At 60.6% G+C, this 110662-nt stretch carries 104 protein-coding genes and 1 pseudogene; 66 read left to right on the top strand and 39 right to left on the bottom strand.

What is annotated here, in order from left to right:
- Positions 1 to 510: 510 nt before the first annotated feature.
- From BSF44_RS30685 to BSF44_RS12600, 6 genes are all read left to right on the top strand, one after another.
- The gene (locus BSF44_RS30685) at positions 511 to 645 is read left to right on the top strand and encodes a hypothetical protein (RefSeq protein WP_256355847.1); all 135 of its coding nucleotides are present in this window, start codon (positions 511 to 513) and stop codon (positions 643 to 645) included.
- Between the two features lie 298 nt (positions 646 to 943).
- Positions 944 to 2440 carry a methyl-accepting chemotaxis protein gene (locus BSF44_RS30935; RefSeq protein ID WP_095943786.1) on the top strand — a complete coding sequence of 499 codons (1497 nt, stop codon included), beginning with the start codon at positions 944 to 946 and terminating at the stop codon, positions 2438 to 2440.
- 319 nt (positions 2441 to 2759) lie between these two features.
- Positions 2760 to 3953, top strand: a complete 1194-nt coding sequence (locus BSF44_RS12615) for a Fic family protein (RefSeq protein ID WP_095943785.1) — start codon at positions 2760 to 2762, stop codon at positions 3951 to 3953.
- Positions 3954 to 4078: 125 nt separating this feature from the next.
- Complete coding sequence (locus tag BSF44_RS12610) at positions 4079 to 4483, top strand: antitoxin Xre-like helix-turn-helix domain-containing protein (protein WP_057714235.1); 405 nt, start codon at positions 4079 to 4081, stop codon at positions 4481 to 4483.
- Entirely contained in the window at positions 4477 to 5169 is a 693-nt protein-coding gene (locus tag BSF44_RS12605; protein ID WP_095943784.1) for an RES family NAD+ phosphorylase, read from the top strand. The genes BSF44_RS12610 and BSF44_RS12605 overlap by 7 nt, the downstream gene beginning before the upstream one ends.
- 153 nt (positions 5170 to 5322) lie before the next feature.
- Complete coding sequence (locus BSF44_RS12600; protein ID WP_095943783.1) at positions 5323 to 5646, top strand: hypothetical protein; 324 nt, start codon at positions 5323 to 5325, stop codon at positions 5644 to 5646.
- A 64-nt stretch (positions 5647 to 5710) separates the two neighbouring features.
- Here the strand turns inward: BSF44_RS12600 and BSF44_RS12595 are convergent, their stop codons facing one another.
- Together BSF44_RS12595 and BSF44_RS12590 are read right to left on the bottom strand one after the other, a co-directional pair.
- Positions 5711 to 6124, bottom strand: coding sequence for a cupin domain-containing protein (locus BSF44_RS12595; RefSeq protein WP_095943782.1), 414 nt, complete (start codon positions 6122 to 6124; stop codon positions 5711 to 5713).
- A 44-nt stretch (positions 6125 to 6168) separates the two neighbouring features.
- The gene (locus tag BSF44_RS12590; protein ID WP_095943781.1) at positions 6169 to 6921 is read right to left on the bottom strand and encodes an SDR family oxidoreductase; all 753 of its coding nucleotides are present in this window, start codon (positions 6919 to 6921) and stop codon (positions 6169 to 6171) included.
- Between the two features lie 259 nt (positions 6922 to 7180).
- Here BSF44_RS12590 and BSF44_RS12585 point away from each other — a divergent pair, with 259 nt between their 5' ends.
- The 13 genes from BSF44_RS12585 (at position 7181) to BSF44_RS12525 (ending at position 23824) form a co-directional block, all read left to right on the top strand.
- On the top strand, positions 7181 to 8770 hold the full coding sequence (locus BSF44_RS12585) for a winged helix-turn-helix domain-containing tetratricopeptide repeat protein (RefSeq protein WP_095943791.1): 1590 nt from the start codon (positions 7181 to 7183) through the stop codon (positions 8768 to 8770).
- Positions 8771 to 9039: 269 nt separating this feature from the next.
- The gene (locus BSF44_RS12580) at positions 9040 to 10413 is read left to right on the top strand and encodes a glutamine synthetase family protein (RefSeq protein ID WP_095943780.1); all 1374 of its coding nucleotides are present in this window, start codon (positions 9040 to 9042) and stop codon (positions 10411 to 10413) included.
- A 7-nt stretch (positions 10414 to 10420) separates the two neighbouring features.
- The gene (locus BSF44_RS12575) at positions 10421 to 11812 is read left to right on the top strand and encodes an aldehyde dehydrogenase family protein (RefSeq protein ID WP_095943779.1); all 1392 of its coding nucleotides are present in this window, start codon (positions 10421 to 10423) and stop codon (positions 11810 to 11812) included.
- A 3-nt stretch (positions 11813 to 11815) separates the two neighbouring features.
- Positions 11816 to 12976 carry an iron-containing alcohol dehydrogenase gene (locus BSF44_RS12570; protein WP_095943778.1) on the top strand — a complete coding sequence of 387 codons (1161 nt, stop codon included), beginning with the start codon at positions 11816 to 11818 and terminating at the stop codon, positions 12974 to 12976.
- 162 nt (positions 12977 to 13138) lie between these two features.
- On the top strand, positions 13139 to 14701 hold the full coding sequence (locus BSF44_RS12565; protein WP_095943777.1) for an amino acid permease: 1563 nt from the start codon (positions 13139 to 13141) through the stop codon (positions 14699 to 14701).
- Positions 14702 to 14942: 241 nt separating this feature from the next.
- Positions 14943 to 17531, top strand: a complete 2589-nt coding sequence (locus BSF44_RS12560; RefSeq protein ID WP_371918246.1) for a type VI secretion system Vgr family protein — start codon at positions 14943 to 14945, stop codon at positions 17529 to 17531.
- An 83-nt stretch (positions 17532 to 17614) separates the two neighbouring features.
- A complete protein-coding gene (locus tag BSF44_RS12555; protein ID WP_095943776.1) occupies positions 17615 to 19639 on the top strand; it encodes a DUF3274 domain-containing protein in 2025 nt (674 codons plus the stop codon).
- Positions 19636 to 21315, top strand: a complete 1680-nt coding sequence (locus BSF44_RS12550; protein ID WP_095943775.1) for a DUF2875 family protein — start codon at positions 19636 to 19638, stop codon at positions 21313 to 21315. The genes BSF44_RS12555 and BSF44_RS12550 overlap by 4 nt, the downstream gene beginning before the upstream one ends.
- Complete coding sequence (locus BSF44_RS12545) at positions 21312 to 21581, top strand: PAAR domain-containing protein (protein WP_095943774.1); 270 nt, start codon at positions 21312 to 21314, stop codon at positions 21579 to 21581. The genes BSF44_RS12550 and BSF44_RS12545 overlap by 4 nt, the downstream gene beginning before the upstream one ends.
- Before the next feature lie 127 nt (positions 21582 to 21708).
- Positions 21709 to 21999 carry a hypothetical protein gene (locus BSF44_RS12540; protein ID WP_095943773.1) on the top strand — a complete coding sequence of 97 codons (291 nt, stop codon included), beginning with the start codon at positions 21709 to 21711 and terminating at the stop codon, positions 21997 to 21999.
- An 80-nt stretch (positions 22000 to 22079) separates the two neighbouring features.
- Entirely contained in the window at positions 22080 to 22652 is a 573-nt protein-coding gene (locus tag BSF44_RS12535) for a chorismate mutase (protein WP_095943772.1), read from the top strand.
- A gap of 6 nt (positions 22653 to 22658) precedes the next feature.
- Positions 22659 to 23393, top strand: a complete 735-nt coding sequence (locus tag BSF44_RS12530) for an SGNH/GDSL hydrolase family protein (protein ID WP_095943771.1) — start codon at positions 22659 to 22661, stop codon at positions 23391 to 23393.
- A gap of 2 nt (positions 23394 to 23395) precedes the next feature.
- Positions 23396 to 23824 (top strand): nuclear transport factor 2 family protein, encoded by a 429-nt coding sequence (locus BSF44_RS12525; RefSeq protein WP_095943770.1) that lies wholly within the window; start codon positions 23396 to 23398, stop codon positions 23822 to 23824.
- 152 nt (positions 23825 to 23976) lie between these two features.
- On the opposite strand, the pseudogene BSF44_RS12520 reads toward BSF44_RS12525, so the two are convergent.
- The 5 genes and pseudogenes from BSF44_RS12520 to BSF44_RS12495 form a co-directional block, all read right to left on the bottom strand.
- A pseudogene (locus BSF44_RS12520) lies at positions 23977 to 24213 on the bottom strand (agmatine deiminase family protein); the annotation flags it as partial.
- A gap of 99 nt (positions 24214 to 24312) precedes the next feature.
- Positions 24313 to 24702 (bottom strand): c-type cytochrome, encoded by a 390-nt coding sequence (locus BSF44_RS12510; RefSeq protein WP_095943769.1) that lies wholly within the window; start codon positions 24700 to 24702, stop codon positions 24313 to 24315.
- Positions 24703 to 24886: 184 nt separating this feature from the next.
- On the bottom strand, positions 24887 to 25288 hold the full coding sequence (locus BSF44_RS12505) for a DUF1801 domain-containing protein (protein WP_095943768.1): 402 nt from the start codon (positions 25286 to 25288) through the stop codon (positions 24887 to 24889).
- Between the two features lie 215 nt (positions 25289 to 25503).
- On the bottom strand, positions 25504 to 25842 hold the full coding sequence (locus tag BSF44_RS12500; RefSeq protein WP_095943767.1) for a hypothetical protein: 339 nt from the start codon (positions 25840 to 25842) through the stop codon (positions 25504 to 25506).
- Positions 25843 to 25909: 67 nt separating this feature from the next.
- Complete coding sequence (locus BSF44_RS12495; RefSeq protein ID WP_095943766.1) at positions 25910 to 26572, bottom strand: ATPase; 663 nt, start codon at positions 26570 to 26572, stop codon at positions 25910 to 25912.
- Positions 26573 to 26802: 230 nt separating this feature from the next.
- Here BSF44_RS12495 and BSF44_RS12490 point away from each other — a divergent pair, with 230 nt between their 5' ends.
- Positions 26803 to 27120, top strand: a complete 318-nt coding sequence (locus BSF44_RS12490) for an NIPSNAP family protein (protein ID WP_095943765.1) — start codon at positions 26803 to 26805, stop codon at positions 27118 to 27120.
- Between the two features lies 1 nt (position 27121).
- On the opposite strand, the gene BSF44_RS12485 is transcribed toward BSF44_RS12490, so the two are convergent.
- The 5 genes from BSF44_RS12485 to speB form a co-directional block, all read right to left on the bottom strand.
- Positions 27122 to 27580, bottom strand: a complete 459-nt coding sequence (locus BSF44_RS12485) for a GNAT family N-acetyltransferase (RefSeq protein ID WP_095943764.1) — start codon at positions 27578 to 27580, stop codon at positions 27122 to 27124.
- Between the two features lie 217 nt (positions 27581 to 27797).
- Positions 27798 to 29486, bottom strand: a complete 1689-nt coding sequence (betA, locus tag BSF44_RS12480) for a choline dehydrogenase (protein ID WP_095943763.1) — start codon at positions 29484 to 29486, stop codon at positions 27798 to 27800.
- A 2-nt stretch (positions 29487 to 29488) separates the two neighbouring features.
- Positions 29489 to 31063 carry a cytosine permease gene (locus tag BSF44_RS12475; protein WP_095943762.1) on the bottom strand — a complete coding sequence of 525 codons (1575 nt, stop codon included), beginning with the start codon at positions 31061 to 31063 and terminating at the stop codon, positions 29489 to 29491.
- Between the two features lie 251 nt (positions 31064 to 31314).
- The gene (locus BSF44_RS12470) at positions 31315 to 32826 is read right to left on the bottom strand and encodes an aldehyde dehydrogenase (RefSeq protein ID WP_095943761.1); all 1512 of its coding nucleotides are present in this window, start codon (positions 32824 to 32826) and stop codon (positions 31315 to 31317) included.
- Between the two features lie 53 nt (positions 32827 to 32879).
- The gene (gene speB / locus BSF44_RS12465) at positions 32880 to 33881 is read right to left on the bottom strand and encodes an agmatinase (protein ID WP_095943760.1); all 1002 of its coding nucleotides are present in this window, start codon (positions 33879 to 33881) and stop codon (positions 32880 to 32882) included.
- Positions 33882 to 34032: 151 nt separating this feature from the next.
- Between speB and BSF44_RS12460 the strand changes: the two genes are divergently transcribed.
- The 7 genes from BSF44_RS12460 to BSF44_RS12430 all read left to right on the top strand — a co-directional run bounded on the left by BSF44_RS12460 (position 34033) and on the right by BSF44_RS12430 (position 41250).
- Complete coding sequence (locus BSF44_RS12460) at positions 34033 to 34947, top strand: LysR family transcriptional regulator (protein ID WP_095943759.1); 915 nt, start codon at positions 34033 to 34035, stop codon at positions 34945 to 34947.
- A gap of 68 nt (positions 34948 to 35015) precedes the next feature.
- A complete protein-coding gene (locus BSF44_RS12455; RefSeq protein ID WP_095943758.1) occupies positions 35016 to 36524 on the top strand; it encodes a sigma-54-dependent transcriptional regulator in 1509 nt (502 codons plus the stop codon).
- A 405-nt stretch (positions 36525 to 36929) separates the two neighbouring features.
- Complete coding sequence (gcvH, locus tag BSF44_RS12450; protein ID WP_095943757.1) at positions 36930 to 37313, top strand: glycine cleavage system protein GcvH; 384 nt, start codon at positions 36930 to 36932, stop codon at positions 37311 to 37313.
- Positions 37314 to 37354: 41 nt separating this feature from the next.
- Complete coding sequence (glyA, locus tag BSF44_RS12445) at positions 37355 to 38611, top strand: serine hydroxymethyltransferase (RefSeq protein WP_095943756.1); 1257 nt, start codon at positions 37355 to 37357, stop codon at positions 38609 to 38611.
- Positions 38612 to 38752: 141 nt separating this feature from the next.
- Positions 38753 to 39742, top strand: a complete 990-nt coding sequence (lipA, locus tag BSF44_RS12440; RefSeq protein WP_095943755.1) for a lipoyl synthase — start codon at positions 38753 to 38755, stop codon at positions 39740 to 39742.
- 33 nt (positions 39743 to 39775) lie between these two features.
- Entirely contained in the window at positions 39776 to 40534 is a 759-nt protein-coding gene (locus BSF44_RS12435; RefSeq protein ID WP_095943754.1) for a M15 family metallopeptidase, read from the top strand.
- Entirely contained in the window at positions 40531 to 41250 is a 720-nt protein-coding gene (locus BSF44_RS12430; RefSeq protein ID WP_095943753.1) for a L,D-transpeptidase, read from the top strand. The genes BSF44_RS12435 and BSF44_RS12430 overlap by 4 nt, the downstream gene beginning before the upstream one ends.
- A 21-nt stretch (positions 41251 to 41271) precedes the next feature.
- On the opposite strand, the gene BSF44_RS12425 is transcribed toward BSF44_RS12430, so the two are convergent.
- The 7 genes from BSF44_RS12425 to BSF44_RS12395 form a co-directional block, all read right to left on the bottom strand.
- On the bottom strand, positions 41272 to 42660 hold the full coding sequence (locus BSF44_RS12425) for a cytosine permease (protein WP_095943752.1): 1389 nt from the start codon (positions 42658 to 42660) through the stop codon (positions 41272 to 41274).
- Between the two features lie 46 nt (positions 42661 to 42706).
- Complete coding sequence (locus BSF44_RS12420; RefSeq protein WP_095943751.1) at positions 42707 to 43447, bottom strand: TorF family putative porin; 741 nt, start codon at positions 43445 to 43447, stop codon at positions 42707 to 42709.
- A gap of 107 nt (positions 43448 to 43554) precedes the next feature.
- Positions 43555 to 45294 (bottom strand): amidohydrolase, encoded by a 1740-nt coding sequence (locus tag BSF44_RS12415; protein ID WP_095943750.1) that lies wholly within the window; start codon positions 45292 to 45294, stop codon positions 43555 to 43557.
- 18 nt (positions 45295 to 45312) lie between these two features.
- A complete protein-coding gene (locus BSF44_RS12410; RefSeq protein ID WP_095943749.1) occupies positions 45313 to 47109 on the bottom strand; it encodes an amidohydrolase in 1797 nt (598 codons plus the stop codon).
- A gap of 200 nt (positions 47110 to 47309) precedes the next feature.
- Positions 47310 to 48335, bottom strand: a complete 1026-nt coding sequence (locus BSF44_RS12405) for a helix-turn-helix transcriptional regulator (RefSeq protein ID WP_256589065.1) — start codon at positions 48333 to 48335, stop codon at positions 47310 to 47312.
- Between the two features lie 85 nt (positions 48336 to 48420).
- A complete protein-coding gene (locus tag BSF44_RS12400; RefSeq protein ID WP_095943748.1) occupies positions 48421 to 49263 on the bottom strand; it encodes a nitrilase-related carbon-nitrogen hydrolase in 843 nt (280 codons plus the stop codon).
- Complete coding sequence (locus tag BSF44_RS12395; protein WP_095943747.1) at positions 49260 to 50759, bottom strand: cytosine permease; 1500 nt, start codon at positions 50757 to 50759, stop codon at positions 49260 to 49262. Before BSF44_RS12395 ends, BSF44_RS12400 begins: the two co-directional genes overlap by 4 nt.
- A gap of 199 nt (positions 50760 to 50958) precedes the next feature.
- Here BSF44_RS12395 and BSF44_RS12390 point away from each other — a divergent pair, with 199 nt between their 5' ends.
- The gene (locus tag BSF44_RS12390) at positions 50959 to 51870 is read left to right on the top strand and encodes a LysR family transcriptional regulator (RefSeq protein WP_095943746.1); all 912 of its coding nucleotides are present in this window, start codon (positions 50959 to 50961) and stop codon (positions 51868 to 51870) included.
- Between the two features lie 186 nt (positions 51871 to 52056).
- On the opposite strand, the gene BSF44_RS12385 is transcribed toward BSF44_RS12390, so the two are convergent.
- Together BSF44_RS12385 and ggt are read right to left on the bottom strand one after the other, a co-directional pair.
- Positions 52057 to 52590: a cysteine hydrolase family protein gene (locus BSF44_RS12385; protein ID WP_095943745.1), complete on the bottom strand. Its 534-nt coding sequence runs from the start codon at positions 52588 to 52590 to the stop codon at positions 52057 to 52059.
- A 69-nt stretch (positions 52591 to 52659) separates the two neighbouring features.
- Positions 52660 to 54387: a gamma-glutamyltransferase gene (gene ggt / locus BSF44_RS12380; RefSeq protein WP_095943744.1), complete on the bottom strand. Its 1728-nt coding sequence runs from the start codon at positions 54385 to 54387 to the stop codon at positions 52660 to 52662.
- A 136-nt stretch (positions 54388 to 54523) separates the two neighbouring features.
- Here ggt and BSF44_RS12375 point away from each other — a divergent pair, with 136 nt between their 5' ends.
- Positions 54524 to 55036: a methylated-DNA--[protein]-cysteine S-methyltransferase gene (locus BSF44_RS12375; protein ID WP_095943743.1), complete on the top strand. Its 513-nt coding sequence runs from the start codon at positions 54524 to 54526 to the stop codon at positions 55034 to 55036.
- Here the strand turns inward: BSF44_RS12375 and BSF44_RS12370 are convergent, their stop codons facing one another.
- Positions 55037 to 55630: an NUDIX domain-containing protein gene (locus tag BSF44_RS12370; protein WP_095943742.1), complete on the bottom strand. Its 594-nt coding sequence runs from the start codon at positions 55628 to 55630 to the stop codon at positions 55037 to 55039.
- A gap of 66 nt (positions 55631 to 55696) precedes the next feature.
- The gene (locus BSF44_RS12365; RefSeq protein ID WP_095943741.1) at positions 55697 to 56134 is read right to left on the bottom strand and encodes a hemerythrin domain-containing protein; all 438 of its coding nucleotides are present in this window, start codon (positions 56132 to 56134) and stop codon (positions 55697 to 55699) included.
- 146 nt (positions 56135 to 56280) lie between these two features.
- On the opposite strand from BSF44_RS12365, the gene BSF44_RS12360 reads away from it, so the two are divergent.
- Positions 56281 to 56706: a GNAT family N-acetyltransferase gene (locus BSF44_RS12360; protein WP_095943740.1), complete on the top strand. Its 426-nt coding sequence runs from the start codon at positions 56281 to 56283 to the stop codon at positions 56704 to 56706.
- Between the two features lie 130 nt (positions 56707 to 56836).
- Here BSF44_RS12360 and BSF44_RS12355 read toward each other — a convergent pair whose 3' ends face one another.
- A complete protein-coding gene (locus tag BSF44_RS12355) occupies positions 56837 to 57187 on the bottom strand; it encodes a hypothetical protein (RefSeq protein WP_095943739.1) in 351 nt (116 codons plus the stop codon).
- 148 nt (positions 57188 to 57335) lie between these two features.
- Between BSF44_RS12355 and BSF44_RS12345 the strand changes: the two genes are divergently transcribed.
- The 8 genes from BSF44_RS12345 (at position 57336) to BSF44_RS12310 (ending at position 61621) form a co-directional block, all read left to right on the top strand.
- The gene (locus BSF44_RS12345) at positions 57336 to 57584 is read left to right on the top strand and encodes a hypothetical protein (RefSeq protein WP_008049352.1); all 249 of its coding nucleotides are present in this window, start codon (positions 57336 to 57338) and stop codon (positions 57582 to 57584) included.
- A gap of 20 nt (positions 57585 to 57604) precedes the next feature.
- Positions 57605 to 57955: a DUF6388 family protein gene (locus tag BSF44_RS12340; protein ID WP_095943737.1), complete on the top strand. Its 351-nt coding sequence runs from the start codon at positions 57605 to 57607 to the stop codon at positions 57953 to 57955.
- Positions 57956 to 58148: 193 nt separating this feature from the next.
- Positions 58149 to 58541 (top strand): sulfurtransferase complex subunit TusD, encoded by a 393-nt coding sequence (gene tusD / locus BSF44_RS12335; RefSeq protein ID WP_095943789.1) that lies wholly within the window; start codon positions 58149 to 58151, stop codon positions 58539 to 58541.
- A gap of 1 nt (position 58542) precedes the next feature.
- The gene (tusC, locus tag BSF44_RS12330; protein ID WP_095943736.1) at positions 58543 to 58905 is read left to right on the top strand and encodes a sulfurtransferase complex subunit TusC; all 363 of its coding nucleotides are present in this window, start codon (positions 58543 to 58545) and stop codon (positions 58903 to 58905) included.
- The gene (gene tusB / locus BSF44_RS12325) at positions 58905 to 59198 is read left to right on the top strand and encodes a sulfurtransferase complex subunit TusB (RefSeq protein WP_095943735.1); all 294 of its coding nucleotides are present in this window, start codon (positions 58905 to 58907) and stop codon (positions 59196 to 59198) included. Before tusC ends, tusB begins: the two co-directional genes overlap by 1 nt.
- The gene (locus BSF44_RS12320) at positions 59195 to 59530 is read left to right on the top strand and encodes a TusE/DsrC/DsvC family sulfur relay protein (RefSeq protein WP_046037873.1); all 336 of its coding nucleotides are present in this window, start codon (positions 59195 to 59197) and stop codon (positions 59528 to 59530) included. The genes tusB and BSF44_RS12320 overlap by 4 nt, the downstream gene beginning before the upstream one ends.
- Complete coding sequence (locus BSF44_RS12315) at positions 59527 to 60528, top strand: glycosyl transferase family protein (RefSeq protein ID WP_095943734.1); 1002 nt, start codon at positions 59527 to 59529, stop codon at positions 60526 to 60528. Before BSF44_RS12320 ends, BSF44_RS12315 begins: the two co-directional genes overlap by 4 nt.
- Positions 60529 to 60619: 91 nt before the next feature.
- The gene (locus tag BSF44_RS12310) at positions 60620 to 61621 is read left to right on the top strand and encodes a glutathione S-transferase family protein (RefSeq protein WP_095943733.1); all 1002 of its coding nucleotides are present in this window, start codon (positions 60620 to 60622) and stop codon (positions 61619 to 61621) included.
- Between the two features lie 117 nt (positions 61622 to 61738).
- On the opposite strand, the gene cysG is transcribed toward BSF44_RS12310, so the two are convergent.
- From cysG to BSF44_RS12280, 6 genes are all read right to left on the bottom strand, one after another.
- Positions 61739 to 63133: a siroheme synthase CysG gene (gene cysG, locus BSF44_RS12305; RefSeq protein WP_095943732.1), complete on the bottom strand. Its 1395-nt coding sequence runs from the start codon at positions 63131 to 63133 to the stop codon at positions 61739 to 61741.
- A complete protein-coding gene (gene serS, locus BSF44_RS12300; protein WP_095943731.1) occupies positions 63134 to 64414 on the bottom strand; it encodes a serine--tRNA ligase in 1281 nt (426 codons plus the stop codon).
- A 16-nt stretch (positions 64415 to 64430) separates the two neighbouring features.
- Positions 64431 to 64805 (bottom strand): fluoride efflux transporter CrcB, encoded by a 375-nt coding sequence (gene crcB, locus BSF44_RS12295; protein WP_008049383.1) that lies wholly within the window; start codon positions 64803 to 64805, stop codon positions 64431 to 64433.
- Positions 64805 to 66127 carry a replication-associated recombination protein A gene (locus BSF44_RS12290; RefSeq protein ID WP_095943730.1) on the bottom strand — a complete coding sequence of 441 codons (1323 nt, stop codon included), beginning with the start codon at positions 66125 to 66127 and terminating at the stop codon, positions 64805 to 64807. The genes crcB and BSF44_RS12290 overlap by 1 nt, the downstream gene beginning before the upstream one ends.
- Before the next feature lie 150 nt (positions 66128 to 66277).
- On the bottom strand, positions 66278 to 66901 hold the full coding sequence (gene lolA, locus BSF44_RS12285; protein ID WP_095943729.1) for an outer membrane lipoprotein chaperone LolA: 624 nt from the start codon (positions 66899 to 66901) through the stop codon (positions 66278 to 66280).
- A 66-nt stretch (positions 66902 to 66967) separates the two neighbouring features.
- Positions 66968 to 69379: a DNA translocase FtsK gene (locus tag BSF44_RS12280; protein ID WP_095943728.1), complete on the bottom strand. Its 2412-nt coding sequence runs from the start codon at positions 69377 to 69379 to the stop codon at positions 66968 to 66970.
- A gap of 306 nt (positions 69380 to 69685) precedes the next feature.
- Between BSF44_RS12280 and trxB the strand changes: the two genes are divergently transcribed.
- The 4 genes from trxB to infA all read left to right on the top strand — a co-directional run bounded on the left by trxB (position 69686) and on the right by infA (position 72482).
- On the top strand, positions 69686 to 70645 hold the full coding sequence (gene trxB, locus BSF44_RS12275; RefSeq protein ID WP_095943727.1) for a thioredoxin-disulfide reductase: 960 nt from the start codon (positions 69686 to 69688) through the stop codon (positions 70643 to 70645).
- 62 nt (positions 70646 to 70707) lie between these two features.
- On the top strand, positions 70708 to 71388 hold the full coding sequence (gene aat / locus BSF44_RS12270) for a leucyl/phenylalanyl-tRNA--protein transferase (RefSeq protein WP_095943788.1): 681 nt from the start codon (positions 70708 to 70710) through the stop codon (positions 71386 to 71388).
- 56 nt (positions 71389 to 71444) lie between these two features.
- Positions 71445 to 72152, top strand: coding sequence for an arginyltransferase (locus tag BSF44_RS12265; RefSeq protein ID WP_095943726.1), 708 nt, complete (start codon positions 71445 to 71447; stop codon positions 72150 to 72152).
- 111 nt (positions 72153 to 72263) lie between these two features.
- A complete protein-coding gene (gene infA, locus BSF44_RS12260; protein WP_002553999.1) occupies positions 72264 to 72482 on the top strand; it encodes a translation initiation factor IF-1 in 219 nt (72 codons plus the stop codon).
- A gap of 355 nt (positions 72483 to 72837) precedes the next feature.
- Here infA and clpA read toward each other — a convergent pair whose 3' ends face one another.
- Together clpA and clpS are read right to left on the bottom strand one after the other, a co-directional pair.
- Positions 72838 to 75108, bottom strand: a complete 2271-nt coding sequence (clpA, locus tag BSF44_RS12255; protein WP_056723817.1) for an ATP-dependent Clp protease ATP-binding subunit ClpA — start codon at positions 75106 to 75108, stop codon at positions 72838 to 72840.
- A 30-nt stretch (positions 75109 to 75138) separates the two neighbouring features.
- The gene (gene clpS / locus BSF44_RS12250; RefSeq protein ID WP_015094394.1) at positions 75139 to 75501 is read right to left on the bottom strand and encodes an ATP-dependent Clp protease adapter ClpS; all 363 of its coding nucleotides are present in this window, start codon (positions 75499 to 75501) and stop codon (positions 75139 to 75141) included.
- 224 nt (positions 75502 to 75725) lie between these two features.
- Between clpS and cspD the strand changes: the two genes are divergently transcribed.
- A complete protein-coding gene (gene cspD, locus BSF44_RS12245) occupies positions 75726 to 75980 on the top strand; it encodes a cold shock domain-containing protein CspD (RefSeq protein ID WP_095943725.1) in 255 nt (84 codons plus the stop codon).
- Between the two features lie 80 nt (positions 75981 to 76060).
- Here the strand turns inward: cspD and icd are convergent, their stop codons facing one another.
- A complete protein-coding gene (gene icd / locus BSF44_RS12240; RefSeq protein WP_007972065.1) occupies positions 76061 to 77317 on the bottom strand; it encodes an NADP-dependent isocitrate dehydrogenase in 1257 nt (418 codons plus the stop codon).
- On the opposite strand from icd, the gene BSF44_RS30325 reads away from it, so the two are divergent.
- The 23 genes from BSF44_RS30325 to nuoN all read left to right on the top strand — a co-directional run bounded on the left by BSF44_RS30325 (position 77316) and on the right by nuoN (position 104129).
- Positions 77316 to 77483, top strand: coding sequence for a hypothetical protein (locus tag BSF44_RS30325; protein WP_172435343.1), 168 nt, complete (start codon positions 77316 to 77318; stop codon positions 77481 to 77483). The two genes, icd and BSF44_RS30325, sit on opposite strands and share 2 nt — an antisense overlap.
- Positions 77484 to 77811: 328 nt before the next feature.
- A complete protein-coding gene (locus BSF44_RS12235) occupies positions 77812 to 80037 on the top strand; it encodes an NADP-dependent isocitrate dehydrogenase (protein ID WP_095943724.1) in 2226 nt (741 codons plus the stop codon).
- A 198-nt stretch (positions 80038 to 80235) separates the two neighbouring features.
- A complete protein-coding gene (locus tag BSF44_RS12230; RefSeq protein WP_095943723.1) occupies positions 80236 to 80682 on the top strand; it encodes an NUDIX hydrolase in 447 nt (148 codons plus the stop codon).
- A gap of 59 nt (positions 80683 to 80741) precedes the next feature.
- Entirely contained in the window at positions 80742 to 81875 is a 1134-nt protein-coding gene (gene mnmA / locus BSF44_RS12225) for a tRNA 2-thiouridine(34) synthase MnmA (RefSeq protein WP_095943722.1), read from the top strand.
- Positions 81872 to 82495, top strand: a complete 624-nt coding sequence (gene hflD, locus BSF44_RS12220; RefSeq protein ID WP_008053455.1) for a high frequency lysogenization protein HflD — start codon at positions 81872 to 81874, stop codon at positions 82493 to 82495. Before mnmA ends, hflD begins: the two co-directional genes overlap by 4 nt.
- Positions 82496 to 82619: 124 nt before the next feature.
- The gene (gene purB, locus BSF44_RS12215) at positions 82620 to 83990 is read left to right on the top strand and encodes an adenylosuccinate lyase (RefSeq protein ID WP_095943721.1); all 1371 of its coding nucleotides are present in this window, start codon (positions 82620 to 82622) and stop codon (positions 83988 to 83990) included.
- An 86-nt stretch (positions 83991 to 84076) separates the two neighbouring features.
- Positions 84077 to 85246: a cupin domain-containing protein gene (locus tag BSF44_RS12210; RefSeq protein WP_095943720.1), complete on the top strand. Its 1170-nt coding sequence runs from the start codon at positions 84077 to 84079 to the stop codon at positions 85244 to 85246.
- Complete coding sequence (locus BSF44_RS12205) at positions 85239 to 85664, top strand: GNAT family N-acetyltransferase (protein WP_095943719.1); 426 nt, start codon at positions 85239 to 85241, stop codon at positions 85662 to 85664. The genes BSF44_RS12210 and BSF44_RS12205 overlap by 8 nt, the downstream gene beginning before the upstream one ends.
- Positions 85665 to 85985: 321 nt before the next feature.
- On the top strand, positions 85986 to 86747 hold the full coding sequence (locus BSF44_RS12200; protein ID WP_095943718.1) for a secretin N-terminal domain-containing protein: 762 nt from the start codon (positions 85986 to 85988) through the stop codon (positions 86745 to 86747).
- Between the two features lie 473 nt (positions 86748 to 87220).
- On the top strand, positions 87221 to 88546 hold the full coding sequence (aceA, locus tag BSF44_RS12195) for an isocitrate lyase (RefSeq protein WP_046817165.1): 1326 nt from the start codon (positions 87221 to 87223) through the stop codon (positions 88544 to 88546).
- A gap of 646 nt (positions 88547 to 89192) precedes the next feature.
- Positions 89193 to 89606 (top strand): NADH-quinone oxidoreductase subunit A, encoded by a 414-nt coding sequence (locus BSF44_RS12190; RefSeq protein WP_003223812.1) that lies wholly within the window; start codon positions 89193 to 89195, stop codon positions 89604 to 89606.
- A gap of 10 nt (positions 89607 to 89616) precedes the next feature.
- Positions 89617 to 90291: an NADH-quinone oxidoreductase subunit B family protein gene (locus BSF44_RS12185; RefSeq protein WP_007970441.1), complete on the top strand. Its 675-nt coding sequence runs from the start codon at positions 89617 to 89619 to the stop codon at positions 90289 to 90291.
- A 72-nt stretch (positions 90292 to 90363) separates the two neighbouring features.
- A complete protein-coding gene (gene nuoC / locus BSF44_RS12180; protein WP_095943717.1) occupies positions 90364 to 92148 on the top strand; it encodes an NADH-quinone oxidoreductase subunit C/D in 1785 nt (594 codons plus the stop codon).
- Between the two features lie 2 nt (positions 92149 to 92150).
- The gene (nuoE, locus tag BSF44_RS12175) at positions 92151 to 92648 is read left to right on the top strand and encodes an NADH-quinone oxidoreductase subunit NuoE (protein WP_008053447.1); all 498 of its coding nucleotides are present in this window, start codon (positions 92151 to 92153) and stop codon (positions 92646 to 92648) included.
- Positions 92645 to 94000 carry an NADH-quinone oxidoreductase subunit NuoF gene (nuoF, locus tag BSF44_RS12170; protein WP_095943716.1) on the top strand — a complete coding sequence of 452 codons (1356 nt, stop codon included), beginning with the start codon at positions 92645 to 92647 and terminating at the stop codon, positions 93998 to 94000. The genes nuoE and nuoF overlap by 4 nt, the downstream gene beginning before the upstream one ends.
- A gap of 137 nt (positions 94001 to 94137) precedes the next feature.
- Positions 94138 to 96852 (top strand): NADH-quinone oxidoreductase subunit NuoG, encoded by a 2715-nt coding sequence (gene nuoG / locus BSF44_RS12165; RefSeq protein WP_095943715.1) that lies wholly within the window; start codon positions 94138 to 94140, stop codon positions 96850 to 96852.
- A complete protein-coding gene (gene nuoH / locus BSF44_RS12160; RefSeq protein ID WP_095943714.1) occupies positions 96849 to 97856 on the top strand; it encodes an NADH-quinone oxidoreductase subunit NuoH in 1008 nt (335 codons plus the stop codon). Before nuoG ends, nuoH begins: the two co-directional genes overlap by 4 nt.
- Positions 97857 to 97866: 10 nt before the next feature.
- Positions 97867 to 98412 (top strand): NADH-quinone oxidoreductase subunit NuoI, encoded by a 546-nt coding sequence (nuoI, locus tag BSF44_RS12155; protein ID WP_007970449.1) that lies wholly within the window; start codon positions 97867 to 97869, stop codon positions 98410 to 98412.
- A gap of 9 nt (positions 98413 to 98421) precedes the next feature.
- Entirely contained in the window at positions 98422 to 98925 is a 504-nt protein-coding gene (gene nuoJ, locus BSF44_RS12150) for an NADH-quinone oxidoreductase subunit J (protein WP_046037836.1), read from the top strand.
- Positions 98926 to 98927: 2 nt separating this feature from the next.
- Positions 98928 to 99236, top strand: a complete 309-nt coding sequence (gene nuoK, locus BSF44_RS12145) for an NADH-quinone oxidoreductase subunit NuoK (RefSeq protein ID WP_007946416.1) — start codon at positions 98928 to 98930, stop codon at positions 99234 to 99236.
- Positions 99233 to 101086, top strand: coding sequence for an NADH-quinone oxidoreductase subunit L (gene nuoL, locus BSF44_RS12140; protein WP_095943713.1), 1854 nt, complete (start codon positions 99233 to 99235; stop codon positions 101084 to 101086). The genes nuoK and nuoL overlap by 4 nt, the downstream gene beginning before the upstream one ends.
- Positions 101087 to 101125: 39 nt before the next feature.
- Complete coding sequence (gene nuoM / locus BSF44_RS12135) at positions 101126 to 102658, top strand: NADH-quinone oxidoreductase subunit M (protein WP_095943712.1); 1533 nt, start codon at positions 101126 to 101128, stop codon at positions 102656 to 102658.
- 7 nt (positions 102659 to 102665) lie between these two features.
- Positions 102666 to 104129, top strand: coding sequence for an NADH-quinone oxidoreductase subunit NuoN (gene nuoN / locus BSF44_RS12130; RefSeq protein WP_095943711.1), 1464 nt, complete (start codon positions 102666 to 102668; stop codon positions 104127 to 104129).
- 261 nt (positions 104130 to 104390) lie between these two features.
- Here the strand turns inward: nuoN and BSF44_RS12125 are convergent, their stop codons facing one another.
- From BSF44_RS12125 to BSF44_RS12100, 6 genes are read right to left on the bottom strand one after another with little or no spacing between them, the layout of a single operon-like run.
- On the bottom strand, positions 104391 to 106133 hold the full coding sequence (locus BSF44_RS12125) for an ABC transporter substrate-binding protein (RefSeq protein WP_095943710.1): 1743 nt from the start codon (positions 106131 to 106133) through the stop codon (positions 104391 to 104393).
- 47 nt (positions 106134 to 106180) lie between these two features.
- The gene (locus BSF44_RS12120) at positions 106181 to 106453 is read right to left on the bottom strand and encodes a DUF2160 domain-containing protein (RefSeq protein WP_095943787.1); all 273 of its coding nucleotides are present in this window, start codon (positions 106451 to 106453) and stop codon (positions 106181 to 106183) included.
- Positions 106454 to 106463: 10 nt separating this feature from the next.
- Complete coding sequence (locus tag BSF44_RS12115) at positions 106464 to 107264, bottom strand: carbohydrate ABC transporter permease (protein ID WP_095943709.1); 801 nt, start codon at positions 107262 to 107264, stop codon at positions 106464 to 106466.
- Positions 107265 to 107272: 8 nt separating this feature from the next.
- Positions 107273 to 108139 (bottom strand): carbohydrate ABC transporter permease, encoded by an 867-nt coding sequence (locus tag BSF44_RS12110; protein ID WP_008046507.1) that lies wholly within the window; start codon positions 108137 to 108139, stop codon positions 107273 to 107275.
- On the bottom strand, positions 108136 to 109251 hold the full coding sequence (locus tag BSF44_RS12105) for an ABC transporter ATP-binding protein (protein WP_095943708.1): 1116 nt from the start codon (positions 109249 to 109251) through the stop codon (positions 108136 to 108138). Before BSF44_RS12105 ends, BSF44_RS12110 begins: the two co-directional genes overlap by 4 nt.
- Positions 109251 to 110345 carry an ABC transporter ATP-binding protein gene (locus BSF44_RS12100; RefSeq protein WP_095943707.1) on the bottom strand — a complete coding sequence of 365 codons (1095 nt, stop codon included), beginning with the start codon at positions 110343 to 110345 and terminating at the stop codon, positions 109251 to 109253. Before BSF44_RS12100 ends, BSF44_RS12105 begins: the two co-directional genes overlap by 1 nt.
- Between the last annotated feature and the right edge of the window lie 317 nt (positions 110346 to 110662).

The raw sequence follows: 110662 nt of genomic DNA, 5'->3' as shown, positions 1-110662 counted from the left end.
GAAGCAGCATCTTGAGTAATGCGGCTCTGCGTTCAGGTGAATAGTACGGCACGACCAGTCTCTTTCCGCCCCCGATGTGCTTTTTTAGGAAAATTCGGAGAGGCGACAACTATCCTGACACCGGGGGTCCCCTTTGTTTTTCATCCACTTCTATTGCCGTGAGTTTTCGGGTTTCGGCCATGGACCTTCGGATTTCGACTTGTTATCGAGCTCCAGATTGTCACGGTCGTTTTGTAGCATGGCTCATCCCTTCGGGCTTGCTGTTCAAAAGGTTCTCCCCGAACGGCCGGTGATCCCCCCCTTTTCTGCCCGGTCAATATTTCCCGTTTTTCACTTTTGGAATAGTGGGTTACTCCTGCCGAAGTTGTAGGCAGAATCCGAGAATGGAGCCGAAAAAGCCGATCGCTCACAACACATCCCCCAAAGTGCCAATCGACCCCGCCCACAGTCGATTAGCTAAACTTCATGAGTAAAGCACTTCGCGAAACCCTGAACCTCAGGAGGCGAACCATGAGCAAGCAACCTCAACCCCAAAGCCGTTCCAACCCCCAGCCCAGATCCCGCCCGCTAGTGCCGAACCTGCCGAGCAAAACCGGCAACAAGTCCGGTGGCTTGCGCGGCAACTATCCGCCGAAGAAGTCGTAATGCCCTCGGGTGTACGACAGGCTTTGCAACGGAGCCTGTCGTACTCCTGTCACTTCGGCATTACTTGCCTCTATATCGGACATTGTTTTCCACAAGCGACGTCGTACCTGTCCGGAATGATGGCCAAGGGCTACGCTCTCCACGGCATCTCGAATACACCTCGACCATGTCGCCAACAGATTCACATCCCTGACTCTGAAAACGTCTGCTCCTTTAACAACGCATCCAAGCCTTCGCGATGTCCCGTGTTGCCATAAACCCTGCTTTTTTCTGGCTCATTTACATGGAGTAAGCGTACATGCCCTTCCCCCCTCGTTTCCTCGACCACTACCGCAAAGCCGACCGCATCATGCTGGGCCTGGTCTGGCTGATGTTCGCTTTCGCGGTGGGCCTGGCGTTCTGGCACGACACGTTCAAGCAGGCGTTGCTGGTGGGCGGTGGTACCAGTGTGTTGTTGACGCTGTTGTATCGCGCCATCGGCGGGTCGCGGTGGATGCGCTGTTTGCTGGGCGTTGGCTTGATGGTGATGGCGGCGTTGCATATCAATCAGGCCGAGGGGGTCATTGAGTCGCACTTCGGGATTTTTGCGTTGTTGGCGGTGTTGACGTTTTATCGGGACTGGCTGCCGATCCTGGTGGCGGCGGTGACGATTGCGCTGCATCACGTGGTGTTTCAGGTGCTGCAGCATCAGGGTTTTCCGGTGTTTGTGATGGCCCATCACGGTGGCTGGACAATGGTGTTCGTTCACGCCTTTTACGTGGTGATGGAGACGGTCGCGCTGCTCTATCTGGCGCTGCACAGTCAGGCCGATGCGGTGGAGAGCCAGGACATGCTGGACACGATGCTCGCCACCACGTCCCAGTTCACCACTGGTGCCGACCAGGGTGACAAGGCGCAGGTGCATGTGTCGCTGGCGCAGCGCTTCGATCAGTTCCTGGGGCAGATCACCGCGCTGGTGGACGGTGTGGTGCGTGACTCTCAGGGTCTGGGTCAGTTGGGCCAGGAGTTGGCCAAGGCCAGCAACACGCTGGAGAAAGGCGCGAAGCATCAGTTGACGGAAATCGCGCAGATGACCGGGTCGATGCAGCGCATGGGCGCTGCGATGGAGCACATCGTGGTGCATGTCGAGCATGCCGTTGAACATGCCGGCCAGGCCAGCGCGCAAGTCACCCGAGGGCAGGAAAGCGTGAACCGTGCGCGGCAGGAAATCACCCAGCTGGCCTCGCGCCTGGAAGGCACCAACCAGACCGTGCAGGTACTGGCCGGGCAGGCGCAGCAGATCGGTACGGTGCTGGAGGTGATCAGCAGCATTGCCGATCAGACCAACTTGCTGGCGCTCAACGCCGCTATCGAAGCCGCCCGCGCCGGCGAGCAAGGCCGGGGTTTTGCGGTGGTGGCCGATGAAGTGCGCAGCCTGGCGCAGCGCACGGCGGTGTCCACCAAGGAAATCAGGACCATCATCGAGGCCTTGCAGCAAGGCAGCCGCAAAGCCGTGGAGGCCATGCAGGACAGTCGCGAAGGTGTGGAGCGCTGTGTCGAGGACAGTCAGTTGGCGGCGGCAATGTTGCAGGCCGTCGGCAGCGACATCTCGCAGATCGATGAACTCAATGGGCGAATTGTCACGACAACCCGTGAACAGTCCTCGGCGAGTTTCGAGATTGTCGGGCGCTTGCAGTCGGTGCAGAGCATTGCGCAGAACACGGCGGATGACGTGGAAACGCTGGCGCTGAGCAGTCGACAGTTGCCGCCGATTGCCACTCGGCTGGATGCGTTGGGACGCACGTTTCATCAGTGATGCAGCCGTAGGCGCGGTGTTTATTCCCAATGGGAAAAATGGCGGGTAACCCGCAGGCCAGGCAAGTTGCAGGCGCTACTTGAGGGCGCCGCAGCGAAGTAATTGAATACGAGCACCTAATAGGCGCCGTATTTGTATTCGCTGGCGATTGGCATTCCAGAACCCTGGAGTTTTTTCAAAAAAATTGTGAAATAAAATGTGAAGTACGTTCAATTAAAAACCCTCACAACCTCACATAAAACCCAACAAAATAAGGCTTGTTAAACGATCACCTATGTGAAATAAATTGTGAAGTCAATTTCTGACGACACGAACTGCCATGTCCTTAATCACATCGAAATCCTGGCTGGACCCGGTTCTCCCTGAGTCGTTACCCCCATCGATCATTGATCTTGCGGATGCGTTGCCCAGAAAGACCCGGTTTCTAGCCGGGCGACTACCGCCTGAAACCGCTGCACGGCTCGGCCGTCTCCTGCAAATCACCAATACGTACTACTCGAACCTGATCGAAGGGCAATACACCGAGCCTGCCGATATGCAGAAAGCACAAACGGCGCCGGTCAAAGATCGCAAGCGACTCAAAAGCCTGGCGGTTGAACAAATGGCGGTGCAAGCCTTGTTTGAGCGGACGTTGCGCCAGCGGGGCCCTTTTAGCTGGGGCGACATGTTCGCACCCGAGTTCGTGAGCGCTACGCATAACCGGCTTTTTCGCAGAGCCAGTGACGCAGAACGTACGCTGTCAGATGGCTCAATAATGCAGCCCGGCATACTTCGGTCGGTCACGGATCAAAACGTAATCGTCGGCAATCATGATGCGCCGGACGCTTCAGTTGTCGAGGCGATGCTACGACACCTTCAGTCAGGGTTTGGCCGGCAGACGGACCCTCGCCGCCAGCTGATTTCTTCGCTTGCCTACCACCATAGGCTCGCCTGGGTTCACCCCTTTACCGACGGCAATGGACGGGTTGCACGGCTGATCACTCATTTGCAGTTGGTACATCTGGGGCTGGAGCCTACCCTCTGGTCACTGTCACGCGGCCTTGCACGACGGCATCAGGACTACTACAGCGCCCTGACCATGGCCGACCGCCCACGAGAAGGTGATTTGGACGGACGGGGACAATTGTCCCAGCGACGTTATTTCGAATTCATTGAGTTCATGCTGCAGGTTTGTCACGACCAGGTCGACTACATGATTGCCGCGGTAGACCCATCCCAATTGCGTGAACGCGTAATACGCGCGTTTCGCTACAACGAGAGACTTCTACAGCAAGGTATCCGTCCGGAAAGTGCACCCGCGATCATCGCGTTAATCACCCAAGGCAGCTTGCCGCGCAATGAAATCAAGACGTTCACAGGCCTGACACCGCGCCCGGCAATCGACGAGTTATCCAGGCTTATAAAAGTCGGTCTGGTAGAAAGCCGGACGCCAAAATCCAGAATCGTGACCCCCGGCCTGCCCGCCTGGTTTGCACAGGATGTTTTTCCAGACCTACATCGACGGTTTCAGTAACACATAGCCTCAGCAAAATCGCGGCCCATGCGTTGGAACGCCAGGTCCACCCGTCGCACCAACATTGCTCTACAGACTCATTAAATCTACATTTGAATCTATAGATGCAACCAAAGGACACAAACATGGCCGTCCCCCTGCAACCTCAATCCTTCAGCAAAAACCAATGCGTCACCGGCCTGCGCGCCGCCGTGAGCATTCTGGAAAAGTGGAAAGCCACCAGCGACCAGGCCTGTCGCATCCTGCGTATTTCCCGCAGCACCTACACCCGCGCCCGTCAGCGTGACCCGGATTGGGCGGTGGCGCTGGATGCGGATCAGATGCAGCGCATCAGTTTTGTGCTGAACATTCACGCGACGTTGCGGCTGGTGTTCGACAACCCGGACAACGTCTATGGCTTTGCCTCGATGGCCAATGACAACGAGTTTTTCAACGGGCGTTCGCCGTTGGAGATCATGGCCCAGGGCGACATGATTTCGTTGTACGAAACCTTCCGCCGCATCGACATGCTGCGGGGTGCGCAATGGTGATGGCGAGTGAGTTGGCGGTGTTTGCCGCTCAGTCGTTGCAGGCTTATCGCCTGGTCAATTCGAAGTTTCCGCCCATTGCGTTGTTTGATGATGTGGCGGATGCGGACGAGTTCGAGGTGTTGTTCGAGATTCAGGCATTGACCAATCCGCGGTTGAAGAATGAGGTGGGTCAGCTGGAGTTGATTGCGCGCAGCGAGATACCGTTCGGCATTCCCGGTTGCTCCTACGCCATCGCGCCCTTTACCCACGTCAACCCGGCGGGTTCGCGTTTCAGCGATGGGCGTTTTGGCGTGTTGTACCTGGCGGACTCGATGGAAGCGGCGCTGGCCGAGGTGCGGCATCACCAGGCGCTGTATTGGTCGAGGGTGCCGAGCCTGAGCTATGAGCGGTTTGTGTTTCGTGGGTTGGCCTGCGTTTTTGGCGATGGCGGGATGAAAGACGCTACGGCCCTGCCGATGAGTGATCCGGTGTACGCCCCGGACGACTACAGCCATTCCCGTGTGCTGGGGCGCGCGGTGCGGGATGGCGGTTGTCCCGGTTTGCGTTATCACTCGGTGCGGATGCCGGGCAGTCATTGCTGGGCGTTGATGACGCCGAGGCCGGTTTCGTCGATTGTGCAGGCGGCGCATTACGAGATGGTCTGGAATGGGCAGATCACCAGCGTGAGCCAGATCAGCCAAGCCTGATTGCCTCGCCACAAAAACATGGTGCTTGCAGGCGCGGTGTTCGATCCATTGACTGCATCGATAGTCACCATCATTTCAATGAAGTTCTCTTAAAAAATCCCCGGCGTAACATCTGCTCCATACCAACCCATAAGCACCCCGGAGCACACCATCATGAAACGCCAAACCCTCCTCAGCATCGCTTTCTCGGTTTTCGCCGTTAACGCTTTCGCGACAAACTCTGTTCAACCTGCGGTCGCTGAAGGCGGCTCGGACCGTCTGATTGAAAGCCGTGTGGCCGAGGGTGGTTCCGATCGTCTGATCGAGAATCGCGTGGCTGAAGGTGGCTCGGATCGCCTGCTGGAAAAACGTGTTGCCGAAGGTGGCTCCGACAAACTCCTGCAAAACCGCGTCGCTGAAGGCGGCTCCGACAAGCTTCTGCAAAACCGCGTCGCTGAAGGCGGTTCGGATCGTCTGATCGAAAGCCGCGCTGTCTGAATGCAGTGCTTGACCGCAGGACTCAACGAAAAGCCCGGCCTCAACAGCCGGGCTTTTTCGTGGCTCACTGTTTGATGGGTGTGACGAGTACCTTTTCCTCAGTGTCGAGGACGAACACCGCCAACAGGCGTGCCGGCTGGGTGTCGCTGGCGTTGGCGCTGACCAGATGCACGGAACCCGGCTCCTCTACGAAGTTTTCACCGACGTTGTAGATCTTTTCCGGTTCGCCTTTAACCTTGATGCGAAACGAGCCCTCCAGCACTGTTGCATAGATGAAGGCCGTTTTCGGATGGGTGTGGGCCGGCGACGCGGCACCCGGCCCATACTCGACGACCACGCCCCTCATGCTCTTGCCAGGGATGTTGGGGATGGGACGGTCGAAGACCACCGTCACCTTGCCGGGGGGCGGCTCGGCGGCCGATGCGGCGCTGATCGAGAGCGCGGCGAAGACAGCGGCCATTAGCAATCGGGTAATCATGGGATCTCTCCTGGATTGGTAGGGAAATGTGAGGGTGCGATCCGTTACTGCGCCGTCGACCGGGCCAGCCAGTCGTCGAAGCGGATCGCTCCCAGGCGTGCGTTCTTGCCGGTGACCAGCGATTGATCGTTGAGCACGGCGCCGAAGTAGCGCGCATGCACGTCCGGCACGACCTTGCGGTTGTCCTGGGTCGCCCGCAGATAGCGTCTGGCCAGTTCGTCGATCGGCATGGTTTCCGGGCCGCCGACTTCAACGGTGCCATTGAGCGGAGCCGCCAGCACGACATCGGCCAACGCCGCCACCACGTCGTCGGACGCAACCGGCTGGATCAGCGCTGGCGAAGCATGGATTTCCTCGCCAACGGCGAACGACTGGACAATGCCGCCGGCAAACTCGGAGAACTGCGTGGCACGCACAATGGTGTAAGGCATGCCGGACGCCTTGATAAGGGCCTCCTGCGCGACCTTGGCCCGGAAATAGCCGGTATCGGGTAACCGTTCGCTGCCGACAATCGACAAGGCAACATGATGACCAACCCCGGCAGCGGCTTCGGCGGCCAGCAAGTTACGGCTCGACGTTTCAAAAAAATCGAGAACGGCCTGGTCCTCCCACGATGGCGCGTTCGCCACGTCGACCACCACATCAGCGCCATCCATCGCTGCGGCCAGGCCTTCGCGGGTGATGCTGTTCACGCCCGAGCTGGGGCTGGCGGCGAGTGCGTCATGGCCGCGCTCGCGCAGGGTGTTCACAAGTTTCGATCCGATGAGGCCGGAGCCTCCGATGACGACGATCTTCATGACTTTTCTCCACTTGTCGACTGCAACCATTGCGTCGGTGTAGAGAGATTGCCTGCGCGCACCAGGCAAGTCCTTGTTCCGGGCTTGGGTTTGCCTTGGCGAACGCTTGGATTTATGTCCAACGCAGAGGCTGTTCGTCCAGCATTCCCTGGCGCGGACGGTGCAGCGGGTGTCGAGCTGCCGTATCATCTTCCCCCAGTTACCAACCGCCAGCCGCCTGGGACACGGAGTTGAGGGCGCTTCGCAGGGGATGCTCATCTTGTCATTCGCGTTTGAAGATTACGTACTCGATCAGGAGCGCCGTGAGCTGACCTTGCGCGGGCAGGTCGTGGCCGTCGGCCCGCAGGTCTTCGACCTGTTGCTGCTGTTCGTCAACAATCCCGATCGCGTCGTCAGCAAGGACGAGTTGCTCAAGTCGGTGTGGGGCGACCGGATCGTTTCGGAATCGACGATCACCAGCCACATCAATGCGGTGCGCAAGGCCATCGGTGATACCGGTGAGGAGCAGCGTCTTGTGCGCACCGTCGCCCGCAAGGGCTACCGCTTCGTTGGCCGGATCAACGGCGCCATGACCGGGGAAGCGCGACAGCCCGATAGCGATGAACGCCCGAGCGCTGCCCCGAAGCAAATCCCCTCCTCTACGCTGGTCCTGCCGGAAAAGCCCTCGATCACCGTCCTGCCCTTCCAGAACCTGAGCGGCGATCCGGAGCAGGAATATTTCGCCGATGGCGTGGTGGAGGACATCATCGCCGCCCTGTCGCGTATCCGCTGGCTGTTCGTGATCTCGCGCAATTCGAGCTTCACCTACAAGGGGCAGACCGTGGACGCCCAGGGCGTCGGCCAGGCGTTGGGTGTGCGCTACGTACTCGAAGGCAGTGTGCGCAAGAGCGGTAACAGGCTGCGCATTACCGGGCAACTGATCGATGCGACGAGCGGGACGCACATCTGGGCGGAGCGCTTCGAAGGCCTGCTCGATGACATCTTCGAGCTGCAGGACCAAATCACCGAAAGCGTCGTCGGTGCTATCGCGCCGCAACTGGAACGGGCAGAAATCGAACGCGCCAAACGCAAGCCGACAGAAAGCCTGGACGCCTACGACTATTACCTTCGGGCCATGGCAAAACTGCACAGCGGCAGCCGGGAAGCCATCGAGCAGGCGCTGCCGATGTTCTACCAGGCCATCGAACTCGACCCGGAATTTGCTTCGGCCTATGGCATGGCCGCCTGGTGCCACTTCTGGCGCAAGCTCAATGGCTGGATGGACGATCGGCCCGCGGAAATCGCCGAGGGCATACGGCTGGCGCGCCTGGCGGTGACCCTCGGCCGCGATGATGCCGTCGCGTTGACCCGGGGCGGACATGCGCTGGCTCATCTGGCCGGTGAAGTCGACGCCGGCATTGCACTGCTCGACAGGGCGCGCCTGCTCAATCCCAACCTCGCCCCCGCGTGGTTCCTGGGTGGCATCCTGCGGGCGTTGCACGGTGAAACAGACGCCGCCATCGAGCATTTGAACCATGCCGTTCGCTTGAGTCCGCTGGATCCGGAAATGTTCAGGATGCAGGTCGGGATGGCGCTCTCACATTTCTTCGCCGGGCACTTCGATGCCGCTGCGCACTGGGCGGAAAAGGCACTGGGCAACCTGCCCAGTCTGCTTATCGCGGCGGCACTGGTGGCGGCCAGTCATGCGCTCGGCGGTCGAATGGATAAAGCGAACCTGGCGATGCAGCGTCTGCAAAAGCTCGATCCCTCCTTGCGCCTGGGTACCCTCAAGGGCTGGTTGCCAATCCAGCGGCCTGAAGACTTCGCCCGCTTCGTCGATGGACTGCGACTGGCTGGCTTGCCGGAGTAAAGGCGGCCCACCTTACCCTGTGGGAGCGAGCCTGCTCGCGAAGGACTCAAGTGCGCCGCGTTTAGCCAGTAGTCACGCGTAATCGTTAGCGACCATCGCGAGCAGGCTCGCTCCTACAGGGGGGCAAAATTCACACATTGCAACCGTAGGCTAAGCTTTGATCAACTCGTTGCTCACGATGCTCGGTTCTGCAGGTTTTGGGTTTTTCTGGAGAGCGTCTGCAACAGCTATCCCAGACTGGCCCAAACCTTTCACGCAGGATTGCCGTGATGACCGAGCCCCTCCTCAGCTTTGATGCACTCAAGCGCGCCGCGGCTGCCGGCGAAATCGATACCGTACTGGTCTGCATGGTCGACATGCAGGGACGCCTGGTCGGCAAGCGCTTCCAGGTCGAGTTTTTCATCGACAGCGGCCATGAAGAAACCCATTGCTGCAACTACCTGCTGGCCGACGACATCGACATGGAACCGGTGCCGGGTTACGCCGCGGCCAGCTGGAGCAAGGGCTACGGCGATTTTGTGCTCAAGCCTGACATGTCCACCCTGCGGCGCGTGCCCTGGCTTGAATGCACGGCGCTGGTGCTGTGTGACGTGCTCGACCATCACCATCGCCAGGACCTGCCCCACAGCCCTCGGGCGATTCTGAAAAAGCAGGTCGAGCGCCTGCGCGAGCGTGGTTATACCGGCATGTTTGCCTCGGAACTCGAGTTCTATCTGTTCGATGAGAGCTACGAGGCGATCCACCAGCGCAACTATCACAAACCGAAAACCGCCGGCCATTACATCGAGGACTACAACATCCTCCAGACCACCCGTGAAGAGCCGGTGCTGCGGGCGATCCGCAAGCACTTGCAGGCATCCGGCATTCCCGTGGAAAACTCCAAGGGTGAATGGGGCCCGGGCCAGGAAGAGATCAATATCCGCTACGCCGACGCCATGACCATGGCCGACCACCACGTCATCATCAAGCACGCCTGCAAGGAGATCGCGCAGTTGCAGGGCAAGGCGATCACGTTCATGGCCAAGTGGCGCTACGACGCCGCCGGTTCCAGCAGCCATATCCATAACTCGCTGTGGGACAAGAACGCCAAAAAGCCGCTGTTCTTCGACGCGAAAGCCGAGTTCGGCATGTCGAAACTGATGCGGGCCTGGGTCGCCGGGCAGCTCAAGTACGCCAACGACATCACCTGTTTTCTCGCGCCTTATATCAACTCCTACAAGCGCTTCCAGGCTGGCACCTTTGCGCCCACGCGGGCGGTCTGGAGCCGCGACAATCGCACCGCCGGCTTTCGCCTGTGTGCCGAGGGCAGCAAGTCCATCCGCATCGAATGCCGCATCGGCGGCGCCGATCTCAACCCCTATCTGGCCTTCGCCGCGCTAATCGCGGCGGGTTTGGCAGGTATCGACGAGAAGCTCGATCTGGCGCCGCCGTTCGAAGGCGACGCCTACCTCGACGAGCATTTGCCGGAAGTGTCCAAGACCCTGCGCGAGGCAAGCGCCGCCCTCAAGGCCTCAAGCATGTTGCGCGAGGCGTTCGGCGATGAGGTGGTCGAGCATTACGTGCATACCGCCGAGTGGGAGCAGAAAGAGTACGACCGGCGAATCACCGATTGGGAATTGCAGCGCGGTTTCGAGCGCTACTGAGAACATCATGACTGCGAAGGTGCAACTGATCTCCCCTGTCGATGGCCGGGTGTACGTCGAACGCGATCTTGCCGATGCGACGCAAGTCGAGCAAGCGCTGACGGCGGCTGCCAGCGCACAGGCGTCATGGCAACGCCGATCACTGAGCGAACGCGCGGCATTTTGCAGCGCTGCGGTGGACGCGATGCTGTCGATGCAGGTCGACATCGTGCCGGAGCTGGCCTGGCAGATGGGCCGCCCGGTGCGTTACGGTGCCGGCGAACTGCGCGGTTTTGCCGAACGCGCCCGGCACATGATCGCCATCGCACCGCAGGCCCTGGCCGCTATAGAGCCGGAGCCCAAGGCGGGTTTCCAGCGCTATATCAAACGCGAGCCGCTGGGCACGGTGCTGGTGGTCGCTCCGTGGAATTACCCCTATCTGACGGCGGTGAACACGATCATCCCGGCGCTGATGGCCGGCAACAGTGTGATCCTCAAACATGCATCGCAAACCCTACTGGTGGGCGAGCGTTTTGCCGAGGCCATGCGTCGCGCAAAGCTGCCCGAAGGGTTGTTCCAGAATCTGCTGCTCGACCATGTGTCGACCGGGGCGATCATTGCTGCCGGGCGCGTGCAGCAGGTGAACTTCACCGGTTCCGTGGAAGCTGGCAAAGTCATGGAAAGCGCCGCCAGCGGACAATTTCTCGGCATGGGCCTGGAGCTCGGCGGAAAGGACCCGGCCTATGTCCGGGCAGACGCCAACCTTGAACACGCGGTGGAAAATCTGGTGGACGGCAGTTTCTTCAATTCCGGGCAGAGTTGCTGCGCCGTGGAACGCATCTACGTCGACCAGAAAATCTACCCGGTGTTTGTCGAGCGCTTCGCCGAACTGACCCGCCAATACGTGCTGGGCAACCCGTTGGACGAAGCCACCACCCTCGGTCCGTTGGTGACGCCGGGCGCCGCCTTCTTCGTTCGCGGCCAGATCGCCGAAGCGCAGGCCCAGGGCGCGACAGCGCTGATCGATCCGAAGTCCTTTCCCGCCGACGTGCCGGGCAGCGCCTACCTGGCACCGCAAGTGCTGGTGGACGTGACCCATCAAATGTCGGTCATGCGCGACGAAAGCTTTGGCCCGGTGGTCGGCATCATGCCGGTGGCCAGCGATGAAGAAGCCATCGCCTTGATGAACGACAGTGAGTTCGGGCTCAGTGCGTCCATCTGGACCCGGGACCTCGCAGCGGCCGAACGCCTGGGCAACGAGATCGCCACCGGCACGGTGTTCATGAACCGCTGCGATTACCTGGACCCGGCACTGGCCTGGACCGGCGTGAAGAACAGCGGGCGCGGCGTCACCCTGTCGTCACTGGGCTACGAACACCTGACCCGGGCCAAATCCTTTCATCTGCGTCACGAGGTGTAGACCATGAACCTGACAGGAAACTGGAACTACCCCACCAGCGTTCGTTTCGGTGTCGGGCGCATCGCCGAACTGGCCGAGGTCTGTCGCAGCCAGGGCATCCAGCGCCCCTTGCTGGTGACCGATAGCGGCCTGGCACGCGCGCCGATCACCACGGCGGCGCTGGACGCATTGCGCGCCGCCGGTCTTGGCGTGGCGCTGTTTTGTGACCTCAAGCCCAATCCGGTGGAAGCCAACCTGGCCGGAGGGCTCGATGCCTGGCGTGCCGGCCAGCACGACGGCGTGATCGCTTTCGGCGGTGGCAGTGGCCTGGACATGGGCAAGCTCATTGCCTTCATGAGCGGCCAGACCCGTCCGGTCTGGGACTTCGAAGACATCGGCGACTACTGGACCCGCGCGGACGACAGCCGCATCGCCCCGGTCATTGCCGTGCCGACCACGGCGGGCACCGGTTCCGAAGTCGGTCGCGCGGCGGTGATCATCGACGAGCGCACCCACACCAAACGCATCATCTTCCACCCGAAAATGATGCCCTGCGTGGTGATCAGCGATCCGGCCCTTACTGTCGGCATGCCGGCGAAAATCACCGCCGGCACTGGCATGGATGCGTTATCCCATTGCCTGGAAGCGTACTGCGCCCCCGGCTTTCATCCCTTGGCCGATGGCATTGCCGTGGAAGGCATGCGCCTGGTGGCCAACTCACTGGTGAAGGCGGTACACACCCCGTCGGACCTTGAGGCCCGCGCGCAAATGCTCGCGGCGGCGGCCATGGGCGCCACGGCATTCCAGAAAGGCCTGGGCGGGATGCATGCGCTGTCCCATCCGGTGGGCGCGCTGTACGACACCCATCACGGCATGACCAATGCCACCTTCATGCCCTATGTGCTGCAGTTCAATCGCTCGGCCATCGAGGAGCGCATCACCCGCCTGGCCGCGTACCTGCGCCTGCCCTCCCCGGGGTTCGACAGCTTCCTGGCCTTCGTCCTCAAGCTGCGCAAGGACATCGGCGTGCCCCACACCCTGGTTGAACTGGGCGTGGATGACCGGCAGGCCGACCTGATCGCCGACATGGCAATTGTCGACCCTTCCGCCGGCGGCAACCCGCTGCCCTTGACCCGGGACGGCGTGGCAAAGATTTTCGACTCGGCGTTTCACGGCCGTCTGTAGGAGCGAGCTCGCTCGCGATGGACGTTAACGATGACGCGGGGAGCCTGATACCCCGCGTCATCCTCAAGTCTATCGCGAGCAGGCTCGCTCCTACAGAAAACCAAGGTCGAGCCTACGGCGGCTCAGTTCGGCCTGTCCAAAACCTGACAAGGGGCACACATCATGAACCCAGCAAGCCAGCCGGGCACCGAAACGCACGACGATGACGTCAAGGTGCTGCACAGCATGGGCTATGCCCAGCAACTCTCACGACGAATGGGGGTTTTCTCAAACTTCGCCATTTCCTTTTCGATCATCTGCATCCTCTCGGGTGGCATCAACTCACTGGCCCAGGGCACCTCCGGCGCGGGTGGCATCTCCATCGGCATCGGCTGGCCGATCGGTTGCCTGATCTCCGGGGTATTCGCCATGGCCATGGCACAGATTTCCTCGGCCTACCCCACCGCCGGCGGCCTGTACCACTGGGGCTCGATTCTCGGTAACCGCTTCACCGGCTGGCTGACTGCGTGGTTCAACCTGCTGGGGCTGGTCACCGTGCTGGGCGCAATCAATGTCGGCACCTATTACTTCTTTTTCGGGGCCTTCGGACCGGCACTGGGCATGGAGGACACGACCACGGTCCGGGTGATTTTCCTGGCGATCCTCACCGGCCTGCAGGCCTTGTGCAACCACCTGGGCATCGGCCTGACGGCCAAACTCACTGACTTCTCCGGCTACCTGATCTTCGCCACGGCGCTGGCCCTGACCATCGTCTGCCTGATGTCGGCACCCAGCTATGAATTCGCGCGGCTGTGGACCTTCGGCAACTATTCCGGCGAGGCGGGCGGCGGCGTCTGGCCACAGGTCTCCAACGGCTGGGTTTTCATGCTCGGCCTGCTGTTGCCGATCTACACCATCACCGGCTATGACGCCTCCGCGCATACCTCCGAGGAAACCCGCAACGCGGCCATGTCGGTGCCGCGCGGCATGGTCATGTCGGTGGTCTGGTCGTTGCTGTTCGGCTGGCTGATGCTCAGCGCGTTCGTGCTGATGCTGCCGAACATGGACGAGGCGGCCAAGCAAGGCTGGAACGTGTTTTTCTGGGCCATGAACACCCAGGTCAACCCGACACTGAAACTGGTGCTTTTCGTGGCGATCTTCATTTCGCAGGTGCTCTGCGGGCTGGCCACCGTTACCTCGGTTTCACGGATGATCTTCGCGTTCTCCCGGGACGGTGGCCTGCCCTGCTCAAAAGCGCTGTCCTCGGTCTCATCGACCCATCGCAGCCCGGTCGCGGCCATCTGGACCGGTGCCACCCTCGCGGTGTTGTTCGACTGGGGATCGTCGGTGATCTCGGTCGGGACAACGCCGGTCTATACGATCGTGGTGTCCTGCACGGTGATCTTCCTGTTCTTCTCCTTCGCCATTCCCATCGCGCTCGGCCTGTTTACCTTCGGGACGTCGAAGTGGCCGACCATGGGGCCGTGGAACATGGGGCGTTTCTGGTACTCGGTGTTCGCCATTCTCTCGATCCTGTCGATGATCATCATTTTCGTCATCGGCATCCAGCCACCGAACGATTGGGCGCTGTACATCACCATCGGCTTCCTGGTGCTGACGGCCATCGTCTGGTTCGGATTTGAAGCGCGGCGCTTCCAGGGGCCGCCGGTGGGCGACATGATCGTCAAGCGCCAGGCGGAAATTGCCGCGGCGGAGGCGGCGCTGGACAAGCCTGCGGGGAGCTGATTACAGCTGTGCACGTTCGTCTGGTCCGGAAATCGGCCTATTTCGGTTTCAGGACCAGACAATCACTTCTTTCAAGACGGGAACATAGCGGCGAAATTTCCGCACCCAAAACAGGACAGATCCTACATACGAGCTATTGCATAAGCGCCTTAAATGCCCGTTTCAGTGTTTCCCCAGGAGCAAGGACATAACAAATCCTGGGGGGCGAACACGGGTTGCTTATGTCGCAGGAAGCTTGTTAATGGAACTGACAAAAATATTCTCGCCACAAAACCGCCGCCTGATCAGCTTCATCTCCCCGTTCAAAGACCATCAGGAACTTCTGCTTGAGGAGTTTTACGGTTCCGAAGGTCTGTCGACCTTGTTCAGTTTCGAGTTGTCACTGATCAGTCAGGACGCCCGGCTGGAGCTCAAGTCTCTGATGGGGCAACCGGCGTCACTCGAGATTGAACTGGCGTGCGGCGAGGCGCGCTACATTCACGGTTACATCAGTCGCTTCAGCCTGCAGAACAGTGACGGCGGCCTGGCTTACTATTCGGCCACCTTGAGCCCCTGGCTGTGGATGCTGTCGCGCCGCTTCGACTCGCGGATCTTTCAGGAGCAAACCGTCGAAGACATCCTGCGCACGGTGTTCGCCCACTATGGCGTGCTGCCCGGGTTCGAGTTCCGTCTGGAGCAGCCGCTCAAGTCGCACAGCTACATCACGCAATACCGCGAGAGCGATCTGGATTTCGTCTTGCGCCTGCTGGAACGTGAGGGTCTGTTTTTCTACTTCGATCATTCGAAGGAAGAACACCGCCTGATCATCACCGATCACTCCCGCCACCTTGAGCCGCTGGCCCGGCAACCACGGATCCGCTACCACAGCGCCTCGGTCACCGAGACCGCCGACTCGATCACCCAATGGAGCAGCCACCGGGAGTTGCAATCCGGCAAGATGGCCATTCAGACGTTCGACTACCGGCAACCGCGCAATCGGCTGCCGGTGAGCATGCCCAGCCTCAACGCCCAAGGTGAGGTCCCCGCCTACGAAATCTACGACTTTCCCGGTCACTACAGCCACGGGATGCCCGCCGATGGCGAAGCACTGGTGCGTCATCGACTCGAAGCCCTGGAGGTACAGGCCAAGACATTTGAGGGCGCCAGCAACTGTCGCGCCATGCTGCCCGGTTACACCTTCGAACTGACCGAGCACTTCGATCACGACCGTGATCCCGTGGATGATCGCCAGTTCCTCCTGCTCAAGGTGGAGCACCGAGGCCGCAACAACTACCTGACGGATCAACCGGCGAGCTACGACAACACCTTCGTCTGCATCCGCCACAAGATTGCCTATCGCCCACCGATCATGACGCCCCGACCGACGATTTCCGGGCCGCTCACCGCCATTGTGGTGGGCCCGAAAGGCGAGGAGGTGTTTACCGACGAGATGGCCCGCGTGCAAGTGCGCTTTCATTGGCAGCGGGAGCAGGATGCGGCACCAGGCACGACCTGGCTGAGGGTCGCCATGCCCAGTGGCGGCACCGGCTTCGGCCATCAGTTTTTGCCGCGCATCGGTCAGGAAGTGCTGGTCACCTTCCTCGGTGGCGACATCGACCGCCCTCTGGTGACGTCGGTGCTGTACAACGCCGACCATGTTCCGCCGCACTTCAGCAACGCCACGGGGTTGCCGGGCAATCGCACCTTATCCGGGATCCAGACCCGCGAACATCAGGGCAGGGGCTTCAACGAACTGCTCTTCGACGATACCCCCGGCGCGCTGCGCGCCCGACTGGCCACGACCCATCAGGCCACGGCGCTGAATCTGGGCAAACTCGTCACCCCGCGAACCGACGGCCAGGCCCAGGCACGCGGCCAGGGCGCCGAATTGCGCAGCGATGCCGCGATTGCCCTGCGGGCGGCCCAAGGGATGTTGTTGACCACCTACGCTCGTCACGAGGCGCAGGGCTCACAGCTGGACCGCGAAGAACTGCTCACGCTCTTGGCCGAGTGCGGCGAGCTGTTCCAGTCCCTCGGCCAGACCGCCGCTGCCCGTGGCAGTCGGCAGGTCGACACCCAGGGCATCGAGGCGTTGCGCCAGTCGTTGAGTCAATGGCCCGAACCGACCAGCAACAGTCCGGGCGAGCCGGTGGTCGCGCTGGCGGCCGAAGCCGGCATCGCCAGCGCTACGCCGCGCTCGCAGGTGCATTACGCCGGTGAAAACCACGACACCACCGCCCAGGACCACCTGCAGTTGACCAGCGGCGCGGCCATGCGTCTGCAAGCCGGCAAAGGGATCAGCGCCTTCGCCCAGGACGAGGGCATCAGCGCCATCGCCAATCGCGGCAAGGTGCGGGTGCAAGCCCAGGACGACGACATGGTGCTCAACGCGCAAAAGAACCTGCACCTGTCGGCGGCCGAAGGCGAGGTGCTCGTCACCGCCCCCACCATCCGCCTGGTGGCCGATGACGGCAGCTACATCAGGATCGGCGGCGGGGTCGAGATCGGCACCCAGGGCAAGGCCATTGTGCATGCCGGCGAGCATGACTGGGTGGGGCCGAAGACCGACAGTGCCGCCATTCCTGTTTTCGGACGGGACGGCGCTGACCAACGGCATCGACTGCACTATGAAGGTGATCCAACCGCAATTGCTCAAGGCCAAGCTTACAAAGTCGCATTGGAAGACGGCAGCCTGGTGCAAGGCATCACGGGTACTGATGGCCTCACCGAGTTGCTTCAGCGAACAGATATGCAATTCGCCGGTCTCGAGGTATTTCGCAGTGAATCGCCCCAGACCGCGAACCCCGGATCGAGCAGCAAAGGGACGGACGCCAATAGCGACGAAAACTGAGGACTTTGAAGTCTCTCGATAAAAGGATAGTGCTCCTCTATGGCTTGGCGGGAAGAGCAAGATTTCAGAAGGATGTGGAACACATGAACTACATGGACAACACTGTGATCGCGACAAGCAGGAGTCGTTTGCTGCCGAATCGATCCACGGATCGCAACGTCGCTGTGCCGCGAGACCTGCCCGGCGTGGTGATTTTCCTGCACGGCGTGAATGATCCCGGGGCGTCCTATGAGTCGGTGGAAACCGGGTTGTGCCAGGGGGTTAACGAGCGGCTGGATCGGCCGGATTTGAAGGCGGGGCGGTATGGGGCTGATTACAGTGCGGCTGAAGCGTTACCACCTGAGTTGCGGGAGGATGAGCACAAGGCTGCGCTCGATGATCCGGACACTTACCTCTACCAGCGCGATACAAACGCCCCCAAGACCCGCAGCCTGATGATTCCGTTTTATTGGGGCTACCGGGCCGAACCCGGCGAAATCAAACGCGACAAAAATGGCGACCCGGCCCGGCTACGCAATCAATTCCAGGACCGGTTCGACAACCGTCTGGACCGACATTTCGCCAAGGGTGGCGGATTTTTTGCTAACGCCACCAACAATCTGCTGGAGATGTACGAAGAGGGTTTCGCCAAATGGTTGCGCCATTGGGTTCAACCCACCATGCCCAATTCCCTGTACATGGGCAAGGCGCCGAACCGGCGTTACTTCGTGCTCGCGGCGACCCGGCTGGCCATGCTGGTCAGCGAGATTCGCCGCGTGTCCCCCGATGAAACCATCACCATCATGGGGCACAGCCAGGGCACGCTGATCACCTTGCTCGCCCAGGCCATGCTGGTGGATCGCGGTGAACGCTGCGCCGACTGCGCCATCATGGTGGCCTCGCCCTATTCGGTACTGCCTGACGCGACGCCGAAAAATTTGCGAACCCTGCAAACCCTGATCGACATCGTGCAACACACCACCCAATCCCCCCATGCGCAACCACCCCTCAGTGCCCTGCGCTGTGGCCTGCCGGGTTATGGCGGTCGCACGGGGCCGCGCTGGTCACCCGAACAAGGCCAGCGCTTGGGGGCCGACGGGAAAACCCTGGTGTTTCCCGAACGCGACAACCGCGGCAAGGTGTACCTGTATTTCTGCCCGGACGACACCACCGTGGCACTGGATGATGTGCAAGGCATCGGCACCTACGGCGTGCCGGACGAGCTGCCCCAAGGCGAGCCGGCCATGACCGCGTTGCAATCCATGCGTTTCTACCAGCGCCTGTGGACCAAGCGCTTGCGCAACGGCGAACCGGTCCTCGTGGGCAAAGCCCCGCAACCGGACTTCACGCGCGCCGAGGGGGAGCCGCGCTATCCCGGTGGCTGGTCAGTGGCCGCGATAGCCTCGCAAGCCGGGATCAGTGAAGGCCAGACGCGCAACATCAATGCCGAACAACTGCACCCACCCCATGCGCCGCAGATGTTTGGCGGCGAAGCCGTGACCGGGTCTACCCATGAGGCAGGAAAGGATCGACCGGATGCGGTGTCGCAGAACGCTGCATTGGGCAACCCCGGTGCCTCGTTCAAATGGATTTATGTGACCAACATTGACCAGCGACTCGACCTGGACGAAGGGCTTATTCGCTGGAATCACGGCAAAGAGCCGGACGACCAGACCCGGGCCCTGCGCCAGACGCCAGTGTCCGGCAACCCGATGCTCAATCGTAAGGACCACTACCGCATCTACCGCGAGGAAACCCCTAACGAAATCCGTGCGCGCATGCAGGTTGACCAGAAGGAATGGACTGACAACAGCTATCACTCGGCAGTATTGCGCAGCCCGGAGAACCATCGCTGGGTCACGGCGATGGATGTTGCGATTGGGCAGGCCAGGTGCCTGGATGACCCAGTGATGCGGGAAGTGTTGGTGGCGATTGCGGATTGGAGAATCGATAAAGAGCGCTTTAAAGAAGTCAGCAGTTTTCTGGGTTGGTCTCGACTTAGTGCAAAGGCGCGGGCGTTGGTACAGGCCAGCTATCAGTATTACGACAAGGGTAAGTTTCCCTCAACTGAGCTGGTTTCGCTGACACCGCCTGCACTAATTATCAGCTCGAAGGGAAAAGGTGCATGAGGGATCGCCAGCAGGACAAATCAATGCGGCCAAAGCTGAAGGGCTATCTCTGGGCTGCGGGGATACTGATAGCTATTTGGCTTGGTTTTTTACTCGTCATTATCTACACAGCACAGGCTGAAAACAGGGAGCTCAGGGACATGGGAGCCATTATGCGTTGGGGAGTGGCGAGTATTTTTGGCGCGCTAGTGTTGGCCTATAGCGGGCACTGGTTTGGTAAGGTCGTAGCCTATGAAGAGGCAGAACTCGCGACCTACAAATCAAAAGTCATGGCCGAAAGAGCTGAGCACATCGCTACCCAGGAGCGCACCTATGCGTTGGAAATACGGGGAGTAGGGCTCGCTGTGCAAGGCTGGTATCAATCATCGGTGTGGCAAAAAATCGAGAAAAAAGCAGACAACTTTGCTTCGATTTTTTCGAAGGACTCTAAGGATTACAAGGCCTCATTAACATCCAGAGGGAACTCCAGTCGTCTTGGCACCCGGGCCGCGTTCCAATATTCGGCCAGCGACTCAGTGGCCTACTGGCCAATCCCGGTGTTTGCGTTGGGGCCACCAAATCCATATGAAAAAGGCTACGAAGCTGCTGATCTGATCAACTCTGGTCGCAATGCTGCGACTCTGGGTGTTACGCAGTTCCTCTGGCAGGACAGCGAAAACACTACCCACGCACAAGCAATAATCGAACGACTCTTTGTTTTTTTTGACGACAACCCACAGGTCCCGCAGGCACTGATCGTTAGCAAAGATGGCGATGTGTCCCGAAATTTGTACCGAAAGCAAGGTACACCCGGCTTGCAAAGCGTCCAGGCCGTTCCAACTGTTTTCGGAAGCACGACAGGTCTGCTGGTCACCCGTTCTGATCGAGTAGACCGTTACATCCGCCCCTTTGCCACCCAGGACTCAGAGGACAACCAGAACAAAAATACCGACATGGGCAAATTGTGGGCGTACTACTGGAATCGTGATGCTGCATTCATCGATTGGTATGAAAATGCTGAGCGGGCAAGAGGTGTGGAAGAACCAAATGCCCCCAGCACCATGTCCTCCACCTACTGGCAATCCCAACTCCCCACCCTCTGGCAAACCCTGAGCAACCGAGGCCCCGGCCATTTCGAACCCTCTGCATGGCTACCGGTGCGCTGGGCCGAGCATCAAGTCAAAGAGTTCGATAAAGCCCCGGTCCTGGGCTACCTGCACCGCCCGATCAAAGTCTCGATGCACGACGACAACGGCAAACCGCTCAAGCCTGCGTTAGAGGCCAAGGCGCTGCAAGCAGGCTGGCTACAGGCACTGCAAACCCTGCCCGAGGGTGAAAAACCGGCACGGGTGTTTTACGACAGCACCGACAACACTGCTGGCGAAGTCGCCCTGACCCTCGCGCTGCACAGCCTGAACAACGATGGATCCGGCTTGGCGTTGGGCAATGTCGACGAGGGTTACGACATCGGTCGGCGCCTGGGCAACACCGGCGTCAGTAGCGCCCTGGTCAAAATCAACCTCGCCACGATTGCCAGCTATCAAGAGGGTGGTGTCAGCGCGGTGGTGTACACCGGCGAAGACGGCAGCGTCACCGTACAAATGGTCCGCCCGCCGGACGAAGCCCGCAAAACGAAAAACCAGCAAACCCACGGCGCCGACCCGTTCAGGTTTCGCATGCCGGGAAATAAACCATGAGCCATCCCATTTGCCTGGGCGATGCCACCAGCAGTGGCGGCACCGTCGTCTCCTGCCAGCTCGAAGGCACACACACCCTCAATGGAAAAACACCGGCGGTGCTGGGCGACAAGGCTACATGCCCACTTCATCTGGGCAAGTTTGCCTTCGTCGAAGGGCATCCGCGCCGGCGTATGAACGGCATTCCCGTCGTATTGCAGGGCCATCTCCTGGCCTGCGGTTGTCATGCCGTGGCGGGCACAGCTCGGAATGTGCAGGTGGTCTAGACGAAATACCGGGCTATCTCTTTGTTGCGGGGCAGCTCCCCGCGTCAAATCCCGGCTTCATCAATCGGTTTTTTTTGCGGACCGATGATCTATTCTGTGCCTCCCCGATTTCACCCCGGAGACACCTGTGCCCGCCCTCACCGCCCGCGAGGTTTACCAGCCGTTGCGCGATGCCGCCCAAGGCATTTGCACCTTCCAGCGAGTCGACGACGCTGGCGAGTCTGGCGATGTACGGGTCGAGATCGACGGCTGGCAATTGACACTGGAGGTCGACGCCGGCCACTTGCGCCACTGCCTGCACGGCCAAAGCCCCGATGGCCGTGAATATGTGTTCGACAACGGGCAGCGCTTCGGCACCGACCCGGTGAGTCTGCTCAGCACCTGGGAGCTGGCGCAGATTGAACGGCTGCTAACCTGAATCCTTCGCAACCTGTCGTTCCCTGGCCGCACTTGTGATACACAAGCCGGAGTGTTTTTACGTCCAAGGAGGTTCTGCCCATGCACCGTTCCCCATGCTTGCCGCACTGGCTGGCCTGCGCCCTGCTCGGCTTGTTCGCTGGCGGCGCCCAGGCCGGCACGACGCCCCCGGCGCCCGATGCCTTGCAACCCTTGCTGGCAACGATGAATGAGCGGTTGAACATCAGCGAGCTGGTGGCGCTGACCAAGTGGGACAGCGGTAAACCGGTCCAGGACAACGCCCGGGAAGCGCAAGTCATCGCCAACGCCAGGAAGCAGGCAGCCCAGCACCAGCTTGACCCCGACGATGTCGCCGACCTGATCGCCGCCCAGATCGAAGCCAGCAAATTGGTGCAATACGGCCGAATCGCACAATGGCAAGCGGCGCACAAGGCGCCGGACACGCCACGGCCGGACCTCGTTAACGACATCCGGCCCAAGCTCGACACTCTGCAAAACCAGCTGCTCACGCAGTACTCCGCGTTCCTGCCCTACCGCAATGACCCGAACTGCCCGCAATGGCTGGCCACCGAACGCTCCGCGCTGATCAAGGATTACCTGCATGGCCAGGCGATGATTCGTGCGACCGGGGAGTTGTGCGTTGTGGGGCGATAACCTCTAATGAGCCACACTGAAACCCTCGCCAAAATCCTGCTCGGCCCGTTGTTGCTGGCGCAGGGTCTGTACACGCGGCGCGTGACGCCGAAGTTGCCGGAGGCCGAAGGTGAACGCCACGGCGAATCCGGCAGCGGCGAGGTTCTACGCTTGTTGATTGTCGGCGACAGCGCCGCTGCGGGTGTGGGCGCATTGACTCAGGATGAAGCCCTCTGCGGTCGACTGGTCGCGCGCCTGGCCGATGATTACCAGGTTTCGTGGAAACTCTGGGCGCGCTCGGGTCTGGATTCCCAAGGGTTGCTGGAGCTGCTCGAGCAGCACGACCCCGAGCCGTTCGATGTGGCGCTGTTGTCGATCGGCGTCAACGATGTCACCAGCTCACTCACCCTGGATCAGTGGCTCGCTCGGCAACGGCACTTGATGGCGCTGCTGTGTGACAAGTTCGCGGTGAGGCAGATCGTGGTATCGCCGCTTCCGCCGATGCATCTGTTCCCCGCGCTGCCGCAGCCCTTGCGCTGGTTCCTGGGTTTCAGGGCGCGGCGTTTCAATGCACATTTAACGGATCTGGCCGCATGCCTGGATCAATGTACGATGCTGACTACCCCGCTGGCGCCCGAGCCGGGCCTGATGGCCAGCGATGGTTTTCATCCGGGGCCGATGCTCTACCGCCAGTGGGCCGACGATGCCGCCAGGGTCATCGACCAACGCTTTCGCACCACCACAATAAAAAACAGGAGTTGAAGATGTCCGAGCTGAACCTGAACCACAACGTCGCAGCGTCCCTGAAGCAGTGGCACGCGATGATCGGCAGCCGCGACTTGAGCGTCTTGCCCGAACTGCTCGATCCGCAGGCGGTGTTCCGTTCGCCGATGGCGCACACGCCGTATCCGGGGGCGCCGGTGGTGTCGATGATCCTCAACACGGTCATGAACGTGTTCGAGGACTTTGCCTATCACCGCGAGCTGGCGACGGCGGATGGTTTGAACGTGATTCTCGAATTCAGCGCCAGGGTCGGCGGGAAAGAGCTGAAGGGCATCGACATGATCCGCTTCAACGAACAGGGCAGGATTGTCGAGTTTGAAGTGATGGTGCGACCGCTCAGTGGCTTGCAGGCGCTGGGTGAGGAAATGGGGCGGCGCCTCGGGGCTTATCTGAAGGCCAGTAAGGCCTGATTCGATTCACCTGATTCACCAAAAATCCCTGTGGGAGCGAGCCTGCTCGCGATGGCGGTGGGTCAGTGAACAACATATTGACTGACCCACCGCCATCGCGAGCAGGCTCGCTCCTACAGGTCCGGTGTTCCAACTCAGATCATGTGTAACCGTTAAACCATCGGCTGATGACGGGTCACGCAGTGAATCCCTCCACCACCGGCAGAGATCGCGTCGATGTCGAGCTGCACCACTTCGCGGTCCGGGTAGAGTTCGGACAGCAGGTCGAAGGCTTTGGCATCCGCTTTCCTGTCACCGAATTGCGGGGCGATGATTGCGCCGTTGATCACGAAGTAGTTGATGTAGCCGGCGGCGAAGTCCTGATTGTCTTTGCTGAACCGGCTTTGGCGCTGCTGACCCACCGTGACAGCGAAAACATCGCGATGGTGCGAGCTTTCACCGAGTGGCTGGTGGACAACCTGGCGGCCGAGCAGCAGACCACAGCGTGATCATTGCGCCGGGAAGGTTTGCAGGAAGGCCAGCAGGTCTTCGATTTTTTCCGGATCACTGAGGCCCCAGAAAATCATGCGGGTGCCGGGCACGACTTTCTTCGGTGCTTCGAGGTAAGCGATCAGGGTTTCGCGGTTCCAGACCAGGTTGGCGGATTTCATCGCATCGGAATACACGTAGTCCGTGGTCACGGCAGATTGGCGACCGATCACGCCATTGAGTTGCGGGCCGAAAAAGGCGCGAGCCGATTCGCCGATCTGGTGGCAGCCGCTGCAGAGGCGCTTGTACACTTTCTCCCCGGCCTGGACATCGCCGGCCGCAAAGGCAGGCGCGCTGAACAGGCCTGCGGTGAACGCCAGGCTGAGGGTCAGGGTGGCGATTTTCTTCATGTTACGTTTCCAGTTTTACATTGCCGGCTATTGGAACATGACAGCCGAAGATATCCCAAGAGCTCAGGTGAGCACGGTTCACTGCGGGCTTGCTCGCGAAAGCGATCTGTCAGACACCTTCGATGTCGACTGACACTCCCTCATCGCGAGCAAGCTCGCTCCCACAGGGGTTCTGTGTACTGGCTTACTTTTTGGATTGGGTTCGGGATGTATTGAGCTCTATGGCCGCCTGAATCAACGCCGCCAGCGCCACTTCATCGATCAGCTCACCCTCGCGGATATCGATGGCACGCCGGGTATTGCCTTCAAGGCTTGCATTGAACAGCTTCGACGGATCGTCCAGTGAAGCACCCTTGGCGAAGGTCAGTTTCACCACTTGCTTGTAGGTCTCACCGGTGCAAATGATGCCGGCATGGGCCCACACCGGCACACCCCGCCACTTCCACTCTTCAATCACTTCGGGGTCGGCCTGGCGGATGATCTTGCGGACGTGGGCCAGGGTTTCGCCGCGCCAGTCGGCCAGTTCCCGGATTCGCTCGTCGATCAGCGCCGAGGCTTCGTTTGTTTCAACCTTGTCCGTTTTCATCACCGTCTGCACCCTCATCATGATGGTTGTGACCGATGAGGGTAGACGGTGTTCGAAGATTTTTTTGAGCGCTGCTGACTGATGGCACCCCAAGGCTCAACATTGCTTACCTGTCATCGTATCGTCATGAAGCTGACGCCATACTCAGGCCATCCAATGCGTGCTTTATCTTTCTGCTGCCAGTCCCGGCAGCTTTTTTTTGCCTGAAACTGCGCTTACAAACACTCCTGCGCCGCACGTTCGAACGTCGATGGCACGAACGCCGAGGCCAGCAGCTTGCGCTCGTACAGGAACACCTTGCCGCCGCTCGAGGCTTTATAGGTTTCCAGCACATTGTCTGCCGCCACTTTGCTCGGGACGACGATCCGGTAGCTGCGCTGGGTCTGCGACACCGTTGGGTAGAGCGCATCGTGCTGCAACTTCGGCACCACGCAATGGGTGTACTCCTCGGGTGACTTGCTGGTCTGCAAGGTCAGCGTCGGATCGTTCGGCGTGGCACAACCAGCCAGCAGCAGTGAGACGAAGGCCAGGGTCGGGGCAAAAACAGTGCGCATGAATCAGGTCCTGAAAAGAAATCAACGGTGGATCGGCTTGCCCGCCGCTCAATGGGCGTCGGGCTGATTAATTTGTTGCTGCGGTCAATCCGGCGGTTACCAGCGCCTTCAACGACGCATCGAACTGTTTCAGCGCGGTCAGTTGCAGGTCGCGTTGCTGTTCGATTTGCGCGGCGATCTCGGACGCGGCCTTGTCATGCACCCACACCGACGGCAGTTGTTTCTCCACCGCGCCTTCGGCCTTGCCGATGTACTGCAGGTTGGCGTCGTAGAACCGTGCGGCGAAACGCGCCTCGACCCGGTCGTTGCGCTGGGTCAGCAACTGGTTATGAGTATCGAGCATCACCACCACATCGGGATGGGCCTGCACCAGGGCATCGAGGTTGTCGTAGACGGTCACCGATAGAAAGGTGTGGTGCAGCGAACCCATCAGCCATTCGATGGCCAGGTCCGGATCGGAGCTGTCGACGAACGCCTGGCGAATCCGCGCATCCAGTGCGTTCTTCGCACCGTTGACGGCCACCGAGTGGTATTGCTCAAGGTATTGCAGGTTTTCCACGGTGTTCTCGCTGTACAACACCCCAACCGTCTGCCCGTATTGCAGCCCACCCTGGCTAGCGGTGATGGGCGACAGATGGCAGGTGCGTGCGTCTTCGGCAAAGGCCGATGCGGTGGATGCAACACTGCCCAGCAACAGGGCAATCACAGCCAGTCGGGTCAAGATCTTCATCGCGCAGGTTCCTTGAGCAGCGTGTTCAATGCAGGCAATTTTCCGCCTTTGCGCAAAAAACAGAACTTGCGATTCTTGATGGTGACTATTGACTGAACCAATAGTGCAGCGGCGCCAGCGCATGCCTCTGGCGCAAACTTACCGGTCAATGTCGAATAAGCGGCTGTGCCGGGCGCCCACGGTTGATTACAGTGGCGACTGCCCTCAAAACCTGATCAAGGAACGAAACAATGGTGACCTGCTACCTGAAATACGTGCTCGATCCCTACCAGCTCGACGCATTCGAGCACTACGGCAAGTTGTGGATTCCCCTGGTGGAAAAATTCGGCGGCCAGCACCACGGCTACTTTTTGCCCTCGGAGGGCGCCAACAATATCGCCCTGGCGCTGTTCACCTTCCCCAGCCTGGCCACGTATGAGCATTACCGGCAGCAATCGATGAACGATCCTGAGTGCATCGTCGCGTTCAAGTACGCCGAAGACAGGAAATTCATCCTCAGCTACGAGCGTTCATTCATGCGGCCGGTGTTTGGCGAACAGGATCGCTGAGTCAGTCTTTTTTCAGATCCAGGCAGTAGGTGTAGTAACCGGGGTCGCGCACCCAGCCCAGGGATTCATACAGGTGCTGGGCGGTGAGGTTGTCGGTGGCGGTTTCCAGGGTCATGCCTTTGCCGCCGGCCAGCTTCGCAAAATCCCGGGCGGTGTTCATCAGCAGTGTGCCGACGCCTTTGCCCCGGGCGGCGGGCGTGGTGAACAGATCACCGAGCAGCCAGGTACGATGGGCTTCGATCGAGGAAAAGGTCGGGAACAGCTGGACGAAGCCGAGGTTTTCACCAACGGTGTCCTGGGCAAGAAATATCACCGATTCATCCCGGGCGATGCGCTCGGCGATGAAGGCGCGCGATTGCGAAAGGTTTGACGGCTGCTGGTAGAACATCCGGTAGGCGTCAAACAAAGGGGCGATCTGGTCGATGTGCGAGGCGTCGGCGCGCAGGGCCTGAATAGCCATGAGGGTGCTCCATTGCGGTCTCAAGGAATTACAGACTAGCAATGGCCACGGAATAGCGACGCACTATTTTCCCGAAAGCACCGAGATCCCTGTGGGAGCGAGCCTGCTCGCGAAGGCGGTTTCACATTCAACATAGGTATTGACGGGAAGATCGCATTCGCGAGCAGGCTCGCTCCCACATTAGATTCAGATTTCCACATTGGATTGCGGGTTGCGGTCAGACGCGGACGTTACGACCTGGCAGCGAAGTACGCTGGCTGCTTTCCCAGCCCTCGACCAACCCCACCGGCACGTCCGCTGACGGCAGCATCTTCACCCCACGCACCAGATCGGAGGCCCGCTCGGCAAGCATGATGGTCGGCGCATTGAGGTTGCCGTTCGGCTCGGTCGGGAACACCGACGAATCGATCACCCGCAGACCGGCGATGCCACGCACGCGCAATTCGGAGTCGACCACCGCCATGTCGTCCTCGCCCATGCGGCACGAACCACACGGATGGTAGGTGCTTTCCAGGTTGTCGCGCACGAAGGCGTCGAGGTCTTCATCGCTGGTCACCTGGGCGCCCGGGGCGATTTCGCCGTCGCGGAAGCGGTCCATGGCTTTCTGGCCGATGATCTCGCGGGTCAGGCGAATGCAGCGGCGGAAGCCTTCGCGGTCCTCTTCCCGCTCCAGATAGTTGAAGCGGATTTCCGGATGCTCGTACGGGTCGGCCGAGCGCACGCGCACATAACCACGGCTTTTCGGTTTGTTCGGCCCGGTCAGCACCATGAAGCCATGGCCCTTGATCGGCTTGTTGCCGTCGTATCGCATCGCCGCCGGCAGAAAGTGGAACTGAATGTCCGGCCAGCGCAGGCCCTTCTCGGAGCGGATGAAACCACCGGCTTCGAAGTGGTTGGTGGCGCCCAGGCCATCCTTGAACAGCAGCCAGCGCAGACCGATCATCAGTTTGCTCAGCGGGTCCATCTTGCTGTTGAGGGTCACTGGCTCCTTGCAGCCGAACTGGATGTACACCTCGGCGTGATCCTGCAGGTTCTCCCCTACTCCCGGCAGGTCATGACGTACGCCGATCCCGGCCTTGCGCAGGACGTCCGCCGGACCGATGCCCGAGCGTTGCAGCAGGTGCGGCGAGCCGATTGGCCCCGACGAGATCAGTACTTCGCGGTTGCAGTACACCTGGTGGGTCTGGCCACCGTGGTCATACATGACCCCCACCGCACGCTTGCCTTCGAGAATGATCTGGCGGGTCATTGCATGGGTGACCACCGTCAGGTTCGGACGGCCCATGGCCGGGCGCAGGTAGGCGTTGGCCGTGGAACAACGCACGCCGTTTTTCACGGTCATGTGCATGGCACCGAAACCTTCCTGCATGTAGCCGTTGCAGTCTTCGGTCTTGATGTAGCCCGCTTCGGCACCGGCTTCGACCCAGGCACCGTACAGCGGGTTTTTCATGTGGTTGCCGTTGGTGGTGTGCAGCGGCCCGGTCTGCCCGCGATAGCTGTCGCCGCCCGACTCGTAGCTCTCGGCGCGCTTGAAGTACGGCAGGCAGTTGCGATAGCCCCAGCCTTCGGCACCCAGGGATTCCCACTCGTCAAAGTCCAGCGCGTGGCCACGGATGTACACCAGGCCGTTGATCGACGACGAGCCGCCCAGCACCTTGCCCCGTGGGCAGTGGATGCGTCGGCCGTTGAGGTGGGTCTCCGGCTCGGTCTCGTAGCGCCAGTTGTACTTCTTGGTGTTCATCGGGATCGAGAATGCGCTCGGCATCTGGATCACTACGCTCTTGTCACTGCCGCCGAATTCCAGGACCAGCACCGAGGTGGCCGGGTCTTCGCTCAGGCGGTTGGCCAACACACAACCCGCCGAGCCTGCGCCAATGATGATGTAGTCGTATTTTTGCGTAACCATGGTCATCTCCCGACCGTCGATTCAGTGAAAACCGGCAGTGGCTGCTGTTTGTGGGTCAGCGTGTCGCCGGTGGTGTATTGCGGGGAGTTTTTCTCGATCTGCTGGATCACCGCTTCTTCGCGTTTCAGATCGATCGAGCGGCTCAGCCAGTAGTACGCCACGCCCGACACGATCAGCCCGACCAGCCAGGCGATGTCGATGCTGCCCAGCGCCTTGGCGAGCGGGCCGACATAGACCTCGCGTTGTTCAACGCCGTCGAAGATGTAGAAGAACGGGATCATCGAGATAAAACCGATGGCATAGGCGGCGATACCGCGCAGTCCCCAGCTGCCGTAGATGTTGCCGTGGGGCATGAAGAAGTGCGGGATGGCGTAGCGGCCCTTGCGCACGAAGAAGTAGTCGGTGAGGTTGACCGAGGTCCAGGGCACCAGGAAGTACAGCATCACCACCAGGTAGATCCCCAGCACCGACAGGCCTTTGCCGGAACTCTGAATGCTCAGGGCCACGCCCAGTTGCAGCAGGATCACGAAGCCGATGGCCAGGATGCGTGCCTTGCGCGTGGGTTCGATGTGCTTGATCGAGTCGACGCAGGTCAGCGTGGTCAGCTTGGCGCTGTAGATGTTCATCGCGATCACCGGCAGGAACGCCAGGATGGTGACCACTACCACCGCAGTGCCCACCAGCGGCGACACGGTGTTGCCGACTTGCCCCAGGGCCACCAGCACGTCAGTGGAGTGCAGGTGATCGGCCAGCCAGCCACCCACGGATATCATCCATGCACCGGACAACGAAGCCCCGAGGAACACCACGGCGATCAGTTTGCCGCTGGAGGTATTTTTCGGCAGGTAGCGCGAGTAGTCCGACACGTACGGCGCATAGGCGATGTTGTAGCTGGCGGCCGCCGCGAACTGCGCGATGAAACCGGTCCAGTTGAAACCCAGCGGCTCGCGGGCCACTTCGCCTTCCGCGAGTGCCGGCAGCACTGCATCCGGCACCCAGCCCATCACCACCGCCAGGGTCACCAGGCCATACAGCGGCAACGACAGGTACAGCGCCCATTTGAAGCTGCGGTGCATCCAGTCATGGCCGAGAATCGCCAGCACTGCCGCCGGTATGGTCACCGCCACCGCGATCACCGCCGGGTTGAACCCGAACAACGTGTGCAGCCCCTGCATCATCAGCACCAGGTTGACGATGTTGAAGCCGGCGAACACGAACAGCGTCGCCAGCAGCACCAGGATCACCCCGCGATAACCGAACTGCGCACGGGACTGGATCATCTGCGGCAAGCCAAGGTGCGGGCCTTGCGAGCCATGAAACGCCATGAACAGTGTGCCGAACATGATGCCCAGCGTGCCGGCGAGCGTAGTCCAGAGCGCGGTCAGGCCGACGCTTGGGCCGACGAAGCCGATGGTCATGGTGAAGAAGGTGAAATTGCCGAGGAACCAGAACGGGCCCTGGCTCGACAGCTTGTCGGTGCGCTCGTTCTCGGGGATGAAATCAATCGAATGCCCCTCGACGACGGATTTTTCGTCGAGGCTGGACACGCTCGTGGCGGACTTGGCGTTAGTGTTCATGATGGACTCTTATTGTTGGAAGATCATGACGAGATAACCGCGTTCTTTCGGGTGAACGACTCCCCTGTGGCAAGGGCCACAGGTCCAGTGTTACCCGTGCCTACCTGGCGTTGTTGCAGATGCCTTATTGGAACGAATCAAAACGCAAAACCTGTAGGAGCGAGCCTGCTCGCGATAGCGGTGTGTCAGACACATCACTTTCAGCTGAAAAACCGCTATCGCGAGCAGGCTCGCTCCTACAAGGGAAAGCGTCAGCTTGGCAAGGTGATCCACACCGCCTTGGTTTCGAGCAGGTAATCGAGCTGCTCGGCGCCCAGGTCCTTGCCGAATCCGGACTGTTTGTAGCCACCGAACGGCATCGACGGGTCGAGGGTGCCGTGGGCGTTGACGTAGACCGAGCCTGCTTTCAAGCGTGGAATCAGGCTGTGCACCTTGCCCAGGTCGTTGGAATACAGTGCCGCCGCCAGGCCGTAAGGCGAGTCGTTGGCCAGGGCCAGCGCTTCTTCCTCGTCATCGAACGGTGCGGTGACCAGCACCGGGCCGAAGATCTCTTCCTGGACAATGCGCATGTCGTTGCGGCAATGGGCGAAGATGGTCGGCTCGACGAAGAAGCCAGGGCCATCGATCGGTTGGCCGCCGTAGACCAGTTCGGCGCCTTCGGCCTTGCCGGTTTCGATGTACTCGGTCACGCGCTGCTTTTGCAGGGCCGAAACCAGCGGGCCGATGAAGCAGTCAGGATCCAGGCCCGGAGCCATTTTCAGGGTGCGCGTGTAGGCGATCAGCTCACGCAGGAATTCGTCGTAGACACTGCTATGAATATAGGCCCGTGTACCGGCGTCGCATACCTGCCCGGAATTGAAAAACACGCCATTGGCGACCGCTTGGGCGGCGGCCGGGATGTCGGCGTCGGCGCAGACGATGACCGGTGATTTGCCACCGAGTTCGAGGGTCAGGCGCTTCATGTCATCCAGCGCGGCGCGGCCGACAGTCTGGCCGACCGGGGTCGAGCCGGTGAAGGTCAGTTTGTCGATGCCGGGGTGGGTGGCCATGGCCGCACCGACCACGCTGCCGCGTCCGGTGACGATGTTGATCACACCATCCGGAATGCCCGCTTCCTGCACCAGTTCAGCGAAACGCAGGGCCGACAGCGAGGTCAATTCGGCGGGCTTGACCACCACGGTGCAACCGGTCGCCAGCGCCGCGCCGAGCTTCCAGGCCATGGTTTGCAGCGGGAAGTTCCACGGCACGATGGCGCCGACAACGCCTACCGCTTCCTTGCGGGTATAGGCCAGGTAGTTGCCCGGCAGCGAAGGTTCGACGGTACGGCCGTGCAGCTTGGTGGCCCAGCCGGCGAAGTAACGCAGGGTATCGACGGTGCCCTGGATGTCCACGTCCTTGGCGAAGGCCACGGACTTGCCCATGTCGATGGATTCGATTTCCGCCAGCTCCGCGGCGTTCTGCTCGATCAGGTCGGCCAGGCGCTGCATCATGCGCTCGCGTTCCGCCGGTTTGGCCTGGCGCCAGGCGCCGCCGTCGAACTGGGCGCGGGCGGCTTGCACGGCGCGGTCCAGGTCATCGGTGGTGCCCATGGGAATGCGGGTGATCAGGCCTTCGGTCGAAGGTTCGATCACATCGGAGGTCTGGCCATCGCTGGCTTCGACCCAGGCGCCGCCGATGAACATTTTCTGGACCTTGCCGAGGAAGGTCTGGGTGGCTTCGCTGACGCCGAATTTTTGCAGGTAACTTTTGACGATCGTGTCCATTTTTATTCTCTCTGCCCGGCAGTCAGAGCCTGCCGGGTCACTGGTTTCGATGATCAGGCTGATGCGGCTTCGCTCTCGGCGGCTGCCCGCACCTTGCCGCGTTCGTGGAAGATGAAACCGATGCTGTTGAGCAACAGTTGCGCGGCCAGGATCGAGGTCATGCCGGTCGGGTCGTAGACCGGTGCCACTTCCACCAGGTCCATGCCGACGATGTTGCCTTTGCTGCGCTTGGCCAGGGCCTGGATGATTTCCAGCACTTCGTAGTAGAGGAAGCCGCCGTGGCTCGGGGTGCCGGTGCCGGGGGCGATGGACGGGTCGAAACCGTCGATGTCGATGGTGATGTAGTAGTTGATGTTCTGCGGGATCAGCGCCAGCACCCCCTCGACGCCAAGGCGACGCACGTCGCGTACCGAGAGGATTTTCGAACCGGCTTCATGGGCCGCTTCGTAGTCGTCGCGGTTGGATGACGACACGTTGCGGATGCCCATTTGGGTCATACCGACAATGTGGTTCATTTCGGATGCGCGGCGCAGCGGGTTGCCGTGGCCGTAGCGAACACCGTGGCGTTCGTCGACGAAATCCAGGTGCGCATCGAAGTGAATGATGTGGATCGGGCCGCGGCCTTCGAAGGCCTTGATCACTGGCGCGTGAACCGAGTGGTCGCCGCCGAGCACCACCGGCATCACGCCAGCGTCGAGAATCTTGCGCACGGCGTATTCGGTGTTCTTATTGCTGGTGACCATGTCGGTGTGGACGATGTCGGCATCACCGACGTCGACCATGCGCACGTCCGATGCGGTGAGGTACATCACGTCATCTTCGTGGTCGTAGGCGCCGGCGTGGCCGAAGGAAAACAGCGTCGATGCTTCGCGAATCCCGCGTGGTCCGAAGCGTGCGCCGGAGCGCCACTGGGTGCCCATGTCGTTGGGCACGCCGAGCACCGCGACGTCGGCATCCAGTGCATCCCAATCGGTGCACACCGGGGATTTGCCAAAGGTGCAATGACCCACGAATGGCAGGTTCAGGCGACCGGATTCATAACCGTTGTTCGACATTTCTAGCCTCTCCACTTCTTGTTATCGGCTTGACGGACTGCAAGGCGACCGCCGTTGGAAAGACTATGGGCGCAGGTTTTCGTGGAAAAAATGCTAAACATCAGATACTCATATCGGTATTCCCGATGCATCCCCATGCCGGAGGTCCAAGATGATCCAGCTGCACGATGTCGACCTGAAACTGCTCAGGGTGTTTGCCACGATTGTCCGCTGCGGCGGCTTCTCGGCCGCGCAGGCGGCGTTGAATGCCGGGCAGTCGACCATCAGCGAACAGATGACCCATCTGGAAACCCGTCTCGGGGTCAAGCTCTGCCAGCGCGGGCGCAGCGGCTTCCGCCTGACCGAACAAGGGGTGGCGATTCATGAAGCCACCCAACGCCTGTTGTCGGCGGTGGAAAACTTCTGCATGGACGCCGACGTGCTCAAACAGCACATCAGCGGCAAGCTCAACCTGGGGATCATCGACACCACGATTACCGACCCGGATTCGCCGATCCCGCGCACCACCCAGCGCTTCGTTTCCCGGGGGCATGACGTGCACCTGAACGTTTACGTCGGCACCCCGGCGGAACTCGAAGAGCGGGTGCTCGACGGTCGCCTGCACCTGGCCATCGGGCACTTCCCGATCCATGTGCCGGGATTGTTGCAGTCGCCGCTGTATCAGGAAGCACTGGGGCTGTATTGCGGGCGGCGTCATCCCTTGTACGGCAGCCACGCCGAAGGTGAGGAACTGCTCGAAGAAGTCGCTGCGGGGCGGATCGTCGTGCGCGGCTACATGCAGCAATACGACCTCGAACACCTGGGCGTGAGCAAGGCCGCCGCTACCGTGGACAACATCGAAGCCACGGCGATCCTGATCATTTCCGGTGCCTACCTGGGCTTTCTGCCCGAGCACTTCGCCGCCCAGTGGGTCAAGAGCGGCGAGATGCACCAACTGGCCCCCGCGAGCCTGCGCCTGAAATCGCCGTTCGACGTGATCACCCGACGCGGCACGGCACCGCCACCGATCCTCCAGGCGTTCCTCGAGGACCTGGCCGCCAGCACGCGTAAAACCGGCGCCGTATGACGTGACGCTCGCCAAATTCAAATTTTGCCGGGCATACTGATTCGGTTCGCCCACCTTGCAGGCCCGTCATGCGCATCCACGTCACCTTCATCGACCGCGTCGGCATCACCCAGGAAGTGCTGGCCCTGCTCGGTGGCCGCAGTTTCAATCTGGACGCCGTGGAGATGGTGCCGCCCAACGTCTACATCGATGCGCCGACCCTCGGCACCGAGGTGCTGGAAGAGTTGCGCGAGGCACTTTTTGGCGTGCGCGGCGTGCAAGCGGTGACCATGGTCGACATCCTTCCGGGGCAACGCCGGCGCCTGCAACTGGACGCACTGCTGGCCGCCAGTTCCGACCCGGTGCTGGCGGTGGATGATCGCGGCCATGTGCTGCTGGCTAACCCGGCGCTGATCGCCCTGTGCGGGCGCGAACCGGCCGGTGAATCGCTGACCGCGCTGTTCGACGATGCCGATTTGCAACGCACCCTGATCGCTCAGCATTTCCGCCTGCCGATGCACGAGGTCAGCCTCGGTGGCCAGACCTTGCTGCTCGATGCGATGCCGATCACCGACGCCGGCGCCCTGCTCACCCTGTACCAACCGAATCGCATCGGCGAACGCCTGTCGGCGCTGCACCATGATCATGCCGAAGGCTTCGATGCGCTGCTCGGTGAATCGCCGCCGATCCGTGCGCTCAAGGCCCGTGCGCAACGGGTGGCGGCCCTCGATGCGCCGTTGCTGATCCAGGGTGAAACCGGCACCGGCAAGGAGCTGGTGGCCCGCGCCTGTCATGCCATCAGCCCACGGCACGATGCGCCGTTCCTGGCCCTGAACTGCGCGGCACTGCCGGAGAGCCTCGCCGAAAGCGAGTTGTTCGGCTACGCCCCCGGCGCCTTCACCGGCGCGCAACGGGGCGGCAAGCTCGGCCTGCTGGAACTGGCCGATCAGGGCACGGTGTTCCTCGATGAAGTGGGGGAAATGTCGCCGTACCTGCAAGCCAAGTTGCTGCGTTTTTTGAGCGATGGGTGCTTCCGCCGGGTCGGTGGCGACAAGGAAGTCCGGGTCAATGTGCGGGTGCTCAGCGCCACCCACCGCGACCTGGAAAAAATGGTCGCCGAAGGGCGTTTTCGCGAAGACCTGTTCTACCGCCTCAACGTGCTCAACCTGCAAGTGCCGCCGCTGCGCGAACGCGGTCACGACATCCTGCTGATGGCCAATCACTTCATGCAACAGGCCTGCGCGCAGATCCAGCGACCGCCGTGTCGTTTGGCACCGAGCACCTTCAGCGCCCTGCTCGGCAACCGCTGGCCGGGCAACGTGCGGCAACTGCAAAACGTGATCTTTCGCGCGGCGGCGATTTGCGAAAACCCGCTGGTGGACATCGACGACCTCGACATCGCCCGCACGGCGGTGGAGCGGCAGAACGACGGCGAAGTCGGCAGCCTGGAAGAGGCGGTTGGCGACTTTGAGAAGAACCTGCTGGAACAGCTGTATCGCAGCTATCCGTCCAGCCGGTTGCTGGCGGCGCGGTTGCAGACTTCCCATAGCGCCATTGCGATTCGCTTGCGCAAGTACGGGATTCCCGCCAAGCCCTGAACTCCCTGCCGCCACCCAATCCCACTGACAACACGGCCCCCGCTGTAGGAGTGAGCCTGCTCGCGATAGCGGCCTCACAGTCAACATAGATTTCGACTGACACGCCCTCATCGCGAGCAGGCTCACTCCTACAGGGGATCAGTGTTGTAGTTGAACTCTTCGTCTGCAAATCGATACAGCGTAGCGAAATCAAGACAAAACCTTTCCCACCTGCATTTACGGCGTCTGCGCCCACAGACTTGCTTGTCCGTACTGATTTCAATACGGATGAAATCTCTCGCACTTCACAAAATCACGACAAGCCATTGATTTAAAACAACTAATCAACATTGGCACCGACCTTGCTATCACTCCTGCAACCCGCTCGTCGCCCCGCCTCGAGCCTTAAAACAATAAGGAGTTGATATGAGCCAGTTGCGTTTTACCGTCGATCACGAATGGTTGCGCCTTGAGAGCAATGGCCTGGTCACCGTCGGCATCACGGCGTTTGCCCAGCAGGCGCTGGGGGATGTGGTGTTCGTTCAAGTGCCTGAACTGGGCGCCTTCGATGCAGGCACGGAAGTATCGGTGCTGGAGTCGGTGAAGGCCGCCAGCAGTATCGGCATGCCGCTGGACGGTGAAGTGGTCGAGATCAACGCGACGCTCGAGAGCACCCCGGAACTGGTCAACGAAGACCCCTTGGGCGAAGGCTGGTTCTTTCGCTTCAAACCGGTCGATGTCCAGGCGTTGAGCGATCTACTGGATCAAGACGCCTATGAACGCCTGACCGCAGAACACGCCGACGCTTGAAGCCCCCTGGGCATTTCCCGAATCCGAAAAAGGACCACACCATGTTCAGCAAGCACGACCAGATCAACGGCTATGACGACGAACTGCTGGCGGCGATGAACGCCGAAGATGCGCGGCAGGAACACCATATCGAACTGATCGCCTCGGAAAACTACACCAGCCAGCGGGTGATGGAGGCACAAGGCAGCGGCCTGACCAACAAGTACGCCGAAGGGTATCCGGGCAAGCGTTACTACGGCGGTTGCGAGCACGTCGACGTGGTCGAGCAACTGGCCATCGATCGCGCCAAACAGCTGTTTGGCGCCGATTACGCCAACGTCCAGCCGCACTCCGGCAGCCAGGCCAACGCCGCGGTTTATCTGGCCCTGCTGCAAGCCGGCGACACCGTGTTGGGCATGAGTCTGGCCCACGGCGGTCACCTGACCCACGGCGCCAAGGTGAGCTTTTCCGGCAAGCTCTACAACGCCGTGCAGTACGGCATCGACACCACCACGGGCCTGATCGACTACGACGAAGTCGAGCGCCTGGCGGTCGAGCACAAGCCGAAGATGATCATCGCCGGGTTCTCGGCCTATTCGAAGACCCTGGACTTCCCGCGTTTCCGCCAGATCGCGGACAAGGTCGGCGCGTACTTCTTCGTCGACATGGCCCACGTTGCCGGGCTGGTGGCCACGGGTCTGTACCCCAATCCCCTGCCCTACGCCGACGTGGTCACCACCACGACCCACAAGACCCTGCGCGGCCCTCGCGGTGGTCTGATTCTGGCCAAGTCCAATGCGGAGCTTGAGAAGAAGCTCAATGCCGCGGTATTCCCCGGTGGTCAGGGCGGCCCGCTGATGCACGTGATCGCCGCCAAGGCCGTGTGCTTCAAGGAAGCGTTGGAGCCAGGCTTCAAGACCTATCAGACGCAAGTGATCCGCAACGCCCAGGTCATGGCGCAGGTGTTTATCGAGCGCGGTTATGACGTGGTGTCCGGCGGCACGGATAACCACTTGTTTCTGGTCAGCCTGATCCGCCAGGGCCTCACCGGCAAAGACGCCGACGCCGCCCTCGGCCGTGCCGGCATCACCGTGAACAAGAACGCCGTGCCCAACGATCCGCAATCGCCCTTCGTGACTTCCGGTTTGCGCATTGGTACGCCGGCGATTACCAGTCGCGGCTTCAAGGAAGCGCAAAGCATCGCGTTGGCGGGCTGGATCTGCGACATCCTCGATCACCTGGGCGATGCCGATATCGAGGCCAATGTCGCACGGCAGGCTGCTGCCTTGTGTGCCGACTTCCCGGTCTACCGCGACTGAGCAATCCACACAAATCCCCTGTAGGAGCGAGCCTGCTCGCGATAGCGTCGTATCAGTCAACATGAATAGAGCCTGATCCACCGCTATCGCGAGCAGGCTCACTCCTACAGGTTCTGCTCCCTGCTGCACAAGGAAAACATCATGAATGCCATTGTCGAATCGACCGGCAAGAGCCCGGCGAAAGTAGAAATCGGCACCAAACTGCGCGGCGCGCAAAAGGTCGCGCGGATTCCGGTGAAGATCATTCCCACGGATGAATTTGCGCGCAAACCCGACTGGATTCGCGTGCGCATCCCGGTTTCGCCGGAGGTCGACCGCATCAAGGCCCTGCTGCGCAAGCACAAGCTGCACAGCGTCTGCGAAGAGGCGTCCTGCCCGAACCTGGGCGAGTGTTTTTCCGGCGGAACGGCGACCTTCATGATCATGGGTGACATCTGCACCCGTCGCTGCCCGTTCTGCGACGTCGGCCATGGCCGGCCCAAGCCGCTGGACGCCAACGAGCCGATGAACCTGGCCGTGGCCATCGCCGAGCTGCGCCTGAAATACGTGGTGATCACCTCGGTGGACCGCGACGATTTGCGCGACGGTGGTGCCCAACACTTCGTCGATTGCCTGCGGGAAATCCGCAAGCTGTCCCCCGGCATCCAACTGGAAACCCTGGTGCCGGATTATCGCGGACGCATGGACGTGGCCCTGGCGATCACCGCCCATGAGCCGCCGGATGTGTTCAACCACAACCTGGAAACCGTACCGCGCCTGTACAAGGCCGCGCGGCCGGGTTCGGACTTCGAGTGGTCGCTGGACCTGCTGCAGAAATTCAAGCAAGCGGTGCCCCATGTGCCGACCAAATCCGGCCTGATGCTGGGCCTGGGCGAAACCGACGAGGAAGTCATTGAGGTCATGCAGCGCATGCGCGAGCACGACATCGACATGCTGACCCTCGGCCAATACCTGCAACCTTCGCGCAGCCACTTGCCAGTGCAGCGCTTCGTGCACCCGGACACTTTTGCCTGGTTCGCCGAGGAAGGCACGCGCATGGGCTTCAAGAACGTGGCATCCGGGCCGCTGGTGCGTTCGTCCTATCACGCCGATCAACAACTTCATGGAGGTACGGACGGTTTCAAGCCATGATGGAATGACTGGTCATGCATGGAGCCGTTTCCGATGTCGCGTTCACCCTGTCTGTTGTTGCTGTGCCTGAGCCTTGCCACGCCGTGCCTGGCCGACGCGTCGAAACCCGGGTACATGGTGTATGTGCGCAGCGTCGACCCGGGCATCGAGCAGGACATCCGCTACGCCAGCGCGCACAACTTCACCGGGCATCCGCTCGACGGATACCAGGCGGCGGAGTGTCTGCTGTCGCAGGACGCTGCAAAGGCATTGGCCCGAGTGCAAAGTTCACTGAAAGCCGAGGGTTACGGCTTGAAGGTATTCGACTGCTATCGCCCGACCCGCGCAGTGGCGGACATGGGACGCTTCGCCACCGAACCCGGCGACCCGCTCAAGACCGAGTTCTATCCACGGGTCGACAAGCAGGACTTCTGGCGCCTGGGTTATGTGGCCCGGGTGTCCAATCACTCCCGGGGCAACACCGTCGACCTGACGATGACCGGCCCCGACGCCCTGCCCGCCGACACCTGGACACCTTCGGCCATGCAGGTGGATTGCACCGCCCCTTACGGCCAGCGCTGGCACGACGGCGCACTCGACATGGGCACCGGTTTCGATTGCTTCGATGAGCGGGCGCATACCGACTCGGCGCTGATCAACGCCACGGCCAAAGCCAATCGCCAGCGCCTGACCAGTGCCATGGCCAAGGAAGGCTTCGTGGGTTATTCGGCCGAGTGGTGGCACTTCACGTACAGCGGGAATCCGCAGAAGCCGGACGTCATGGACTTCCCCATCACGCCGCTTGCACCATGAACATTCTGCTCAAGGCCCTGTCGGTGGCGTTTATTCCGCTGACCGCAATGGCCCAGGGACTCGACGGCAGCGACCAACTGATCGTGGTCACCAGTAAAAACTGGGATGACATCCAGGGCACTGCCCAGCGCTATGAACGGCACGGGCAGACCTTTGAAGAATTCGAAGCGCCCTTTGCAGTCGTTCTCGGCAAGAGCGGCATGGGCTGGGGCAAGGGGCTGCTCGATATCGGGCAACCTGAAGGACCGGTCAAACAGGAAGGCGATGGCAAGGCGCCGGCCGGCATGTTCAAGCTGGGCACGGCGTTTGGCTACGCGCCTTCGGCCGAAACCCGACTTCCGTATCTACCGTTGACGCCGACCATCGAATGCGTGGATGACAGCCAGTCCACGCGTTACAACGAACTGGTCGACGCAGCGGTCGTGAAAAAGGACTGGAGCAGCTCCGAACGGATGCGCCGCTCGGATGAGCTGTACCGACAAGGCATCGTCATCCAGCACAACACCCCGGCCACGCCCGCAGCCGGCTCGTGCATCTTCTTCCACATCTGGCGCGGCCCCACGGCACCGACCCGAGGCTGTACAGCCATGGACCCGGCGAATATCGCACGGCTGTTCGATTGGCTCGACCCGGGCAAATCCCCGGTGCTGGTGCAACTGCCGCAAGCGCAGTACGAGCGGTTGCGCCAGCGATGGAAGCTTCCCGAGCGCCAGTAAACGCTGAACTTGTGGCGAGCATTAACCCCGCTCAACCACCACCGCACTCATCGACGGTTTGGCCAGCGCGTAATAGATCACACCCGGCACCAGCAGCCCGACGATCCAGGAAATATCCACGCCGCCCAGTTGCGCAACCATCGGCCCGGAGTAGAAATGAGTGTCGACAAAGGGCAACTGGATCAACACGCCGATCACATAGACGCTGATCCCCAGCACGTTCCAGCGACCGTAGCGCCCGTTCGGGTCGGACAGCGCCGGAACGTCGTAACGTTCTTTGTTGATGAAGTAGTAGTCCACCAGGTTGATCGCGCTCCACGGGGTGAAGAACGTCAGCAAAAACAGGATGAAGTACTTGAACGAGTTGAGGAACGAGTACTGCCCCAGCAATGCCAGCGTGGTGGATGCCGCGACGATCAGCAGCACAAACAGCATGCGCTGGCGGGCGGTGATTTCCAGGCGCCGACGAAAGCCACTGATGATGGTGGCGATGCACATGAAACTGCCGTAGGCGTTGAGGGTGGACACCGTGACCTTGCCGAACACAATGCTCAGGTACAGCAAGGACGCGATCACACCGCTACTGCCCAGGCCGACAATGGTCGCCACTTCGTGCCCACGGAAACTGGCCCCGGCCAGTGCGGCGGCGAACACCCCCAGCACCATCGAAGTCTGAGCCCCCAGCACTGTGCCGAGGCCCACGGCGGTGAAGGTTTTCCAGGACGAAGTCTTGCTCGGCAGGTAGCGCGAGTAGTCCGCCACGTAGGGGCCGAAGGCGATCTGCCAGGATGCCGAGAGCGACACCGCCAGCAGGAAGGTGCTCCAGGCAAAATGACGATTGTCGAGCAGCAGGCCGATGTCGTTGAGGGTCATCAACCGGGTGAACAGGTAGGCGAAGGCGATGATGCCCAGCACGCTGGCCACCCGCCCGACCAGGTGAATCACCCGATAGCCGAAGATCGTCAGGAACGCGATGCACGCCGCGAAGATCAGGATGCCGGCACTGTCGCTGACACTGATCAACTGCGCGATCGCCTGCCCTGACAGCACCGCGCCGGTGGCGCTGAAACCCAGATACATCAGGCACACCAGGACAATCGGGATCGCCGCGCCATACACCCCGAACTGCACGCGACTGGAGATCATCTGCGGCAGCCCGAGCTTCGGCCCTTGTGCCGCGTGCAGCGCCACCACGGCACCACCGAGCACTTGCCCGATCAGCAAGCCGATCAGCGACCAGAACACATCGCCGCCCAGCACCACGGCCAGGGCGCCGGTGACGATGGCGGTGATTTGCAGGTTGGCGCCGAGCCACAGGGTGAACTGGCTGTAGAGACTGCCGTGTCGCTCAGCCTCGGGAATGAAATCGATCGAGCGGGTCTCGATCAGGGGACTGCGTTGCGCACTCATGAGGGTGTTTCCTTTGTGGAACTGTTTTTGTTGTCAGGGACGGAATTTAAAAGGTCTTGGTGGCGCTGGCTACAACTGTCGCCGAACAGAGGTCGTCATAGCCGTACCAACTGCTGCACTCGCTTTTCGACAAGTCGGTATCGACATAGCTCAACCCCCAGGTCACGCCGACGAAGTCGCGGGTCAGCTTGGCTTCCCACTCGTAGTAAGACTCACGGCTATCGCCATTGGCGGACCAGAACGCGGGATCATTCACATCGTTGCGCCCAAAGCGCAGGTCCAGGCCGACTTCGGCCGGCAAATCGATTTTGTAGCCCACGTAGGTGTAAAGGGTGTCCTGGTCCTCGCCGAAAAAGTTCGGCGTGTCCTTGGAGTAAAAAGCACCCAGCTTCAGGCCGTACAGGTCGAGGACGGCGTACGCCTCACTGAGGTTGAATTCGGAGTTTTTCGGGTAGTCGTACTTGATGTAGCCCAGGTCCAGGCTGATGGCGTCCGTCGCCTGCCAGTAGTAACCGGCGTAGTACTCACGTTCCTGGCGGGTGTCGAAGCCGCCGCCGAAATCCACGTTGGAGGTCCAGGCGCCGATGTACAGGCCGCTGCTGTGCAGCAGCGTTGCGCCGCCCTGCACCGCCGGATCACCCAGGGTCTGCGAGATGCCGCGGGTGCGGTAGTCGCTGACGACGCCCAGGGTCATCTCCAGGCTGAAATCATCGTTGAGGACCAGGGCCTGGCTGGTCAGGGGGGCCAGTGCCAGTGCGGCGAGGGTCAATGCTGAAAGTGCGTTCATACAGTTCTCTTGTTGTTATGGCGTACGGGGAATTTCAGGCATGGCGATGCCAGGCCCCTCGCGCTACGAGGGGCTGGCTGGTTTTGCGTGAGCTGGGTGTACGCAGGTCAGGACGCGGGGGCGTAGACCTGCTTGCCGGCGAAGAAGGTGTTCAGGACTTTGGTTTCGAACAGGTCGTCATCGCTGACCTTGAACACATCGCGGTCGAGGATGATCAGGTCGGCCTGCTTGCCCGGTGCCAGCGAACCGATCTGCTGATCAAGGCGCAGGGTTTTCGCCGCGTTGATGGTGTAGGCGTAGAACATGGTCTGACGGTCGATGCTTTCCTTGGCATTGAGTACGCCCAACGGACCTTTGCGCGTGCTGGCCTGGGCAATGGCGTTGAACGGGTTGGCGCTCGACACCGGCCAGTCGCTGCCACCGGCAATCGTCGCGCCGGCGTTATGCAGGGATCGCGCGGGATACTGGTAACCGTAGGCAAAAGCGCTGATGTAAGGTTTGACCAGTTCGACGGTGTAGGACTCGCCGGTGGCCCACAGCAGTTGCATCGAAGCGATCACGCCCAGTTCTTTGAAGCGGGGAAACTCCTTGGGATTGACCAGTTGCAGGTGCGCGATGCTGTGGGGCACGGGTGTCGGGCTGAGCTTGCGCGCATACGCCACGCCATTGAGCGCTTCACGCACCGCGCGGTCGCCGACGGCATGCATGTGCACGATCCAGCCACGCTTTTCCGCCGCCACCACCAGTTCGCCAAAGTGCGCCGGGTCGGTCAGCAGTTGACCGTCCTTGTGGCTGTTCTTGTACGGCACGACGACAGCCGCCGTTTGTCCCGGGAACTCGAGAATGCCGTCGACAAATATCTTCACGCCGGGGAACGTCAGGTTAGGCACACCCTCGAATTGCTTCATCACCGTGGCAATCACCTCCAGGTCGGCGGGTTTGCTCTTCGGGTTGGTGACCATCAACGCGGCGACGTGGGCACTGAGTTCGCCGTTCTGCGCCAGCTCCTTGTACAGCGGCAGCACGCCGACACTTTCGGCGGTGGCATGGAAATCGAACAGCGAATCTTCGCTGCCGCCGTTCGCCGCCGCGTCCATCCAGGCGGTGACGCCGAATTGATTGTTGATCTTCACCGCCTCGCGAGCGGCCTTGAGCATGGCCTCCGGGCTCGGCGCCGGAATACCGTTGCGCACCACGTCCCAGCGGGATTCGGCGAAGTAGCCGTTAGGGGTGAAGTCCGCTTCATGGCCGACGAAACTGCGCTCTTTCTCCGGCAGGCCCTTGACCAGTGCCGCGTCGATGTTCAGACGTTTGAGCATCGCGTTGTTGGCCCAACCGGTGTGGCCGTCGATGCCACTGAAGACAATCGGTTGATCGGCCCAGCGCCCCTGGTTGAACACTTTTCCGAGCTCACGGCTCTTCTCCCAGTAGGCCGAACTGACCCCGGCCACGCTGATCACATCGCCGGAGCGGGCACGCCCGGCCTTGTCCTCTTCGATCAACCATTGCTCCAGTTCCGGCAAGGGTTTGACCTCGTCCAGCAGGTTGGCCTTCATGCTGTCGAAAGCGCCCGAGACCGGGTGGCTGTGGGTGTCGATCATGCCCGGCATCAACACTTTGCCCGCCAGGTCGATGCGCTGGGTCTTGGCATCGGCCAGGGCATTGATTTCGGCATCGCTGCCCACTTTCAGAATCTTGCCGTCTTGCACCGCAACAGCCTGCACCAGCGCCTGGCCGGGTTCGGCGGTAAAGACCTTGCCGTTGAACAACACCAGGTCAGCGGCGGCCATGGCCTGCACCGACGACAAGGCCAGCGCGGCGGCCAACAGGTTTGGAATCAATCGCATCGGAACACTCTCTGGTTTTTATAGGGCGGATCGGGAAGTAACAGCTTGGGAAACAACCTGTGGCGCGAGCCCCAGGAACGGCGCCTTGGCCCACACGACCTTGCCGCCGACCAGCGTCAGCAGCACGTCATTGCGGCCCAGTTCCTCCTCGGGCACCTGCATGAAGTTCTTGTCGAGCACGATCAGGTCAGCGAATTTGCCGACTTCGACCGAACCCAGCACCGCGTCCAGCTTCAACTGCTCGGCGGAACCAAGGGTGATGCTGCGCAGCGCTTCGGCTCGCGACAGCGCCGGATCTGCGTTGAGTCGCCCGGCATACTTGGGGCCATAGCTGTGCGGATTGGTCGGGTCGCCGGAACGGGTGACACCGACTTTCAGCGCCAGGAATTCATCCAGCGGATCGACTGGCCAATCGCTGCCAAACGCCACTCGACCGCCGGCATGGGCGATGCTGCCCGAGGGTTCCATGCGCTCGAATCGCTCGACGCCAAGGTGATCACGGGTGCCGTCGACCGTGGACGGTGCCTGCTGTGCCCACTGGAACGACATGGTGGCCGTGACGTCCAGTGCCTTGAAGCGTGAATAGTCGGCAGGGTCGACAGACTCGGCGTGGGCGATGGCCGGGCGGAAGTCTTGACCTGGCAGTTCCTTGCGCACGTAGGCGACGCTGTCCAGTGCATCGCGCACCGCGCGCTCGCCGGTGGCGTGCAGATGTGGATCGAGACCGGCCTTGACCGCTTGCAGCAACAACGGATTGAGCACTGGCGGCGGGAAGTACAGTTCGCCCAGGTTCTTGCCCGGCGTCCACTTCGGCGCCTTGTCGGTGCCGCTGTTGTGCAGGTACGGGGTCAACATGGCGCCGGTGTCCGCCGGGGCATTGATGATGCCGTCCATGAACAGTTTGACGTGGCGCATGTTCACGCCCGGCGCGACATGCACTTCGCCCTGGTCGTAAGTGCTGGCCAGGGCCTTGGCCTCGGCGATGGTTTTCACCGGGTCGGCGGCAGCGGCGGCCGGGTCCAGCTTGATCGCCAGCAAGGCCCGGGCGGTCAGCTCGCCGGACTTTTGCAGGCTGGTGAAGGCTTTGCCGTTTTCCGGGCCCGACAGCGCATCCATGAAACTGGTGATGCCTTGCCGGCGCATGGCGTCGAGGGCTGCGCGAACCTGATTGAGTTTTTCCGCCTCGGTGGCGGGCGGCACCACGGCGGCCAACGATTCGGCGGCGCCGTCTTCGCAGATGCCGTTCGGGTTGCCGGCGCTGTCGCGTCGGTATTTGCCGTCTTCGGGGTCAGCGGTGTTCTTGTTGATGCCGGCCAGTTCCAGGCCGCGAGAGTTGGTCAGCACGGTGTGAAAGTCGGTGGAGCGCACCTGGATCGGACGCCGGGTCTTGAGCGCATCCAGGGTCGATTTGTCCGCGTCGCCGTCGAGTCCGGTCATGCCCATGCGATCCCAGCTGCCCACTTCCAGCCACACGTCCGGGCCCTTGTCCTTGTCGGCATCGAGGCAGGCCTGGATGCTCGCCTGAAACTGCGCGCGGGTCATGGTCTGGTATTTCAGGTCGCACAGCGTCATGGCGCGGCCGCCATCGCCGGGATGCATGTGCGCATCGACAAAACCGGGCATCAGCATGCGCCCGGCCAGGTCGATCAGTTGTGTTTGTTTGCCGATGTAGCCGTCGACCCCGGCATCGCTGCCGACATAGACGATCTTGCCGCCCGAAATGGCAATGGCCTGCTGCACGGAATTCTGGCCATCGACGGTGTAGACGTAGCCATTGCGCATGACCGTGTCGGCGGGTGTCGCCGCCAACGCCATGCCGGAAAATGCCGTCGTCGCCGCAACGGCGACAAAAAGCCTGGAAAGTCTCAAATGCCTCACCCCTGTTCTTATTGTTTTGAAGCGGTCCGAGGCGACTGCGCCAGCCCCTGATAGACAGGGCCTACCCTATAGGGCGCAGCGTTCGAATGGACCTCTGCAAATGAGGAGGGGTGAGGCAAATAGTTGAAATGACGCGATTAATCGCGGCGCGCAGACTCAATCAACGAACCGGGCGAACGCAGGACCGAACCCAGTTCCACCTTGCTTTTCACGCCGAGCTGCAAATAGCAATTGCGCAGGTAGGTACGCACGGTCGCCGGGCTAAGGGACAGGAGTTTGGCGATTTCCTTATAGGAATGGCCGGCGGCGAACAACATCGCCGCCGTGCGTTCCCGAGGCGCCAGGCCTTCGGCCCGTGATGGCGCTTCGAGGGACAAGATGACATGTTCGGCATTGGGGCTCAGGGTCAACGCGCAGCGGCCCAAACGAACCACGCAGGGCGCTTTTTGCAACTGTGAGACAACTTCGACCGGCAGCATTGAACCGTTCCAGCCGGGCAGTTCACGCTGAATCGCTGCGCACAGTCGGGCGCCGACATACAGCAGGCTGCCGTCCATGCGCGCAACACCGAAGTCGCTTGCGCCGTCATCGGTGTCGAAGCGAATCATGTCCTGCACCTGGAACCGCCACAGCTGGAACAGGTGATCGCAGAATGCCGAAAACAGCTCGGCCTCGTGTTCATCGAAATGCTGTTCGTGCTGGCCGCGGTAGAGACAAACGAAGAACATCAAGCCACTCTCGGGCAACTCAAAGGTGATGCCCATCAAGTGGTAGAGATCGTAACGCCGGGCGAAATCGTTGACGGCTTCGCACGGGTCGTTGAACCCTTTATCACGCACCACCTCGCCGGGTTGACTCAGGGTGGTATGGGAGAACTGATCGTTTGCCGCCACCGGATGCCATTCGGCGGCAAAGGATTCAGGGAGATTGATGCTGCCGTGCATCCAGCTCTGCGGGACGACATTGGGACCCGGCGTAGACATTTCGCCCCACCAGGCCGACGCAAACGGCACCAGTTGACCGAATGCCTGCAAACCGTCGGCGATGAAGCGCGACGCGCCACTTTCCCGCGCCAGCCGTCCAACGTGCAACACGCAGCGATTGAACGCCTTCAGCGTGGCCATGGACGTGTTGTCGCCGGCCTTGATCTCCTCCTCAATCATTGCGATCCCGTTCACTGCATGGTTTTTGTCGTCTGGACGATGCCATAGGCTCGGGAAGGGGTCCAGCGCACTTTGACATCAGCAGTTACAAACCGCTGTGCAACCCGTACAACGATGGTCGGCGGTCCTTGTGCAGATCATTGCGGGCACTGATGCGCTTGTTGCGCGCCTCGGCGAGGTTCAGGGTGGCCAGCAACATCTGCTCGCCGCCCTGCTCCGCCGGCCCGGCCAACGGGTAGCCATCGGCATCGACGATGACCGAGCCTTGCACCCAGCCGACTCCACGCTCATGGCCATAACGATCACAGGCGGCGATGAACATGCGGTTGACCGAGGCATTGGCCTGCACCCGCAGCACTTCGGCCGGGCGCTCGGTCTGCGGCCGCGGACCGTCGGGCCAGTTGACCGGCGCGCACAGCAGATCGGCCCCGGCCAGCGCCGCAAGACGCACCCACTCGGGGAACTCCAGGTCGTAGCAGATCAGCATGCCCAGCCGCCCATGCACCGTTTCGACTACCGGTGGCGGCGCATCGCCAGCGGTGAAGATGTCCTTCTCCGCATCCCACAGATGCGCCTTGCGGTACACCGCGCGCAGGCCGTTGGCGTCGATCATCGCCGCGCTGTTGGCCAGTTCATCACCGGGCAGGCGCTCGCAGAATCCGCCGACGATCACCAGGTTCAGCTCACGGGCCAGGGCCTGCCACAGTTGCAAGGTCGGGCCGTCCACGGTTTCCGCCAGCGACAGCGCCTCAAAGCGGTCAGCGAACAGATAGCCGCTCTGCACCAGCTCGGGCAGCACCACGACTTGCGCGCCCTGTAAGGCTGCCCGGCGGATCGCGCGTTCGGTGAGCGTGCGGTTGTAGGCCAGGTCGCCGATTCTCGGTGCCAGTTGACAACAGGCGACCACGGTATTTTTTACGCTGTTCAACGCCCTGCCTCCGCAGATGAATAGGTCATGGCGACGATGTCGCTTTCACTCAGCGCGTCGATCACCCGGCGTTCGGCGGCCAGATCGATCGAACGGCTGAGCAGGTAATACGTCAGGCCCGACACCACCAGGCCCACCAGCCAGGCGATGTCCACGCCTTCCAGCACTCGCGCCAGCGGGCCGACGAAGACCTCTTTGCCGGCGGCGGCATCGTAGATGTAGAAGAACGGCACCATGGCGGCGAAGCCGATCAGGTACGAGACGATGCCGCGAAATTGCCAGGCGCCGTAGATGCCCTTCGGCGTGAAGAAATGCGGGATCGCGTAGCGGCCCTTGCGCACGAAGAAGTAGTCCACCAGGTTGACGGCGGTCCACGGCACGAGGAAGTACAGCAACAGCACCAGGAAGGTGTTCAACAGCGCGATGCCGTCACCTTTGATCGACAGCACGCAGGTCAACAGAATGACGCTGATCACACTGATCGACAGCACACGGGCGCGGGGTGTCGGGGTGATTTTCCTGATCGAGTCGACACCGGTCAGCAGCGTCAGCATGGCGCTGTAGGTGTTGAGGGCGATGATCGGCAGGAAGCCCGCCACCGAGACGATCACCAGCAGATTGCCCAGCCCCGGCACCATCGAGGAGCCGACCTGGTTCAACGCCACCAGCGCATCCGCCGCTTTCAGCTCCTGCGCCAGCCAGGCGCCGAGTCCGATCATCCAGCTGCCGGACAACGAGGCGCCAATGAACACCGCCGCGATCAGTTTCGCCCGGCTGGTGTTTTTCGGCAGGTAACGGGAATAGTCAGACACGTAGGGGGCATAGGAAATGTTGTAGCTGGCACCGATGGCGAACAGCGTGGCGAAGGCCACCCAGTTGAAGCCCAGGTCGGCCGCTGGCGTGACGCCTTCCTGGCCCGCGCCGAACATCAGGGCGATGGTCACCAGTGCGTACAGCGGCAAGGTCGCCAGCAAGGCCCACTTGAAGGCCTTGTGCATCAGGTCGTGGCCGTAGATCGACAACAGCGCGCCGATCAGCACTACGGCCACGGCGACGATGGTCGGGTCGATGCCGAACACATGTTCAAGGCCGTTCATGATCAGCGAGATGTTCACCACGTTGAAGCCGACGAACACAAACATCGTCGCCATCAACGCCAGGATCACCCCGCGATAGCCGAACTGGGCGCGGGACTGGATCATCTGCGGCAGGCCCATTTCCGGGCCTTGTGAGCCGTGGAACGCCATGAAGATGGTGCCGAACATAATGCCCAGGGCACCGGCGAGCATGGTCCACAGCGCAGACAGGCCGAGGCTCGGGCCGACAAAACCGATGGAGATGGTGAAGAAGTGGAAGTTGCCCAGGAACCAGAAAGGGCCCTGACTGCTGAGTTTGGCGTGACGTTCGTTTTCCGGGATGTAGTCGATGGAGTGGCCTTCGATGGCCAACCCGCCGCTCGCCTCGGTGGCGTGCGCAGACACTGGGGAACCTGACATACGATTGTTCCTATGCTGTTGTTTGTTGTTTTTGTGGGTATAGCGCTCGCTACGACGTCCAGTTCAGGTGAAACTCCAGAAAAAACTGACGATGACGCTGGTTTCACGGCAATGTAGGGCGTGAGTCCGGGCAGTAAAATATCGCAGGCACACTGTTCACATAGATCAGCATCTATGTAAGCGAGAATCGGGAGACCCCATGCTGGGAACTGTAACGGAACTGGATCTGCGCCTGATCCGGGTATTTCTGACCGTCGTCGAAGCGGGCGGCATCTCGGCGGCACAAACCGCCCTCAACACCACGCAACCCACGATCAGCGCGCAGCTGGCGACGCTGGAAGCCCGGGTCGGTTTCCGTCTGTGCGAACGCGGGCGCGGCGGGTTTTCGGTAACGCCCAAAGGCACTCAGTTCATTGACGCGGCCCGACGCTTGCTGGCGGCGGCCGAAGGTTTCCGGGTCGAGGTGCAGCACATCAATCGAAAAGTCTCGGGCAGCATCAACATCGGCCTGCTGGGGCAAATCGACCCGGTGGCGAACAGGAAAATCGGCCAGGCCATTGCCCGTTTGCGGGCGCGGCACGAAGGGCTGTACTTCCATTTCACCGAACTGTCGTCGTCGCTGCTGGAAGAAAAAATCATCAACGGCCATATCGACCTGGCCATCGGTTACTTCTGGCATCGCCTGCCCAGCATCGATTATTTCCCGCTGTTCCCGGAAACCCAGATCGCCTATTGCGCGCCCTCGCACCCGCTGTTCGGACAAGTCGGCGCACTGACCCGGGAAGATGTCAGCGGGTTCGACTGGGTCTGGCCGAGCCATCCCCTGCCGGAAATGCCGGCCCCCACGTCCATCGAGCGCCTGACCGTGCTCACCGACAGCATGGACGGCGCGGCCCTGCTGATCCTGTCCGGTCAGCACCTGGGGTTTCTGCCGCAGCACTACGCCACCCGCCATGAACAACTAGGGCAGTTACACCCGCTGAACCCGGATCTGTTGCGCTATGAGGTGAGCTTTCATGCGGCGGTGCGGCATTCGGCGCGGCAGCGGGACCTGGTGAGTGCGTTTCTGAATGAGCTGATCGAGATTTTCGGGGCGGTGCAGGAGCGATGAGTCAGTCTCTGTAATGACGCCATCGCCAGCAGGCTGGCTCCCACAGGGTTGGTGGGTCAACCGGGATTACTGTAGGAGCGAGCTTGCTCGCGATGGTCGCGAACAATGGCACGTGTTTTCTGGATAAAACGCGTTGCTCTCAGGTTTTTCGCGAGCGAGCTCGCTCCTACAGAGAATGTGGTGGGTTCAGAAGTGGATGTCCTTGGCCGGGACTACGTCGATCCGCGCCACGGAACCGGTCAGGCGCTTCAGGTCCTTGTTGTGCTCGGCGATGATGTCTTCGGCGGTCAGGTTGCCGTTGTCGACGGTGGAATGCGCGTCGCCCGCCAGCACCACGTCGTAGCCCAGTTTCAGGGCCTGGCGCACGGTGGCGTTGACGCAATAATCGGTCTGCAGGCCGCAGATGACCAGGCGCTCGAAGTCCTCTTTCGGCAACAGTTTTTGCAGGTTGGTCTGGTAGAACGAATCCCCGGTAGTCTTGCGCACGCGATGGTCCTTTGGCGAGGTTTCCAGACCTTCAGCCAGTTGCCAGCCGGCAGCGCCATGGGCCAGCGGGCTGCCCGCTTCTTCGTGCTGGATCAGCACCACGGGCACTCCCGCCTTGCGCGCCCGGGCAGACAGGTCATTGATGGTATTGATGACTCGTCCAATCTCGAAGCACTCGTACTCACCGGAACACAAAGCCTGTTGGACGTCGATGATTAACAACGCAGTGGTCATGATTTCCTTCCTTGAATCGTCGATGGATCAGGGGACGAACATAAGCCCGTCCCCCTCCGGACACAACCCTCAATAACCGAGCGACAACCCGGTGTTACGCCGTGGGTCGTTCGCCCCGTAGAAACGGTTATTGCCGACCGGCTTGCCACCCAGGGACGGCGCGCCGACCAGGATCGCCGCCAGGTGGTTGGCATCCTGTGGACCAGCAAACTTGTGGCCCCAGCTTTCGAGGATTTTCACTGTGTCCGGGCTGGTGGTGAAGGCTTCCAGGTTGGTTTCCTCCGGCAGCCACTGCTGGTGAAAACGCGGTGCATCCACCGCTTCCTGGATGTTCATGCCGTAGTCGATCACGTTGAGCATGGTCAGCAAGGTCGCGGTGATGATGCGGCTGCCACCCGGCGTACCGACCACCATCACCACTTTGCCGTCCTTGGTGACGATGGTCGGGCTCATGGACGACAGCGGCGCCTTGCCGGGTGCGATGGCGTTGGCCTCGCCCTGCACCAGGCCGTACATGTTCGGTACGCCGATCTTCGAGGTGAAGTCGTCCATTTCATCGTTGAGGATGACCCCGGTCTTGCTCGCCATCACGCCGGCACCGAACCAGTCATTGAGGGTGTAGGTCACCGACACCGCGTTGCCCCACTTGTCGACGATGGAGTAATGCGTGGTGTTGCTGCCTTCATGGGGCGCTACACCGGGTTTGAGTTCACTGGAAATCGCGGCTTTTTGCGGCTTGATCGCTTCGCGCAGCTTGGTCGCGTAGTTTTTATTCAGCAAGTGGGCAATCGGGTTCTTCACGAAATCCGGGTCGCCCAGATAGCTGTTGCGGTCCACATAGGCGTGGCGCATCGCTTCGATCTGATAGTGCATGCCCTGGGCCGAGTGATAGCCCAGATCCTTCATCGGATAGCCTTCGAGGATGTTCATGATTTCGCAGATCACCACGCCGCCGGAACTCGGTGGCGGTGCGGAAACCACGTGGTAGCCACGGTAGTCGCACTCGATGGGCGCCAGTTCACGGGTCTTGTATTTGTCGAGATCGGCCTGGGTGATGATGCCCTTGTTGGCCTGGCTGGAGGTGACGATGGCGTCGGCCACCCAACCTTTATAGAAACCGTCGGCGCCGTTCTCGGAGATCTCCCGCAAGGTCTTGCTCAGGTCCTTTTGCACCAGTTTCTGGCCGACCTGCATCGGCTCGCCTTTGCTCAGGAAGATCGCGCCGGAATCCTTGATGTCCTTCTTGAACATGTCAGTGGCGTAGTCCAGCAGATCGACATCCCCCTGCTCCAGCACAAAGCCGTCTTCGGCCAGCTTGATGGCCGGGGCGATGATTTCCTTGCGTGGTTTGGTGCCGTACTTGGACAACGCCAGTTCCATGCCCGAAACGGTACCTGGCACGCCCACGGCCAGGTGGCCACGGGTACTCAGATCGGGAACGACGTTGCCCTCCTTGTCCAGGTACATGTTGGCGGTGGCGGCCAGCGGCGCTTTTTCACGGAAGTCGAGGAAGGTCTTGCGCCCGTCCGCCAGTTGAATGGTCATGAAACCACCGCCGCCGAGGTTGCCTGCCGCGGGGTACACCACCGCCAGCGCATAGCCGACCGCGACCGCCGCATCCACGGCGTTGCCGCCGTTCTTCAGCACATCCACACCGACATGGCTGGCCAGGTGCTGGGCCGTGACCACCATGCCGTTTTCCCCGGTAGCCGGGGCCACGGAGGCGGCATGGGCGGTCAGGCAGCTGAGCGCCAACGAGGTCGCAATCAGCGATTTGGCAAAAGGTTCGTACTTCATGAGTCGGTCTCTTCTTGTCATTAAACAGGGAAACGTTTCAAAAGCCGTTGCCAAGTATGGTCGGGATTACGTATTGCGCCTCCCCGTCGAGGCAGTATCCTTAACGCTTGTTCAGCAATTTTGCGCGAGCCCTGGCATGACCTCTACCTGCACCACCGTGTCTTCACCCGTGGGCCAGTTGAAGCTGGTCGCGAACGGTTCACGACTGGCGGCCATCCTCTGGGAAAACGACAAACCGGGCCGGGTGCGCCTGGGGCCGATGAGCGAAGCGCCGGACAATCCGATCCTGGTGCGCACGGCTGCGCAGCTACGCGAATATTTTTCCGGCACCCGCGATCGCTTCGAACTGGATCTGGATTTTGCCGGCACGGAATTCCAGAAGAAGGTCTGGGCGGCGCTGCTGACCATCCCGTTCGGCGAGACCCGCAGCTACAGCCAGATCGCCGAACAGATCGGCAACCCGGCGGCGGTCAGGGCGGTGGGTGCGGCGAATGGCAAGAACCCGATTTCGATCGTGGCGCCGTGTCACCGGGTGATTGGCGCGTCGGGCAAGCTCACCGGGTTTGCCGGTGGGCTTGAGGCGAAGGCGTTGTTGCTGACGCTGGAGGGTGGGCAATGGCCTGGCACGGCACGCCTGCCAGGCTTTTGATCATGCTTGGGCGAAGAGGTTTTTCATCGCTGCATACTGCAACAGCATGATGGTCTTGGCGTCGCAGATTTCGCCACGGTAAAACGCTTCGAGCGCGTTATCGAACGTCCACTCCAGCACTTCCAGCTCTTCGGTTTCCGCCTCCAGCCCACCACCGTCGCTGACTTTCGACTTCGCGTCGTATTCGGCAATGAAGAAGTGCAGTTTTTCCGTCACCGAACCGGGGCTCATGTACGCCTCGAACACCTTCTGCACATGGTGCACGCGGTAACCCGTCTCTTCCTCCGCTTCATCGCGGATACGGTCTTCAGGCGCCGCGCCTTCCAGCAGCCCCGCCGCCACTTCGATCAACAGCCCATCGTGACCGTTGACGAACACCGGCAGGCGAAATTGTCGAGTCAGTACCACAGTTTTCTTTTCGCGGTTGTACAGGAGAATCGCCGCGCCATTGCCACGGTCGTAAACCTCCCGGACCTGGCGTTGCCACTCGCCATTGTTGCGTTGGTAATCGAAGGTGATTTTCTTGAGCAGGTACCAGTCGTGGGACAGCACCTGAGACTCCAGGATGTTGACCCGCTCGGCAGTGTTCGACATGACAACGCGTCCTGTTATTGGTCTGAAGGGCCCTATGTTAAGTGAAAACGGACAGCCTTTGCCCCCTCAGGCAAGCTGCGCCTTGTACTCCTTCTCGTATTGTCCGGCCAACGACTCTTTCTGTTTGTCATCGAGCAGCTTGCCGGCCATCTGGAAGAACTTCTGCTCTTCTTCCTCGAGGTGGTGATGCACCTTCTCCGAGAGCTTTTTAGCGGCCACCAGCCAGGCCGGGCTGGACATCTCGGTGTCGTCCAGTTCTTCCATCATTTCATCCATTTCGTGATGTTCGGCAATGCCATGACGGCTGAGGTCGACTCCGTTGTCGAACTCCATCAACGGGATGTAGAAATGCCGCTCTTCGGCCGTGGCGTGAGCCTGCAATTCAGACTTGAGTCGTTTGTAGGCCTCGACACGTTCGGGGCTGTCGCCGCTGGTGTGGATCAGGGCTTTGGCGTAGGTACGTTGGCGTTCATGGCTTTCGCGCAGGGCTTCGAAGATATTCACGGCGTGTCCTCATCGGTCGCACTCTGGAATGACGCGTACTAATGAATGACATCTGCGCGCAGGCGACGGTTCCACCTGCCGGGTACTGATGGAACATTGGCGGCGACCACGTTAGGCTGCGGTTTCACTGCCATAAGGATATAGCCATGAACCTGCGTATCGAACTGTCGAAAAACCCCACGGAAGAACAACGCCAGGCCATCCTCAAACCCTTGCGCGCCTACAACGGCTCGAAGGCCGAAGGTAACGTGCCTGAGCACATCGCCTTGCTGGTGCGCGACGACAACGACGAGATCCTCGGCGGCCTGCATGGACGATTGTTTTACCAGTGGCTGTACATCGACTTGCTGGTGGTGCCGGAGCAGGCCCGGGGACAGGGCCTGGGTTCGCGACTGATGCAGATGGCCGAGGACCTGGCGCGGGAACGACGCTGCGTCGGGCTGTGGCTCGACACCTTCGAATTCCAGGCACCTGGGTTCTACAAGAAATGCGGCTACAGCGAGATCGGGCACATTGCCGATTACCCGCCGGGCCACAAGCACTACTTCTTCCAGAAGCGCCTGAATTACTGACCAACACACAAAACCCCTGTAGGAGCGAGCCTGCTCGCGATGGCGGACTGTCATTCAACATTGATGTCGACTGACTTACCGCTATCGCGAGCAGGCTCGCTCCTACAGGGGTATGCAATAAACCTTCAAATCACAGACAAGTCGCCAACGCCGCCAGCCGGCGTTTGGCCACGAAATCGTCCTTCTGCGCGTAATAGCTCAACACCGTGCCCGAGGCATCGGTGGTCACGTCGACGAAGGACTCCGCCGAGCGGGTGTAAACCGTCGTGCCGCCCTTCTCCCCTGGCTGCAAATAGGCAGCCGCATCGACGCCGAACACAGCCTCGTCCTGCCAGGAAAACTGCACGCACTGGGCGACGTCTTTTCCCGGTTTTTCCGAGTTCAAGGTCTTGTACGGGGCTTTGGTGCGGGCGTCGTTCATCGTCGAGCCGGCGCATCCGGCCAGCAACGTCACGGCCAGCGCCACCATCAGAATTCGCATTGCATTCACTCATCGGGAAAAAGCGGACTTTATCACCCCGGCAGCCCGTATCGTTCTGCTTTACTGCATTTATACCGCGACAGCGCGCAACGATTCGCGCACCCTGTCGCGCCAATAACGCCCCATCGCACCCCTGACTGGAAATCTGATGACACCTAATGCCGAGTTCTACAAACCGAGCACTGAATATGCCGACAAGCTGATCAGCCAGATCGGTCAGACGCCGTCCTGGATTGCCAAGCGAATCGGCGTCACCGACAAGCGGATTCGCTACATCCTCGACGGCGAAAGAACCGTCAAAGGCGAAACCACGCCGATCCAGATGACCTACACCGAACAGTTCGCCCTCGAATGCCTGGCGGCAGCGGCCAAGGCCGGCAAGAAGCAATCCTCGTAATCGGTTCTCAAGGAGCGACCATGGCGGCAACCGAACAGCAGCATGAGCAAGCACTCAAGAGATTTCTCGATGAGCGCCCCGAGTTGCGCCACGACCTCGATCATCTCAACCCGTTGCTGGCCCAGGTCAAGGGCGAAACGCTGGCGCAGTACCGTGACGAACGCTTGCATGAGGCCTTCGAAGCCGAAGCCGAGCGCCTCGGACTGTTCGCCTGGGAACTGACCCTCAAATTGACCACCGCCACCCCTCAGGACTATGAGGCCCAGCGCCTTGAAGTACACCGCGAAGTCGCGGAAATGGCCGGGATGGATTGGCTGGAGTATTGCGACCTGTACGGGATAGAACCGCAACCGCGTTCAAGTCCGCACTGAGCGGTGTCCTCCAGGCTGTCATCGCGGGCAAGCCCGTTCCCACAGGTTTTGTGGTCATACCGCAATCTTTGGCATGGCACAGATCACTGTGGGAACGGGCTTGCCCGCGAAGAGGCCCGCGCAGACAACATCACTTTAGCCGCCCCGCCGATAAAGCATTATCATGGCCACAGTTTCGCTGATCGAGTCCGTCATGAAGTTCGCCATCGCCGTATTTTCCGCCCCCCACGCGCCCTCCTCGCGCCGCGCCCTGCTGTTCGCCCAGGCCGCGCTGGCTGGCGGGCACGAGATTGTCCGGCTGTTTTTCTACCAGGACGGCGTCTACAACGCGTCCGCCAGCGTGGTCACGCCCCAGGATGAACCGGACTTGCCCAAGCAATGGCGGGCATTCGTCAGCGACCATCGACTCGATGGGGTGGTGTGCATCGCTGCCGCGCTGCGTCGTGGCGTGTTGAACGAGGAAGAAGCCAGGCGTTATCAGCGCGAGGCGGTTGCCGTCGGTGCGCCGTGGGAATTGTCCGGCCTCGGCCAGTTACATGACGCGGCGCAGGATGCCGGCCGTCTGATCTGTTTCGGAGGCGCATGACATGGCCAAATCCATATTGATCGTCAGCCGCCAGTCGCCATGGTCCGGCCCGGGCGCGCGGGAAGCACTGGACATCGTGCTGGCAGGGGGCGCCTTCGACCTGCCGATCGGCCTGTTGTTTCTCGATGACGGCGTGTTCCAGTTGGCCGCCAGTCAGAACGCCAGGGCCCTGCAACAGAAAGACCTGAGCGCCAACCTGCAAGCCCTGCCGATGTTCGGTGTCGAGGAACTGTTTGCCTGCGGAGACAGCATCGCCCAGCGCGGCCTGGACCCGAGCGGCCTGTCGCTGGAAGAAGCCCAAGTGTTGACCGCCCACGAAATCACCGCCCTCATTGACCGTTACGACCAGGTGATCACCCTCTGATGTCGACTTTGCATGTGTTGTCTCATTCCCCTTTCGGCGACGAACGCCTGACCAGTTGCCTGCGCGTGATCGGCGCCAACGACGGGTTGCTGTTGTCCGGTGATGCCACCTATGCGTTGCAACCAGGCACCGCGCCGTTCAAGGCGCTCAGCGCACGCGGCCTGAAGCTGTTCGTGCTGGCCGAAGATGCCCAGGCCCGTGCGCTTGCAGTTCCAGACTGGACCAACGCCATCGATTACCCGGCCTTCGTCGAACTGTCGATTCACTACGACAAGGTCAACAGTTGGCTATGAATGCATTGACGGTCGGCGCCCGCGCCATCGAACTGGACAAGGACGGTTTCCTGGTCGAACTCAGTGACTGGTCCGCCGATGTGGCCAGTGCCCTGGCGGCTGCCGAAGACATCGAGTTGACGCCCGAACACTGGGAAGTCCTCGAACTGCTGCGCAGTTTCTACGCCGAATTCCAGCTGTCACCGGCCACCCGACCGCTGATCAAATACACCGCCCTGAAACTCGGCCCGGAAAAAGGCAACAGCCTGCACCTGAACCGACTGTTCAAAGGCACTCCCGCCAAACTCGCCGCGAAACTGGCGGGCCTGCCCAAACCGACGAATTGCTTATGACCGATTACCCAGCACTGACACTCGAAACGCCCGCCGAGCATCCGTTCGCCCAGTTCGTGCGGATCCTTGGCAAAGGCAAGCGCGGCGCCCGTGACCTGACCCGGGTCGAGGCCCGCGAAGCCATGGGCATGGTGTTTGATGAAAAGGTCGAGGAAACCCAGCTCGGCGCGTTCCTGATGTTGCTGCGGCACAAGGAAGAAAGCGCCGAGGAAATGGCCGGTTTCACCGAAGCCCTGCGCGAACGCCTGAATCCTCCGGCGCTGGCGGTGGATCTGGACTGGCCGACCTATGCCGGCAAGAAGCGTCATCTGCCGTGGTATCTCCTGGCCGCCAAGTGCCTGGCGCAAAACGGCGTGCGGATTTTCATGCACGGCGGCGGCGCCCACACGGCCGGTCGCCTGTACAGCGAACAACTGCTGGGTGAATTGAACATCCCGCTGTGCCGCGACTGGCAACAGGTGGGTTCGGCACTGGATAACGGCGGCCTGGCCTTCATGCCTTTGATGGACTGGGCGCCACAGCTGCAACGCATGATCGACCTGCGCAACACCCTGGGCCTGCGCTCGCCGATCCACTCCCTGGCGCGGATCCTCAATCCGCTGGGCGCCCGTTGCGGTCTGCAGAGCATTTTCCACCCTGGCTATCAGGCCGTGCATCGCGATGCCAGCGGCCTGCTGGGTGACACCGCCATCGTGATCAAGGGCGATGGCGGCGAGATCGAGATCAACCCGGACGCCGACAGCCACCTGTACGGCACCACCGGCGGCGAGAGCTGGGACGAGGAATGGCCGCAGTTGTCGGCGCAGCGTCACGTCAAACCTGCCTCGCTTGACCCTGAACATTTGAGAGCGGTCTGGCGTGGCGATGTGGTCGACAGTTACCCGCAAATGGCCCTGATCTCGACCATGGCCCTGGCCCTGCGTGGCTTGGGACAGAGCCGCGAACAGGCCTTCGAAACCGCTGAAAAATACTGGGCCGCGCGGGACAAATCGATTTAATCGATCATTCGCGCCCGATCTTTGCGCTTTTTGTTCGAACTCATCGGAATAGACTCGACTCCATCGATTATGGGTTTAAGGAGTCTTGAACATGGGTTTGTTAGTGGATGGCCGCTGGCAGGACAAGTGGTACGAAAGCAGCAAGGACGGCGCGTTCCAGCGTGAACAGGCGCAGCGTCGCAACTGGTTGACCGCTGACGGCAAGCCAGGACCTACCGGCGTCGGTGGTTTTGCGGCCGAGCCCGGGCGCTATCACCTGTACGTGTCGCTGGCCTGTCCGTGGGCCCATCGCACGCTGATCCTGCGCAAACTCAAAGGCCTCGAAAGGCTGATCGACGTCTCGGTGGTCAGCTGGTTGATGCTGGAAAACGGCTGGACCTTCGACCAGCACCTTGGCTCGACCGGCGACAAGCTCGATCACTTCGCCTTCATGCACCAGCGCTACACCGCCGACACCGCCGACTACACCGGCCGCGTCACCGTACCGGTGCTGTGGGACAAACAACAGAATCGCATCGTCAACAATGAATCATCGGAAATCATCCGCATGTTCAATGGCGCCTTCGACGATCTGACCGCTAACGACCTCGACTTCTACCCGGCGCCGTTGCGCGGTGAGATCGATGCGTTGAACGAGCGGATTTATCCGGCGGTGAACAATGGCGTGTACCGCGCCGGCTTTGCCACCTCGCAACAGGCTTATGAACAAGCTTTCGATGAGGTATTTGCCGAACTGGACCGCCTGGAGCTGCTGCTGGGCGCCAACCGTTATCTGGCTGGCGAGTACCTGACCGAAGCGGACATCCGCCTGTTCACCACGCTGATTCGCTTCGATGCGGTGTACTACGGGCACTTCAAGTGCAACCTGCAGCGGATTGCCGATTATCCGAACCTGTCGAACTGGCTGCGGGAGATTTATCAGTGGCCGGGGATCGCCGAGACGGTGGACTTCACCCACATCAAAAACCACTACTACGCCAGCCACCGCACCATCAACCCGACGGGCGTGGTGCCAAAAGGGCCAGCCCAGGACTTCACCGCGGCCCATGATCGGGAGCGGTTGAGCGGCAAAGTGGTTTGGCGCAGGGGTTGAGATTTGTGCAGGTTTTGAAGGCCCCATCGCGAGCAGGCTCGCTCCTACAGGGGATGTGTAAACGACACAAGTCCCCTGTAGGAGCGAGCCTGCTCGCGATTGAGGTCGACGCGGTACTCAGACGTCTGATTGAGCCCCTTCGAACCACGCCAGTTTCTCGCGCAGTTGCACCACTTCACCGACGATCACCAATGTCGGCGCATGCACTTCATGCTCCGCCACCAGGCGTGGCAGGTCCGCCAGGGTGCCGGTAAACACCCGCTGGTTGACCGTGGTGCCCTGCTGGATCAGCGCTGCCGGGGTATCGGCGGCGCGACCATGCTTGATCAACTGTTCGCAGATGATTGGCAAGCCCACCAGCCCCATGTAGAACACCAGGGTTTGCGCCGGGGCCACCAGATCGGCCCAGGGCAAATCGGTGGAACCGTCCTTCAGGTGCCCGGTGACAAAGCGCACCGACTGCGCATAATCGCGGTGAGTCAGCGGAATCCCGGCATAGGCCGCGCAACCACTGGCCGCCGTGATCCCCGGCACGACCTGGAACGGGATGCCATGGGCAGCCAATTCTTCGATCTCCTCGCCACCACGACCGAAGATGAACGGATCACCGCCCTTCAATCGCACCACACGCTTGCCTTGCTTGGCCAGGTCCACCAATTGCTGGTTGATCTGATCCTGCGGCACTGCATGATCAGCACGACGCTTGCCGACGTAAACCCGCTCGGCGTCGCGACGGCACAGTTCGAGAATCGCTGGCGCCACCAAGCGGTCGTACAGCACCACGTCAGCTTGCTGCATCAGACGCAGTGCCTTGAACGTCAGCAGGTCGGGGTCACCTGGCCCTGCGCCCACCAGATAGACCTCACCGGTAGCCACTGGCGCTTCGCCATCGATTTTCGCCTGGAGCAAGCGCTCGGCTTCACCGCCCTGCCCGGCCAGTTGCCGATCGGCAATCGGTCCCTGGAAAACATCTTCCCAGAACGCCCGACGCTGCTGCACATCCGGAAACAGGCCTTTGACCTGATGACGGAATCGCGCCGCCAGCCCGGCCAGGTGACCGTAGGTAGAAGGAATCCAGGTTTCGATCTTGGCCCGAATCAAACGCGCCAGCACCGGCGCATCGCCGCCGCTGGACACTGCAATGATCAACGGAGAACGGTCGACGATGGCCGGGAAGATCACGCTGCACAGGGCTGGCGCGTCCACCACATTGACCGGTACGCAACGCCGATGGGCATCGGCGGAGACTTGTGCGTTCAGCGTTTCGTCGTCGGTGGCGGCAATGATCAGCCCGCAACCGTCCAGATCCGCCTCGGCGTAGCCACGTAGCAGGCACTCGCCACCGCTGCCGGCAACCAGTTCGCGCAGTTGTGCTTCGATTTCAGGTGCAACCACCCGCAGCAGCGCACCGGCATCGGCCAGCAGGCGGGATTTGCGCAAGGCAATCTCCCCCCCGCCGACGACCAACACACGACTGCCGCGAAGGTTGTGAAACAGCGGCAGATAGTTCATTTAGCCGATAACCTCGAGGCCACCCATGTACGGTTTGAGGACTTCAGGCACGCGGATCGAACCGTCGGCCTGCTGATAGTTCTCCAATACCGCGACCAGGGTACGGCCGACTGCAAGACCGGAACCGTTCAGGGTGTGCACCAGTTCCGGCTTGCCGGTTTCCGGGTTGCGGAAACGCGCCTGCATGCGGCGGGCCTGGAAGTCGCCGCAGTTGGAGCACGACGAGATTTCGCGGTACTTGTCCTGGCTCGGGATCCACACTTCCAGGTCGTAAGTCTTGACCGCGCTGAAGCCCATGTCGCCGGTGCACAGTGCCAGGGTGCGGTAAGGCAGTTCCAGCAGTTGCAGGACTTTCTCGGCGTTGGCGGTCAGGCCTTCCAGCGCTTGCATCGACTGCGACGGCTCGACGATCTGCACCATCTCGACTTTGTCGAACTGGTGCTGGCGGATCATGCCGCGGGTGTCGCGGCCCGATGCGCCGGCTTCACTGCGAAAGCACGGTGTGTGAGCGACGAACTTGATCGGCAGCAGTTTCGAATCGACGATTTCACCAGCGACGATGTTGGTCAGCGACACTTCGGCGGTCGGGATCAGGTACAGGTCGGCTTCGCCTTCGCGCGCGATCTTGAACAGGTCTTCTTCGAACTTCGGCAACTGGCCGGTGCCTTGCAGCGCCGGGGCCTGGACCAGATAAGGCGTGTAGGCCTCTTCGTAGCCGTGCTCGGTGACGTGCAGGTTGATCATGAACTGCGCCAGGGCGCGGTGCAGACGGGCAATCGGGCCGCGCAGCAGGGCGAAACGGGCGCCGGACAGCTTGGCGGCGGTTTCGAAGTCCAGCCAGCCGAACTTCTCGCCCAGGGCGACGTGGTCCTGAACCGGGAAATCGAAGGCTGTCGGGGTGCCCCAGCGGCGCACTTCGACGTTGCCGTCTTCGTCTTCGCCGACCGGTACCGATTCGTGCGGCAGGTTGGGGATACCCAGCAGGATCGAGTCCAGATCGGTCTGGATCGCGTCCAGTTCGACTTTACCGGCGCTCAATTCGCCCGCCATGCGCTCGACGTCCGCCATCAGCGGCGCGATGTCTTCACCGCGCTGCTTGGCCTGACCGATGGATTTGGAGCGCGCATTACGTTCAGCCTGCAGTGCTTCGGTGCGGGTCTGGACGGTCTTGCGCTGTTCTTCCAGCGCTTCGATGCGCGCAACATCCAGGGTATAGCCACGGGATGCCAGGCGGTCCGCTACGTCCTGAAGGTTGCTACGTAACAGTTTGGAATCGAGCATGTCGGTTTCTCGTTTATCAAAGTTTGGTCAAGGACAGGCCGGCCCAGGTGGCAAGCAGCCCGCCGAATACGCTGAGCGCCGCATAGCCCAGGGCCAGCGGTACTTGCCCGCTTTCCAGCAGGCGCACCGTATCCAGTGAAAAGGATGAAAAAGTCGTCAGCCCCCCGAGGAAGCCGACCATCAACCCGGCACGCACCTCGATGGGCACCTCCGGGCGTATCAAAAACAGACCGTATAAAACGCCGATCAGCAAACAGCCCACGATATTAACGGCCAGCGTCGCGGTATAGAAGTGCCGTGGCCAATTCGCGTTGATCCAGTTGCCGGTGGCGAAGCGCAACAGAGTGCCGGCCATCCCGCCGACGGAAACCGCAACGATCAAGGGAAGCACTATTTTCTCCGCTGCCTTGGGCTTAAACGGTCGAGTTTCGCCAGGTGATTGAGCTTCTCTCCGATCTTCAACTCAAGGCCACGGGGCACGGGCTGATAGAACGGGATCGGGTCGAGTTCTTCCGGGAAATAGTCTTCGCCGGCAGCATAGGCGTCCGGCTCATCGTGGGCATAACGGTATTCATCGCCATAACCCAGCTGTTTCATAAGCTTGGTCGGCGCGTTGCGCAGGTGCAGCGGCACTTCCAGCGAGCCGTGTTCGGCGGCGGCGCGCAGTGCGGTCTTGAAGCCCATGTACACCGCGTTGCTCTTTGGCGCGCAGGCCAGATAGGTGATGGCCTGGGCCACCGCCAGCTCGCCTTCGGGGCTGCCCAGGCGTTCCTGCACTTCCCAGGCCGCCAGGCACAGGCTCAGGGCCCGGGGGTCGGCATTGCCGATGTCTTCGCTGGCCATGCGCACCACGCGCCGGGCCAGGTACAAGGGGTCGCAACCGCCGTCGATCATCCGCGCAAACCAGTACAGCGCACCATCGGGGTTGGAGCCGCGCACCGATTTATGCAGCGCGGAGATTTGGTCGTAGAACGCTTCACCGCCCTTGTCGAACCGCCGGCGGGTATCGCCAAGCAGGCTTTGCAGGAGCTCGGTGCCGATCTCGCTGTTGTCCTCGGCCAGGTCCGAGGCGTTTTCCAGCAGGTTGAGCAGGCGCCGGCCATCGCCATCGGCGGCCGACAGCAGCATCTGGAAGCCTTCGTCGCTGAGGGTCAGGTTTCGCTTGCCCAGGCCACGCTCCTCGGTCAGCGCACGGTGCACCAGTTTGCGCAGGGCCGCTTCGTCGAGGCTCTTGAGCACATAGACCCGCGCCCGGGAGAGCAAGGCGTTGTTGAGTTCGAACGAGGGGTTTTCCGTGGTCGCGCCGATGAAAATCAGCGTGCCGTCTTCGACATAGGGCAGAAACGCATCCTGCTGGGACTTGTTGAAGCGATGCACTTCGTCGACGAACAGGATGGTGCGGCGGCCGTACTGCGCGGCCTGCTGCTTGGCGATTTCCACCGATTGGCGGATCTCCTTGACCCCGGCCAGCACCGCCGAGACCGTTTCGAAGTGCGCGTCCGAGACTTCCGCGAGCAATCGCGCCAGGGTGGTTTTGCCGACCCCGGGCGGGCCCCAGAAAATCATCGAATGCAGGGCCCCCTGCTCCAGCGCTTCGCGCAAGGGCTTGCCGCGAGCGAGCACGTGCTCCTGACCGACGTACTCGTCCAGATTGGCCGCACGCAAGCGGGCGGCCAAAGGCTGGGCGATGGGGGTGCTGCGAAACAGGTCCATGGCTATCTCTGAAACCTCACTGGGTCTGACGCCGATTCTGTAGGAGCGAGCCTGCTCGCGATGGACGTCAACGATAACGCTGGCAGCCTGACACCCAGCGGTGTCCTGGAGTTCATCGCGAGCAGGCTCGCTCCTACAAGGTTCGGCGTTTTACTCTTGAATTACATCCGCACCCTTGGGGATGTCGAACTTGAACTTCGACGCCGGGATCGGCTCGTTGGCCTTCACCCCGGTGAACAGGATGTTGGTGCGCTGGCCGACGCTGTCGATCAATTGCATGTCGTTGAGCAGACCGTTGCGGAACGACAGACGCAGGTTGTCGAACAGAGTGTCCTTGGTTTTCGGCTTCAAGGTGAAGTCGATCACGCCACCGGCCTCTTTCGCGGTGATGTCGAAACTCTGGCTGATCTTCGACACGTCACCGGACAACAGCAGAGCCGGGGTCTGGGTCAGACGCTCGTCCAGCTTCTTGATCGTCGCCTGTTCCAGATCCGGATCCCACAGAGTGACTTTCTTGCCGTCGGATACCATGGTCTGCTCGGCCGGCGCATTAGTGTGCCAGTAGAACAGGCCCGGGCGCTGCAGCGTCATGTCGCCGCTGGTTTCCTGCAACTGGGTGCCGCTGCCGTCGAGGGTCAGCTGCGAAAAGTTGGCCGTCAGCGTCTTGGATTTTTCCAGCAGTTGGGTCAGGCGTGCCACGTCCTTGTCATCGGCGTTAGCCTGGAGCGTGGTCAAGGCCAGTACCGGCAGCAACAGCATGCGGATCAGACGCATGGGAGTCCTCATAACATTCGTGGGAGTGCGGGCGGCGCCGAAGGCACCACCCCTTTCAAACTCGGGTCAGTCGCGCACCGGGCCCGGGGCCAGGACTTCACGCGAACCGTTGGTGTTCATGGACGTCACGACCCCGGCCATTTCCATGGCTTCGATCATGCGCGCGGCACGGTTGTAGCCGATCTTCAGCTTGCGCTGAACCGCGGAAATGGAGGCGCGACGGCTTTCCAGCACGAACTGCACGGCTTCGTCGTACAGCGCATCGGCCTCGGGATCGTCTCCGTCGCCGCCACCGCTGCTGCCTTCAAAGCCGCTGCCCGCCTCTTCGACCCCATTGAGAATGTCGTCGTTGTATTCCGGCGCGCCCCGCAGCTTCCAGGCTTCCACCACGCGGTGAACCTCATCGTCGGACACGAAAGCACCGTGAACACGAATCGGCAGGCTGGTGCCCGGCGGCATGTAGAGCATGTCACCGTGACCCAGCAGTTGTTCGGCGCCGCCCTGGTCGATGATGGTCCGGGAGTCGATCTTGCTCGATACCTGGAACGCCATGCGGGTCGGGATGTTGGCCTTGATCAGACCGGTGATCACATCCACCGACGGACGCTGGGTAGCCAGGATCAAGTGGATACCGGCCGCACGCGCCTTTTGCGCGATACGGGCGATCAGTTCTTCAACCTTCTTGCCCACGATCATCATCATGTCGGCGAATTCGTCGACTACGACCACGATGGTCGGCAACTTGCTCAGCAGCGGCGCTTCGTCGTGGATGCTTTCGCGCTTGTACAGCGGATCGCTCAACGGCTCGCCGGCGTCCTGGGCTTCCTTGACCTTGGCGTTGAAGCCCGACAGGTTTCGCACACCCATCTTGGCCATCAGCTTGTAGCGTCGCTCCATCTCGGCAACGCTCCAGCGCAGGGCGTTGGCGGCGTCCTTCATGTCGGTGACCACCGGGCACAGCAGGTGCGGAATGCCTTCGTAGATCGACAGTTCGAGCATTTTCGGGTCGATCATGATCAGCTTGGCGTCTTCCGGGCCGGACTTGAACAGGATCGACAGGATCATCGCGTTCACACCCACCGACTTACCGGAACCGGTGGTACCGGCCACCAGCAAATGTGGCATTTTCGCCAGGTCGGTGATGACCGGCTTGCCACCGATGTCGTGGCCCAGGGCCAGGGTGACCGGCGACTTGAAGTTGTCGTACTCGGGGGTCGACAACACCTCGGAGAAGCGCACGATCTGCCGGTCTTCGTTGGGAATCTCGATACCGACCGTGGTCTTGCCCGGAATAACTTCCACCACGCGCACGCTGGTCACGGCCAGGGAGCGCGCAAGGTCTTTGGCCAGGTTGGAAATACGGCTGACCTTGACCCCGGCCGCCGGCTGGATTTCGTAACGGGTGATCACCGGGCCCGGGTGAATCGAATCCACTGTGACTTCGACGCCGAATTCCTTGAGCTTGATTTCCAGCAAGTGGCCAACCGCAGCCAGGGATTCGGGCGAGTAATTGAGCTGTTTCTTTTCCGCCGGGTCGAGAATCGAGATCGGCGGCAAGGTGCCTTCCACGGCGCTGTCGACGAACAGTGGCGCCTGCTTCTCTTTTTCGACACGCTTGCTCGGTGCGGCGGGCTTTGGCGGCGCGGGCGCAATCACCGGCGGCACCTGCTTCTCGCGCTCGGACATGTGCTTGCTCAGGGCTTGCTCACGCTCGATCAGGCGCTCCTTGACCTTGGCCTGCTCGCGCTTGTCGGTGACGGTCGGCGCGACCACTTCATCCATACGGTCGTCGACTTCACGCAACTGGGCGACCAGCTGTTTGCGCTCGGTACGGGCTGCCCACCAGCGATTGGCGGCGCCCTGGAACAGTTCGAACAGGTCGAGGGTGATCTTGCCAGTGATGTCCATCACTTTGAACCACGACAGGTCGGTAAACACGGTCAGGCCGAACAGGAACAAGGCAATGAACAACAGCGTGCTGCCCTGGATATTCAGGGCGTTCCTGGCCAGTTCGCCGAGGCTTTCCCCCAGCGCACCGCCCGCACCGGCCGGCAGACCGGTCGCGGCATGGAAATGGATATGGGCCAGGGCGGCGCCCGACAGCACCAGGAACACCAGGCCGATCAGGCGCCAGGAGAACAACCAGCCGCTCCATTGCCACGGTTCGTGGCGCTGGCGGAAGATCTGGTACGCCTTGACGGCCAGCAGCAACGGGAAGATGTAGGCGAAGTAACCCAGCACCATGAACAGGATATCGGCGCTGTAGGAGCCCGCTGGTCCGCCGAAGTTCTGCACGTCGTCGATCTTGCTGTTATGACTCCAGCCCGGATCATCCTTGCCATAGGTCAACAAGGCCATCATCAGGAACAGGCACAAGGCACCGATGGCGATCAGCGCACCTTCCTTGAGTCGGTAGTGCAAGTGCTGGCGCCAGAGTGGTACGACGGCTGGTTTAGGTGCTGCGGTGGATTTCTTCAAAACGCTTCTTTTCCTGCGCCTATGGCGCGTCCATCTGATGAATGTCTATAAAAACTGCAAAAAAACTGCCCAATCCAGGCAGGTAAAAAAGTTAACACGCGTTACCGGGACTACTTTTAACACTGCGCCCCGGTTTTTATAAACATGGCGCGCACTGAATATAGGTAACACGCAGGGCATTGTACGGGTTTGTACGCACGACGCCATGCTTGAGATCCTTGGGTGTAGCATAGTCAAAAGCATATGACATGCTGTTCAATTTGAGCATGCATTCTCTTTTGTGACAAAGGCTTATGAGGTGTTTTTATGAGCGAAGCGAAGCATTCACGCCTGATTATCCTGGGCTCCGGCCCCGCTGGTTACAGCGCGGCCGTTTATGCCGCCCGTGCCAACCTCAAGCCCGTTGTCATTACCGGCATCCAGGCAGGCGGCCAACTCACCACCACCGTTGAAGTGGATAACTGGCCAGGGGACGTTGAAGGCCTGACCGGACCGGTGCTGATGGATCGCATGCAAAAACACGCCGAGCGCTTTGCCACCGAGATCGTTTACGACCACATCCATACCGCCAAGTTGCAACAACGACCGTTCGAGCTGATCGGCGATGGCGGCATCTACACCTGCGACGCACTGATCATTGCCACCGGTGCCTCCGCGCAATACCTGGGCCTGCCGTCGGAAGAAGCGTTTGCCGGCAAAGGAGTGTCTGCATGCGCGACCTGCGATGGATTTTTCTATCGCAATCAGGTGGTTGCGGTAGTCGGCGGCGGCAACACAGCGGTCGAAGAAGCCTTGTACCTGTTGAACATCGCCAAGGAAGTGCACCTGATTCACCGCCGCGACAAGCTGCGCTCGGAGAAGATCCTCCAGGACAAACTCTTCGAAAAAGCCGCCAATGGCAATATCCGCCTGCACTGGAACCAGAACCTGGACGAAGTGCTCGGCGATGCCAGCGGCGTGACCGGCGCCCGCCTGCGGGACAGCCACACCGGCGAAACGAAGGAACTGCCGCTGGCCGGGGTGTTTATCGCCATCGGCCATAAGCCCAACACCGACCTGTTCGCGGGCCAACTGGAAATGCGCGACGGGTATCTGCTGGTCAAGGGTGGCAGCGAAGGCAATGCCACCGCTACGGCGATTGCCGGAGTGTTTGCCGCCGGCGACGTGGCCGACCACGTTTATCGCCAGGCCGTTACGTCTGCCGGGGCCGGTTGCATGGCGGCGCTGGACGCTGAAAAATACCTCGACGACATTCCTGCCGTTTAAAGGCAAACTTTATGGCGGGCCAAAACCCGCCACTGCCCTCCCCTTCTGCAAGCCCGGATGCCATGCTGACTTGGTTACAACGCAACACCTTGCATTTCCCACCGCTGGAAAAGGCCATGCGCGACCCCAACGGGCTTCTGGCTGCCGGGGGCGACCTGTCCGCCGATCGGCTGATCTCGGCTTATCGCCACGGTTGCTTCCCCTGGTTTTCCGAAGGCCAGCCGATCCTCTGGTGGTCGCCGGACCCACGCACGGTTCTGTTTCCCGACGAATTGCACGTCTCGCGCAGCCTGAACAAACTGCTGCGTCAGCAACGCTATCAAGTGACCTTTGACCAGGACTTCGCCGCCGTCATCCGTGCCTGTGCAGCCCCTCGGGAATATGCTGACGGCACCTGGATCACCGAGGCCATGCAGGACGCTTACATCGAACTGCACAGGCGCGGGCATGCGCACTCGGTGGAAGTGTGGGACGGGGACGAACTGGTCGGTGGGTTATATGGCCTGGCAATGGGCCAGCTGTTTTTCGGCGAGTCCATGTTCAGCCTTGCCGACAACGCCTCGAAATTCGGCTTTGCCACACTGGTCCGGCATCTGAAAGACTCGGGGTTCGTGTTGATCGACTGCCAGATGCCCACCGACCACCTGCACAGTCTGGGCGCCCGGGCGATTGCGCGCCGCGAGTTTGCCAATTACCTTGCGCAGCACCTGGACCAACCCAACACCGCCACCTGGGTTTGCTGAGCGACTTTTGCCCGTGTGGCTTACACTTATTCAAAAGCACTATCCGAGGGTTGATCATGACCGAGTTGGCGCGTTTGAAGTTCTATGCCACTCAGCCGCACTCTTGCAGTTATCTGCCCGAGGAGCAGGCCACAACCCTGTTCCTCGACCCTAGTCAGCCCATGGATGTGCATGTCTACGCAGACCTGTCGGAGATGGGGTTTCGTCGCAGTGGCGACCATCTCTACCGGCCGCATTGCCAGAATTGCAATGCCTGCGTTCCGGCGCGCATTCCCGTGGGGCAGTTCACGCCCAACCGGCAGCAGAAACGCATCTTCAAGCGCAACACGGATTTGCAGGTGCGTCCGGCCAGGCCCGGCTTCAACGAAGAGTACTTCGACCTTTACCAGCGCTATATCGAACAGCGTCACGCCGATGGCGACATGTACCCGCCGAGTCGCGACCAGTTTTCGACATTCCTGGTGCGGGACCTGCCGTTTTCAAGATTTTATGAGTTTCGCCTGAACGGCCGGCTGCTGGCCGTCGCCGTGACCGATTTACTGCCGAACGGTCTTTCGGCGGTCTACACCTTCTACGAACCGGCTGAAGAGCGCCGCAGCCTTGGGCGCTATGCGATTCTCTGGCAAATCGCCGAGGCCAGGCGGCTGGGACTGGAGGCGGTCTACCTCGGCTACTGGATCAAAAACTGCAAAAAAATGAACTACAAGACTCAATATCGCCCTATTGAGTTGCTGATTAATCAGCGCTGGGTGGTTCTAAACTAGAGCAGGCCCTAAACCCCTTGGCTTAAACCCCACTTTTCGGGCACAATGCACGCCGCTTTTGCCTGGCGCAGTTGCACCGGGCCATTCATTGGACACCGAGGGCTTTACTGCATGTCGAAAGAAGACAGCTTCGAAATGGAAGGCACTGTCGTCGACACCCTGCCCAACACCATGTTTCGTGTGGAGTTGGAAAATGGGCACGTCGTAACCGCGCACATCTCCGGCAAGATGCGCAAGAACTACATCCGTATTCTTACCGGCGACAAAGTGCGCGTAGAGCTGACTCCCTATGACTTGAGCAAAGGGCGCATCACTTACCGCGCCCGCTAAGGTAGGAGCGAGCTTGCTCGCGAAAAACCTGAGGGCACCGCGTCAAGTCAGAGTCCCCGCATCATCATTGACGAACATCGCGAGCAAGCTCGCTCCTACAGAGATAGAGTCCACTCGCTATGCAAGTCAATACAAGACGCCCGGCTCATGCCGGGCGTTTTTGTTTGTCTGCGATTTGAAGCTCACCGCAACTTCAATGTGGGAGCGAGCCTGCTCGCGAAAGCGGTGGGTCAGCCAATGAAGCAGCGACTACCAGATCCAATCGCGAGCAGGCTCGCTCCCACAGGGGTTCGACGCATTTCTTCAAGACAACAAAAAGGCGCCTCCCGGCGCCTTTTTGTTTTGCTTCTGAACGTCAGGCCATCTCGGCCGTGGTCTCGAACTCGAAGGTCAGCTCGCCGTCCTTGATGTCGATGTGTACCACACCGCCATGCTCGGCCAGTTCGCCAAAGAGAATCTCCTCCGCCAGCGGACGCTTGATCTTGTCCTGGATCAGGCGAGCCATTGGACGAGCACCCATCGCCGCATCGTAGCCACCTTCGGCCAGCCAGTTGCGGGCTGCATCGGTGACCTCCAGCAACACACGCTTGTCTTCCAGCTGCGCCTGAAGCTCGGTAAGGAACTTGTCCACCACGCTCTTGATGACCTCATGACTGAGGCGACCAAACTGGATGATGGTGTCCAGACGGTTGCGGAACTCCGGCGTGAAGCTCTTCTTGATCACTTCCATCGCATCGGACGAGTGATCCTGATAGGTGAAACCGATCGAAGCGCGTGCTGCGGTCTCGGCGCCGGCGTTGGTCGTCATGATGACGATCACGTTACGGAAATCCGCCTTGCGCCCGTTGTTATCGGTCAACGTACCATGGTCCATCACCTGCAGCAGCAGGTTGAAGACTTCCGGATGCGCCTTCTCGATCTCATCGAGCAACAGCACGCAGTGTGGCTGCTTGGTGATGGCTTCGGTCAGCAGACCGCCCTGATCGAACCCGACATAACCTGGAGGCGCACCGATCAGACGCGATACAGTGTGGCGTTCCATGTACTCGGACATGTCGAAACGAATCAGCTCGACACCCAACGCCTTGGCCAGCTGACGCGCCGCTTCGGTTTTACCGACACCGGTAGGCCCTGCGAACAGGAACGAACCCACAGGCTTGTCAGGGGACTTGAGGCCGGCACGGGACAGCTTGATCGCGGTTGCCAGCGAGTCGATCGCGGCATCCTGACCAAACACGGTCAACTTCAGGTCACGCTCGAGGTTACGCAGCAGCTCCTTGTCGGAACTGGTGACGTGTTTTGGCGGAATCCGCGCGATTTTCGCGACGATGTCCTCGACTTGCGGCACTTCGATGCGCTTCACACGCTTCTCGACCGGTTGCAGGCGCTGGTAGGCACCCGCCTCGTCGATGACGTCGATGGCCTTGTCCGGCATGTGTCGATCATTGATGTAACGCGAAGCCAGTTCGGCAGCCGCGCGCAGGGCTTCATCGCTGTATTCGATATTGTGATGGCTTTCGAAACGCCCCTTCAGACCGCGCAGAATGCCAATGGTGTCTTCCACCGAAGGCTCCGACACATCGACCTTCTGGAAGCGCCGGGCCAAGGCACGGTCCTTCTCGAAGATGCCGCGGAACTCCTGGAACGTTGTGGAGCCGATGCAACGGATATCACCGGACGACAGCAACGGCTTGAGCAGGTTCGAGGCATCCATGACGCCACCGGACGCGGCGCCCGCACCAATGATGGTGTGGATCTCGTCGATGAACAGGATCGCCTGCGGACGTTTTTTCAGCTCATTGAGCAACGCCTTGAAGCGCTTCTCGAAATCGCCACGGTATTTGGTACCGGCCAGCAAGGCACCCAGGTCGAGGGAGTAAACCACGCTGTTGGCCAGCAGGTCCGGCACCTGGTTGTCGACAATGCGCTTGGCCAGGCCTTCGGCAATCGCGGTTTTACCCACGCCCGCCTCGCCTACCAGCAGCGGATTGTTTTTGCGACGACGCGCCAGGATCTGCGCGACGCGCTCGACCTCCAGCTCACGACCTACCAGCGGATCGATGCGACCCTGGCGCGCGAGTTCGTTGAGGTTACTGGCATAAGCATCCAGAGGATTACCTGAGGAAGAAGACTCACCGCCCTCGTCGTCCTGCATATCTTGCTCACCTTCAGAGTGATCGCCATGCCCCGGCACCTTGGAAATGCCATGGGCGATGTAGTTGACGACATCTATACGGGCAACGCTCTGCTGTTTCAGCAGGAACACCGCCTGACTCTCTTGCTCACTGAAGATCGCGACCAGCACGTTGGCGCCAGTCACTTCGCGTTTGCCCGAGCTCTGTACGTGAAACACAGCACGTTGCAGTACACGCTGGAAGCCCAGGGTTGGCTGGGTTTCGCGATCCTCGTCATGAACAGGGATCAATGGCGTGGTGGAGTCGATGAACTCCTGCAGGTCATGCTTGAGTTTGTCGAGGTTTGCGCCGCACGCACGCAGAACGGTGGCGGCAGCCTCATTGTCCAATAGGGCCAGCAGGAGGTGTTCGACGGTCATGAACTCATGACGCTTCGAACGAGCTTCCTTGAAGGCAAGATTGAGGGTGACTTCGAGCTCGCGGTTTAACATAGCTTCACCTCATACCCAAGTGGTCGGCGATTAACCGTCCTTCTCGATTTCACAGAGTAGCGGATGCTGGCTTTCCCTGGCGTACTGGTTGACCTGCATGGCCTTGGTCTCGGCGATGTCACGGGTAAACACTCCACATACTGCCCGCCCTTCTGTGTGGACGGCCAGCATGACCTTGGTCGCCAGCTCGCGATTCAGGTTAAAAAACACCTCGAGCACTTCGACGACGAAATCCATCGGTGTGTAGTCATCGTTGAACAAAACCACCTTGTACATCGGCGGCGCCTGTAGTGCAGGCTTTGCCTCCTGAACAGCAATGCCTGCGGAATCGTCGTCGTGTAAATCAGGGCGATCCTGATTGAATGTTAGTCGAATCTGGCTGATTGCATGCATGGAAAGAAAGGTTCGTCAGTTGTTCAAATACAGTGGTGGGGGCGGCTATCAGCGTTTTCAACTCCGACTGCCGAGTCAGCTTGACTATCGGCAAAAGGGTGTTACAACCAATAGAGCCCACAGTGGGTAAAAAAGGTCCGCGGAGTCAATCTTATTTACAGATTCGACTGCGGATGTACTGGATGATACTCCAGTGATGGAGTCTGTTGCAGAGGGAGTTGGGTATGGCTGTCGGCAAGGTGAAGTGGTTCAACAATGCCAAGGGTTACGGATTCATCAACGAGGAAGGCAAGACAGAAGATCTGTTTGCCCATTACTCAGCCATTAAAATGGATGGTTATAAAACCCTGAAAGCCGGGCAAGCTGTCGTATTCGATATCATCCAGGGCCCCAAAGGCCTGCACGCGGTCAACATCGGCAACCCGGTAGATACCTCGAAAGCCACGACACCCACAACTGAAGAGACCGTTGAGGTTTAACACCGCAGCGTCAACCAGTCATAAAAAAACCGCCTGATTCAAGCTCTTGAACCAGGCGGTTTTTGTGTGCCTGCGTTTTCTTACATGTGCGAGATCAGCGCATCACCGAAGCCGGACGACGACACCAGCTTGGCACCTTCCATCAGGCGCTCGAAGTCATAGGTCACGGTCTTGGCGGAAATCGCGCCGTTGGTGCCCTTGATGATCAGGTCGGCCGCTTCGGTCCAGCCCATGTGGCGCAGCATCATTTCAGCGGACAGGATCAGCGAACCCGGGTTGACCTGGTCCTTGCCGGCGTACTTCGGTGCCGTACCGTGGGTGGCTTCGAACATGGCCACGGTGTCGGACAGGTTGGCGCCCGGCGCGATACCGATACCGCCCACTTCCGCCGCCAGGGCGTCGGAGAGGTAGTCGCCGTTCAGGTTCAGGGTCGCGATCACATCGTACTCGGCCGGGCGCAGCAGGATCTGCTGAAGCATGGCGTCAGCGATGGCGTCCTTGACGATGACGTTCTTGCCGGTTTTCGGGTTCTTGAACTGCATCCACGGACCGCCGTCGAGCAGGGTCGCGCCGAACTCTTCGGCCGCCACTTCATAGGCCCATTCCTTGAAGGCACCTTCGGTGAACTTCATGATGTTGCCTTTGTGCACGATGGTCAGCGAATCGCGATCGTTGTCGACCACATATTGCAGGGCCTTGCGTGCCAGACGCTTGGTGCCTTGCAGGGACACCGGCTTGACGCCGATACCGCAGTTCTCGTCGAAACGGATCTTGGTAACGCCCATTTCTTCTTTCAGGAACTTGATGACCTTGGTGGCTTCCGGCGTACCGGCCTTCCACTCGATGCCGGCGTAGATGTCTTCGGAGTTCTCGCGGAAGATGGTCATGTCGACATCGCCTGGCTTCTTGACCGGGCTCGGCACGCCTTCGAACCAGCGCACCGGGCGCAGGCAGACGTACAGGTCGAGTTGCTGACGCAGGGCCACGTTCAGGGAACGGATGCCGCCACCGACCGGGGTGGTCAGCGGGCCCTTGATGGAAACCACGTAATCCTTGACCGCGTCCAGGGTTTCCTGAGGCAGCCAGGTGTCCTGATCGTAAACCTGAGTCGCTTTCTCCCCGGCGTACACTTCCATCCAGGAAATCTTGCGCTCGCCGCCGTAAGCCTTCTTAACAGCAGCATCGACAACCTTGATCATGACCGGGCTGATGTCGACGCCAATGCCGTCGCCTTCGATGAAGGGGATGATCGGGTTATTAGGAACATTGAGAGAATGGTCTGCATTGACGGTGATTTTGTCGCCGACGGCTGGAACCTGAATCTTCTTGTAACCCATGCTGAACTCCATTGATTGGATTGAACATCTGGCTTGGTTCGAGCGTAACCCAGTTGAATCGGCGCGCAAACCCTATGTTCCATCGATCTGGCGCAAAGCCTTGCAACTCGCGCGCTACAAGCCTGAAAGCAAAGGGAAAAACGCCAAACTCAAGCACGACGAATGACTCTACGCCCTGGTCGCCCCTGCGACCTTTAGACCAATGGACGACATTCGTTGCATATGAACCATCGGCAGATTGCCAGCTACCTATGTATAATGCCGCCCGCTGACCACAGGGTCACGACGGAGGAAGTGCTCTACGATGAGACTTTCCGCCCGGCAAGCCGGCCTGTTATCGCAGTCCTGCTACTTGACGCCCTACTGATGCACCCAACATCACAGCAACGAAACCTCGATATTCGGCTCATGGATGACTTTGAAACGAACGCGCTTACCCGGCGCCCTCGAGTTTCTGCGCACGCTTTAGCAAAGAAGAGAGAGTTAATCCGAATATGCCCACCCGCTCGAAGATCATCTATACCTTCACCGACGAAGCTCCTGCCCTCGCCACCTATTCACTGTTGCCTATCGTAGAGGCGTTCACCGCCTCGGCTGATATCGCCGTTGAAACCCGCGATATCTCTCTTGCAGGGCGCATCCTGGCCAGCTTCCCCGAGCAACTGGGTGACAAAGCCGTAGCCGACCACCTCGCCGAACTGGGCGCCCTGGCCGTTACGCCTGAAGCCAACATCATCAAATTGCCGAACATCAGCGCCTCGGTTCCGCAACTGCAAGCCGCAATCAAAGAGCTGCAAGCTCAAGGTTTTGCACTGCCGGACTACCCTGAGACAGTCACCAGCGACGCCGACAAAGAAGCCAAGGCGCGTTACGACAAAATCAAGGGCAGCGCCGTGAACCCGGTCCTGCGTGAAGGCAACTCCGACCGTCGCGCGCCGCTGTCGGTCAAGAACTACGCACGCAAGCACCCGCACAAAATGGGCGCCTGGGCCAAAGACTCCAAGTCCCACATCGCACACATGAGCACCGGCGATTTCTACGGCAGCGAAAAAGCCGCCCTGATCGACGCCGCTGACGCCGTGAAAATCGAACTGATCGCTCAAGACGGCACCGCCACCGTCCTGAAAGAAAAGACCAGCGTACAAGCCGGCGAGATCCTCGATTGCGCGGTATTGAGCAAAAACGCCCTGCGCAGCTTCATCGCAGCCGAAATTGAAGACGCCAAGGCACAAGGCGTGCTGCTGTCGGTTCACTTGAAAGCCACCATGATGAAGGTCTCCGACCCGATCATGTTCGGCCAGATCGTTGCCGAGTTCTATAAAGACGCACTGGCCAGGCACGCTGACGTGCTGGCACAGATCGGCTTCAACCTGAACAACGGCATCGGCGACCTGTACGCTCGCATCAAGGCCTTGCCTGCCGAGCAGCAAGCGGCCATCGAAGCTGACATCCAGGCGGTCTACGCCGTTCGCCCTTCCCTGGCGATGGTCAACTCCGACAAAGGCATCACCAACCTGCACGTGCCGAGCGACGTCATCGTCGACGCCTCGATGCCGGCGATGATCCGTGACTCCGGCAAGATGTGGGGCACCGACGGCCAGCTGCACGACACCAAGGCCGTGATCCCGGATCGCTGCTACGCCACCATCTACCAGGCTGTGATCGAAGATTGCAAAGCCAACGGTGCGTTCGATCCAACCACCATGGGCAGCGTGCCGAACGTGGGCCTGATGGCGAAGAAAGCCGAAGAGTACGGCTCCCACGACAAGACCTTCCAGATCAAGGCTGACGGCGTTGTTCGCGTCACCGACAGCAAGGGCAACCTGCTGATGGAACAGGCTGTCGAGGCCGGCGACATCTTCCGCATGTGCCAGACCAAAGACGCGCCGATCCAGGACTGGGTCAAACTGGCCGTCAACCGTGCTCGTGCAAGCGCGACCCCGGCGATCTTCTGGCTGGACCCGATGCGCGCCCACGACGGCGTGGTGATCGAGAAAGTTCAGGCTTACCTGAAGGATCACGACACCGCCGGCCTGGACATCCAGATCATGGCGCCGGTCGACGCGATGAAGTACACCCTGCAGCGCACCCGCGCAGGCAAAGACACCATCTCGGTGACCGGCAACGTACTGCGCGACTACCTGACCGACCTGTTCCCGATCATGGAACTGGGCACCAGCGCCAAGATGCTGTCGATCGTGCCGCTGATGAACGGCGGTGGCCTGTTTGAAACCGGCGCCGGCGGTTCGGCTCCGAAGCACGTTCAGCAACTGCTGGAAGAAAACTTCCTGCGTTGGGATTCGCTGGGTGAATTCCTGGCCCTGGCTGCGTCCCTGGAACACCTGGGCGTGACCTACAACAACCCCAAGGCGCTGGTTCTGGCCAAGACCCTGGACCAGGCCACCGGCCAGTTCCTGGACAACAACAAGTCGCCATCGCGCAAAGTCGGCAACATCGACAACCGCGGCAGCCACTTCTACCTGGCGCTGTACTGGGCTCAAGCCCTGGCTGCCCAGACCGAAGACGCTGCACTGCAAGCGCAGTTCGCGACCCTGGCCAAGACCCTGACCGAGAACGAGGCGACCATCGTTGCCGAACTCAATGCCGTTCAGGGCAAGCCAGTCGACATCGGCGGTTACTACCACGCCGACGCCGAGCTGATCAGCAAGGCCATGCGCCCAAGCGCGACCTTCAACGCGGCGGTAGCTGCGCTGGTGTAAGGTTGTAAGGGAATATCACAAACCCCGGCCCTGTGCCGGGGTTTGTGTTTTCAGAATTCACACAAACCCATTGTAGGAGTGAGCCTGCTCGCGATAGCGTCATGTCAGCCAATATTGATGTCACTGACATACCGCCATCGCGAGCAGGCTCACTCCTACATTGGACTGTGTTTCAACTTTGGAATTTGAGGACATCTCATGGACTGGAAACCCCACATCACCGTCGCCACCATCGTCGAAGACAACGGCCGCTTCCTGATGGTCGAAGAACTCAAGCACGGGCGCGCAGTGCTCAATCAACCTGCCGGCCACCTGGACCCGAACGAAACCCTGACCGAAGCCGCCGTGCGCGAAACACTGGAGGAAACCGGCTGGGACGTCGAACCCACCGGCGTACTGGGCATTTACCTCTACACCGCCCCGAGCAACGGCGTGACCTACCAGCGGGTCTGCTTCATCGCAAAACCACTGAAACACCACCCGGATTATCAACTGGACGACGGCATCGTCGGCGCCAAGTGGTTGACCCGCGAGGAATTAATCGAGCAGCGCGACAACTGGCGCAGTGAACTGATCATCCGCTGCATCGACGACTATCTGGCAGGTCAACGCTTCGGCCTCGAATTGATCCGTCCTTCTCTTTAGCCATGCAGGCTCCAGCCTGTTAGAATCGCGTCCTTTTTCAAGACACTCATTGAATCCCTATGCGTGATCCAGCCCCTTCTGACACACAAAAGAAGCGCGTCATTGTCGGCATGTCCGGCGGCGTGGACTCTTCCGTTTCCGCCCTCCTGCTGATCGAGCAGGGTTATGAGGTGGAAGGCCTGTTCATGAAGAACTGGGAAGAAGACGATGGAACGGAATACTGCACCGCCATGGATGACCTGGCGGACGCCCAGGCCGTGTGCGACAAGATTGGCATCAAGCTGCACACCGCCAACTTCGCCGCCGAGTACTGGGACAACGTGTTCGAGCATTTCCTGGCCGAATACAAGGCCGGTCGCACGCCGAACCCGGACATCCTGTGCAACCGCGAAATCAAGTTCAAGGCGTTCCTCGACTACGCCATGATGCTGGGCGCCGACCTGATCGCCACCGGCCACTACGTGCGTCGCCGCGACATCGATGGCCGCACCGAACTGCTCAAGGGCCTGGACCCGAACAAGGACCAGAGCTACTTCCTGCACGCCGTCGGCGGTGAACAGATCGCCAAGACTCTGTTCCCGGTCGGCGAGCTGGAAAAACCGCAAGTGCGCGCCATTGCCGAGAAATACGAATTGGCGACCGCGAAGAAAAAGGACTCCACCGGAATCTGCTTTATCGGCGAACGCCGCTTCAGCGACTTCCTCAAGCAGTACCTGCCGGCGCAACCGGGCGAGATCAAGACCACCGAAGGTGAAATCATCGGCCGCCACCACGGCCTGATGTACCACACCATCGGCCAGCGCCAGGGCCTGGGCATTGGCGGACTGAAAGATGCCAGCGACGAGCCGTGGTACGTGCTGATCAAGGACCTGGAACACAACGAGCTGATCGTTGGCCAGGGCAATGATCACCCGTGGCTGTTCTCCCGCGCCCTGCTCGCTTCGGACATCTATTGGGTCAACCCGATCGATCTGAGCCAGCCACGCAAGCTGACCGCCAAGGTTCGTTATCGCCAGAGCGACCAGCCGTGCATCCTGGAAAAAACCGCCACCGGTTATCGCGCGACCTTCGATGACCCGCAACGCGCGGTCACTCCAGGCCAGTCCGTGGTGTTCTACGACGGTGAAATCTGCCTCGGCGGCGGCGTGATTGAAGTCGCCGAGCCGTGGACGAGCAAGGGCCAGGCCCAATGAACCCGATTCAGGAGCAACTGACGGCACTGGGCGGCGTGTTTCTCGCCGCGGTGCTGGTGGACAGGATCGCCAAGACCGGCCAGACCAACGAAGCCGGCCTGACCTGCATGCTCGGCAGCCTGCTGATTCGCGACCCCAAGGACACACTGGAAGTCTATGGCGGCGACGACATCAACCTGCGTGAAGGCTACCGTGCGCTGATCGGCGCCCTCGAACGCGACCCGAGCGCCCTGCAGCGCGAGCCGCTGCGCTACGCCCTGGCCATGCTCGGCCTTGAGCGTCAGCTGGCCAAGCGCAACGACATGCTCGACGTGATCGGCAAACGCCTGCCGCAGATTCAGTCCCAGGTGGAACACTTCGGCCCGGCCCACGAAAACGTGGTCGCCGCCTGCGGCGCGCTGTACCAGGACACCCTGAGCACCCTGCGCCAACGCATCCAGGTGCACGGTGACATGCGCAACCTGCAACAACCGAGCAACGCCTCGAAAATTCGCGCCCTGCTGCTGGCCGGCATTCGTTCGGCGCGCCTGTGGCGGCAATTGGGCGGTCATCGCTGGCAGCTGGTGATCAGCCGTCGCAAATTGCTCAAAGAGCTTTACCCCTTGATGCGTAACGAATAACCCGCATCGACAGAACAGAACTCAGCAATACGCGTAATACGCCGGTCAGTTGGCGACGGACCGGCGGATTTTTTCATGTATGATACGCGCCCCATTTCGTTGCCCGACTGTCCGAGAACACCCCATGCAGCTCTCTTCGCTCACTGCGGTTTCCCCTGTTGACGGCCGCTACGCCGGCAAAACCCAGGCCCTGCGCCCAATTTTCAGCGAGTACGGCCTGATCCGTGCCCGCGTTCTGGTTGAAGTGCGCTGGCTCCAGCGCCTGGCCGCTCACCCTGCCATCAGTGAAGTGCCGGCGTTCTCCGCGCAAGCCAACGCTGTGCTCAACACCCTGGCGGAAAACTTCTCTCTGGAGCACGCCGAGCGCGTCAAAGAGATCGAGCGCACCACCAACCACGACGTCAAGGCCATCGAGTACCTGCTCAAAGAGCAAGCGGCCAAGCTGCCGGAACTGGCCAAGGTCAGCGAGTTCATCCACTTTGCCTGCACCAGCGAGGACATCAACAACCTGTCCCACGCCCTGATGCTGCGCGAAGGCCGTGATGACGTAATGCTGCCGCTGATGCGCCAGACCGCCAACGCCATCCGCGAACTGGCGATCCGTTTCGCCGACGTGCCGATGCTGTCGCGCACCCACGGTCAACCGGCCTCGCCGACCACCCTGGGCAAAGAACTGGCGAACGTGGTTTACCGTCTGGAGCGTCAGATCGCTCAGGTCGCCGCCGTTCCGCTGCTGGGCAAGATCAACGGCGCTGTCGGCAACTACAACGCCCACCTGTCGGCCTACCCTGAGATCGACTGGGAAGCCAACGCCCGCGCCTTCATCGAAGACGAGCTGGGCCTGGGCTTCAACCCGTACACCACGCAGATCGAACCGCACGACTACATTGCCGAGCTGTTCGACGCGATCGCTCGCTTCAACACCATCCTGATCGACTTCGACCGCGACATCTGGGGCTACATCTCCCTGGGTTATTTCAAACAGCGCACCATCGCTGGCGAAATCGGTTCGTCGACCATGCCGCACAAGGTCAACCCGATCGACTTCGAAAACTCCGAAGGCAACCTGGGTATCGCCAATGCACTGTTCCAGCACCTGGCGAGCAAGCTGCCGATCTCCCGCTGGCAGCGCGACCTGACCGACTCCACCGTACTGCGCAACCTCGGCGTCGGCTTCGCCCACAGCGTGATCGCGTATGAAGCGAGCCTGAAAGGCATCAGCAAGCTTGAGCTCAACGAGCAGAAGATTGCCGCTGACCTGGACGCCTGCTGGGAAGTATTGGCCGAGCCGATCCAGACCGTGATGCGTCGCTACAACATCGAAAACCCGTACGAAAAGCTGAAAGAACTGACCCGCGGCAAGGGCATCAGCCCGCAAGCGCTGCAGACTTTCATCGACGGGCTGGACATGCCGGCCGCCGCCAAGGCCGAGCTGAAATTGCTCACCCCGGCGAACTACATCGGCAACGCTGTAGAACAAGCCAAGCGCATCTGATCGACCGCTAGACCCTTTTAAGACGCCCGGCCGCGCCGGGCGTTTTTATTCCCGTCTGAAAAGTGCATTTTTTCAATAGGTTACACATGAATCCTGATATTCCTCTTCAACTTCTGGGCGGCATCACGGCACGGGAATTCCTGCGCGACTACTGGCAGAAAAAGCCGCTGTTGATCCGTCAGGCGATTCCTGATTTCGAAAGCCCGATCGACGCCGACGAACTGGCCGGCCTGGCGCTGGAAGAAGAAGTCGAATCGCGACTGATCATCGAGAATGGCGAGCGCCCGTGGGAACTGCGTCGCGGCCCGTTCGCCGAAGATGAGTTCAGCAAGCTGCCTGAAACTGACTGGACCCTGCTGGTTCAAGCCGTGGATCAGTTCGTCCCGGAAGTCAGCGAACTGCTGGAAAACTTCCGCTTTCTGCCGAGCTGGCGCATCGACGACGTGATGATCAGCTACGCCGCGCCAGGTGGCAGCGTTGGTCCGCACTTCGACAACTACGACGTGTTCCTGCTGCAAGGCCACGGCAAGCGCAACTGGAAGATCGGCCAGATGTGCAACACCGAGAGCCCGATGCTGACCCATGCCGACCTGCGCATCCTCTCCGAATTCGAAGCCACCGATGAATGGGTGCTGGAACCGGGCGACATGCTCTACCTGCCACCGCGCCTGGCCCACTGCGGCGTTGCCGTTGATGAATGCATGACCTACTCGGTCGGCTTCCGTGCACCGAGCGCTGCTGAAGTGCTGACCCATTTCACGGACTTCCTCAGCCAGTTCCTGTCGGACGAAGAACGCTACACCGACGCCGACGCCTTGCCGACTGCCGATCCTCACCAGATCCAGCGCGACGCACTCGACCGCTTGAAAGGCCTGCTGGCCGAGCACATGAGCGACGAGCGCCTGCTGCTGACCTGGTTCGGCCAGTTCATGACCGAGCCACGCTACCCGGAACTGGTGGTGGGCCCGGAAGACGTCGAAGAAGAGGACTTCATGTCCGCCCTGGAGCAAGGCGCGATCCTGATTCGCAACCCGAGCGCACGCCTGGCGTGGTCTGAAGTCGATGACGACCTGCTGCTGTTCGCCAGCGGCCAGAGCCGTTACCTGCCGGGCAAACTGCGCGAACTGCTGAAGATGATCTGCGCTGCCGACGCACTGCACGCCGACAACCTTGGCGACTGGCTGAGCGACGAAGACGGTCGCGGCCTGCTGTGCGAACTGGTCAAGCAAGGAAGCCTGGGGTTTGCCGATGAATAAGATTCACGTACGTGTCGCAGACTGGCAGAAGGACAACGCCGAGATCCGGCGCATTCGTGAGACGGTGTTCGTCGCCGAGCAATCCGTTCCGCCAGAATTGGAATGGGACGCCGATGACATTGATGCAGTGCATTTCCTCGCTTACGAAGGCGACTTTCCCATCGGCACCGCCCGCCTGCTGCCCGATGGGCACGTCGGCCGGGTGTCGGTACTCAAGGACTGGCGCGGCCTGAAAGTCGGCGATGCGCTGATGCAAGCGGTCATCGGTGAAGCCGAAGAGCGCGGGTTGAAGCAGCAGATGCTCAGCGCCCAGGTACAAGCCACGGCGTTCTATGAGCGCATGGGCTTTCACATGGTCAGTGAGGAATTCCTGGAAGCCGGGATTCCACATGTGGACATGGTGCGGCACTCGGCCTGATACCGAGGTGCCCCCAATCGCGAGCAGGCTCGCTCCTACAAGGATTGCGCTAGACCTTGTAGGAGTGAGCCCGCTCGCGATGAGGCCCTGAAGAACACCACAAAACGCCCCGCCATCCCCGGATGCCGGGGCGTTTTGCTGTCTACCATTCAACTTGCCCCATCCCGGGCCGACAAAGTGGCACTATCAATACTTGTAGGAGCGAGCTTGCTCGCGATGGACTTGAGAGCGCCGCGGGGTATCAGGCATCACGCATTATCGTTGACGACCATCGCGAGCAAGCTCGCTCCTACACACACCACAAAGCCGGAGATAACGGATATGTCCCTACGCACCCTGCTAACCACGCTGCTGGTGACCTGCAGTTTTTCGGTCTTGGCGGCCACCGAAATCGTGCCCCTGAACTACCGCACCAGCGCCGATCTGCTACCGGTGGCGCAGGACTTCGTCGGCAAGGAAGGCCAGGTGAGCGCCTACGGCAATCGACTCATCGTCAACGCCGATCAGCGCAAGATCGACGAACTTAAAGCCCTTCTTTCGCAACTCGACACCGCACCCAAGCGCCTGCTGATCACCGTCGATACCAGCGACAACAACGTCCAGGGTGACCAGGGTTATTCGGTGAATGGCGCCAAGCCAAGCCAGACCCGCATCATCAACTACAGCACCGACAGCCGCGACGGCGGCATTCAGCAAGTGCAGGCCAGCGAAGGCGCGCCGGCACTGATCCAGGTCGGCCAGAGCGTGCCGCTGACCAGTTCGCAGACCGATTCCTACGGCGACCTGCGCAGCCAGACCGAATACCGCAACGTCACCCAGGGCTTCTACGTCACCGCAAACGTCACCGGCGACATCGTTCACCTGTCGATCAGCACCAACCGTGACCGCATGAGCCAGGAACGTCCCGATGTAGTGAACGTACAAAGCACCGACACAACCGTCACCGGCCACCTCGGTGAGTGGATCCTGCTGGCCGGGGTCAACGGCCAGACTCAGGCCGACAAACAGGGCCAGACCCGCAGCTACTCGACCCAGAGCCGCAACGACATGACACTGCGGGTGAAAGTCGACACCCTGGACTAAAGCACCAAAAACTGACTGACGAGTCGTATTAGACCAAAGATGTAGTGCCTAAAAAAAAGCACTACAAAACGTTTGACGAGCCAAAAAAGCAAAGGCATGATGGCCTCGCTCCCGCTAATCAGAGGCCCTGGCAAGGGCCTTCGAAGCGATGTTCGCACCTACCCCGCGAACCGCTTCGTGTCTGTACCGCCCACAAGGTGTGTTTGACGAGGTTGTCGACTGGAACGAAGTTGTCCCGAGGGACGGAAGCGTAATAGGTAACCCGGCACCACACTGTTGTTCGCACCAAGGCCCACGACGCCCGAATGCGCCCGCAGTTCGCCTTTACCTGCTCACTTCCCCTCGAGCCCATCGTTCATCCCGTCGCCCTCCCCGCCGAATCCGACTTGACCGCTTAAGCTTCTGGTCAGCGAGCGCAGGAATTTTCCACCGCAGAACAACTTTTCATAAAGACGCGACGAGGTTTATCTCCCATGGCACTGACACGCGAACAGCAAATTGCAGCCCTCGAAAAAGACTGGGCTGAAAACCCGCGCTGGAAAGGCGTGACACGCACTTACTCCGCTGCTGACGTCGTCCGCCTGCGTGGCTCGGTTCAACCTGAGCACACCTTTGCAAAAATGGGCGCCGAGAAGCTGTGGAACCTGGTCACCCAGGGTGCCAAGCCGGCCTTCCGTCCTGAGAAAGATTTCGTCAACTGCATGGGCGCCCTGACCGGCGGCCAGGCTGTGCAACAAGTCAAGGCCGGCATCCAGGCAATCTACCTGTCGGGCTGGCAAGTGGCTGCGGACAACAACTCCGCCGAATCGATGTACCCGGACCAGTCGCTGTACCCGGTGGACTCGGTTCCAACCGTGGTCAAGCGCATCAACAACTCGTTCCGTCGTGCCGACCAGATCCAGTGGAAAGCCGGCAAGAACCCGGGCGATGACGGCTACATCGACTACTTCGCACCGATCGTGGCTGACGCCGAAGCCGGTTTCGGCGGCGTACTGAACGCTTACGAGCTGATGAAGAGCATGATCGAAGCAGGCGCCGCCGGCGTTCACTTCGAAGACCAACTGGCTTCCGTGAAGAAATGCGGCCACATGGGCGGCAAGGTACTGGTTCCTACCCAGGAAGCCGTACAGAAGCTGACCGCTGCCCGTCTGGCTGCTGACGTTGCCGGTACTCCGACCATCATCCTGGCTCGTACCGACGCTAACGCCGCCGACCTGCTGACTTCGGACTGCGACCCGTACGACCAGCCATTCGTGACTGGCGAACGTACCCAGGAAGGTTTCTACAAAGTGCGCGCCGGTCTGGACCAGGCCATCGCTCGCGGCCTGGCCTACGCTCCGTACGCCGACCTGATCTGGTGTGAAACCGCCAAGCCGGATCTGGACGAGGCTCGTCGCTTCGCTGAAGCGATCAAGAAGGAATACCCGGACCAACTGCTGTCGTACAACTGCTCGCCTTCCTTCAACTGGAAGAAAAACCTGGACGACGCGACCATCGCCAAGTTCCAGCGCGAACTGTCCGCCATGGGCTACAAGCACCAGTTCATCACCCTGGCCGGCATTCACAACATGTGGCACAGCATGTTCAACCTGGCGCACGACTACGCCCGCAACGACATGACTGCCTACGTGAAGCTGCAAGAGCAGGAGTTCGCTGACGCCGCCAAGGGTTACACCTTCGTGGCTCACCAGCAGGAAGTGGGCACCGGCTACTTCGACGACATGACCACTGTGATCCAGGGTGGCTCGTCTTCGGTAACCGCACTGACCGGTTCGACTGAAGAAGAACAGTTCCACTGATCGGCTTCGCTTGAGCAAACGGCCGTTGCGGACCCATTAGAAACCGCAACGCCGCAAATCTGACGCCCCGACTGGTTCGGGGCGTTTTTTTGCCTGCGATTCAACAAACACCGCACCTCCCCTGTAGGAGCGAGCCTGCTCGCGATGGTCGCGAACGATAACGCGCGAAACCTGACTCCCAGCGGTGCTCTTGAGTTTTTCGCGAGCAAGCTCGCTCCTACAGGGGACGGTGGTGCCCGCAGCAAATCATTGATCCAGAGCGCTACGACCGTCAGAAAAACCCGCTAAAACGCTCACCGCCGCTACTTGCTGTAACGCCCTTATAAGTCAACTTCCCGAGTATCCGAAGGACTAGCAGTTTAAAAACCGCGTCAAACAGTATTGATTATCATTTATCAATAACAATGTTCGTTACATTCCCTACAAAACATAATTGACGAAATGCCGGCTAATGCCCGAGCCGCAAGGCCTGCGGGGGTTTTGAAGCGCGCTATGTCCTTATTCCTATAATAAATTTCGCTACAGGAATTTTACTTGCCGGGTGTTTAGCCATAAAATCAGCGGGATTGATTGCTGCGACATATCGTCACTGCTTTTGTTTCTTTTCAAGCTCAGAGACCTTTGCTCTCTGTTAAGGATTACCAGCATGCCCGAAGCGACAGGACTCATGGCCCACAACTGGGGCTTTGCCATTTTCCTTCTAGGCGTCGTCGGCCTCTGTGCCTTCATGCTGGGCGTCTCCAGCCTCCTCGGGTCAAAAGCCTGGGGCCGCAGCAAAAACGAACCGTTCGAGTCCGGCATGCTACCTACAGGTGGCGCCCGCTTGCGGCTCTCAGCCAAATTCTATCTGGTCGCGATGCTCTTCGTGATCTTCGATATCGAAGCCCTCTTTCTCTTTGCATGGTCTGTGTCCGTCCGCGAAAGCGGCTGGACCGGATTCGTCGAAGCTCTCGTTTTCATAGCAATTCTGTTGGCAGGCCTTGTCTACCTATTCCGAGTGGGCGCCCTTGACTGGGCTCCGGAAGCTCGGCGCAAGCGGCAAGCGAAGCTGAAACAATGAGGCTTTGGCAATGCAATACAATCTCACCAGGATCGACCCCGATGCTCCTAACGAGCAATATCCGATTGGCCAACGGGAAACCGTTTCCGATCCGTTAGAAGATCAAGTCCACAAAAACATTTTCATGGGCAAGCTCGAAGACGTGCTTAACGGCACGATCAACTGGGGGCGCAAGAACTCCCTGTGGCCGTATAACTTCGGTCTTTCGTGCTGCTACGTGGAAATGACCACCGCCTTCACGGCGCCCCACGACATCGCGCGCTTTGGCGCCGAGGTTATCCGGGCATCGCCGCGTCAGGCGGATTTCATGGTTATCGCCGGTACCTGCTTCATCAAGATGGCGCCGATCATTCAGCGTCTCTACGAGCAAATGCTCGAGCCTAAATGGGTCATCTCCATGGGTTCGTGCGCCAACTCCGGTGGCATGTACGACATCTACTCCGTCGTTCAAGGGGTGGACAAGTTCCTGCCCGTGGACGTCTACGTGCCTGGCTGCCCGCCCCGCCCTGAAGCTTTCCTGCAAGGCCTGATGCTGTTGCAGGAGTCGATTGGCCAGGAGCGTCGTCCACTTTCCTGGGTCGTTGGCGATCAAGGCGTTTATCGCGCCGAGATGCCTTCCGAAAAGGAAAAGCGCCGCGAACAGCGTATTCAGGTAACCAACCTGCGCAGCCCCGACGAAGTCTGATCCAGATCTGCTCCTTAAAAAGAACGAGAACCTGGCTTCATTCTTTACGTTGACCGAAAGCGATAAATAACCATGACTACAGGCAGTGCTCTGTACATCCCGCCTTACAAGGCAGACGACCAGGATGTGGTCGTCGAACTGAACAACCGTTTTGGCCCGGAGGCGTTCACCGCCCAGCCGACCCGCACCGGCATGCCGGTGCTTTGGGTTGCCCGCGCCAGACTCGTCGAAGTGCTGACGTTCCTGCGTAACCTGCCCAAGCCGTACGTCATGCTCTATGACCTGCACGGCGTGGACGAGCGTCTGCGCACCAAGCGTCAAGGGCTGCCGAGCGGCGCCGACTTCTCCGTGTTCTATCACTTGATGTCGATCGAACGTAATAGTGACGTAATGATCAAGGTCGCCTTGTCCGAGAGCGACCTCAGCTTGCCGACCGTCACCAGCATCTGGCCGAACGCCAACTGGTACGAGCGTGAAGTCTGGGACATGTTCGGCATCGACTTCAAAGGTCACCCTCACCTGTCGCGCATCATGATGCCGCCGACCTGGGAAGGTCACCCGCTGCGCAAGGACTTCCCGGCCCGCGCCACCGAGTTCGACCCGTTCACCCTGAACCTGGCCAAGCAGCAGCTCGAAGAAGAGTCCGCGCGCTTCAAGCCGGAAGACTGGGGCATGAAGCGTTCCGGCCCGAACGAGGACTACATGTTCCTCAACCTCGGCCCGAACCACCCGTCCGCCCACGGTGCGTTCCGCATCATCCTGCAACTGGACGGCGAAGAGATCGTCGACTGCGTACCGGACGTCGGTTACCACCACCGTGGTGCCGAGAAGATGGCCGAGCGTCAGTCCTGGCACAGCTTCATCCCGTACACCGACCGTATCGACTACCTCGGCGGCGTGATGAACAACCTGCCGTACGTGCTCTCGGTCGAGAAGCTGGCCGGCATCAAGGTGCCGGAGAAGGTCGACGTCATCCGCATCATGATGGCCGAATTCTTCCGGATCACCAGCCACCTGCTGTTCCTGGGTACCTACATCCAGGACGTCGGCGCCATGACCCCGGTGTTCTTCACCTTCACCGACCGCCAGCGCGCGTACACGGTGATCGAAGCCATTACCGGTTTCCGTCTGCACCCGGCCTGGTACCGCATCGGTGGCGTCGCCCACGATCTGCCGCGCGGTTGGGAAAAACTGGTCAAGGATTTCGTCGAGTGGATGCCCAAGCGTCTGGACGAATACCAGAAAGCCGCACTGGACAACAGCATCCTGCGTGGCCGGACCATCGGCGTCGCCGACTACAACACCAAAGAGGCCCTGGAATGGGGTGTCACCGGTGCCGGCCTGCGTTCGACCGGTTGCGATTTCGACCTGCGTAAAGCGCGCCCGTACTCGGGCTACGAGAACTTCGAATTCGAAGTGCCGCTGGCCGCCAATGGCGATGCCTACGACCGCTGCATCGTGCGTGTCGAGGAGATGCGCCAGAGCATCAGGATCATCGACCAGTGCCTGCGCAACATGCCGGAAGGCCCGTACAAGGCAGATCACCCGCTGACCACGCCGCCGCCGAAAGAGCGCACCCTGCAGCACATCGAAACCTTGATCACGCACTTCCTGCAGGTTTCGTGGGGCCCGGTCATGCCGGCCAACGAATCCTTCCAGATGATCGAAGCGACCAAGGGCATCAACAGTTATTACCTGACGAGCGATGGCGGCACCATGAGCTACCGCACCCGGATTCGTACCCCAAGCTTCCCGCACCTGCAGCAGATCCCTTCGGTGATCAAAGGCAGCATGGTCGCGGACTTGATTGCGTACCTGGGTAGTATCGATTTCGTTATGGCCGACGTGGACCGCTAAGCATGAACAGCACGCTTATCCAGACAGACCGTTTCACCTTGAGTGAAACCGAGCGCTCGGCCATCGAGCACGAGCTGCATCACTACGAAGACCCGCGCGCGGCGTCGATCGAAGCCCTGAAGATCGTCCAGAAGGAACGTGGCTGGGTGCCGGACGGCGCCTTGTACGCCATCGGCGAGATCCTCGGCATCCCGGCCAGCGACGTTGAAGGCGTGGCGACGTTCTATAGCCAGATCTTCCGTCAGCCGGTCGGCCGTCACATCATTCGCGTCTGCGACAGCATGGTCTGCTACATCGGCGGCCACGAGTCCGTGGTCAGCGAAATCCAGAGCAAGCTGGGCATCGGCCTGGGTCAGACCACCACCGATGGTCGTTTCACCCTGCTGCCGGTCTGCTGCCTCGGCAACTGCGACAAGGCGCCGGCGTTGATGATCGACGACGACACTTTCGGTGATGTGCAGCCAGCAGGCGTTGCCAAATTGCTCGAGGGCTACGTATGACCCTGACTTCCTTCGGTCCGGCCAACCGCATCAAGCGTTCGGCCGAAACTCACCCGCTCACCTGGCGTCTGCGTGACGACGGCGAAGCCGTATGGCTCGACGAGTACCAGGCCAAGAACGGTTACGCCGCTGCGCGCAAGGCCTTCGCCGACATGGCTCAGGACGACATCGTCCAGACCGTGAAAGATTCCGGCCTCAAGGGTCGCGGCGGTGCTGGCTTCCCCACTGGCGTGAAGTGGGGCCTGATGCCCAAGGACGAATCCATCAACATCCGCTACCTGCTGTGCAACGCGGATGAAATGGAGCCCAACACCTGGAAAGACCGCATGCTGATGGAGCAACTGCCCCATCTGCTGATCGAAGGCATGCTGATCAGTGCCCGCGCGCTGAAAACCTACCGTGGCTACATCTTCCTGCGTGGCGAGTACACCACCGCCGCCAGGCACCTCAACCGTGCCGTGGAAGAAGCCAAGGCAGCGGGCCTGCTGGGCAAGAACATCCTGGGCAGCGGCTTTGATTTCGAGCTGTTCGTCCACACCGGCGCCGGACGTTACATTTGCGGTGAAGAAACCGCACTGATCAACTCCCTCGAAGGCCGCCGCGCCAACCCGCGCTCCAAACCGCCCTTCCCTGCCGCCGTTGGCGTGTGGGGCAAGCCGACTTGCGTGAACAACGTCGAGACCCTGTGCAACGTGCCGGCGATAATCGCCGACGGCGTGGACTGGTACAAATCGTTGGCTCGCGAAGGCAGTGAAGACATGGGCACCAAGCTCATGGGCTTCTCCGGCAAGGTCAAGAACCCGGGCCTGTGGGAACTGCCGTTCGGCGTCACCGGTCGCGAGCTGTTCGAAGACTACGCCGGCGGCATGCGCGACGGTTACAAGCTCAAGTGCTGGCAGCCTGGCGGCGCCGGTACCGGCTTCCTGTTGCCGGAACACCTGGACGCACAAATGTACGCCGGCGGCATCGCCAAAGTGGGCACCCGCATGGGTACCGGCCTGGCCATGGCGGTGGACGACAGCGTCAACATGGTGTCCCTGCTGCGCAACATGGAGCAGTTCTTCGCCCGCGAGTCCTGTGGCTTCTGCACGCCGTGCCGCGATGGTTTGCCATGGAGCGTCAAGCTCCTGATGGCCATCGAGAACGGTGAAGGCCAGCCAGGCGACATCGAGACCCTGCTGGGTCTGGTTGGTTTCCTCGGCCCAGGCAAGACCTTCTGTGCTCACGCACCGGGCGCCGTGGAGCCGTTGGGCAGCGCAATCAAATACTTCCGTCCAGAGTTCGAAGCCGGTATCGCGCCTGTCAGCGCCGCCGTCCCGCCTCTGGCAAGGCCGATCGTAGTCGGCGCGTAAACGCTTAAAAAAGGCGAAGGGTCCGTGCCCTTCGCTTTTCGTGTGATGACGCCTTTAACGGCTGTGTTGATTCACGCGGATAACAAGATTCCATTAGCCACGCCCGCTGACACCGGGCCAACGAAGAACTTTGAACCATGGCCACTATCCACGTAGACGGCAAAGAGCTCGAAGTCGATGGGGCAGACAACCTGTTACAGGCATGTCTGTCGCTAGGCCTCGATATCCCTTATTTCTGCTGGCACCCTGCCCTCGGCAGCGTTGGCGCTTGCCGCCAGTGCGCGGTCAAGCAGTACACCGACGAAAACGACACCCGTGGTCGTATCGTCATGTCCTGCATGACCCCTGCCACCGACGGCACCTGGATCTCCATCGAAGATGAAGAATCCAAGGCCTTCCGCGCCAGTGTTGTCGAATGGCTGATGACCAACCATCCTCACGACTGCCCGGTCTGTGAAGAAGGCGGTCACTGCCACCTGCAAGACATGACGGTCATGACCGGCCACAACGAGCGCCGTTACCGCTTCACCAAGCGTACCCACCAGAACCAGCAACTGGGCCCGTTCATTTCCCACGAAATGAACCGCTGCATCGCTTGCTACCGCTGCGTGCGCTTCTACAAAGACTACGCCGGCGGCACCGACTTGGGGGTATACGGCGCACACGACAACGTGTACTTCGGACGTGTAGAAGACGGCACCCTGGAAAGCGAGTTCTCCGGCAACCTCACCGAGGTCTGCCCGACCGGTGTGTTCACCGACAAGACTCACTCCGAACGCTACAACCGCAAGTGGGACATGCAGTTCTCGCCGAGCATCTGCCATGGCTGCTCCAGCGGTTGCAACATCTCCCCTGGCGAACGTTACGGCGAACTGCGTCGCATCGAAAACCGCTTCAACGGTTCGGTGAACCAGTACTTCCTGTGCGACCGTGGCCGTTTCGGCTATGGCTACGTCAACCGCGAAGACCGCCCGCGTCAGCCATTGCTGGCCAACGGCACCAAGCTGAGTCTCGACGAAGCGCTGGATAAAGCCGCCGACCTGCTGCGCGGTCGCAACATCGTCGGTATCGGTTCGCCCCGCGCCAGCCTCGAAAGCAACTACGCGTTGCGCGAACTGGTGGGTGCCGAGCACTTCTACTCGGGTATCGAAGCTGCCGAACTGGAACGCATCCGCCTGGTCCTGCAAGTACTGAAAGACAGCCCGCTGCCAGTGCCGAACATGCGCGACATCGAAGACCACGATGCCGTGTTCGTCCTCGGTGAAGACCTGACCCAGACTGCCGCGCGCATGGCCCTGTCCCTGCGTCAATCGGTCAAGGGCAAGGCCGAAGACATGGCCGATGCCATGCGCGTCCAGCCTTGGCTCGACGCCGCCGTGAAGAACATCGGTCAGCACGCGCTGAACCCGCTGTTCATCGCAAGCCTGGCTGAAACCAAGCTCGACGACATCGCCGAAGAGTGCGTTCACGCCGCTCCAGACGACCTGGCCCGCATCGGTTTCGCCGTGGCTCACGCCCTCGACGCTAGCGCACCGGCCGTTGAAGGCCTGGACAGCGAAGCGCTCGAACTGGCCAAGCGCATCGCCGACGCCCTGCTCGCAGCCAAGCGTCCGCTGGTCATCGCCGGTACCTCCCTGGGCTCCAAAGCGTTGATTGAAGCTGCTGCCAACATTGCGAAAGCTCTGAAGCTGCGCGAGAAGAACGGTTCCATCAGCCTGATCGTGCCAGAGGCCAACAGCCTCGGCCTGGCCATGCTCGGTGGCGAATCGGTCGACGCCGCGCTGCAAGCCGTGATCGACGGTAAAGCCGACGCCATCGTCGTGCTGGAAAACGATCTGTACACCCGTACCGACAAGGCCAAGGTCGATGCTGCCCTGAGCGCCGCCAAAGTGCTGATCGTCGCCGACCATCAGAAGACTGCCACCAGCGATCGCGCGCACCTGGTTCTGCCAGCCGCCAGCTTCGCTGAAGGCGACGGCACCCTGGTCAGCCAGGAAGGCCGCGCCCAGCGCTTCTTCCAGGTCTTCGATCCGAAGTACATGGACGCGAGCATCCTGGTTCACGAAGGCTGGCGCTGGCTGCATGCACTGCGCGCAACCCTGCTGAACCAGCCGATTGACTGGACCCAACTGGACCACGCCACCGCTGCCGTCGCTTCCAGCACTTCAATCCTGAATCGCATCGTCGATGCCGCACCGTCCGCCGCGTTCCGCATCAAGGGTATGAAACTGGCCCGTGAACCGCTGCGTTACTCCGGCCGTACCGCCATGCGCGCCGACATCAACGTGCACGAACCGCGTACCCCGCAGGACAAGGACACCGCGTTCGCCTTCTCGATGGAAGGTTACTCGGGCTCGGCCGAACCGCGTCAGCAAGTACCATTCGCCTGGTCTCCGGGCTGGAACTCGCCGCAAGCCTGGAACAAGTTCCAGGACGAAGTCGGTGGTCACATCCGCGCTGGCGACCCGGGCACCCGCCTGATCGAAAGCACTGGTGACTCGCTGAACTGGTTCGCCAGCGCTCCGCGTGCGTTCAACCCAGCTCCTGGTACCTGGCAGGCCGTGCCGTTCTTCCACCTGTTCGGCAGCGAAGAGAACTCTTCGAAAGCCGCTCCGGTTCAGGAACGCATCCCGGCTGCTTATGTTGCTCTGGCCAGGTCCGAAGCCGACCGCCTGGGTGTCAATGACGGCGCCATGCTGAGCCTGAACGTGGCTGGCCAGACCCTGCGTCTGCCGCTGCGCATCAATGAAGAACTGGGTGCTGGTCTGGTGGCATTGCCTGCGGGCATCGCCGGCATTCCGCCAGCGATCTTTGGCAAATCCGTTGACGGTCTGCAGGAGGCAGCTCAATGACCTTGTTCACTCCTGAAGTGATCGACGTGATCATCGCGGTCCTCAAGGCCGTGGTGATTCTGCTCGCCGTGGTGGTTTGCGGTGCCCTGCTGAGCTGGGTCGAGCGTCGTCTGCTCGCCCTCTGGCAGGACCGTTACGGTCCGAACCGCGTCGGCCCGTTCGGCGCGTTCCAGATCGCCGCCGACATGATCAAGATGTTCTTCAAGGAAGACTGGACCCCGCCGTTCGCCGACAAAGTGATCTTCACTTTGGCGCCGGTCGTGGCCATGAGCGCCTTGCTGATTGCCTTCGCAATCATCCCGATCACCCCGACCTGGGGTGTCGCGGACATCAACATCGGCATCCTGTTCTTCTTCGCCATGGCTGGCCTGTCGGTCTACGCGGTGCTGTTCGCCGGCTGGTCGAGCAACAACAAGTTCGCCCTGTTGGGCAGCCTGCGGGCCTCGGCGCAAACCGTGTCGTACGAAGTGTTCATGGGCCTGTCGCTGATGGGCATCGTGATCCAGGTCGGCTCGTTCAACATGCGCGACATCGTTGAGTATCAAGCGCAGAATCTGTGGTTCGTCATTCCGCAGATCTTCGGTTTCCTGACCTTCTTCATCGCTGGCGTCGCCGTGACTCACCGTCACCCGTTCGACCAGCCGGAAGCGGAACAGGAACTGGCCGACGGTTACCACATTGAATACGCCGGCATGAAATGGGGCATGTTCTTCGTCGGCGAGTACATCGGCATCGTGCTGATCTCGGCGCTGCTGGTGACCTTGTTCTTCGGTGGCTGGCACGGTCCGTTCGGCATCCTGCCGCAGATCCCGTTCATCTGGTTCGCGTTGAAAACCGCGTTCTTCATCATGTTCTTCATCCTGCTGCGCGCCTCGATTCCGCGCCCACGGTATGACCAAGTGATGGATTTCAGCTGGAAGTTCTGCCTGCCGCTGACCCTCGTCAACATGCTGGTGACCGCTGCGATCGTGTTGCTCAACACGCCCGCCGTCGCGGCTCAGTGAGGATAGAATCATGAAGTACATTTTTGACATCGTGCATGGCTTCTACACCCAGCTTCGCAGCCTGGTGATGATTTTCGGCCACGCCTTCCGCAAGCGCGACACGCTGCAGTACCCGGAAGAACCGGTCTACCTGCCGCCGCGCTACCGTGGGCGTATCGTCCTGACCCGCGACCCCGACGGCGAAGAGCGTTGTGTAGCGTGCAACCTGTGCGCCGTGGCGTGCCCGGTCGGTTGCATCTCGCTGCAGAAAGCTGAAACCGAAGACGGTCGCTGGTACCCGGACTTCTTCCGCATCAACTTCTCGCGCTGCATTTTCTGCGGCCTCTGCGAGGAAGCCTGCCCGACCACCGCGATCCAGCTGACGCCGGATTTCGAAATGGCCGAGTTCAAACGTCAGGACCTGGTTTACGAGAAAGAAGATCTGCTGATCTCCGGCCCCGGCAAAAACCCTGATTACAACTTCTATCGTGTTGCAGGTATGGCGATTGCCGGTAAGCCGAAAGGCTCCGCGCAGAATGAAGCCGAACCGATCAACGTGAAGAGCTTGCTGCCTTAAGGAAGAAAGATGGAATTCGCTTTCTATTTCGCATCGGGTATCGCTGTGGTGTCCACGCTTCGCGTGATCACCAACACCAACCCTGTGCACGCCCTGCTCTACCTGATCATTTCGCTGATCGCCGTGGCGATGACGTTCTTCGCCCTCGGCGCACCGTTTGCCGGTGTCCTGGAAGTGATCGCCTACGCTGGCGCCATCATGGTGCTGTTCGTGTTCGTGGTGATGATGCTGAACCTGGGGCCGGCCTCGGCTCAGCAAGAGCGCGCCTGGCTCAAGCCCGGTATCTGGGGCGGCCCGGTCCTCCTCGCCGCGCTGCTGCTGGTGGAACTGCTGTATGTGCTGTTCTCCCACCAGACCGGTGAAGCCATCGGCCACACCACCGTAGACGCCAAGGCCGTGGGCATCAGCCTGTTCGGTCCTTACCTGCTGGTGGTCGAACTCGCCTCGATGCTGCTGCTCGCCGCAGCCGTCACGGCGTTCCATTTGGGCCGTAACGAAGCCAAGGAGCAATGACGATGCCTGCTATCCCCATGGAGCATGGTCTGGCGGTCGCCGGCATCCTGTTCTGCCTCGGTCTGGTCGGCCTGATGGTCCGCCGCAACATCCTCTTCGTGCTGATGAGCCTGGAGGTCATGATGAATGCCTCTGCTTTGGCGTTCATCGTTGCCGGTAGCCGCTGGGCGCAGCCGGATGGACAGATCATGTTCATCCTGGTGATCAGCCTGGCAGCCGCCGAGGCCAGTATTGGCCTGGCGATCCTGCTGCAACTGTATCGCCGCTTCCACACGCTCGATATCGACGCTGCCAGTGAGATGCGCGGATGAACCTACTCTTTCTGACTTTCGTATTCCCTCTCATTGGTTTCCTGCTGCTGTCGTTCTCACGCGGCCGCATTTCGGAAAACCTGGCTGCGCTGATCGGCGTCGGCTCCATCGGTCTGTCGGCGATCGTTACCGCCTACGTGATCTGGCAGTTCAACGTCGCCCCGCCGGAAGGCGGCCACTACACCCAGGTGTTGTGGCAGTGGATGGCGGTGGAAGGCTTCACGCCGAACTTCGCGCTGTATCTGGACGGCCTGTCGCTGACCATGCTCGGCGTGGTGGTTGGCGTCGGCTTCCTGATCCACCTGTTCGCGTCCTGGTACATGCGCGGTGAAGACGGTTACTCGCGCTTCTTCGCCTACACCAACCTGTTTATCGCCAGCATGCTGTTCCTGGTGCTGGGCGATAACCTGTTGTTCCTGTACTTCGGCTGGGAAGGCGTGGGCCTGTGCTCGTACCTGTTGATCGGTTTCTACTACAGCAACCGCAACAACGGTAACGCGGCACTCAAGGCCTTCATCGTGACCCGTATCGGTGACGTGTTCATGGCCATCGGCCTGTTCATTCTGTTTGCCCAGCTGGGCACGCTGAACGTTCAGGAACTGCTGGTGCTGGCTCCGCAGAAATTCCAGTCCGGCGACTTCTGGATGGTCATGGCCACCCTGATGCTGCTGGGCGGCGCTGTCGGTAAATCCGCGCAACTGCCGCTGCAAACCTGGCTGGCGGACGCGATGGCCGGCCCGACTCCGGTTTCGGCACTGATCCACGCCGCAACCATGGTGACCGCTGGCGTCTACCTGATCGCCCGTACCCACGGCCTGTTCACCCTGGCGCCGGAAATCCTGCACCTGGTGGGCATCGTTGGCGGTGTGACCCTGGTTCTCGCCGGTTTCGCAGCCCTGGTCCAGACCGACATCAAGCGTATCCTCGCCTACTCGACCATGAGCCAGATCGGCTACATGTTCCTGGCCCTGGGCGTCGGTGCCTGGGACGGCGCGATCTTCCACCTGATGACCCACGCCTTCTTCAAGGCCCTGCTGTTCCTTGCGTCCGGTTCGGTGATCGTTGCCTGCCACCACGAGCAGAACATCTTCAAGATGGGCGGTCTGTGGAAGAAGCTGCCACTGGCCTACGCCAGCTTCATCGTCGGCGGCGCGGCCCTGGCGGCCCTGCCACTGGTTACCGCGGGTTTCTACTCCAAGGACGAAATCCTCTGGGAAGCGTTCGCCAGCGGCAACAACGGTCTGCTCTATGCCGGTCTGGTCGGCGCGTTCATGACGTCGCTCTACACCTTCCGCCTGATCTTCATCGCGTTCCACGGTGAAGTGAAGACCGAAGCCCACGCCGGTCACGGCATCGCCCACTGGCTGCCACTGTCGGTGCTGATCGTATTGTCCACCGCCATCGGCGCGATGATCGTTCCACCACTGCACGGCGTGCTGCCGGAAAGCGTCGGCCATGCCGGCGGCGAAGCCAAGCACAGCCTGGAAATCGCCTCGGGCGCCATTGCCCTGGCCGGTATCCTGCTGGCTGCCCTGCTGTTCCTCGGCAAGCGTCGCTTCGTCACCGCCGTCGCCAACAGCGGCATCGGCCGTTTCCTCTCGGCCTGGTGGTTCGCTGCCTGGGGCTTCGACTGGATCTACGACAAACTGTTCGTCAAGCCGTACCTGGCGATCAGCCACATCCTGCGCAAAGACCCGCTCGACCAGACCATCGGTCTGATCCCGCGCATGGCCAAAGGCGGTCACACCGCCCTGAGCCGTACCGAGACCGGTCAACTGCGTTGGTACGCCGCCTCGATGGCTGCTGGTGCCGTGCTGGTCATCGGCGCCGTCGTGCTGGTAGCGGTCTGATATGAACCTTGCGAATTTGCGAAAGGAAACGAACCCGTCATGATTCTGCCTTGGCTAATCCTGATCCCCTTCATCGGCGGCCTGCTGTGCTGGATGGGTGAGCGCTTCGGCGCCACCCTCCCCCGCTGGATTGCGCTGATCACCATGTCCCTGTTGCTCTCCCTCGGCCTCTGGCTGTGGGCCAACGGCGATTATTCTTTTGCCCCGGCGCCTGGCGCCGACCCGACCTGGGCGCTTGAGTTCAAGCACGTCTGGATCCAGCGCTTCGGCATCAACGTGCACCTGGCCCTCGACGGCCTGTCGCTGTTGATGATCATGCTGACCGGTCTGCTGGGTGTGCTCTCGGTACTCTGCTCGTGGAAAGAGATCCAGCGTCACGTGGGCTTCTTCCACCTGAACCTGATGTGGATCCTGGGCGGTGTCGTCGGCGTGTTCCTGGCCCTCGACCTGTTCATGTTCTTCTTCTTCTGGGAAATGATGCTGGTGCCGATGTACTTCCTCATCGCGCTCTGGGGTCACAGTTCTTCGGACGGCAAGAAAACCCGGATCTACGCGGCGACCAAGTTCTTCATCTTCACTCAGGCTTCCGGCCTGATCATGCTGGTGGCGATCCTGGGCCTGGTACTGGTCAACTTCAACGACACCGGCGTGATTACCTTCAACTACGCCGACCTGTTGAAGACCAAGATGTCGATGACCACCGAGTACATCCTGATGCTCGGTTTCTTCATCGCCTTCGCGGTCAAGCTGCCGGTCGTGCCGTTCCACTCCTGGTTGCCTGACGCTCACGCCCAGGCGCCGACCGCAGGTTCCGTCGACCTCGCCGGTATCTTGCTGAAGACCGCGGCCTACGGCCTGCTGCGTTTCGCCCTGCCGCTGTTCCCGAATGCTTCGGCCGAGTTCGCGCCGTTTGCGATGGCCCTGGGTCTGATCGGGATCTTCTACGGTGCATTCCTGGCGTTCGCGCAAACCGACATCAAGCGTCTGATTGCCTTCTCGTCCGTTTCCCACATGGGCTTCGTACTGATCGGCATCTACTCCGGCAGCCAACTGGCGCTGCAGGGTGCGGTGATGCAGATGCTGGCCCACGGCCTGTCGGCGGCGGCACTCTTTATCCTGAGTGGCCAGCTGTACGAACGCACCCACACCCGCGACATGCGTGAAATGGGTGGCCTGTGGTCGAAGATCGCTTACCTGCCGGCCCTCAGCCTGTTCTTCGCTGCCGCGTCCCTGGGCTTGCCGGGTACCGGTAACTTCGTCGGCGAGTTCCTGATCCTGATCGGCACCTTCCCGATCGCTCCATGGGTCACCATCATCGCCACGTCCGGCCTGGTGTTCGGTTCGGTCTATTCGCTGATCATGATCCACCGTGCGTACTTCGGTCCGGCCAAATCGGACGCAGTTCTGCATGGCATGGACGGTCGCGAAATGATCATGGTGGTCGGTCTGGCTGCGCTGCTGATCTACATCGGCGTGTACCCACAACCGTTCCTCGATACCTCTGCCGCTACGATGCATGGCGTGCAGCAGTGGCTCGGCACCGCCTTCACTCAACTCGCTTCGGCCCGGTAAGAGCGCTATGGAATTCACGACTCAACACTTTATCGCGCTAGCGCCGTTGTTGATCACCAGCGCCACGATCATCGTGGTGATGCTGGCGATCGCCTGGCGCCGCAACCACTCCCAGACCTTCCTGCTGTCCGTGGCGGGTCTGAACCTGGCACTGCTGTCGATCCTGCCTGCCTTGAAAGTCGCGCCATTGGCCGTGACCCCACTGCTGCAGATCGACAGCTTCGCCTGCCTGTACATGGCGCTGATCCTGGTCGCCACCCTCGCTTGTGTGACCCTCGCCCACGCCTACCTCGGCGATGGCGGCACGGGTTACCCGGGCAACCGTGAAGAACTGTACCTGCTGATCCTGATGGCCGCCGCCGGTGGCCTGGTGCTGGTCAGCGCGCAGCACCTGGCCGGGTTGTTCATCGGTCTGGAACTGCTGTCGGTGCCGGTCTACGGTCTGGTGGCTTACGCCTTCTTCAACAAGCGCTCGCTGGAAGCCGGCATCAAGTACATGGTGCTGTCGGCTGCCGGTTCCGCGTTCCTGTTGTTCGGCATGGCGCTGCTGTACGCAGACTCGGGTTCCCTGAGCTTCGTCGGCATCGGTCAGGCCCTGGCGGCCACCGGCCTGCCAAGCTCGCTGGCACAACTGGGCCTGGGCATGATGCTGATCGGCCTGGCGTTCAAGCTGTCGCTGGTACCCTTCCACCTCTGGACTCCAGACGTCTACGAAGGCGCTCCGGCGCCGGTCGCGGCGTTCCTGGCGACCGCTTCCAAAGTGGCCGTGTTCGCGGTGATGGTGCGTCTGTTCCAGATCTCGCCTGCGGCGAGCAGCGGCGTGCTGAGCGACGTGCTGACCATCATCGCCATCGCATCGATCCTGTTCGGTAACCTGCTGGCGCTGACCCAGAGCAACCTCAAGCGTCTGCTGGGTTACTCGTCCATCGCCCACTTCGGTTATCTGCTGATCGCCCTGGTGGCGAGCAAGGGTCTGGCCGTGGAAGCGATCGGCGTGTACCTGGTCACCTACGTGATCACCAGCCTCGGCGCCTTCGGCGTGATCACCCTGATGTCCTCGCCGTACAAAGGCCGTGACGCGGATGCCCTGTACGAATACCGCGGCCTGTTCTGGCGCCGTCCGTACCTGACCGCCGTACTGACCGTGATGATGCTGTCCCTGGCCGGTATCCCGCTGACCGCGGGCTTCATCGGCAAGTTCTACATCATCGCCACCGGCGTCGAATCGCACCAATGGTGGCTGGTCGGCTCGCTGGTACTGGGCAGCGCCATCGGCGTGTTCTACTACCTGCGTGTGATGGTCACCCTGTACCTGATCGAACCGAACCTGCGTCGCGTCGATGCCCAGTTGCACTGGGAACAGAAGGCAGGCGGCGTGATGCTGCTGGCCATCGCGGTACTGGCCTTCTTCCTCGGCCTGTACCCACAACCGCTGCTGAACCTGGTTCAACAGTCAGGGTTGGCGGGTTGATCGCTTAGGCGACCCTCGGTAGTAAACAAAAACGGCACCTTCGGGTGCCGTTTTTGCGTTTGGGGATTTGTGTTCGGTCATAGGTAATCGGTTGTCAGGAATGGCCTCATCGCGAGCAGGCTCGCTCCTACAGTGGTCGGGTCGCCCACAAATTCATTGCATGACACATAACCTGTAGGAGTGAGCCTGCTCGCGATCGCGGTAGATCAGGTACAAAAGAAAACGGCACCTTACGGTGCCGTTCGCTTCTTACAGGTCGCCTTATTTACGCGCCGCCTCCCACGATTTCAGCAGTTCGGCATAGCTCACGGTCTCGCCCTTAGGCTTCTCGTTTTCCAGTTTCGGCTTCGGTGCGCCCGGTTGGTCGAACCAGTATTGCGCATCCCGCTCGGGGTTCATTTTCGGGGCGCAGGTGGCTTGGGCTTTCGAGCGTTCCAGACGGGTCATGATCGCGTCCTGATCCTTGGCCAGGCCGTCGAGTGCCTGTTGCGGGGTTTTCTCGCCGCTGGCGGCTTCGGCGATGTGGCTCCACCACAGTTGCGCCAGGCGTGGATAGTCCGGCACGTTGGTCCCGGTCGGGGTCCATTGCACGCGGGCCGGGCTGCGGTAGAACTCCACCAGGCCGCCGAGTTTCGGTGCCAGGTCGGTCATGGCTTGCGAGTTGATGTCCGATTCGCGGATCGGCGTCAGGCCGACGATGGTTTTCTTCAGCGACACGGTTTTCGAGGTCACGAACTGCGCGTAGAGCCAGGCCGCGAGTTTCTGTTTCTCAGGCGTGGATTTCATGAAGGTCCAGGAGCCGGCGTCCTGATAACCGAGTTTCATGCCCTCCTCCCAATACGGGCCTTTCGGCGAAGGCGCCATGCGCCATTTCGGCGTGCCGTCGGCATTCATCACCGGCAGGCCCGGTTTGGTCATGTCGGCGGTGAACGCGGTGTACCAGAAGATCTGCTGGGCGATGTTGCCCTGGGACGGCACCGGCCCAGACTCGGAGAAGGTCATGCCCGCCGCTTCCGGTGGCGCGTATTTTTTCATCCAGTCCACGTACTTGGTGGTCGCATACACGGCCGCCGGGCCGTTGGTGTCGCCACCGCGGGTTACGCTGGAGCCGACCGGATGGCAATCCTCGACGCGGATACCCCACTCGTCCACCGGCAAGCCGTTGGGTATGCCTTTGTCGCCAGCACCGGCCATGGAGAACCAGGCATCGGTGAAGCGCCAGCCCAGGGACGGGTCTTTCTTGCCGTAGTCCATGTGCCCGTAGACGCGCTTGCCATCGATTTCCTTGACGTCTTCGCTGAAGAACTTGGCGATGTCTTCATAGGCCGACCAGTTCACCGGCACGCCGAGCTCGTAGCCGTACTTTTCCTTGAACTTGGCCTTGAGGTCCGCGCGCTCGAACCAGTCGGCGCGGAACCAGTACAGGTTGGCGAACTGCTGGTCAGGCAACTGATAGATCTTGCCGTCCGGCGCGGTGGTGAAGGAGATGCCGATGAAGTCTTTGATGTCGAGGGTCGGCGAGGTGAAGTTCTTGCCTTCGTTAGCCATCAGGTCGGTGATCGATTCGGTCTTGCCGTAGCGGAAGTGCGTACCGATCAGATCCGAGTCATTGACCCAGCCGTCATAGATGTTCTTGTCCGACTGCATCTGGGTCTGCAGCTTTTCCACCACGTCGCCTTCCTGCAGCAGGTCGTGGGTCAGCTTGATCCCCGTGATCTCGGTGAAGGCCTTGGCCAGCACCTTGGATTCATACTCGTGGGTGGCAATGGTTTCCGACACCACTTTGATGCTCATCCCGCGAAACGGCTCGGCCGCCTTGATGAACCACTTCAGCTCTTCGAGTTGTTGATCGGCCGTCAGAGTGGACGGCTTGAACTCACTGCCGATCCATTTCTTCGCGGCATCTTCATAGGCATCGGCCCAGGCCGAAGCGCTCAAACCGCTGAGTGCCAGCATGGCTGCCAATGAAATGCTATGTCGCAGCTTATTGTTTTTGTCGAACATAGAGACCTCCTGTTTAAGTTTCGGAGCAACATTGCCGAGCGATTCGACTAGCCCCAACGCATCACAGCCAACAGCCACACCAGGGACATCGCGAAGGCGACCCAGATGCTCCAGTCGGTGACGCCGATTACCAGCAAATGCAGGTAGGCGCTGCCGAGAAGACCGATGAACAAGCGATCGCCACGGGTGGTGGCAATCGGCAAAAATCCACGCCGAAGGATGCTCGGCGAACGTAATTCCCAAGTGGTCATGACCACCAGGATCAGGGCGATCACACTGAAAAATGCCGCCGTGGGGACGGTCCAGCTCATCCATTCCATCATCAGTTCCTCATACCCGGCCCAGGGCAAAGCCCTTGGCCACGTGGTTGCGAACAAACCAGATCACCAGCATGCCCGGCAGGATGGTCAACACCCCCGCCGCCGCCAGCACGCCCCAGTCAATGCCGGATGCCGAGACGGTGCGGGTCATCACCGCTGCGATCGGCTTGGCGTTCACCGAGGTGAGGGTTCGCGCCAGCAGCAGTTCGACCCAGGAAAACATGAAGCAGAAAAACGCCGTGACGCCGATGCCGGAGCCAATCAGCGGGATGAAAATCTTCACGAAGAACTTGGGAAAACTGTAGCCGTCGATGTAGGCGGTTTCGTCGATTTCCTTGGGCACGCCGGACATGAAGCCTTCGAGAATCCACACCGCAAGCGGTACGTTGAACAGGCAGTGGGCCAGGGCCACGGCGATGTGGGTGTCGAACAAGCCGATCGAGGAATACAACTGGAAGAACGGCAGCAGGAACACCGCCGGTGGCGCCATGCGGTTGGTCAGCAGCCAGAAGAACAGGTGCTTGTCGCCCAGGAAGCGATAACGCGAGAACGCATAGGCTGCCGGTAGCGCCACGGTCAGGGAAATGATCGTGTTCAGGCTCACGTAGTACGCCGAGTTGATGTAGCCGGTGTACCAGCTCGGATCGGTGAAGATCACCTTGTAGTTCGCCAGCGTGAAGTCCTGTGGGAAAAGTGTCAGGCCGCCGAGGATTTCGCTGTTGCTCTTGAACGACATGTTCAGCAGCCAGTAGATCGGCACCAGCAGGAACAGGATGTAGATCAGCAGTGGAACAAGCTTTCTCTTGCTCATGGCGGGCCTCAGCGGTTGGCGTCGGAGTGAGTCATGGCGGTGTAGAACAGCCAGGACACCAACAGGATGATCAGGAAATACACCAGCGAGAATGCGGCGGCCGGCCCGAGGTCGAACTGCCCGATCGCCATTTGCGTCAGGGTCTGGCTCAAGAAGGTGGTGGAATTGCCCGGACCGCCGCCCGTGAGCACGAAGGGCTCGGTGTAGATCATGAAGCTGTCCATGAAGCGCAGCATCACCGCGATCAGCAGCACGCTCTTGAGCTTGGGCAGCTGGATGTGCCGGAACACCGCCCATGCCGAGGCCCGGTCGATCCGCGCCGCCTGGTAATACACATCCGGAATCGCCCGCAGGCCGGAGAAGCACAACAGCGCCACCAGCGAGGTCCAGTGCCAGACGTCCATCACCAGCACGGTGACCCAGGCATCCATGGTGTTCGCCGCATAGTTGTAGCTGATGCCCATGGCCTTGAGGCTCGCCCCCAGCAGACCGATGTCGGCGCGGCCGAAGATCTGCCAGATGGTGCCGACCACGTTCCACGGAATCAGCAACGGAATCGCCAGGATGATCAGCACCACCGACGACCAGCGGCCCTTGGTCGGCATGGTCAGGGCAATCGCAATCCCCAGGGGAATTTCGATCAGCAGCACGCAGGCCGAGTAGATGAACTGGCGCAGCAACGAGTCGTGCAGGCGCGGATCGAGCAGCACTTGCTTGTACCAGTCGGCGCCGACGAAGTAGCGGCTGGACTGGTCGAAGATGTCCTGCACCGAATAGTTGACCACGGTCATCATCGGGATCACCGCACTGAACGCCACCAGCAGGAACACCGGCAACACCAGCCACCAGGCCTTGTTGTTCTGCACCTTGTTCATGGCTGCGCCTCTTGGTTGGCATTGGCTTCGAGCAGGAATTCATCGGCGTAGACCATCAGCCACTGCGCCGGAAAACTGATGTAGGCCGTGCCTTGCGGCACTGGTTTGTCTTCGGCCAGGCGCACTTTCAAGGGCACGCCATCGAGGTCGAGGCTCATGATCTTGTAGGTGCCCAGGTCTTCGACGTGTACGACCTGTGCCCGCAGCGCGTCATCAAAGGCTTCGTCCCACACATGGACGAACTCCGGACGAATGCCGACCTTCAGGGTATTCCACTCGGACTCGGCAATACGCTGCTGCATCGCCTCGGACAGCGGCAGGTGCGTCGAGGCAAAACCGACACCGCCGGGTTGCGGCTGCACCTCGATCAGGTTCATCCCGGGGCTGCCGATGAAGTAGCCGACAAAGGTGTGGCTCGGGCGCTCGAACAATTCCCTTGGCGTGCCGAATTGCACGATCTGCCCGCCGTACATCACCGCAATCTTGTCGGCAAAGGTCGAGGCCTCCAACTGATCGTGGGTGACGTAGACCATGGTGATGTTGAACTGCTCGTGGATCTGCTTGAGCTTGCGCCGCAGTTTCCACTTCAGGTGCGGGTCGATCACCGTCAGCGGCTCGTCGAACAGGATCGCCGACACGTCATCGCGCACCAGGCCGCGCCCCATGGAAACTTTCTGTTTTTCGTCGGCGGTGAGGTTGCGCGCCTTTTTGCTCAGCAGGTTCTGCAGGTCGAGGACCTCGGCGATTTCCTGCACCTTGCTATGGACCCTGGCCTCGGCCATGCCCTGATTGCGCAGCGGGAAGGCCAGGTTGTCGAACACCGTCATGGTGTCGTAGACCACCGGGAACTGGAAAACCTGGGCAATGTTGCGCTTCTCCGGGGTCAGGTTGTTGACCGCTTTGCCGTCGAACAGCACATGGCCCTGGGACGGGCTGAGCAGCCCGGAAATGATGTTGAGCAAGGTTGATTTGCCGCAGCCCGATGGACCGAGCAAGGCATAGGCGCCGCCTTGCTCCCAGATGTGGTCCATCTCGCGGATCGCATAGTCCTCCGGTCCCGCCGGGGTCCTGGTGTAACTGTGGGCGAGGTTCTGCAAACGGATTTCGGCCATCAGGCAACCCTCGTGACACGCCGGCCCGGCGCCTGGACCAGCCGCCCCTGCGTATCGAACACAAACAGTTTATGGGTCGGGATGTAGATGCGTATCGGCGCATCGACGTCGTATTCGTGGACACCCGGCAAGTGCAGCACCAGCAGGAAGTGCTCGTTGCGCACGTGCAGGAAGGTTTCCGAGCCGCTGATTTCCGCGACTTCGACGGTCACCGCCAATTCGAGGTCATCGTCGTTGCTCGGCACCAGCGAGATATGGCTGGGCCGCACGCCGAAACGGAACTCGCCCTCGCCCACCGGGCGCAGATCGACGTTCAGCGGGAAATGCACGAAGTTGGCGAAACTCACTTCGTTGCCGGCAATGCGTCCCGGCATCAGGTTGATCGGCGGCTCGGAGAACAGCTCCGCCGCCAGCACCGTTTGCGGCTGGTGATAGACCGAGGAAGACTGGCCGCTCTGGATCACCCGGCCTTCGTGAAGAATCGTGGTGGTGCCGCCCAGGGCCAGGGCCTCGTTGGGTTCGGTAGTGGCGTAAATCGCGATGGTGTGGCGCGCCTTGAACAGCTCGCGCATTTCCTGGCGCAGTTCTTCGCGCAACTTGTAGTCGAGGTTGACCAGCGGCTCATCGAACAGGATCAGTTCGGCATCCTTGACCAGCGCCCGGGCCATGGCCGTGCGTTGTTGCTGACCGCCGGAAAGCTCCAATGGATAGCGCTTGAGAAACTTCTCGATGCGCAGCATCTTCGCGGTTTCCAGCACCTTGTTCTGGATCACTTCGCTGGATACACCGGCCTGACGCAGCGGCGAGGCGATGTTGTCGAACACCGTCATGGTCGGGTAGTTGATGAACTGCTGATAGACCATCGACACATTGCGCAAGCGCACGGGGCGTTGGGTGACATCGACGCCGTTCATCAGGATGCGGCCGCTGTCGGGCTTGTCCAGACCGGCCATCAGGCGCATCAGGCTGGTCTTGCCGGACAAGGTGCGCCCCAGCAAAACGTTGAAGGAACCGGGTTCAAAACTCAGGTTGGCATCGTCGATCCAGGTCTGGCCCTCGACGGTGCGGCTGACGTGCTCCAGGGTGAGTGACATGGCTCGGCCTTTTTATTATTTGGAGTCAAGCGACCGGAGCTCTAAAGCGACATCCGTGCCAAAAATCTCAAACTGTTGATTCAGCTTGAAATTCTCGAAGAAGACGGCGAAACAGCGTTCGTTGCTGAACACAAATGAACAATCGGAAATGAACAATTGAACAGTTCACCCATTGACAGTGAACAATAGTGAACAACACTCTACGGATGATTTTTGCCTTTCCCAGAACATGAAATAAATGCAAAACCTGTGGGAGCGAGCCTGCTCGCGAATGGGAGTGTCAGTCGACATTGATATTGGCTGAACCACCGCTATCG

Source organism: Pseudomonas sp. ACN8 (assembly GCF_002303925.1).
In the GTDB taxonomy this organism is placed as follows: Bacteria; Pseudomonadota; Gammaproteobacteria; order Pseudomonadales; family Pseudomonadaceae; genus Aquipseudomonas.
Note: the sequence above shows the minus strand (reverse complement) of the source record. Positions and strands in the feature narration are given on the sequence as shown.

Coding starts and splice junctions, on each gene's coding strand:
- BSF44_RS12345 (WP_008049352.1), top strand. CDS start 57,336: ATGACACCTAATGCCGAGTTCTACAAACCGAGCACTGAATATGCCGAC.
- speB (WP_095943760.1), bottom strand. CDS start 33,881: ATGTCGAACAACGGTTATGAATCCGGTCGCCTGAACCTGCCATTCGTG.
- BSF44_RS30325 (WP_172435343.1), top strand. CDS start 77,316: ATGCTGAACTCCATTGATTGGATTGAACATCTGGCTTGGTTCGAGCGT.
- BSF44_RS12320 (WP_046037873.1), top strand. CDS start 59,195: ATGAATGCATTGACGGTCGGCGCCCGCGCCATCGAACTGGACAAGGAC.
- BSF44_RS12290 (WP_095943730.1), bottom strand. CDS start 66,127: ATGGACCTGTTTCGCAGCACCCCCATCGCCCAGCCTTTGGCCGCCCGC.
- BSF44_RS12205 (WP_095943719.1), top strand. CDS start 85,239: ATGAATAAGATTCACGTACGTGTCGCAGACTGGCAGAAGGACAACGCC.
- nuoK (WP_007946416.1), top strand. CDS start 98,928: ATGCCTGCTATCCCCATGGAGCATGGTCTGGCGGTCGCCGGCATCCTG.
- BSF44_RS12230 (WP_095943723.1), top strand. CDS start 80,236: ATGGACTGGAAACCCCACATCACCGTCGCCACCATCGTCGAAGACAAC.
- BSF44_RS12575 (WP_095943779.1), top strand. CDS start 10,421: ATGACTGCGAAGGTGCAACTGATCTCCCCTGTCGATGGCCGGGTGTAC.
- tusD (WP_095943789.1), top strand. CDS start 58,149: ATGAAGTTCGCCATCGCCGTATTTTCCGCCCCCCACGCGCCCTCCTCG.
- aceA (WP_046817165.1), top strand. CDS start 87,221: ATGGCACTGACACGCGAACAGCAAATTGCAGCCCTCGAAAAAGACTGG.
- nuoM (WP_095943712.1), top strand. CDS start 101,126: ATGATTCTGCCTTGGCTAATCCTGATCCCCTTCATCGGCGGCCTGCTG.
- betA (WP_095943763.1), bottom strand. CDS start 29,486: ATGGTTACGCAAAAATACGACTACATCATCATTGGCGCAGGCTCGGCG.
- lolA (WP_095943729.1), bottom strand. CDS start 66,901: ATGCGTCTGATCCGCATGCTGTTGCTGCCGGTACTGGCCTTGACCACG.
- BSF44_RS12200 (WP_095943718.1), top strand. CDS start 85,986: ATGTCCCTACGCACCCTGCTAACCACGCTGCTGGTGACCTGCAGTTTT.
- mnmA (WP_095943722.1), top strand. CDS start 80,742: ATGCGTGATCCAGCCCCTTCTGACACACAAAAGAAGCGCGTCATTGTC.
- nuoL (WP_095943713.1), top strand. CDS start 99,233: ATGAACCTACTCTTTCTGACTTTCGTATTCCCTCTCATTGGTTTCCTG.
- icd (WP_007972065.1), bottom strand. CDS start 77,317: ATGGGTTACAAGAAGATTCAGGTTCCAGCCGTCGGCGACAAAATCACC.
- BSF44_RS12505 (WP_095943768.1), bottom strand. CDS start 25,288: ATGAAAACGGACAAGGTTGAAACAAACGAAGCCTCGGCGCTGATCGAC.
- BSF44_RS12405 (WP_256589065.1), bottom strand. CDS start 48,335: ATGATTGAGGAGGAGATCAAGGCCGGCGACAACACGTCCATGGCCACG.
- BSF44_RS12340 (WP_095943737.1), top strand. CDS start 57,605: ATGGCGGCAACCGAACAGCAGCATGAGCAAGCACTCAAGAGATTTCTC.
- nuoH (WP_095943714.1), top strand. CDS start 96,849: ATGACCTTGTTCACTCCTGAAGTGATCGACGTGATCATCGCGGTCCTC.
- BSF44_RS12375 (WP_095943743.1), top strand. CDS start 54,524: ATGACCTCTACCTGCACCACCGTGTCTTCACCCGTGGGCCAGTTGAAG.
- BSF44_RS12545 (WP_095943774.1), top strand. CDS start 21,312: ATGAGCCATCCCATTTGCCTGGGCGATGCCACCAGCAGTGGCGGCACC.
- BSF44_RS12190 (WP_003223812.1), top strand. CDS start 89,193: ATGCCCGAAGCGACAGGACTCATGGCCCACAACTGGGGCTTTGCCATT.
- BSF44_RS12590 (WP_095943781.1), bottom strand. CDS start 6,921: ATGAAGATCGTCGTCATCGGAGGCTCCGGCCTCATCGGATCGAAACTT.
- clpA (WP_056723817.1), bottom strand. CDS start 75,108: ATGTTAAACCGCGAGCTCGAAGTCACCCTCAATCTTGCCTTCAAGGAA.
- BSF44_RS12605 (WP_095943784.1), top strand. CDS start 4,477: ATGGTGATGGCGAGTGAGTTGGCGGTGTTTGCCGCTCAGTCGTTGCAG.
- BSF44_RS30935 (WP_095943786.1), top strand. CDS start 944: ATGCCCTTCCCCCCTCGTTTCCTCGACCACTACCGCAAAGCCGACCGC.
- BSF44_RS12125 (WP_095943710.1), bottom strand. CDS start 106,133: ATGTTCGACAAAAACAATAAGCTGCGACATAGCATTTCATTGGCAGCC.
- BSF44_RS12485 (WP_095943764.1), bottom strand. CDS start 27,580: ATGGCTATTCAGGCCCTGCGCGCCGACGCCTCGCACATCGACCAGATC.
- BSF44_RS12430 (WP_095943753.1), top strand. CDS start 40,531: ATGAACATTCTGCTCAAGGCCCTGTCGGTGGCGTTTATTCCGCTGACC.
- BSF44_RS12210 (WP_095943720.1), top strand. CDS start 84,077: ATGAATCCTGATATTCCTCTTCAACTTCTGGGCGGCATCACGGCACGG.
- BSF44_RS12435 (WP_095943754.1), top strand. CDS start 39,776: ATGTCGCGTTCACCCTGTCTGTTGTTGCTGTGCCTGAGCCTTGCCACG.
- BSF44_RS12595 (WP_095943782.1), bottom strand. CDS start 6,124: ATGATTACCCGATTGCTAATGGCCGCTGTCTTCGCCGCGCTCTCGATC.
- ggt (WP_095943744.1), bottom strand. CDS start 54,387: ATGAAGTACGAACCTTTTGCCAAATCGCTGATTGCGACCTCGTTGGCG.
- BSF44_RS12315 (WP_095943734.1), top strand. CDS start 59,527: ATGACCGATTACCCAGCACTGACACTCGAAACGCCCGCCGAGCATCCG.
- BSF44_RS12370 (WP_095943742.1), bottom strand. CDS start 55,630: ATGTCGAACACTGCCGAGCGGGTCAACATCCTGGAGTCTCAGGTGCTG.
- serS (WP_095943731.1), bottom strand. CDS start 64,414: ATGCTCGATTCCAAACTGTTACGTAGCAACCTTCAGGACGTAGCGGAC.
- BSF44_RS12610 (WP_057714235.1), top strand. CDS start 4,079: ATGGCCGTCCCCCTGCAACCTCAATCCTTCAGCAAAAACCAATGCGTC.
- BSF44_RS12510 (WP_095943769.1), bottom strand. CDS start 24,702: ATGAAGAAAATCGCCACCCTGACCCTCAGCCTGGCGTTCACCGCAGGC.
- BSF44_RS30685 (WP_256355847.1), top strand. CDS start 511: ATGAGCAAGCAACCTCAACCCCAAAGCCGTTCCAACCCCCAGCCCAGA.
- nuoN (WP_095943711.1), top strand. CDS start 102,666: ATGGAATTCACGACTCAACACTTTATCGCGCTAGCGCCGTTGTTGATC.
- nuoE (WP_008053447.1), top strand. CDS start 92,151: ATGAACAGCACGCTTATCCAGACAGACCGTTTCACCTTGAGTGAAACC.
- infA (WP_002553999.1), top strand. CDS start 72,264: ATGTCGAAAGAAGACAGCTTCGAAATGGAAGGCACTGTCGTCGACACC.
- BSF44_RS12360 (WP_095943740.1), top strand. CDS start 56,281: ATGAACCTGCGTATCGAACTGTCGAAAAACCCCACGGAAGAACAACGC.
- BSF44_RS12525 (WP_095943770.1), top strand. CDS start 23,396: ATGTCCGAGCTGAACCTGAACCACAACGTCGCAGCGTCCCTGAAGCAG.
- nuoF (WP_095943716.1), top strand. CDS start 92,645: ATGACCCTGACTTCCTTCGGTCCGGCCAACCGCATCAAGCGTTCGGCC.
- nuoJ (WP_046037836.1), top strand. CDS start 98,422: ATGGAATTCGCTTTCTATTTCGCATCGGGTATCGCTGTGGTGTCCACG.
- cspD (WP_095943725.1), top strand. CDS start 75,726: ATGGCTGTCGGCAAGGTGAAGTGGTTCAACAATGCCAAGGGTTACGGA.
- BSF44_RS12555 (WP_095943776.1), top strand. CDS start 17,615: ATGAACTACATGGACAACACTGTGATCGCGACAAGCAGGAGTCGTTTG.
- cysG (WP_095943732.1), bottom strand. CDS start 63,133: ATGAACTATCTGCCGCTGTTTCACAACCTTCGCGGCAGTCGTGTGTTG.
- BSF44_RS12110 (WP_008046507.1), bottom strand. CDS start 108,139: ATGAACAAGGTGCAGAACAACAAGGCCTGGTGGCTGGTGTTGCCGGTG.
- BSF44_RS12455 (WP_095943758.1), top strand. CDS start 35,016: ATGCGCATCCACGTCACCTTCATCGACCGCGTCGGCATCACCCAGGAA.
- BSF44_RS12470 (WP_095943761.1), bottom strand. CDS start 32,826: ATGGACACGATCGTCAAAAGTTACCTGCAAAAATTCGGCGTCAGCGAA.
- BSF44_RS12115 (WP_095943709.1), bottom strand. CDS start 107,264: ATGAGCAAGAGAAAGCTTGTTCCACTGCTGATCTACATCCTGTTCCTG.
- BSF44_RS12410 (WP_095943749.1), bottom strand. CDS start 47,109: ATGGCGTTGGCGGCGACACCCGCCGACACGGTCATGCGCAATGGCTAC.
- BSF44_RS12615 (WP_095943785.1), top strand. CDS start 2,760: ATGTCCTTAATCACATCGAAATCCTGGCTGGACCCGGTTCTCCCTGAG.
- BSF44_RS12120 (WP_095943787.1), bottom strand. CDS start 106,453: ATGGAATGGATGAGCTGGACCGTCCCCACGGCGGCATTTTTCAGTGTG.
- tusB (WP_095943735.1), top strand. CDS start 58,905: ATGTCGACTTTGCATGTGTTGTCTCATTCCCCTTTCGGCGACGAACGC.
- BSF44_RS12355 (WP_095943739.1), bottom strand. CDS start 57,187: ATGCGAATTCTGATGGTGGCGCTGGCCGTGACGTTGCTGGCCGGATGC.
- BSF44_RS12460 (WP_095943759.1), top strand. CDS start 34,033: ATGATCCAGCTGCACGATGTCGACCTGAAACTGCTCAGGGTGTTTGCC.
- BSF44_RS12265 (WP_095943726.1), top strand. CDS start 71,445: ATGACCGAGTTGGCGCGTTTGAAGTTCTATGCCACTCAGCCGCACTCT.
- hflD (WP_008053455.1), top strand. CDS start 81,872: ATGAACCCGATTCAGGAGCAACTGACGGCACTGGGCGGCGTGTTTCTC.
- BSF44_RS12100 (WP_095943707.1), bottom strand. CDS start 110,345: ATGTCACTCACCCTGGAGCACGTCAGCCGCACCGTCGAGGGCCAGACC.
- nuoI (WP_007970449.1), top strand. CDS start 97,867: ATGAAGTACATTTTTGACATCGTGCATGGCTTCTACACCCAGCTTCGC.
- BSF44_RS12490 (WP_095943765.1), top strand. CDS start 26,803: ATGGTGACCTGCTACCTGAAATACGTGCTCGATCCCTACCAGCTCGAC.
- gcvH (WP_095943757.1), top strand. CDS start 36,930: ATGAGCCAGTTGCGTTTTACCGTCGATCACGAATGGTTGCGCCTTGAG.
- BSF44_RS12535 (WP_095943772.1), top strand. CDS start 22,080: ATGCACCGTTCCCCATGCTTGCCGCACTGGCTGGCCTGCGCCCTGCTC.
- BSF44_RS12235 (WP_095943724.1), top strand. CDS start 77,812: ATGCCCACCCGCTCGAAGATCATCTATACCTTCACCGACGAAGCTCCT.
- BSF44_RS12105 (WP_095943708.1), bottom strand. CDS start 109,251: ATGGCCGAAATCCGTTTGCAGAACCTCGCCCACAGTTACACCAGGACC.
- trxB (WP_095943727.1), top strand. CDS start 69,686: ATGAGCGAAGCGAAGCATTCACGCCTGATTATCCTGGGCTCCGGCCCC.
- purB (WP_095943721.1), top strand. CDS start 82,620: ATGCAGCTCTCTTCGCTCACTGCGGTTTCCCCTGTTGACGGCCGCTAC.
- lipA (WP_095943755.1), top strand. CDS start 38,753: ATGAATGCCATTGTCGAATCGACCGGCAAGAGCCCGGCGAAAGTAGAA.
- BSF44_RS12500 (WP_095943767.1), bottom strand. CDS start 25,842: ATGCGCACTGTTTTTGCCCCGACCCTGGCCTTCGTCTCACTGCTGCTG.
- BSF44_RS12495 (WP_095943766.1), bottom strand. CDS start 26,572: ATGAAGATCTTGACCCGACTGGCTGTGATTGCCCTGTTGCTGGGCAGT.
- glyA (WP_095943756.1), top strand. CDS start 37,355: ATGTTCAGCAAGCACGACCAGATCAACGGCTATGACGACGAACTGCTG.
- BSF44_RS12415 (WP_095943750.1), bottom strand. CDS start 45,294: ATGCGATTGATTCCAAACCTGTTGGCCGCCGCGCTGGCCTTGTCGTCG.
- BSF44_RS12395 (WP_095943747.1), bottom strand. CDS start 50,759: ATGTCAGGTTCCCCAGTGTCTGCGCACGCCACCGAGGCGAGCGGCGGG.
- BSF44_RS12580 (WP_095943780.1), top strand. CDS start 9,040: ATGACCGAGCCCCTCCTCAGCTTTGATGCACTCAAGCGCGCCGCGGCT.
- BSF44_RS12530 (WP_095943771.1), top strand. CDS start 22,659: ATGAGCCACACTGAAACCCTCGCCAAAATCCTGCTCGGCCCGTTGTTG.
- BSF44_RS12570 (WP_095943778.1), top strand. CDS start 11,816: ATGAACCTGACAGGAAACTGGAACTACCCCACCAGCGTTCGTTTCGGT.
- BSF44_RS12385 (WP_095943745.1), bottom strand. CDS start 52,590: ATGACCACTGCGTTGTTAATCATCGACGTCCAACAGGCTTTGTGTTCC.
- BSF44_RS12185 (WP_007970441.1), top strand. CDS start 89,617: ATGCAATACAATCTCACCAGGATCGACCCCGATGCTCCTAACGAGCAA.
- clpS (WP_015094394.1), bottom strand. CDS start 75,501: ATGCATGCAATCAGCCAGATTCGACTAACATTCAATCAGGATCGCCCT.
- BSF44_RS12600 (WP_095943783.1), top strand. CDS start 5,323: ATGAAACGCCAAACCCTCCTCAGCATCGCTTTCTCGGTTTTCGCCGTT.
- BSF44_RS12565 (WP_095943777.1), top strand. CDS start 13,139: ATGAACCCAGCAAGCCAGCCGGGCACCGAAACGCACGACGATGACGTC.
- BSF44_RS12420 (WP_095943751.1), bottom strand. CDS start 43,447: ATGAACGCACTTTCAGCATTGACCCTCGCCGCACTGGCACTGGCCCCC.
- nuoG (WP_095943715.1), top strand. CDS start 94,138: ATGGCCACTATCCACGTAGACGGCAAAGAGCTCGAAGTCGATGGGGCA.
- BSF44_RS12390 (WP_095943746.1), top strand. CDS start 50,959: ATGCTGGGAACTGTAACGGAACTGGATCTGCGCCTGATCCGGGTATTT.
- BSF44_RS12425 (WP_095943752.1), bottom strand. CDS start 42,660: ATGAGTGCGCAACGCAGTCCCCTGATCGAGACCCGCTCGATCGATTTC.
- BSF44_RS12310 (WP_095943733.1), top strand. CDS start 60,620: ATGGGTTTGTTAGTGGATGGCCGCTGGCAGGACAAGTGGTACGAAAGC.
- BSF44_RS12550 (WP_095943775.1), top strand. CDS start 19,636: ATGAGGGATCGCCAGCAGGACAAATCAATGCGGCCAAAGCTGAAGGGC.
- BSF44_RS12560 (WP_371918246.1), top strand. CDS start 14,943: ATGGAACTGACAAAAATATTCTCGCCACAAAACCGCCGCCTGATCAGC.
- BSF44_RS12475 (WP_095943762.1), bottom strand. CDS start 31,063: ATGAACACTAACGCCAAGTCCGCCACGAGCGTGTCCAGCCTCGACGAA.
- nuoC (WP_095943717.1), top strand. CDS start 90,364: ATGACTACAGGCAGTGCTCTGTACATCCCGCCTTACAAGGCAGACGAC.
- tusC (WP_095943736.1), top strand. CDS start 58,543: ATGGCCAAATCCATATTGATCGTCAGCCGCCAGTCGCCATGGTCCGGC.
- aat (WP_095943788.1), top strand. CDS start 70,708: ATGCTGACTTGGTTACAACGCAACACCTTGCATTTCCCACCGCTGGAA.